Genomic DNA, 113,992 nt, shown 5'->3' with positions numbered 1-113,992 from the left:
CGAAATGAAGGCCAAGGCGTCGATCTGCATTTCCGAAGATGAGACGCTGATCGAATCTCTGGAGATCGCCAAGTCGCGCATCCAGATCATGATCGACAAGGGCATGGACAATGCCGCCCAGACGCTGAAAGGCCTGATTGACAAGGCAGATCAACGCATTGCGGAAATCCGTTCAGGTGAAACGCCAGCCCTGAAGCCGGACGCCAATGCGAAATATTTCGCTGAAGTTGTTGTCGACCTCGATGTCATCAACGAACCGATGATCGCCGACCCTGACGTTAACAACAACGACGTTTCGAGACGCTACACACACGACACGATCCGCCCGGTATCCTATTACGGCGCGACCAAGAAGGTCGATCTCGGCTTCGTCGGCTCCTGCATGGTGCATAAGGGCGACGTGAAGATCGTCGCGCAGATGCTGCGGAACATCGAAAAGGCTGAAGGCAAGGTCGAGTTCAAGGCGCCGCTCGTCGTCGCCGCGCCGACCTACAACATCATCGATGAGCTGAAGGCGGAAGGGGATTGGGAAATCCTCCAGAAATATTCCGGCTTCGAGTTCGATGACGCCAATCCGAAGACGTCCAACCGCACCGAATACGAAAACATCCTGTATCTCGAGCGTCCGGGCTGCAACCTTTGCATGGGCAACCAGGAAAAGGCGGCAAAGGGCGACACGGTTCTGGCAACGTCCACTCGTCTCTTCCAGGGACGTGTCGTTGAAGACAGCGCCGAAAAGAAGGGTGAATCGCTTCTTGCCTCCACACCGGTCGTGGTGCTCTCGGCCATCCTCGGCCGCACACCGAGCATCGAGGAATATCGCTCCGCTGTAGACGGGATCGACCTGACAAAGTTCGCCCCGCCGAAGGTAACGCCGATCGATTCCCAGTCGGTCCATTACTAAGACCGAAGTCGTCGCGGGCGCGGGCCAAGGACGCCCGCGCCGGCGATGCGTTGAATATGCCGAATTAACGAGGACAGCGGGGAGAAGTCCCCGCTGTTGCGTTATGTGCCGGCGGAATTCCGATGTCAGCCATTGCAGGCTTCATACATGTCTTGGCTTGGCCTTCGCCGGTTTTTGCGGTAACCAGACTGCATGATAAAAGCCTCGAGTATCACCTGCATCTAGCTCCCGCCGTTGCGTGAGGAGCATCGAGCGAAAAGCCGACAGGCTTGGCGCTCGGCGTCGGCTTGCCTTGAGGCAAGCGAGTGCGAACATATGCAGTGAGATTACTCCAATGGAAAACTACTTCGAAAGCCCGTTCCGGGGCATCACGCTTGACAAGCAGGTCAAGAACCCGAACCTCGTGGTCGGGAAATACAGCTATTATTCCGGTTATTATCACGGCCACAGCTTTGAGGACTGCGCCCGTTATCTGTTGTCGGATGAAGGCGCGGACAGGCTGGTGATCGGAAGCTTCTGTTCGATCGGTTCGGGCGCCGCCTTCATCATGGCGGGCAATCAGGGCCATCGCAACGAGTGGGTCAGCACCTTCCCGTTTTTCTTCATGCCCGAGGTGCCGGAGTTCGAAAATGCAGGGAATGGTTATCTGCCGGCGGGCGACACCGTCATCGGCAACGATGTCTGGATAGGCTCGGAAGCCATCATCATGCCCGGCATCACGGTTGGTGATGGCGCCGTGATCGGAACGCGGGCGCTGGTGACGAAGAATGTCGAGCCCTATGCCATTGTCGGCGGCAATCCCGCAAAGACGATCCGCAAGCGGTTTGATGATGGCAGCATCGCCCTCTTGCTCGAGATGAAATGGTGGGAGTGGCCGGCGGAGCAACTGAAGGCGGCAATGCCGCTCATGACCAGCGGCAATGTCGCGGAGCTTTACCGGTTCTGGCAATCCGATAGGTCCCAGTCGTAAAAACGCCCGGCCCGCCTCATCGAGACGGGCCGGAACTCCCTCAGGGTCAGGACAGATGATGTGGCTTCTGAAGGCCGTAAACGGGTGTTTTCAGGCCCACCTGTCTCGCCTTGAGCTGCAGCGAGAGATATTGCGAATAGTGCCGCGATTGATGCAGGTTGCCGCCGTGGAACCACAGCGCCTGCTGTTGTGTCGGCTTCCACATGTTGCGCTGTTCGCCTTCCCATGGGCCGGGATCCTTGGTGGTGTCGGAACCGAGGCCCCAGCATTTGCCCACCTTGTCCGCCACCTCACGTGAAATGAGATCGGCCGCCCATCCATTCATCGAACCATAGCCGGTCGCATAGACCACCAGATCGGCGGGCAGTTTCGTGCCATCCTTCAGCACCACGGCATTCTCCGTCAGGTGCGAGACGTCGACACCGGATTTGAGCTTGATCGAGCCGTCGATCACGAGGTCGCAGGCCCCGACATCGATGTAATAACCCGATCCGCGCCGCAGATATTTCATGAAGAGGCCGGACTCGTCGTCACCGAAATCGAGCATGAAACCGGCTTTCTCCAGTGCCGCATAAAAATCGGCGTCCTGTTCGCGAATGCGGTCGTAAACCGGCACCTGAAACTCGTGCATGATCCTGTAGGGCACGGAGGCGAAAATGAGATCGGCCTTGCGCGTGGTCATGCCGTTTGCCACCGCCCGCTCGGAATAGAGGTCGCCGAGACCGATATCCATCAGCGAGTCGGATTTGACGATATGGGTGGAGGACCGCTGCAGCATGGTAACGTCGGCACCGGCCTCCCAGAGCGCTGCGCAGATATCATGCGCCGAGTTGTTGGAGCCGATCACCACGACCTTTCTGCCGGCATAGGCGTCCGGACCCGGATGCTGCGAGGAATGCTGTTGCTCGCCCTTGAAGACATCCTGTCCAGGGAATTTCGGGATATTCGCCTTGCCCGACATGCCGGTCGCCAGCACCAGCTGTTTCGGCCGCAGTACGACCTCCTTGCCGGCGCGGTCGACAATCACGGTCCATTCGCCCGTCACCTCGTCATATTGTGCCGACTTGCAGGTGGTGGAGCCCCAATAATTCAGCTCCATGACCTTGGTGTACATTTCCAACCAGTCACCCACCTTGTCTTTCGGCGTGAAGACGGGCCAGTTTTCCGGGAAGGGAATGTAGGGCAGGTGATCGTACCAGACGGGGTCATGCAGGCAGAGCGACTTGTAGCGCTTGCGCCAGCTGTCGCCGGGCCGCTCATTCTTTTCGATGATGATCGCCGGCACACCAAGTTGGCGAAGACGCGCGCCAAGTGCAATGCCGCCCTGTCCGCCACCGATGATGACGACATAGGGCTGCTCCGAATAGCCGAGTTCGGCGGCTTCGGCCTCGCGTTTTTCCTTCCAGGTCCGGCGGTTGCGGTCGTGGCCGTGCTCTGCGCCCATCGGTCGGCGGATACCCTTCGGTTCCTCATGGCCCTTCAATTCGCTCATGGTGGTGAGCAGGGTCCAGATCAGCCCGTCCTTCAGGCGGATGTGGCCGTAACCGCGGGCGACACCGGTCTCGAACTCGAACCAGCCTTCGGTGACGCCATCGCCTTCCGAGGCTTGCTCCTTCACATCCTGCACCAAGCCCGAGGGTTTGATGGCGGAAAGCTGGCTCGTCAGCATGTCGCGGATCTGCTCACGGCCTTCCAGCGTCTTCAGGTTCCAGGTGAAGGTCACGAGGTCGCGCCAGTAACAATCGGCCTGAAACAGGTTGACGGCGGCGTCTATATCTCCATTTTCCAGGGCATTGCCGAGCTTGGAAAGAACCGTGTCGATTTTGGTGGCGGGACTGACATCAAGCATATTCATTTCCTCCATGGTGCTTGGTCTGGTGGTGGAGCGGCGAAGTCGCCGCCCCGAAAGCCAACGGCTCCCGCATACCGGGCTCCTCTTCCCGGCATGCGGAGGCGGAAAGCCTATTTCGAAAGATCGATCAGGATCTTCAGATGAGTGCCGGCGGGATCGAGCAGGGCATCGAAGCCCTCAGACACGGCCGTATCGAGCGTGATCCGCTTGGTAACGATCTTCGTCGCCGGCAGCAGGCCGGAGACGATGAGTCGGATGACCCGCGGCCAATAATGGGTCGGATAGGCCCATGAGCCCTTGATCTCCAGATCGCGGAATGTCACCTGGAACCAGTCGATCGGGTTTTCATGCGGATGCAAGCCGGTCTGTACGACGACGCCCTGTTTGCGCACCGCATCGACGCAGGCCTTGAGCGCATGTTCATTGCCTACGCATTCAATGGCGACATCGCAGCCGACCTTGCCTTCCGTTGCCGCGCGCACGACATCACCGACATTGTCGCGCTTCGGGTTGATAGTGATGACGTCGGGGACGATGCTGCGGGCAAGCTCAAGGCGGGCATCATTGAGATCGGACACGAAGAGCTGGACCGCGCCGGCCGCACGCGCGGCCAGAAGCGTGAGCATGCCGATCGGGCCGGCGCCCGTGACCAGAACGCTGTTGCCGGCGGTGACGCCGCCGCGGTCGCAGGCATAGACAGCAACCGCTGAGGGTTCCACGAGTGCGGCCTCTTCATCTGTCATCTCGTCGGGAATCTTCTGAACGTTATATTCGTTGACGAGTGCTGCCTGCGCCATGCCGCCGCCTTCCCAGCTGAGACCGACCAGCGCCAGCTGCGTGCTGAGATGAAAGAGGCCACGGTCGGCGAAATAGTCACCGGATCGCGGCATGATGAGCGGCTGGATCGAGACGCGATCACCGACGCCGACCGAGGTGACGCCTTCGCCTATGGCCTCCACGACACCGCCGAATTCGTGACCGAGAATTTGCGGGCCATGTGCGCCGGTAAAGGGGTGCGGTTCGGTGGGGATGAAGATCGGACCGTAACTATATTCATGCAGATCGGTGCCGCAGATACCGACGAACCGGTTGCGGACGAGAACCTGCCCCGGCCCCGGCCGTTTCGGCTCGGGAATGTCTTCGATCCGCAGGTCCCTGGCTGCGTGAAATCTGAGCGCGCGCATGTTTTCTCCTCGATGGCTCCTGATGCCGGAGAAGGTGCAATGCCCGTGCCAGCACGGTTTGCCGTGCTGGAAGCCTGAAATTGCGGGGTTTTACCAGAATGCCGGTTTTGTATGACGCCACAGCTGTGGCGCAACAGCCGTGGCATATGCCTTACCTGTTAGTGAGGTTTTCCGATGCCGAGGCGTCGCATTCGCCGGTGCATCGTCGTGCGATCGATGCCGAGCCGGCGTGCGGCCTCCGACACATTGCCGTTGCAGGCCGCCAGAAGCGCGCCGAGATCGGCACCGCGACTGTCGATCATGGGGGCTGACGTTGCGGAGACCAGATGATCGGGAAGGTCTTCAGCCGTAATCACCCCGTCATCGCAAAGGGCGGCGGCAAAGGCTATCGCATTGTCCAGCTCGCGGATATTGCCGGGCCAGGAATGGCCAAAGATCAACATCCGGGCTGCGTTGGAGAGCGTCAGAGGACGACCCGGCAGCCCATGTTTTTCCAGAAGCCTATCGAGGAGCCAGGGGAAGTCGTCGCGCTCGCAAAGCGCCGGCAAGGTCAGCACGGCCGCATTCAGGCGGTAGTAGAGATCTTCGCGGAAATCACCTGTCCGTACCATGTCGCTCAACGGGCGGTGCGATGCGGAAATCACCCTGAAATCCACCTTCTGTGGGGTGGAGCCACCGACGGGCAGAATCTCGCCTTCGGCCAGCACCCGCAAAAGGCGGCTTTGTGCCGCAAACGGCATGTCGCCGATTTCGTCGAGGAAAAGCGTTCCGCCTTGTGCCTCTTCCACCAGTCCCTTGCGTCCTTTCGCCAGCGCACCCGTGAAGGCTCCCGGCAGATAACCGAACAATTCGCTCTCGATCAGCTGTTCGGGAATGGCGGCGCAATTGACGGCGACGAAGCGGCCGGAAACGCCGCTGGCGTCATGAATGATGCGGGCGAGATGTTCCTTGCCAGTTCCGGTCTGGCCCTGCAGTAGGATCGGCAGTTTTGCAGGCGCCAGTTTTTCCACCTTGCGCCTGAGGTTTCGAACCGCCGGTCCATCGCCGCCGATCTCTTCCATGACAGGCTGGGATTTCGGATGGGCAAGCGGCACGGTCGACCGGCGCTGCTGCGGTTCGATCGCGTGCGCATAAAGCACCGTGCCGTCCTTCACGACGATGCGCCTCTCCTGCGGCAGGCTTGACCGGGTGAGGGAGGCGAGTTCATCGAAGCCGGCCTCGAAAAACTCCTCCACGCGCTCTCCGAGGAGGCGTTCCGGCATGCGCCAGTCAAGCCCGCGCGATGCGGCGAGAAGGCGGGCGGCGGCGTGCGTCATGCCCGTTATCCGGCCAGAGCCATCGACGGACAGGGCCGCTTCGGGGTCGACATCCAGAAATTCGGGCGCGCCAGCAAAGCGCAGCACGAGATCATGACGGCTGCTGGCCATCAGATTTGCCAGTTCGATCCTTCGCACGGTCGACGAAACCAGATGTCGCGCCATGTTCTGGCTGGTCTTGAGGATGGGGGAACTCAGCAGCGAAATATCGAGTACGGCGGTGAGTGCGCCCTGGGTATCGTAGATCGGGGCGGCGGTACAGGAAAGCGGCGTATGTGTCACATCAAAATGATCGGTCTGGTGGATCGTCAGCGCTTCGCCGGTGGCAATGCAGGCGCCGACGGCGCAAGTGCCGGCGCGCGGTTCCGACCATTCAGAGCCCAGGTAAAGCCCGGCCTTGCGCAGATTGTTGTTGAATGACGGGTCGCCCAGAAACTCGACCGTCACTCCCTGCTGATCCGACAGAAGCAGAACGTAATTCTGCTCCGCCACCTGCCGGTACAGCCGCTCCAGGCCGGAACGGGCGATGTGGACGAGGTCTTCCGCCCGCTGGCGATGCTCGCGCAGGCATGTTTCGGAAACGATGACGGCTTCGCGGGCCTTGGCCGGATCAAGCTGATAGGTATCGAGACAACGCCGCCAGGATTCAAGCACCACCGCATCGCGGCCGGTATTCCTGCCCTGTCCGACGTGCTCGATTTCCTTGATGTGATCCGAAAAACCCATAAATCACCGGCCCTCGACAGCCGCCTCCCGTGATTTTTCCGGCGATCATAGCCAGTTTTATGAAATCTGGCTAACCTTCCGGCGATTTTTTGCGCATGGGCTCGATTGTGCTGGCAACGACGCGACCGAGTTGCGCCCGTGATTCCCGTCTTATCAACTGACGCCCTTTAAACTGCGTGACCGTAAACGTCGCAGCCGGACCTCCATCTGCCTTTTGGCCTGAATGTCGCCACGCCTGATGGCCACCGACATGCCTTTCACCCACGCCGCAATGGCGCCGTCCTCATCTCCCAACCGTGCGCGGCATTCGCCGAGTTCGGCCCAGACCGCCGAATAGTCTGGGTCCTGCCGGATAGCCTCCTGCAGATGATGCGCGGCATCTTCGAATTGCCCTGCGCCCGCCAGAGTCCTCGCGATTGAAAAGCGCAGGAGCGGACTGTCCCGTCCGTCTTCCAGCATCTTCATGAGTTTTTCTATCATCGTTATCCCGTTGCAATGGTGAAGCACCATGCAATCGGTACGACCTCAAGCGCAGTTGAGGTCAAGCGGTATTCCGCGCGTTCATCTGCCCATGCGGCGTAATGCAACCGGGTCCCAGATATCGTCGAGCGGGCCTTCCAGCGCGGTTCGCGGGGGAATGAGCTGCGGTTCGATAATGATGACCTCGGGTTCGCTCCGGTTCTCTTCCAGCAGTTCGAAACCCTTTTCGAGCATCTGCGCGATATCGGGCTTGATCATATAGACAGGGAAGGGAAGGAACGATGCGAACGGGTCGTAGTCGAAGCAGCCGACCACGATGTCGCCGAAGGTCTCACCGTCATGACGCCCCATGAAACGAAGCAGCCCTTCGAAATTTATCGATGAGTTGACGAAGAAACAGCGGGGCAGGCGGCCCCTGCGCTCGAAGAAACCTTCGAAAGCCAGTTCCGTCATGCGAGGGGAATAGCCGGTAATCTCGATATCGTCTCCACTCTCAGCCCCGAAATAGGCGGCCTTGGCAGCGTGGAAGCCGTCGATGCGGGCGCGGCTGGCGTGGTCGTCGTGACCACCGAACAGGATGACGTCATCAGGACCGAGAGGCCCGCCTTTTGCCGCATGGGCAAGGATTGCCGATGTCAGTATTTCCGCGCCGCGCCTGTTGTCGGAAATGACCGAGGACGCAAACTTGCCGGGAAGATCGATATTGACGTGCGGCAGCGCCGCGCGGGCGCAGACCTGGTGCACGCCGTCGGGATCGGTCACACCGGCAATGAAGAGCGCATCGATCGAATAGGCGATCAGGGTCTCCACGGTGCGACGTTCTTCCTCGGGATCGCGCCGACCGGAGACGACCATGGGCGACAGGCCGCGTTTGCGCGCCTGCCCCTCGAAGGTCTGCGCCATAGAGGAAAAGAACCGGTTGTCATAAACGGGCACCAGAAGCCCGACGAGACCGGATTTCGAGCTCCTCAAACCGCGGGCCTGCAGGTTGGTGGTGTAGCGATGCGCCTTGGCAAGCGAGAGAATCTTATCGGCAGTCTCCTCGGAAATCCGCCGCTTGCGCCATGATCCGTTCAACACGGCGCTTACCGTCGAGGCTGATGCGCCCGACAATATCGACAAGTCATAAATGGTGGCTTTCTTGGAACTTATGCCCGTCACTGTGATCTCCCCAACTGATTCCAATTATTAGAGCAGGCGTCCCCTTGACGGAAGGGAGCTTCATGATATGGTTATTGCACCATCGATTGTGCAACTTGGCAATATCGATTGTGCAAGATGGTTGCTGTGGGAGTGGCAAGGGAGAGTCTCGAATAAGCGAGATGAGAAATTTTGAACGCGCCAGATGAGAAATGGCTGCGGCGGGTTTCGGTTGCCGATTTTTTGAGGAGGAACATCATGAAGAAAATTATTGCTGCAGCGGTCGGCCTGTCGCTCGCGCTGCTTTCATCCGCCGCCTTTGCCGAAGGGCCGAAGGTTGGCGTCGTCGTCAAGATCGGCGGCATTCCGTGGTTCAACGCCATGGAGGCCGGTATCAAGGAGCAGAGCAAGAAGCTCGGCGTTGACGGTTTCATGGTCGGCCCGACCAGCGCCGACCCGGCGCTGCAGGTTCGCGCCATCGAGGACCTGATCGCCCAGAAGGTCGATTTTATCGGCGTCGTGCCGAATGATGCAAAGGTGCTGGAGCCGGTGCTGAAAAAGGCCCAGGCAGCCGGTATCAAGGTCATCACCCATGAATCGCCCAAGCAGCTTGGCGCTGACTGGGATTTCGAGCTCGCCTCCGCCAAGGGTTTCGGTGAAGCGCATGGCAAGCTCCTGGCGGAAAAGATGGGCGGCAAGGGCTCCTATGCTGTCTTCGTCGGCTCGCTTACGGTTCCGCTTCATAACGCCTGGGCGGATGCCGCCATCGCCTATATCAAGGCCAATTATCCCGACATGAAGCTGGTCGGCGATCGCTACGGTGTCGCTGAAGACCTCGACAAGAGCCGTTCGACGGCGCTTGACCTGATGTCCGCCAATGCTGACCTGAGTGGTTTCCTCGCCTTTGGTTCGCAGGGGCCGATCGGTGCCGGCCGCGCCGTCGAAGAGCGGCGCAAGGATGGCAAGGTCTTCGTCATCGGCCCGTTCTCGCCGGGGCAGGGCGCGAAGCTCATCAAATCAGGCGCGCTGACGGGGGGCTTCATGTGGAACCCGAAGCAGGCCGGTGAAGTCTTCATCACCCTCGCCGATCGTATCGCCAAGGGCGAGACGCCCAAGGCCGGCGACAATATCGAAGGTCTAGGCACCATCAATCCCGAGGGTAACACCATCGTCGTCGACCAGCTTTTGAAGATCGACAAGGAAAGCATCGACAAGCTCGTTTCCATGGGCCTCTGATCCTCCCCAAGGCCAAGGGCGTCGCGCGGGTGCGATACGCGCGCGACGCCTCATCAGGAAAACATGCCGAGCGCCACGTCTGCAAAGCTGCCGTGGCGGAAGGAGATTTACGTTATCATGAGCGCAGAACCGCTCCTGTCCCTCAAAAATGTCAAAGTCACCTTCGGCGGTGTGCGCGCCCTGAAGGATGTTTCCTTCGAGGTCAATCCGGGGGAAGTGCATTGCCTTGCCGGCGAAAACGGCTGTGGCAAAAGCACGTTGATCAAGGTCATAACAGGCGTTTATACGCCCGAAAGCGACGCCGAACTCTATTTCGACGGCAAGCCGATAGCGGCGATGACCCCGACGCTTGCGCAATCGCTTGGCATCCAGGTTATCTGGCAGGATCTGGCGCTGTTCGATGAAATGACGGTGGCTGAGAATATCGGCTTCCAGTACGCGGTGAATGGAAAATACGGGCTGGTCGACAAACGCGCCATCGAACAGGCTGCCGAAAAGGCGCTGGCCCGGCTCGGCGTCGAGATCGATCTTGATAAGCCGCTGAAGGAACTGCCCATCGCCCAGCGCCAGATCGTGGCGATTGCCCGCGCGCTGGTCGGGGAAGCGCGGCTCGTTTTCATGGATGAACCGACCGCGTCGCTCACGCAGTCCGAAACCGATTATCTGATCGACATCGTCCGCAACCTCTCTGCCTCGGGTGTGGCGGTCGTCTTCGTCTCGCATCGTCTTGCGGAAGTGCTGGAGATTTCAGACCGCATCACCGTGCTGCGGGATGGATCGCTTGTTGGCGTCTTTCCCGTTGAAGGCATGACCCAGTCACGGGTGACCGAACTGATGACCGGTCGCAATTTCGACAGCGCCGTCATCGCCGCAGATCACGACGACAAACCCGTTGTTCTCTCGGTGCGCGGGCTGAGCCGGGCCGGCGAATTTGAAGATGTTTCGTTCGATCTGCGGCGGGGAGAAACACTCGGCATAACCGGTCTCTTGGGAGCCGGCCGCACGGAACTGGCCTTGACCCTGTTCGGCATGCATCGGGCGCAATCGGGTGAAATCCTCATCGATGGAAAGAGGGTGGATTTCCATTCCAACCGCGATGCGATCCGGGCGGGTGTCGCCTATCTTTCCGAGGACCGGCTCTCGCTTGGTCTGAACCAGCCGCAGTCCATTGCCGATAATCTCGTCATGGCCTCTCTCGACCGCTTGCTGAGCGGTGGCCTGATCTCTCCGTCGAAAAAGGCGGATGTCGTTTCCCGCTGGATTTCGGCGCTCGGCGTCAAGATCGGATTGCCGGAAGATCCGATCCGCACGCTTTCAGGCGGCAATCAGCAGCGTGTGGCGATTGCCAAGTGGCTGGCGATCGGGCCGAAAATCCTCATCCTCGACGCGCCGACCGTGGGTGTCGATGTCGGTGCCCGCGCCGGCATCTTCGAAATCGTCCGCAAGCTCGCCGCAGAAGGTCTCTCGATCATCGTGATCTCCGACGAAGCGCCGGAAGTTTATTTCAATACAGACAGGGTCATCCACATGGTCGAAGGCCGGTTCCACGCCACCTATGATCCGCGACGCCTGTCGCTTACCGAACTGGAGTCCGCCATCTATGCGTAGGCTCATCCTCGGACATACGACCGAATTTACCCTGCTTGTGGTCATGGTGCTGCTCTGCACGGGACTGTCCTTTGCGACCGACCGCTTTCTCACCATTTCCAATGCATTCGACGTGCTGAATGTCTCGGCGGTCAATATCATCTTCGCGGTTGGCCTGCTCGTGGTGCTGATTTCAGGCGGTATTGACATCTCCTTCGCGGTCGCGGCCTCCGTCGTCCAGTATGTGACGGTGCTGGCGCTCAATGCGCTCGGCGGCGGCAACTGGGCGGAAGGTTTCATCATCGCCGGCGCCGTTGGCCTCGGTCTCGGTTTCGTCAATGCCTTCCTCGTCTGGCGGCTCAACATCATTTCCATCGTCGCGACCATCTCCACCTTCAACATCTTCTTCGGGCTGTTGATGTTCTTCACCAAGGGCGTGTCGATCTACGACCTGCCGGAGTGGCTGTCGACGCGCGTGGTGCTTTACGAGCGTGAGATGCCTGATGGTTCCTGGGTCGAGCTGACATTGCCCGTTGTCGTCATGATCCTCTGCTGTGTCGCCACCTGGTTCATGATTTCGCGCACCACCGTCGGGCGCAAACTTTATGCCTTCGGCGACAACCCTGAAGGCGCTCGCCGCTTCGGCATCAATATCGGTGCCATGCATTACATCTCCTTCGGCTGGCTCGGCCTGATGGCGGGCATTGCCGGGCTCATGCAGGCGCATTATGCGCAGGAGGTGGTGCCGAACGCGCTTTATGGCCGCGAGCTGGATGTTCTTGCAGCAACCGTGCTTGGCGGCGCGCGGCTTGGCGGCGGCAAGGGGTCTGTCATCGGCTGCGTGCTAGGGGTGCTGATGGTATCGATCACCCAGAACGGCCTCAACCTGATGGGGGTCTCTCCCTTTGCGTTCAAGATGATCGTCGGGGCCATCATCCTCATCGCCATCACGCTCTCTTCCACCCGGTTCGACAAGCTTCTGCCGAGCGCCTTACGGACATCCGCAAAGAAGGGGAGCGCCCAGCGATGAGCAGCCTTGTCAGGAAATTCAACGCGATCTTCGGTGCCGATATGGCCGGGCCGGTTATTGCCTTCATCGCGGTCATGCTCATCTTTGGAACGCTGGCGAACAATTTTCTTTCGCTCGGGACATTCGGTTCGGTCGCATTCCAGCTGCCGGAGCTCGGCCTGCTGACACTGGCGATGCTGCTGCCGCTTCTGACGGGCGGTATCAATCTTTCCGTCACCTTCGCCGCCAATCTGTCAGGTCTTGCTGCGGCTTGGGTGCTGCAGGTCCATGGCGGGGTGGATGCGCCGCCGAGCGCATTTCTGCTGGCCTGCCTTGCCGCACTTGTCACCGGCGGGGCTGCCGGTGCCATGACGGGAGCGGCGATCGCTTACACCCGCGCGCACCCCATTCTGGTGACGCTGTCGATGATGATTTTTTTGCGTGGCCTTGGCGAGTTTCTGACACGCGGCGGTGACGTTTCGGGTTTTCCCGCCTATATGGCGCCGCTTGGCCACGGCACGCTTCTCGGTCTGCCGATCCCGCTTCTGATCTTCATCGTCTGCGTCGGGCTCTGGCATGTGCTGCTGACGCGCACCAAGCTCGGCTTCGGCCTGTTGATGATCGGCTCGAATATCGAGGCCGCGCGTTATTCCGGCCTCAATACGCGCAAGATCCAGGTTCTCGTCTACACGCTCTCGGGTCTGATGTGCGCTGTTGCCGGCATCATCATGCTTGCCCGTTTCAACTCCGTCCGTGTCGGCCACGGGGAATCCTATCTGCTAATCACGGTGCTGGCGGCCTTTCTTGGCGGCATCAATCCGTTCGGTGGTTTCGGTCGGGTGCTGCCCGTTTTCGTGGCGCTCATCGTCCTGCAGCTCCTATCGTCCGGCCTCAATCTTCTCGGGGCCAACCAGCATCTGGCAACGGCGCTCTGGGGCGTGCTGATGATTGTCGTCATGGCGGCGCGCGGCCTGTTTTCAAGCTACTTCGCATCTCTCAGAAGGAAGGTATGACGTGAAAGGCTTCGGTGTTCACGCAATGATGTGGTCTCTGAAATGGGACCACGAAAACGCCAGACGGTCCATTGCCGCTGCCGCGGATTACGGTCAGGATTTCATCGAGATTCCGCTCATCGATATTCCCTCCGTCGATGCAAAACACACGCGCGCCCTGCTGGAGAAATACCGTCTACGCGCCGTCTGTTCGCTCGTGCTGCCGGAGCCCGCCTGGGCGTCTGTACGTCCCGACGCGGCTATCGACCATCTGAACACCGCGCTCGACAAAGCCGCAGAAATCGGGGCGGAAGCGCTGACGGGGGTCACCTATGGCGGCACCAATGAGCGAACCGGATTTCCACCGACGCAGGGTGAATATGACAACCTGACAAGGGCGCTTTCGCGGGCTGCCGGCCACGCGAAAACGCTCGGCCTGCAATTCGGCATCGAGACCGTGAACCGCTACGAAAACCATCTGCTCAATTCCGCCGAACAGGCGGTGGCGCTGGTCGAACGTATCGGTGCCGACAACGTCTTTATCCATCTCGATACCTTCCACATGAACATGGAGGAAAAGGGTATCACAAACGGCATCATCACCGCCCGCAACCACCTGAAATACATGCATATGTCGGAAAGCGACCGCGGCACGCCGGGGTTTGGCAACGTTGCCTGGGACGAAGTGTTTTCCGCACTCGCCGCCATCGATTTCAAGGGTGTGCTGACCCTCGAAAGTTTTGCCGCGATGCCCGAGGAGATGGCGGGCGCGATTTCGACCTGGCGGCCGGTTGCGCCGAGCGCTGATGAGGTTCTCGACAAGGGCCTGGCATTCCTGCGCGACAAGGCAAACCAGTACCGGATTTTCTGACAGTATTCATTATCGAGGCGAAGAATACCTTGAGCAAAATTGACGACAATGCCCGTGAAATTGCGGGCCTGACCCTCAAACGTCTCGCTGGCGGCAAAGGGCGGCGCGTGATGATTGCGATCGCCGGCGCGCCGGGATCGGGAAAATCCACCATTGCCGAGCATGTGGTTGACGTCTTGAACGCAGGCGAAAGCGTGTCTGCAGCGCTCTTTCCGATGGATGGCTTTCATTATGACGATGCCGTGCTGGAAGAGATGAAGCGCCGTCCCTTCAAGGGCGCAATCGATACCTTCGATGCTCACGGCTTGCGCCACATGCTTGAGCGCCTGAAGGCTAATGAGGACGACAAGGTTGCCGTCCCCGTCTTTGATCGCGCAATGGAAATTGCCCGCGCAGGCGGCCGTCTGATCCCGCAATCCGTCGATATCATCGTCTGCGAGGGCAACTATCTCCTTGCCAGCCAGTCGCCCTGGGATCGTCTCAAACAGATTTTTGACCTGACTGTCTTTGTCGATGTCGATGAGGACGACCTGCGTGCGCGGCTGAGAGATCGCTGGCGCAGCTTTGGCCTCGGTGAAGACGAGATCAATCGCAAGGTTGAAGAGAATGACCTTCCGAATGGCCGGTTCATCATTTCCTCGAGCACGGAGCCGGACCTTCGTATCGGAAATCCGGGAAGCAAGCCGACTTCCTGAAGCCGGCTGAACCGCTGCTCCGCCCAAATCAAATCCAGCGAAACGAAAAGCGAAAGAGATCCCCATGAAACACGGCATCTATTATTCTTACTGGGAACATGAGTGGAGCGCCAAGTTCGGCCCCTATATCGAGAAGGTCGCCAAGCTCGGTTTCGATATCATCGAAGTCGCCGCACACCACATCAACGACTATAGCGACGCCGAACTCGCTGCCATCAGGCAGAGCGCCAGGGATAACGGCATCATCCTCACCGCAGGTATCGGCCCTTCGAAAACGAAGAACCTGTCGTCCGAGGATGCTTCCGTGCGCGCAGCCGGCAAGGCGTTCTTTGAACGTACCCTTTCCAATGTCGCCAAGCTCGACATTCACACGATCGGCGGTGCGCTGCATTCCTATTGGCCGATCGATTACTCCCAGCCCGTTGACAAGGCGGGAGACTATGCGCGCGGCGTCGAGGGCATCAATGGCATCGCCGATTTCGCCAATGATCTCGGCATCAACCTTTGCATCGAAGTCCTCAACCGCTTTGAAAATCACGTGCTCAACACGGCGGCCGAAGGCGTCGCCTTTGTCAAGGATGTCGGCAAGAACAATGTGAAGGTCATGCTGGATACCTTCCACATGAATATCGAGGAAGACAGTTTTGGCGAAGCCATCCGCACGGCCGGCCCGCTTCTCGGTCATTTCCACACCGGTGAGAGCAATCGCCGCGTACCGGGCAAGGGCAGGATGCCCTGGCACGAAATTGGTCTGGCCCTTCGCGATATCAATTACACCGGTGCCGTTGTCATGGAGCCCTTCGTCAAGACCGGCGGTACGATCGGCTCTGACATCAAGGTGTGGCGCGATCTCAGCGGCGGCGCCGACCTTGCGAAAATGGACGAGGACGCCCGCAATGCCCTGGCATTCTCCCGTTTCGTCCTTGGCGGCTGATACCCATAAGTGCGTTGACCGGGCGGCCGCCATCCGTCGCCCGGACAACCACCGCTATGTCCGTCCGCCATCACCGAGTTGAAATGACAGCCGCTTGTGGGCTAAAGCACTGATGTCTCTTCAGGATCAAAACGATCCGCCCAGGACCATTGGTTTGCATGATCCCTGTCGCATTGCCCTCCGTCGAAGCGCTGCTTCTCCTTGCCTTCTTTCTCGTCACGACCCTTGTGTGGGTCGTCTGGACGTTGTTGCTGTTCGTCCGATACGTGAGCGGCCGCTGGAAGCGCCCGATGATCCTGCCTTACGGGCTGGTGACCGCCGTTGCGCTTTTCACGCTCTTTCGGTTCGGTGATTTTTATCTGCAGATGAGTGCTTACGACAGGGAAAGAGCGGCAAGCTATCGGCCGGAACTCTCGCAGCCGGCTCGCCTTGGCGGGATCGATATGCCCAAGGGTACGAAACTTGAACTGGCCATTGCCGATAACAGGCAGGCCTTCAACCGCGCCGTGTTTCCGCATCCGGTGCGGATCGCTGATATCGATGCCATCGAGATCGCCCGTTATATCACGATAAAGACCAATGAGAATTACGAAACGATCGGCTTTACCCCTGGCAACATGCGCATAACCGGCAATGGAGTGACCACCCAGAGCGGCTGGCGCTGCGACGCGACGCGGCCGGTTGAGTTCGATCTCTTGCCCGATGGCGGCATCTCCGCCTTCAGCAAATGCATTCTCGCCGATGGCAATGTTGTTGACGGCATCGGCCTGCCGAAAGGCACGTCCCTGCGCGCCTCCACCGGTAATGTCTACACCGACGGCTTCGTCGATTCAGACAGATGGGTTCTCGACACGCCGCAGGAGCAGACCGTTCACATCGACAGTTTCGATCTTTCGGAAGTAACGCTTGCCCTTGATGGCAACCAAAAACTCCACGAAATCAGCAGAGGTGTCCTGTCAAAAGATGCAACGCTCGGAACGCTTCACCATGCCGCCGGAACCAATATTCGTTATAACCCCCGGCATCTTCGCAACGGCTATCCCGGCGCGTGGTTGATAGTCCCGCCTCTGCCTGCACCCGATGCTCTACCGGTTCCGTCGCATGATATTGTGCAGGGCAGGGACGGAAAGGTTCTGTCCACCTCTGCGGATTGATTGCATGAGGGAGGGGCAACCAAAATTCACCGCAAGACGGAAGCGAGAAATTCGCGTGTACGGTCTTCTTTCGGCTGGCCAAAAATCTCGTCCGGTTTTCCCTGTTCGCAGATACGGCCTTTGTCAAAGAAACAGACGCGGTCCGATACTTCCCGGGCAAAGCGCATTTCATGGGTGACGAGAAGCATCGTCAGATCATGCTCATGGGCCAGATCGCGGATGACGGACAGGACTTCCCCCACCAGTTGCGGGTCCAGCGCCGAGGTCGGCTCATCGAAAAGCAGGACACGCGGACGCATGGCGAGCGAGCGGGCAATGGCGACACGCTGCTGTTGCCCACCGGAAAGCTGCACCGGATAATGGTCCTTCTTGTCCGCCAGCCCGACCATCTTCAGCAAGTCGATTGCGCGCGCTTCCGCCTCCGCGCGGCCGATGCCCAAAACCCGAACCGGCGCCTCCACGATGTTGCGGAGCACCGTCATATGCGGAAAGAGATTGAAGCTCTGGAAAACCATGCCGACATGGTTGCGGATCTGCCGCAGATGCTTTTCCGAGGCCTTGAAAGGGCCTTTGCCTCCCTGCTCATGGTAGGACATGTCGGCAAGGGTCAGCTTTCCCTCCTGGAACGGTTCCAGCGTCATGAGAATACGAAGAACCGTCGACTTGCCGGAGCCGGACGGACCGATGAGGGTGACTTTTTCGCCTTTTGCCACGTTGAAATTGAACTGGTCGAGTACTGTCAGAATGCCGAAGCGCTTCGTGACATCGGAAAATTCGATCAGTGGCTGATTGGTGTTGTTTGTCATCGCAAGGGTATTCCTGCTTTTGGAAGCGCCCTTTGCAGGCGGCTGAGGCCTGCCGAGCAGATTATTGTCAGAAGGAGGAAGATCAGGCCGACAAGCGTCAGCGGCACCAGATATTCGAAGGTGCGTTCGCCGATCATATTGGCAAGCCCCATCATCTCGAGAACGGTGACGACGGAAAGCACCGGCGTTTCCTTGATCATGGCGACAAGATAGTTGCCCATCGCCGGAACGATGCGCGGGATCGCCTGGGGAATGATGATGTCGCGATAGGTCTGCACAGGCGTCAGGTTCAGCGCCGTTGCCGCTTCCCACTGGCCGTGGTGCACCGCCTCTATGCCGCCGCGATAGACCTCGGAAGTATAGGCGGCATATTGCAGGCCAAGTGCTAACGCGCCGGTCAGAAAAGCGGGCAGAACGATGCCGAAATCCGGAAGCACGTAATAAAGGAAGAAGAGCTGCACCAGAAGCGGCGTATCGCGAAGGAACTCGACAATCAGCGCGGTGGGCCAGGAGATCATCTTGACGCGGCTGCGGCGCAGCAGCGCAAAGACAAGCCCCAGAACCAGCGCGATCGCAAAGCCTGCGGCGGCGGCCTTCAGCGTTACCGTCAGGCCAATCAGGATGATGGGCAGGATCGAGGTCGTGTAGGTGAGCCAGGTGGTCGTATCCCATTCGTAACCATACATCATGACAGGATATCCTTATGAATGGCGGGTGCGCGGGAAGACGTTGCCGCGCCGCACGAAGTGCTCGATGACCCGGATGACGACCATGAGGATCAGGGACATCGCGAAATAGCAAAGCAGCGTAATCGAATAGATGCTGGCGCTATCCAGCGTCAGGTTGCGGATCGACTGCGCCGCGAAGGTGAGGTCGGCAATGGAGATCAGTGACACGAGCGAGGAAAGCTTCAGCGTCTCGATCGCCAGATTGCCGAATGCCGGCATCATCTCAACAACGGCCTGCGGCAGCGAGATGCGAAAGAGCGTCTGCAGGCGTGTAAAATTCAGCGCTCTTGCTGCCTCCAGTTGCTGCACTGAGACTGAAGACAGCGCGCCGCGAACGATTTCCGCGCCATAACCGCCGGCGTGGGCGGCAAGCACCAGCACGCCCGTGGTGATCGGATCAAAACTCAGCCCAACCAGCGGCAGGGCGTAATAGAACCAGAAAAGCTGCACCAGCAGCGAGGTGCCGCGAAACACTTCCGTGTAACAGAGCGCGATGGCCGACAGGATCGGTCCTCCCTCGACGCGCAGAATGCCAAAAAAGAAGGCGAGAGCCGTTCCGACGACAAGGGCTGCCAGCGTGATCGTCATGGTGACGACGGCGCCTTGCCACAACATCGGCAGGTAAGCGGTCATGTCCATCTGGAGTTTTCCCGAGTTCTTGATGAACGGCGCCCGGATATGCCCCGGGCGCCGGCTGGCATTATTTGCCGACGCAGAGATCGGCGACCTTCTTTTCGGCCGCTGCAGCGATACTCTGTTCGGAGAGGCCGTATTTGGCGAGGATTTTCTTGTAGTCCTCCGTCTTGCGGAATTCGACAAGCGCCGCGTTGAAGGCGTCACGCAACTCCTTGTCTTCCGGCCGGAAGGCAAAGCCGCCGTAATTGCGCACCGGAGCATCCTTCACAACGGGATCGACGAAGGGCTTGACCTGCTCGACATTGGCCTGACCCTTGGCGAGTTCCGAAACCGTGAGCTCCGTGGCGGCATAGGCGTCGGCGCGGCTCTGTACGGTGGGAATGGCGTCGGCATTGGCAGGGATGAACACGATCTGCTCTTCCTTGACGCCGACTGCGCGCAGGAAATCGACGTTGTTTGCGCCGGAAACAACGGCGATCTTCAATGAGGGGTCCTTGGCGATATCGGCGTAGGTGGTAAGCTTTTTCGGATTTCCTTTCTTCACCAGCAGGCCTTCGCCATAGGACGAGTTCGGTTCGGTGAAGGCAACCTGCTTGCAGCGCTCGGGCGAGATGTTCTGTTCGGCGGCGGCAAAATCGAAGCGACGCGCCTTCAGGCCGGGGATCAGCGTGCCGAATGGCGTCACCGTCCAGTTGACCTCTTCGATGCCCATCGATTTCAGGACAGCATTCGCCACATCCGGGCCGATGCCGGCGGAGGTGCCGTCGGGCTGCATGTAGGAATAGGGCACTTCATTGGCCGTTGCGGCGCGGATATAGCCCTGGCTCTTGACGTCTTCGACGGTCAAGGCGCTGGCCGACGTTACGCCAATGGTGAGAGCGAGGGCGGAAAGCCCGGCAATTCTGGTCATACGCATGTTCTTACTCCTCTGGTTGGGTTGCGTGGTCCGTTTTCGGATCTCACGATGGTTCTTCTGGTTAGGTATTCTCCGTGACCTTGGCGATGACGGAAAGGCAGTCTCCGGCCTTGATGAGGCCGGGAACGTGACGGGCGGCAAGCACGCCATTGATGGAAGCGCGGTAATCAACCGGCGCAAGACCGGTTTTTCCAACGGGATAAACCAGGGCGACCGTTTCACCTGCCATGACCGCGTCTCCCAGATCGCGGACAAAGGCGACGAGCCCGTCGTCTTCGGCAAAGGTGAAACAATCGCTGGAGGGCATGTCCAGCCAGCGGCTTGGCGTTGCCACCGGTGCGCCGGCGAGGATGCCGGCATGGCAGAGCAGATTGACAATGCCTTTGCGGGCGATGTCGATCGATTTCGCGCTCGCCGTCCCCGCGCCGCCGAGCTCGGTGGTGACAAAGACCTTGCCCAGTTCCTCAACTGTCGTGTCGAGCATGCCGACGGCGTCAATCTCCAGCATCTTCATCGAATAGGGCGCGGCAAAAGCCGCCACCGCTTCAAAACACCGGGCCTCCTGCGTCTTGTCGGATAATTCGTGAGCTGCGGCATAGGGCAGGAAATCAAGCGTCCTGCCGCCGGAATGAAAATCGAGAACGATATCCGCAAGCGGTATCAGATGGCGGGTGACATAATCGGCAATCTTCTCCGTCACCGTGCCGTCAGGGCGGCCGGGAAAGCTGCGGTTCAGGTTTCCCCGGTCGATCGGCGAGGTGCGCGTTCCCGCGCGAAAGGCGGGATAGTTGAGTGCCGGCACGATGATGATGCGGCCGCTTACCTCTTCCGGATCGAGTTTATGGGCGAGTTCGAACAGGGCGGCCGGCCCCTCATATTCGTCGCCATGATTGGCTCCGGTCAAAAGCGCCGTCGGCCCCTCGCCATTGGCGATGACGCAGATCGGGATCATCACCGAACCCCAGGCGCTGTCATCGCGGCTATATGGCAGTCGCAGATGACCGTGCTGCACGCCCTGCGCGTCAAAATCGACGGTGGGCGTGATCGGCGAGGGGCGAAGCGCGGTCTTCAACATCGTCTCAGCCTTTCACGAAGAGTTGCCGCGGCACATTGGAAAGGCATTCGACACCGGTTTCGGTGATCGCGATGCTTTCGGTGATTTCGAGTCCCATGTCTTCCAGCCAGAGGCCGGTCATGAAATGGAACGTCATGCCGGGCTTCAGCTCGGTCCGGTCGCCCGGACGCAGGCTCATGGTGCGCTCGCCCCAGTCCGGCGGATAGGAAAGGCCGATCGGATAACCGGTGCGGTTGTCCTTGATGATCCCGTATTTTTTCAGCACGGCGAAAAACGCATTGGCGATGTCTTCGCAGGTGTTGCCCGGCTTCGCTGCGGAAAGACCGGCCTCCATGCCCTCAAGCGTTGCCTTCTCCGCATCGAGAAACGCCTGCGTCGGCTTGCCGAGAAAGACGGTGCGCGATAGCGGGCAGTGGTAACGCCGGTAAGCGCCGGCGATTTCGAAGAAGGTGCCTTCTCCCAAGCGCATCGGCTTGTCGTCCCATGTCAGATGCGGTGCGGATGCGTCTGCGCCCGAGGGAAGGAGGGGAACGATGGCGGGATAGTCTCCACCGAACTCGGCGGTGCCACGAATGCCGGCATCGTATATTTCGGCCACGAGGTCGCATTTGCGCATGCCCGGTTCAACCACGTCGACGATACGTTTGTGCATCAGTTCGACGATCTTGCCTGCCTTGCGCATATAATCGAGTTCGGTCGGGCTTTTGACCGCGCGCTGCCAGTTTACGAGACCGGCGGCATCCCTGAAACGGGCGTTCGGCAGATGTTTCTGCAGCGATGCAAAGGCGGCGGCTGAGAAATAATAATTGTCCATCTCGACGCCGACCGTCAGGCCGGACCATCCCCTCTCCTGGATGATCTCGGACAGCAGGTCCATCGGGTGCCGTTCTGTGGATTGAACGTAGTGGTCCGGGTAACCGATGATGTTGTCATGGGCGAGATACGCCGTGCGCCTGGCGCCATTGGCGTCCTGCTTGCGTCCGTACCAGATCGGCTCGCCATCCGGCGGCACCAGCACGCATTGATGCACGTAGAAGGACCATCCGTCATAACCGGTCAGCCAATGCATGTTGGACGGGTCGGTCACAATGAGAAGATCGATCCCGGCCTTGTTCATGGCATTGCGGGTTTTAGACAGGCGCGCGGCATATTCCTCGCGCGTAAAGTTCAGCGTTACGCTCACGCTGCGTCTCCCATTTTTATGGCGTTTTCGATGATTTGGCCGCTCTTGGCCTCCTTTGCGCGTGCAAAGGCGAGATTGGCGATGGCCGTGTCCTGCACCCCGGTGCCCGTGAGATCGGCAAAGGTGATGTCTTTGGTCGAAACACGACCCGGCAGCCTGCCGGCAATGACGTCCCCAAGTTCGGCGAAGTGCTGATCCGACGCGGCGCGCCCGGCGGCGATGGCGTGGTGCAACTCACCGAGAATACGGGTTTGCGAGAGCCGGTCCGCGACGTATCGCGCCCTGCCGAATACGGTCGGATCGATCTCGTTCTTGTGTTCGGCGTCCGACCCCATGGCGGTCAGATGCTGGCCTTCTTCCAGCCAGTCGGCAAGAAGGATCGGCTTTTCGGCCGGTGTGGTGGTCACGATGATATCGGCGCCGCGAATGGCCGTCTGCGGATCGGCCACGGCGGTCACCTCAATGCCGTATTCCCGGACCAAATCGCCCGAAAGTCTCCCAGCCTTGTCATGGTCGCGCGCCCAGATTCGCGCCGACCGGATCGGGCGCACCAGCATCAGGGCTTCGAGTTGCAGACGGGCCTGCATGCCGGCTCCGAAGAGGGCGGCGACGGAAGCATCTTTGCGGGCGAGATGTCGTGCCGCGACTGCGCCTGCTGCTGCGGTGCGCACATCGGTGAGATAGCCATTGTCGAGGAGAAGGGCCTGCACCAGCCCGGTTTTCGCGCTGAAGAGGATCATCAGGCCATTCAGGCTTGGCAGACCAAGCTTGGGATTATCGAAGAAACCGGGGCTGACCTTGATGGCGAAACCGTCAAAGCCCGGCACATAAGCCGTCTTGACATCCACCTCCCCGCGAAACTCAGGAATATCGAGGCGCAGGATCGGCGGCATGGCGACAGTCCCCGTGGCGAGAGCCGCAAAGGCTCGCTCCACGCAATCGACTGCGGAAAGGTCCAGCTTGACGATGGCGCGCAGGTCTTTTTCCGTCAGGATGGTAACGTGGCTCATGCGGCTCCCCCGTCGATGATCCTCTTGTGAACCGCCGGATCGATGTTCCCGCCCGAAACGATGATGGCGGTCGGGCCGGTGATGTCGATCTTGCCGGAGAGGATCGCCGCGAAACCAACGGCCGCCGCGCCCTCCACCGTCAAACCTTCTTCCTGTGCGGCGTGGCAAATGCCGGCCGCGATTTCGTCCTCCGAGACCAGCACGATGTCATCGAGCAGTTCGCGGCACAGCGCGAAGGTCACGCGGTTCGCCAGACCAATCCCGCCGCCAAGCGAATCCGCCAGGGTTTCTTCTTCCTTGACAGAGATCGGCCGGCCGGCCGTGACCGAGGCGTGCATGGCTGCGCCCCGCTCCATGGAGATGCCGATGACCCGGGCCTGTGGTTTCAGCGCCTTGACAGCAACGGCAATGCCGCCTGCAAGGCCTCCGCCTGAAAGAGGGATGAGTACAGCGGACAGATCGGGCATATCCTCGATAATCTCGATGCCGATCGTCCCTTGGCCTGCCACGACGTCTGGATCATCAAAAGGCGGGATCGCAGTCAGGCCGTTGCTTGCGGTCAGGCGCTCCACTTCCTCCTGCGCGTCATCCTGGGACATGCCGATGATCCGGATATCTGCGCCGAGCGCACGGATGGCTTCGACCTTGTTCGCCGGCACGAGTGCCGACATGCAGATCGTGGCGGGAATTTCGAGCTTGCGCGCCGCATAAGCAACCGCGCGGCCATGATTGCCGGTGGAGGCGGTGACGAGGCCGCGTCTGCGCGCACTGTCATCAAGCGAAAGGACGGCGTTCATTGCGCCGCGCAGTTTGAAGGCGCCGATGGGCTGCAGCGTCTCCAGCTTGAGATGAACGGGGTGACCGCAGCGTTCCGACAGATTGTCCGAGTAAACCAGCGGGGTGCGTTCCACCTGTCCTGCAAGCCGCGCTGCAGCCTGCCTGATCGCGGCCAGCGAGACCGGAAGCGGATTTTTTCCAGCGGATATGGACAGGTTTTCGCTCTTCATGATTGTCATGTTGAGAGCGAACTAAAATCATGTCAATTATTATATTGTAATGATTCAATGATTTTCAACCGGCCGCCTCAGCCGATTGAACCGATATCGTAGACGGGCGGCAATTGCTCGAAGGCCTGGCGCACGGTCGTCAACGCCTTGATAAGGGCGGGATGATTGAGGCGGCCACCGAGGCAAATGCGGATGCCGCCGCCATGGCCCGGGCCGGCAACAAACGGTTCCGAAGGGGTGACTGCGACGTTCTGGTTTGTCAGCGAGCGCACCAGTCCATCCTCTGTCCAGCGTGTGGGAACCTTGAGCCAGGCGCAAAAGGAGAGGGGATGGGTCGAGGCTATGTGGTCGCCCAATATCTCCGTCGCAATCTTTTGCCGTGCGCGTGCTTCGGTGCGCTGCACGTCCAGCAGACGCCGCGCGGTGCCGTTTTCCACCCAGCGGGTGGCGATCTCGGCCGTCAGATAGGTTCCGCTCCAGCTCGACACACGCAGGATCGAGGCGGCGCGGATGGAGTAGGCAGGAGGCACGACGAGATAACCGACGCGCAGCCCGGTCAGCACCGTCTTGGTAAAGCTGGTGACGAAAAAGCCCAGATCAGGCAGCATTTCCGCGATGGATGGCAGATCATCCTCTATCATCGGTCGGTAGACCTCGTCTTCGATGACAAAGACCCCATGCCGCTCCGCAACTGCGGCTATGGCCCGTCTGCGCTCTGCGCCTGAGACATGTCCGGTCGGATTATTGAGCGTTGGAATGAGCACGATAGCCCTGACGCCGCCTGCTTCGCAGGCAGCCTCCAATGCGTCCGGCAGAATGCCCTCCTCGTCGGTGGGCAGGCCCTTGAGGCTGAAGCCCAGAATGTTCGAAAGGCCGATAATGCCGTGATCGGTGAGGTTTTCGCAGAGAACCACGTCGTTCGAGCGGACAATGCAGCTCAAGGCAAGGAAAATGCCGTGTGCTGCGCCGTTGGTGACAAGGATGCGTTCGGCCCTCGCAGTCACGCCCATCATTTCAAGCCATGTCCGCGCGGTTTCACGATGGCTGTCGAGACCCGCGACCGGCCGGCATGGGCGCATGAAGCCTGAATTGTCACCGTCGGCCAACTCACGAAGGATGGCGCGCGAGGCGGCCTCGTGTTCCTCCAGATAGACGCCGCGGATGATGGAGAGATCAAGCACCTCGGTCGGGCTGTGATCAAGCATCATGCGGCCGGCACGATCCGTGACGCGCGCCTTGACGAAAGTGCCGCGGCCGATTTCGCCGCTGAGATAACCGAGCCGCTCAGCCTCCTTGTAGGACAGGCTGACGGTCTGTACCGAAAGGCCAAGCTCGCGCGCCAGATCCCGGTGGGTCGGCATGCGATCCATCGGCTTCAGGACGCCGGCGTCGATATCGGCAATGATGCGTTCCGTCAGCGCGGAATGTTTCGTTTCACCCTTCTGCTTGGCCAGCATCGGCCGCCACGCCACCGGCCTGGTTGATGGCGCCGGATCTGGGCTGAGCGGATTGGCTTGACGACGCATGAAATTGTCTCGTTTTTAGAGGGGTAATTTCATGACATTATGCACGCTTCTGCAAAAAGATGAAGCCTTATGCAGAGGAGATGACAATTGCACCGCAAATAGGCGCAACTGTCATCTCTTTGCCGTGCAGATAAGCAGCGTTAGCGCCCGTTGAACGCGACGTCTGAGGGTCAGATTTTCTCGCCGGCCTGAACCAGATCATCCATGACGCTGCGGACGGCTGCTTCGGCTATGGCAATGATCTCGTCCACCTCTTCCCGGGTCGTGACCAGCGGCGGCGCAAAACCCAGAATGTCGCCATGTGGCATGGCCCGTGCGATGAGACCGCCGTTGCGCGCTGCCTTGGAAACGCGAGCGCCAACCGTGAGATGAGGGGCAAAACGGGTCTTCTTTTCCCGATCAGCGACGAATTCGATTGCGCCCATCAGGCCGACGCCACGCACCTCTCCGACGATTGGAAGCTGCGCGAATTTCGCCTTCAGCTGTTCCTGAAAATAGCTGCCGACGGCCCGCGCATTGCCCGGCAGGTTTTCTTTTTCCACGATGTCGAGCACGGCATTCGCCGCAGCCGCACCGATCGGGTGGCCGGAATAGGTGTAGCCGTGCGAAAAAGCGCCGACGCGATCCGCCCCTTCCTCCATCACCTTGTAGACCTTCTCGTCGACAATCGCGCCCGAGAGAGGGAAGTAGGCCGAGGTCAACCCTTTGGCGACCGTGATCAGGTCTGGCTCGATCCCGTAATGTTGTGAACCGAACATGGAGCCGGTCCGGCCGAAGCCGGTGATGACCTCATCGGCAATCAGCAGGACATCGTATTTTTTGAGGACGGCCTGTATCGCCGGCCAGTAACCTTCTGGTGGCGGCGTGATGCCGCCGGTGCCAAGGACCGGTTCGGCAATGAAGGCGCCGATCGTGTCCGGGTCTTCGCGTAGAATGAGCTCTTCCAGCTCTTCGGCGCGCCGCCTGGAAAATTCGAGTTCCGTTTCGCCGGCTTCCGCGCCCCAATAGTGATGCGGAACGCCGGTATGGAGGATGCCTGCGCGCGGAAGGTCCATGTGGTCATGATAAAAACTCATGCCGGTCATGGAGCCCGAGACCACGCTGCAGCCGTGATATCCCCGTTCGCGGGAGATGATTTTCTTCTTTTGCGGCTTGCCGCGCAGGTTGTTGTAATACCAGACGAGTTTGGCCTGGGTCTCGTTGGCATCGGAACCGGACATGCCATAAAACACCTTGCTCATCTTGCCGGGCGCCATCTTCACCAACCGGTCGGAAAGAATGGCCAGTTCGTCCGTCGTATGGGCGGCGTAGGAATGGTAATAGGCAAGCCGGTAGGCCTGACGGGAAATGGCCTCGGCCACCTCGGTGCGGCCATAACCGACATTGACGCAATAAAGCCCCGCAAAGCCATCGATAAGCTGCCTGCCATGGGCGTCCTGAATGCGGATGCCCTTGCCGGTTTCAACGATGGTCGGTTCGCCGAGTTTGCCGCTGGCGAAATCCTTCAACTGCGTAAAGGGATGCAGAACCGCATTTCGATCCATTTCCGAGATAGTCTTGATGTCGATGGTCATAGGCGAGTTCCTTTCATGCAGCCAGATTGCCGAAGCAGACATATTTGGGTTCGAGATATTCCATGAGGCCGTGGCGCGCGCCCTCGCGGCCGAGGCCTGATTGTTTCCAGCCCCCGAATGGAATGGGCGCACCGGTGAATTTCGGTGTGTTGACTGCCACCATGCCGTATTCGAGCTGGTCGGTCAGGCGCATCGCCCGGCCGAGATCGTTGGTGTAGACGTAGGCCGCAAGCCCCATCTCCGTCGCATTGGCGCGCCGGATCACCTCCTGCTCGTCATCGAAGGGCAATATGGCGGCGACCGGACCGAAAGTTTCTTCGCGGGCGATCAGCATGTCGTCAGTCACGTCGGCGAGCACGGTGGGCGTGACGAAATTGCCGCCGAGCGGACTGTCCTGTCCGCCGCAGACGAGGCGCGCGCCGGCAGACTGAGCCTGCGCGATCTGCTTTCGGCACTTTTCGGCGACGGACGGCCGCGTCATCGGGCCGATGTCGATACCCGGTTCAAGCCCATGGCCAACCGTCAGTTTGGCGGTTGCGCTGGCAAAGCGATCAATGAAACGGTCATAAACCCCGCGTTGAACATAGATGCGGTTTGCCGCGAGGCAGTCCTGTCCCGATGTGGCGAATTTGGCGGCAAGGCAGCCCTGCACGGCTTGAGCGAGATCCGCATCGCCGAAGACGATGAAGGGCGCATGACCGCCGAGTTCCAGCGAGGCTTTCTTGATGGTCGCCGCCGATTGCGTGAGGAGCAGGCGTCCAACCTCGGTGGAGCCGGTGAAGGAAAAAGCCCGCACCTGCGTGTGTTCCAGCAGCCGACGAGCAAGCGGCGCGGCTTCACCGGGCAGAACCTGCAACACGCCTGCCGGCATGCCCGCTTCCTGCGCCAGCCTTGCCAGGGCCAGCGCCGAAAGCGGTGTTTCGGGTGCCGGTTTGACGATCATCGTGCAGCCGGCAGCAAGCGCCGCGCCCGCTTTGCGGGTGATCATGGCTGAGGGGAAATTCCACGGTGTGATGGCCACCGTGACGCCGATCGGCTGCATCCGCACGGAAAGATTGCCGCCTTTAAGGTGGCTCGGAATTGTTTCGCCATAGGATCTCTCGCCCTCGCTCGCAAACCAGTCGAGAAAACCGGTGGCGTAGGAAATTTCGCCGAGCGATTCCGAAAGCGGCTTTCCCTGTTCTGCGCTGATGATGGTGGCGAGGTCACGGAGATTGTCGCGCATCAGGCGGCCCCATGCGCGCAGAATATCGCCGCGTTCGACGGGCAGCATGTCCCGCCACGCCAGAAAGGCGCTGCCGGCTGCTTCCACTGCGGTATCGACATCTTCAATTGTGCAGGAGGACACATCAAGCAGATGATCGCCACTTGCCGGATCGACAACGCCCAGCGTCTCCTGGCGCGCCACCCATTGTCCGCCCAGAAAGGCACGATGCTCGATCAGCTCCGGTCGTTGAAGATTTTTCAGCGCTGCGCTGGCGATAGCTTTCATGAGCAGATTCCCTTTTTATTTGTCAGAAGCTTAACTGCGCTGCATGATTGACCGGCAGCGTTTAAGCGCGCTTTGACGCAGGAATAATGCTTAGTTTCATATAAAATGCAGGGATTCCGCATGAATCAGATTGACCGAGCCGACCGAGCGCTGCTTGACGCCGTGCAGAAAAACAATCGCCTGACATCGGAAGAGCTGGCCAAAATCGTCAACCTGTCACCAACCGCGTGCCAGCGTCGGTTAAAGCGCCTTCGTGATGAGGGGGTGATCGAAGCCGACGTGGCAATTATTTCGCCCAAGGCCGTCGGGCGTGGCATCACCATGATCGTTCTCGTCTCGCTGGAGCGAGAAAGGGCCGATATTGTCGATCGCTTCAAGGCCGCCATTCGCGCCACCCGGGAGGTCATGATCGGTTATTATGTGACTGGTGATGCCGACTTCATCCTGGTGATCACGGCCAAGGATATGGAAGATTATGAAGCCTTCACCCGCCGGTTCTTTTACGAGAACCATGACATCAAGGGGTTCAAGACGATGGTCGTCATGGACCGCGTGAAGGCGGGATTCGCCTTTCCGATCGACCCATGATCGGACTCCGCTTTCCTTACCAGCCATAACTGAAGGTCAGCCCGCTGCCGTTATTCCCATCCTGCACCACATTGGTTTCCGTGTTGCGGCCGTACTGGAAGATGCCATAGGCATTGTTGTTGCCATTCTGCTGCAGCGTCGCGGAATGGCCGACGCCGCGTTGCCGGATAAAGCCGAGATTGCCGCCGCCGTTCTGGGCGATGCCGGCGGCGTTGCCACGGCCAAGCTGGCGGATATCGGCATCTTTCAGGCCACGGTAGAGCGAATAGGCGCGAAGACCTGTCGAAAGAAGGTCACCATCGGCGGCATTGCCGGGTGCGAGGTCGAAGGAGATGCGGCCGCCGGCATGGGCGGGTGCGGCAAATCCAATGGGTGTCAGGCCACCAACAAGCAGGGTAACGGTAAGAAGTTTCAATATGTTGCGGGTCATTCTGATCTCCATCTGTCAGCGCCTTGCCGATGATCGATAATCGCATCCCGCAACTGAACCCGACCGGAATTGCCCATTCACATGTCGTTCAGTCGTTCGGCGCGATCAAAAGAAAAGGGCGCCCGAACTGGCGCCCTCTATGTGAATAATTCACAAACATGCCGCGGCTTAGTCGCCGCCAACCTGCTTCGTGCAGCTGAAACTCCTGCCATCGATCATCATATCGAGCACGGCCTTGTAACGGGCTCCCTTGGCGTCCAGCGTCACCGCGCTCAGCAGTTGCGAACGTCCGGCGGCGGCATCAAAGTCGCCGCCCTGATTGATGACTGAACGTCCGCCGCTTCCCGACTTTTCGACGTGAAAGGCATAGGTCCCGCCGGCAGACGTTTCGCCCCTGGCAAAGGCCTCCAGCCTCACCATGCCCGCCTGCGGCGTCGCCTTGATCTCGCAGACCTTTCCCTCTGCCGGTTCCCTTGCTGTCGATATGGCCGCAACGGCGCCGGCGGGAAGCAGCGCCAGTGCAAGGATCGCCGCTAGGCGGTGCGGACGTCTGACGCTATGGGGCATGGCTAGTCTCCCTGATGACCTGATGTTTCGATCCCGACCGGTTTCACGTCGCCCCGCCGCTTAAGGGCAGGCCTGCACGAAGGCCGCAACATTGTCGTTGCCGCCCTGGCTCACATTGGCGCTGCAGCCGCGGCCCACCTGCACACCGGCCGCGATATTGCCGTTGCCATCCTGCGTCAGGATGGTGGTGTGGTTGGAACCGAACTGGCCGATGCCGGCCACATTGCGGCTGCCGTTCTGATAAGTGGAGCCGTAATTGTCATGCCCTTCCTGGCCGACAGCAGAAAGGTTATGCCGGCCATACTGGTGACCGGCAATCCGGTTGTAGCCGCCGTTCTGGTAGGTGCGGATCCGGTTGCCATACCCTTCCTGTGCACCACCGGCAGAGTTGGACCAGCCATATTGTTCGATGCGCACATCATTGGCCATGGCGGGCGCCGCGGCAGCGATGCCGACGAGAGTGACGAGTGCACTTGCAATGAAAGACTTCCGGATCATGACTGTGTCTCCTCAGGCGGATAAGACCGCGGTTGAACGTCTTTGTTTTAGACGGTCCCGCCGGAACGGAAGCTGAAGGCACTATTCAGTCGGGGTTCATTGGCAGGGCACCGCTCATCGCCTTCGGCGCCACGGAAATCCGTCTCGCCGTTCTTCCAGTATCCTGAGACGGTGATACGGCTGCGATCGATCAGGCGTCCCGGTGCTGCGGTCAATATCACGACGCAGTCACCGGGCACGATCCCGATGAAAGCCCGCCAGGTCTCACGGAGCGGGTAATTGCCGGCGCTCTGCCCGGACCGGGATTTGGTTATCTGCTGAAGTGGGGAAAAACCAGAGGTCGCGAGCACGGCCGCCTTGGGCCAAAGGCAAATCATTCTGGACCGGCAACCTTTCAAACCGCCATCCGTTTAAGCATCCATGACCGATGCTGACGCAAAACCGAAACCAGTCGATGGCACCGGCCAGAATGGTGCAGAGAATGTTCATGCTAACGATGATCCCCTCCCGCCGGAGGAAATGGAACCTGCTTCGGATTTGACACCGGAAGAGGCCGCAGAGGCCCGCAAGAAATATCTTCTGAAACGCTTCTGGATCAGCGCGCGAGGGTTCTGGAGCCGCCGTGGCGATGCGTTGGCATGGCCGTTCTCGATCGGGCTCCTGGCGATGATCGGCATAAATGTCGGTTTCCAATATGGCATCAACGTCTGGAATCGCGGGATTTTTGACGCGATTGAAAAACGGGATGCATCCACGGTTTATTTTCTCGCTTCGATATTCCCGCCGCTGGTTCTCGGAAGCGTTATGATCGTGACGTCACAGGTCTACGTCAGAATGCGCATCCAGCGGCGCTGGCGCTCCTGGTTGACCAAGGTGCTGGTCTCCCGATGGATTGCACATGGCCGCTATTACCAGCTCAACCTGATCGATGGTGACCATCAGAATCCGGAGGCGAGGCTGTCGGAGGATATGCGTATCGCCACCGAAGCACCCGTGGATTTCGTGGCGGGCGTCATTGCCGCCTTCGTGTCGGCGTCTACCTTTATCGTCGTCCTGTGGACGATCGGCGGCGCCCTGACGCTGCCGATCGGCGGGGCATCGATGACGATACCCGGCTTTCTCGTGATTGCGGCGGTGATCTATGCGCTCATCACATCGAGTTCCATCGCGTTGATCGGCCGGAACTTCGTCAGGGTCTCCGAGGTCAAGAACCAGCTGGAGGCGGAATTCCGCTACACGCTGACCCGCGTCCGGGAAAACGGGGAAAGCATCGCCCTGCTTGGCGGCGAAGAGGAGGAGCGAAGCGACCTCGACAACAGATTCCGCAATGTCCGGCAGCAGTGGAAGCAGATGGCGCAGCAATATATGCGCACCACTGTCGTGTCGCATGGATCGATGTTGATTGCGCCGGTTGTTCCGCTTCTTCTCTGCGCGCCCAAGTTTCTCGACGGCAGCATGTCCCTCGGTCAGGTCATGCAGGCGGCATCCGCTTTCACCATCGTTCAATCCGCCTTCGGCTGGCTGGTCGACAACTATCCCCGGCTGGCGGATTGGAACGCCTGCGCACGCCGCGTTGCCTCCCTGATGATGTCGCTTGACGGGCTAGAGCGGGCCGAACAGAGCGAAAAGCTTGGCCGGATCGTCCGTGGTGAAACGGAAGGCGAGACCATGCTCAGCCTCAAGGATGTTTCGGTGTCGCTCGGCGACGGTACGGCCGTCGTCAAGGAGACCGATGTCGAAATCGGGCGCGGAGAAAGAGTGCTCGTCGCAGGTGAATCCGGATCCGGCAAAAGCACGCTTGTTCGGGCAATTGCGGGCCTGTGGCCATGGGGCGGGGGCAGCGTCAGTTTTCGCGCCGGCAGCCGGCTTTTCATGTTGCCGCAGCGGCCATATATTCCCTCCGGCACCCTTCGCCGGGCGGTCTGCTATCCGCAGGCGGCCGAGAGCTGGACTTTCGAAGAAATAGGGGAGGCTCTCGACAAGGTCGGTCTTGGCCATCTCAAGGACAAGGTGGAAGAGGAAGCGCCGTGGGACCAGACGCTGTCAGGCGGTGAAAAACAGCGGCTGACCTTTGCCCGCCTGTTGCTGAATAATCCTGACATCATCGTCATGGACGAAGCGACCGCAGCTCTCGACGAAAAAAGCCAGGACAGGATGATGCAGACGGTGATTGACGAATTGCCAGACGCCACGATCATCAGCGTGGCGCATCGTGCCGAGCTCGAGGCTTTCCATAGCCGAAAGATAACGCTGGAACGTCGGGAAGGCGGCGCAAAGCTGGTCAGCGACATCCTCCTCATTCCCCGCAAGGCCCGATCCGGCTCCCTGCTTCGGCGTATGGTCAAGCGCCGGTAAGAGGCCGTCAGTGGCCCCGAAATTCTAGCGAGAATGGATATCGCCCTTTCCGGTGTTCCCGTCTTGTCCGGTGTCACCCGTAAGAACGATAGACGACCATGCGGTGACGTCATAAAATGGCTGGCAGAGGAGGCAACGAAATACTCTTGGGAGGAAACAATGCCTATCTTCATGGACCGGCACGAGCTTGCCGGCGTTTCCGCCGCGGATATTGCTGCGGCACACCTTAAAGATCTCAACATCCAGGATCAGTATGGCGTCAGGTTCTTGACCTACTGGTTTGATGAAAGACGCGGCACGGCCTTTTGCCTTATGGATGCCCCGGACGCCGCAACCGCGCAGTGCGTGCATCGCGAAGCGCACGGGTTTGTCGCCAGTGAAGTGGTGGAAGTCGCGCTGTCGGCGGTGGAAGCGTTTCTCGGGCGCATACAGGATCCGGTGGCTGTTGGGGCTGTCTCGAAAGATATGGACGCCGGCCACCGCGCGATCCTTTTCACTGATATTGTCGGTTCAACCGAGATGACGGCCCGCCTCGGTGATCGCATGGCGGCGGAACTCATCCGTGCGCATGATGCCCTCGTTCGTGGTTGTCTGGGGCGACGATCGGGACGGGAGGTCAAGCATACCGGTGATGGCATAATGGCCGTATTCTCCTCCGCGCCGTTTGCCGTGGACTGCGCCATTGATATCCAGCGCGAGTTCCATCGTTACAACAGCGACAAAGGGGAGCCCATTCACATCCGCATCGGGCTGGATTGTGGGGAGCCGGTGGAAGACAGCAATGACTTCTTCGGCACGACGGTGCAATTGGCAGCAAGGCTTTGCGCTGCTGCTGAGAGCGATCAGATCCTGATATCGGACAAGACCTTCCAGGAATATGGCGGCGCTGATGTGCTCGTGCATGGCGATCGTTACAGGCTGAAGGGCTTTGCCGAGCCGGTCCTCGCTTATAGTTGCGAGTGGCTGCATTAGCTACGGCACGCAGCCCTTGCGCAAAATCCTGGGCTGAAAGCGCATGCCTGCGGGGTGTAAGGGTAGATCGGCGGGCTGGCCTTCAGCGCCATATTTCCATCAGGCCGCCTGCGGTGCCATGCACTGGGTCTGTCTCAGGTTTCGGCAGGGACCTTATCCGCTCAAGCATTTCCGCGCTTGGTGCAGAGGTCTGAATATCGGCCTTTTGCCCGGGCGGATAAGCACCTACCACTTGAAAATCCGCAGAAGATCTCAGCTTCATATGGCCGGTTCCGGCGGGCAGTATCAGGCAGTCACCCCGGGTCACGTCAAGAATTTTCCCCTCCGGCCCGCCAATCTGCAATGTCGCCTCACCACGCCCCACGCCCAGAACCTCGTGTGCGCCGCTGTGGTAGTGGTGGTAGTCGAACACGCCATTGCGCCAGATGCCGCTCCATCCGTTGCGGGAAAATATCGCTTCGAAATCCGCGGAATGAAAGTCTGTGCCGACATTTCGATAAACGACGACGGCAAAGGTCTGATTGTTGGGAACCTGCCCGCCGGGGCCGAAAGTGAGTTGCTCGGTTTTCATGTTGATGCTCCTCATGGCCCTGGCCACGGGAGGGTGGGCTTATCAGAGGTTCAGGTCATAATCTCATGAGAATATCAGTTCCGGCGGTCTCAAACTCGGAAAACCAAGCTTAAGACTGCCGGAGAAGTGGCCGGTTTATTCGGCCGTCGCCTGAATATCGACCTTGTCGAGCAGACCCATCGGATTGTCGGAAGCGGAAACCAGGTCAAAAATACCGAGGCCATTTGCGCCCGTGGATTTGACCGTTACCGTCAAGGTTCCAGGTTTGCTGATGAACTGGACGAGCGCTTCCACCGCGTTTTGCAGCTTCGGCTGTTCAGCTGCCACCTGCGGCAGCATCATGCCCGCCACCAGTGTCAGAGTCGCGCGCACCTGATCTTCCGTCATATCGTTCTGCAGGGCATAAAGCTTGATCGCCTTGGCCATCAAACCTTCGTCCTTGATCGTGAGCTTCACCTCGCGGCCGGCGAGCCCGAAGAGCGCCGCCTGCGCGCGATTGACGTCAAAAGAGAAGAACTCTTCGGTAAAGCCGCTTACCAGACCGGCAAAATTGACGCTGCCGAAATCCTTGCTGCTGAGCGAGATGTCACGGATCACCAGATTGCTGTTCGGTTCGTCCCAGCCTGCGGCGAGGCCGTAAGAGAAGGCCAGTGTCTCGAGACCCAGTTTGCGGGCTTCGACGAAAACTTCCTCCTCCGAGTCGGCGGGGATCGGAAGCGTGAGCTCGTCCTGCTTGATCTCGATATCGGTGGGGATGCCGTTGAAGGGCTTGGTCAGCCCCATCTCGAAATTCTTGAGTGAGAACTTGATACGCTCAGGCGTTCCCGTCGTTTCTTCCTCCGGCTTTTCCGGCGCGGCTATGTCGACGTTGATGCCGCCGACGCGCACCCGGCCAAGTTCCGGTATGAGGCGGTTAAACTGAAAGGTCTCGATCTGCGTCTCGTCGAGCGCGATGATCTCGGAAATTCCCTTGATCGTCGAACTCCAGTCAAAGCCATTGAGGCTTGCTTCCGCGACTTCGATCTTGCCGTCGCCGTCTCCGATCGACATGCCATTCAAGCCGAAGTCGAGCTTGCGGCTGTCCATCTGCATGTCGATGCGGTCGATGGCAACCTTGACCCTTTTGCCCGCAGCCCCTTCTTTTTCATCCGGCGCATCGACCTTCATGCCGATTAGCTGCATGTTGCTTTTGCCGATCATGTCGAGAATGGAAATGGCCTTTGCGAAAAGCGCCTGGCGCGCCTGCGGAGAAAGCTCGTCGGGATTTTGGGTCGCCGTTAGCGCTTTCAGGGTATCCAGCAGCGGCTCTGATGGCATACGGGCGGTAAAGCCGTCGCTGCGGATTTCATCGTAGCTGAAATGACCATCTCCGTCAGAGAATGAAACCGTCTTGACGGAGAGCGGCCCGTAGAGAGGTTTTGCCTCCTTGTCTTCGGGGCCTGCCTTTTCCGTATAGAGCCGGGCGAGATAAGCGATATCGATGACCTGGCCGGCGATTGCGCCGGTCGAGACGACCATATGCTTGTCCTTCATCGCGCCATCGCTGTCGGGAAGCTGCATCTTGATGTCGTAGCCGCCACTGTCGATCGAATAGCTGGCGATGCGACCGCCGGCAATCTCGGAGAGAGCCAGGTTCTTGTAAACGGTCTTCTGCTCGGTGGTCGCGACGGACTGGGTAAACGTCACCTCGGGCGTGGAAATGCGCGCGGCTGCGAAGCGCTCGATGCGCCGGGGCAGGGAGTTACCGTTTTCTTCCGGCTGTCCCGGCTTTTCGAAAGCGGCATTCTCGACGCGGGCCTGCGCCATCGAAATCTTTCCGGTGGGCACATCGATATCGATGGTCGTCATGTCAAGCGCGCCGTCCAGAAACGGAAGTTTCGGACGTCCGTCGATAGCCGCGATCTTGATATTCTTGCCGTCTTCAAGCGGCAGCGTCAGATCGCGAACATGAATTTTCCCGAGAAAATCGACCTCGATGGAAGTGGCGGTCGCGCCGCTGCGGGCAACGAGTTCCTTGACCTTTGCTTCGTAGAAGGTCTTGCCGCCGATGACGCCTGCGGCAGCAACGGCAATAATTGCAACCGCCGCCCAAAGCGCCCGGCGCCGACCCTTGCCGGTCTGGATGTTTTCCTGTTCCACGAAGTTGGTCCTCTCTAACGAACTGATATTAGCCGCCTTTTAAGCACGCAAAAGTTGCTTAGCAAGGGGGCAGCGCTGTCTGAATCCTGGTGTGAAAAGTCTCGACGCGGATGAGGCGTTTCCGCCCCCCTTCTCCATCGGGTTGAAGTTATCTCCAGAACATGAGCGCCATACCCGCCACGACAAGTGCGGCGCCGGCCCATGCGCCGGGTGCCGGCACTTCCCGTGTTCTCAGCCACAGCAATGGCAGGATAATCACCGGCGTCGTTGCCGACAGTGTCGAGACAATGCCGACCTTGCCGCCGGAAAGGGCAAAGAGAAGCAGCGTCATGCCGAAAGCCAGGGCGATGATGCCCGTGAACGCCGTCTGGAGAAACAGGCTTCTGGTCATCGGGCCTCTGGGCCTGACAGCCTCGATCGGCAGCATGGTTAGCGCCGTCAGGCAAAGGGCGGCCACCCCGACACGCAGCATCGAAGCGGCAAGAGGATCGATCCCGGTCGCCATCACGGGCCTTGCGATGAGCGAGCCGACCGCCTGGCTGAGCGCGGCCAGAAGGCCGAAGAGCACGCCGAGCCAGAGCGACCCCTTCACGCTCTCCCACTCATGCAGCTGCGCCTTGCGCTTGCCGAAGAGGATTGCCAGCAGCACGCCGCTGAGTGTCAGGCCTATGCCGGTAATGGCGCTCGCGGGAAGCTGCTCGCCAAGCACCGCCCATGCCAGCAGTGCGGCGATCGGGGCATTCAGCGCAAACAGGATTCCCGAACGGCGCGGCCCCAGCCGGTTGAGGCAGGTGAAGAGAAGCGTGTCGCCAACAAAAATGCCGATGAAGCCGGAAAGAAGAAGTGACGACAGCGCCTCTGGCTGAAGCTCCCGCCAGGAGCCTGACGCGAACACATAGACCCCGAGCAGAGCGGCGACAAAAAGCTGCCGCGTCCTGTTGAAGGCGAGCGCTCCGAGCCGCCCCGCCGGGCCCGCGGCAAGAAGCCCGGTTATCGCCCAGCACGTCGCGGCGCCCACTGCAGCCAGTTCATAGATCGGCATGTTTTCCCCGTCGATTCGCAGTCTGCTTCCGGCTGCGGACACTATCCCTGTCTGCACCCATCGCAGATTCCGGGGTTGCCCGCTATACCACAAGCATCGCCATCAACGGCATGAATCCGCATATGCCTGCGCCGCGCCAGCCGGCACGGTCGCTCCGCCACAGATGCTCCGCACCCGTACAGCCGCCTGCTTCTCGATGCCAGCGTGCGCCGGCATCGAGACTGCGAAGGGGCAGTTTGTTCACCGTGCGTCACGCACCATTGATGATATTGCAGATGCCCTCGCGAATAACGTTCTTGTCCGCGATCTGTCCTGCCTGAATGTTGAAGACAGCATCAATCCGTACCGCAGCGCCTTTCTGCCGGGCCACGACCCGCAGTGTCTGAATTCTGCCGCTGCCGCTGGTCTCCTGGTGCGCATCGATGGAAGACAGCGCCTTGTTGATCTGGATGCCTGAAAAACCTTCCGCCGCCACGGCCTGCGCGAGCTTTTGAAGCACGGCGGGCGCTTTCGCCTTGGGCAGTTCCTGCCAGGACTTGTAAGAGACAGCCGTCACCATCGGTACACCTGAGACAGTGAAGTTCTTCTCGCAGGATGCGGCGAGGACGGGGCTTGAGAAGGCGATCAGGCCAAGCGCTGCTATGACATATTTCATTTTGGATAATCCAATCGTTGGTGAAGGCTGAAAGCTGCCGGTCGCATCAGAATGTCGACCGTTTTCCTCTGTAGGTAGACGGAGGCGGAAGAGCCTCATGGGCTTGCGCCAGCGTCTCAAGCCATGTCGCCAGGCCAGCGGGAACCTCCTCGTTGCCCGCTTCCAGCGCCTCAATCCATGAAAGTTCGCATTGCAGCGCGGACGCAATATTGATCGGCGTCCAGCGGATCACCCGCAGGCATTGATTAAAGCGTTCCGGTGACATGATGATTTGATTTTTCCCCGTCTTTTCCCGGCGAAGCTCACTCAGGCAGCTGCGAGAGTCAATCTTTTTTTGCAACTTTTGATGGCTTGTTTCCAGCCCAGCAGTCGCATCTGCCGCCCGTTGCCGAACGCCATGCGCATGAAGGGGAATGGCTCGGTTACCCGAACGAAACGGCCGGGCGACGCATCGGTATTTCATCCCAGGGCAATTCCTCCCGATGAAACCTAGTTAATGTGCTAAGTTTTCCTTGCTCGGTCATGGTGGAACATGATAGTTAGCAACATGACTAAGCATCATCAGGAACTTTCATTGATCTTCCAGGCTCTGGCCGATCCAACGCGGCGGGCGATTCTGGCGCGCCTCGGCGGCGGGCCGGCACCGGTGATGGAGTTGTCCGCGCCCACGGGGCTGCGTCTGCCCACGGTGATGCGGCATCTTTCCGTGCTGGAGGAGGCGGGGCTGATCATCACGTCCAAGGATGGGCGGGTGCGCACCTGCGCCATCGTGCCCGAAGCGCTGGAGCCGGTCAGAACATGGCTCGATGAGCAACGGGCCGTGTGGGAGAGCCGGCTTGACCGGCTGGAGGCATTTGCAATGCAGACCATGAAGGAGGATTCGGAATGACAACGAAACCCGGTCAACAGAGCGCACGCGCTGAACCACATCTGCCACAAGAGCGTTTTGCGACGCTCAGCTTCGAACGGGAGATTGCCGTTCCGTTATCGGCGCTCTGGCAGGTCTGGCTGTCACCTGCTGCCCGGGCGGTCTGGGCCTCTCCCGCGCCCTCGGTTACCTTGGAATTTCTGGAGGCGGACAGCAGGCTGGGCGGTCGAGAGGTTTCGCTCTGCAAGGTTGCCGGCCAGCCGGATATGCGCTGTGAATGCGGCTGGCTGGAACTGCAGCCAACCCGCCGCAGCGTGAATTACGAGGTGGTCTCATCCGGCGGCGTAACGCAATCGGCAGCGCTGGTGACTGCCGATTTTCAGGCCACGGAAGAGCGTAGCCGCTTGACTGTAACGGTGCAGCTTTCCTCCCTGGCCGATGATATGCGCGATGGCTATCAACAAGGTTTCAGCGCCGGTCTCAACAATCTGGCGAACGTGGCCGGGCGGACCATGGTGCTGGAGCGAACGATAAAGGTGCCGCGAAACATTGTCTGGAAAGCCTGGATGAACGAAAAGACGCTGCCGCAATGGTGGGGACCCGAAGGGTTTTCCTGCCGCACGAAGAGGATTGATCTGCGAACCGGCGGGGAATGGCTTTTTGACATGATCGGTCCTGACGGCACAGTCTTCCCGAACCATCATCGTTATGTCGAGGTCCGGCCCGAAGAGAGGATCGGCTATACGCTGCTATGGGGCGAGAACGGGTCGAAACATGCCGACGCCTGGGCCTCCTTCGAAGATCAGGACGGCGCGACGAAAGTCGTGCTGGGCATGGTGTTCAGCACGGAGGCCGAGTTCCAGCAAGCGAAGGGCTTCGGTGCCGTGGAACTGGGTCAGCAAACGCTGGGCAAATTGGAACGCTTCGCCAAGGCCCCATAGATGCGCCGTGCTCTCAGCTCCCTGTGCGGAGGTCTCGATATTGGCTTCTGTCCAGACCGGCATTGTTCTTCAAAGCCGCTCTGCGTGCGCGAGATCGTCTTGCAGGTTCCACCAAAGCAGGGCAGCAACGGCAAAGCCGGTTCCTATGATGACCTTCGAATTCTTGATCCTCATTCGTGTTTTCCCGTCTGAATAGAAATATTTCGCCCCGCCGACAAAGTGAAGAATAGTCCGTTTGACGTCGTACGACCCTGACCATACCGACAGAGCGGCCATAGCGTCCTGATGGTGCGCGAGCTTGGGCTGTTTTCCGTTGCGGAAGGTGTCGAGAAGGAAGAGCAGGCGGTCTATGTGCGGGAACATAGTATCGACTTCGGTCAGGGCTAGCTCTTTTCCAGACCGCTTCCCGCCGAAGAATTCATCGTCTTTCACCGGCAGAACAAGTCGAGATACGGGTCGGCTCCCGAGGTCATTCAGGTCGCGTCTGTCGAGGTCAAAGCGAAAACGTTGCGATTCCCCCGTATTGGTCGTTATCCAACCAGTTCGTCTGTGATCACCTCGAACCGCTTAAGTATAGCCGGTCCAAATGCGGTGGACAGCGCGACGTCTGTGGCATCACGTCCTGTCGCCATCAATATGCGTCCGATGCGGGGCGTGTTGTGACGGGCATCGACCGTATACCAGCGGCCGCTGAGATAGACTTCGCACCAGGCGCTGAAATCCATCGGGTTGGAGTCTTTGGGCACGCCGATATCACCGAGATAACCGGTGCAATAGCGGGCCGGGATATTCATGCAGCGGCAGAGGGTGATGGCAAGATGCGCGAAATCGCGGCAGACGCCAGTCCTGTCATTGAACCCGCCGAAAGCCGTCCTCAGCGGATCGGCTTTCTCGTAGTTGAAGACAATACGGGAATGGACGAAATCGACGATCGCCTGAACACGGGGCCAGCCGAGTGGTGTAGCGGAGAAGTTTTTCCAGGCAAAGTCCGCCAACCGGTCGGTGTCGCAGTAGCGGCTGCCCAGCAGGAACACCAGAACATCGTCCGGTAAATCCTTGATATCGTGCTGGAAGGCGTTTTCAGGAACGGGATCCGGCAGGCCGCCGTCATATATGTCGAAGCGCGTGGAGATCGTCGTCAGTCCGGGCGGTGCGGATATGCGGCTGCAGGCATTGCCGAAGATGTCCAGATATCCCCAGGCCTCGATCGGCCGGTCGAAAGTCAGGACCTGTTCGGTGAGCAAATCCGCGCGCCGGTCGGGATGGATGTTGAGAACCAGCAGCATCGCCGTCTCATTTTCGCATTCATAGGCAATATCGAACCCGGCGCGTATCTTCATGCAGCACTGTCCCTGAAAGAGCCATCGTCATGTCCTTTAGTCTGCAACGCTTTTACGCTCGCGACGTTCCGGCCGGTGGTCAGGTTGTCAAGGCAGGTCTTGTGCGGAGGACGATCACGGCGCGGATATCGATCAGCGCGCGCGGGCGCGTTTGGCAAGGAGAGCGGATGTTGCGGCGGTACGATCCGACAATTCCTTGGCAAGACGGGCTTCCCGAAGGCGCAGGGTCTTTGCATCGCGGGATTGCGCAATGGAATCGAGCTCCTCAAGCGCTTTTTCTTTTGCGAAGAACGGTGTCTGGATGTGGCTGAAGGCGAGTTCGGCCTTCTGGCGGGAAATACTGTATTTTTCTGTCATGGGTGTTCCGGTAATGATGCTCGAAGAGCGAGCGAAAAACAAAAGGCCAGGCAATTTGCCTGGCCTTGATTGGGTTGGCGTGCTTCGTCAGTGCCAGTACATCCGTGGTCAAAGGGAAGCACAGACCCTTAGGCAGCCTGCAGATTGCAGGCCGACATTTTGCCCGACTTGTTGTCGCGCTCAAGCTCGAAGCCGACTTTCTGACCTTCGACGAGTTCGCGCATGCCGGCGCGCTCAACGGCGGAGATGTGGACGAACGCATCGGCGCCGACAGCACTCGTGCGCTGCGGATGATGATAGCGATTTTGAAAGGAAAGGTTCGTTCAGAACGCGGTGCCAGACGCGTGACAAGCAAAGCTAAGCAAGCAAATTCGATTGCTCCTTATATCCTGCCTCTGCCGGAGTGTCAACTATTGGTTTTTGACGACATTTAACCTCGTCAGAAAGTTGTGCTCTCCTATACGGCGTGTGGCCGCTCATCGCCTTGTTTTCCGCGCAATCCGGGCGCATGATTGGGCTTCGTCATGCTGGCCGCATGGCGCTGCGGTGTCAGAGAGGCGCCGGCTTCTTTTCTTCGTCCGATTGCAAATGTTTGCGCAAGCGTTTCGGTGTCATTTTTGACGATGCCTTGAAGTTTTACCCATTGCGACAGACGCGTGCCGGATAGCGGGCGATCATACACCATCAGCCATTTCTTTATGCCTCCGCGTAACGTTCGTCCGGCGGAACATGGCAATAGCGGCGTAGAATGAAACGGGCTCCACGCGGACGACATCCGCGTGCGAGTTCCATATGAAAGGCAACACCATGGAAACGTGTAACGAACACCGGCGCCAGGCGCTCAGGATAGAGACCTGGGAGAACGAAGGCGGAGCTCCCGTCTCCGATACGCTCGAGACCCAATATGGAAGACGGATCGAGAGGGATCAGAGCTGGACGATATACCATGTCTTCACCGGCGTGCCTGTGCGTATCGGCGGCCGCAGGCTGACCCATCTCAGCATAGCGGAGGCGACCGACGGCATGCTGTCCCTCAACCGGCGTAACGCCTTGCGCAGGAAAGAGCGCACGGGGAGCAAGTCATGACGCTCGCTTTCCCCAACACGGCCCGCAGTTTTGACGAGGTACGCAAAGCGGTTCGCTTTTTCGGCCATGACGGCATGTTCGAAATCCGGTTTTTTGTCGAGGCCGAGGCGCTCGCCAAGGGCCGGGGACACGCCATGAGCATGTCGGAAGCCCAGTGCCTATCTTCTTTCGACACGATGCGCACGGCCATCTATGCCGCGGCACAGAAGGTCTACGCCAAATCGCGTCGCAATATGAATATCCTGACAGCCTCCGACCTCGGCTAACCTGTCGCTGCGGATATTCCTTTCCCGAAGGTGCCTGCGCCACCAAGCGCGGCATCGCTGCCGCGCCCGCTGGTGATTTCATTTCACTGGTGGTGAAGCCTTTCCGAGCTTTACCGAAGGTTCCCGACCCCAGACACGCAGCTTGCCGAGGTTCGATACGAAGCCGGCGAGACCCTCCTCCCCGGGGAGGGCAATGGTGCCCTCATCAAGAGCGTCGGCAATGCCGGCTTTTTCCAGCAAGGAAAGCGCCGACTGATCATAGCCGATGAACTTGCAGTGCTGAAAGGCATCGGCCACGAAGTCCCGCGCCGTCGCCTCATTGACCAGATCGTCTATCGCTTCGGCGGAGGTCAGCACTGCGACCGCATCGAAAAGAACGGACGGCCCGCCATCGATCATGTGATGGGCCTCAAACCAGCTTCCATCCGACGCCGTGACGCCGCCGACTTTCGGCGCGATCAGTTCGCAGGCGGCTTTCTCTCTGGCAATCGCCGACATCAGGCCATTCAGAAGCTTGGCATCGACACCATCGGTGACGAGGATACCGAGCTTGCGGCCTTCGAAGCGCTTGGGGCCGCGCTCCACGATGCTGAGCGCTGGTGAAGGCTCGAGATCCTGACGGGTCGGCATGGCCGCATCCGCCGGCTTCGGCATCGACTTGAATCCCAGCTTCTGCGCAACGGCGGTTGCCAGCGTCTCGTCGATGTTCATCAGATGCGATACTATGCGTTCGCGGATAACAGGTGTTTCCACCTTGCTCAGTTCGAATGTCAGGGCGGCGGCGATGTGACGCTGTTCGGGTGGTGTCTGGCTGATATAGAATTGTCGTGCCTGGCTGTAATGATCGGCAAAGCTCTCGGGGCGAAGCCGCGCCTTACTTCCCTGTTCTTCCGCCGGGAAATGGCGATAGCCGCGGCTCGGCGATTCCCGCGGACCTTCACCAAACGAGTTTGGCTGGTAGTTCGCCCTGCCGACAGGATTGCGCATGGCCATGTGGCCATCCTGCTGGAAATGCGCGAAGGGACACTTCGGCGCATTGATGGGCAGGTGGGTGAAGTTTGGCCCGCCAAGCCGTTTCAGCTGGGTGTCGAGATAGGAGAAGTTCCGGCCCTGCAACAGCGGATCATTGCTGAAGTCGATGCCCGGCGGCACGTTCTGGGTCATGAAGGCGACCTGCTCGGTCTCGGCGAAGAAGTTGTCGGGCATGCGGTCGAGCACCAGCCGCCCGATCGGCTGCGGCTTCAGTATTTCCTCGGGGATGATCTTTGTCGGGTCGAGCACGTCGAAGTCGAAGCTGTCGGCAAAGTCCTGGTCGAACAGCTGCACCTGCAATTCCCATTCCGGGAAGTTGCCGGATTGGATGGCCTGCCAGAGGTCGCGGCGATGGAAGTCGGGATCGGCACCGTTGATCTTGACCGCCTCGTTCCAGGCGACCGACTGAAGCCCCAGCTTCGGCTTCCAGTGGAACTTGACGAAGGTCGATTCGTCCTTGGCATTGACCAGGCGGAAGGTGTGGACGCCGAAACCTTCCATGAAACGGAAGGACCGCGGTATGGTGCGGTCCGACATGGCCCACATGATCATGTGCATGCTTTCCGGCGTCAGGCTGATGAAGTCCCAGAACGTGTCATGGGCGGTCTGCGCCTGCGGAAACGCCCGGTCCGGTTCCTGCTTGGCGGCATGGATCAGGTCGGGGAACTTGATGGCGTCCTGAATGAAAAACACCGGAATATTGTTGCCGACGAGATCCCAGTTGCCTTCCTGGGTGTAGAGCTTGACGGCGAAACCACGCACATCGCGCGCAAGGTCGGCCGAACCCTTGTTGCCGGCAACCGTTGAGAAGCGGACGAAAGCCGGGGTCTTTTCGCCCGCTCGCTGCAGGAAATCCGCCCTAGTATAGGCCGAAAAGGATTCGTAGGTCTCGAAGAAGCCATGCGCGCCGTAACCGCGCGCATGCACCACGCGTTCGGGAATGCGCTCGTGGTCGAAGTGGAAGATTTTCTCCCGGAAATGGAAATCATCCACGACAAGCGGCCCGCGCGCGCCGATCCGCAGAGAATTCTGGTCGTCGGCAACCGGCCCGCCTTGGGCGGTCGTCAGCACAGGCGCGTCTGTTTCGGCCGTCTGGTGCAGCTCGCCGCCGGCGCCGCGCTCCAGCTTCTGGTCGTGAATATTCACGGTCTCGGTCTTGTCTTGCGGAGATTTGCTGTTGGTGGTCTTGGCCATGGTGTGGCTCCCGAATTGGAAGGGGCCTATCGCGGCCCGGAAATGAAAAAGCCGCCCTGAAAGGCGGCCCGAACAGAGTGGGCGGCTCATGCCATTTTCGACTGGGCCTTCAGTGTCTGGTTTGCGGAAAAGCCGATGTCCTCGAGCCTGTTAGGCAACACGTCGTACAATGACTTTTCCGCAGGCATCTGGGAATCCGCTTTTGAGTGCTGGACTTGGAGAACCCTCGAACCGTGGCGACGTTCCTGCGGCGGCAAAATAATTTTCATTCCGCCGCAATGCCTGCCCGCGCAACACGTCGGGAAGCCATCCACCGTCACGATGACGTGGGTGCCATCCAATTCTATTTGCAGAGCGGCGGAACCATGCGGCGAGCATAGTGTTTGCTGTGGGAGCCTGCTCGAAAGGCTACAACGAGGAAAAAATCATGAAAAAACTTCTCTTAGCCGCAGCGCTTGTCGGCGCGTCGACGCTTGCCGCCTTCGCACAGACCACCCCCGCCCCGGCAACCGATGGGAAAACGCCCGCCGTGGCCACGCCCAAGACCAAGAATCCGACAGCGCCTGTCGAAGGCGCAAACAGTTTCACCGAGGAACAGGCGAAAACGCGCCTCACGGAGGCCGGATATACCGATGTCAGCGGCCTTATGAAGGATGACAAGGGTGTCTGGCAGGCCAAGGCCTCGAAAGATGGCAAGCCCGTAAGCCTAGCGCTCGACTATCAGGGCAACATTGTCGCTAACTAATTCACTCTTCAGGAGAATCCTATGAAGACCGTTACAGGACTTTTCGACGACTACTCCGATGCCAGCGCGGCTGTCAGCGCGCTCGAAGAACGCGGTGTACCATCTTCGGATATCAGCATCGTGTCGAACAATGCAGATGAACGCCACGGCAAGTCTACAAACGCCGCTGAAGGCGCCGGCACAGGTGCCGGCATCGGTGCCGCCGTCGGTGGCGTGGGCGGTCTGCTCACCGGCCTTGGCATCATGGCAATTCCCGGCGTCGGGCCGGTGGTTGCCGCGGGCTGGCTTGCCGCTACGGCGGCGGGCGCCGTGGCCGGTGCCGTGGCAGGCGGTGCCGCCGGCGGGCTTATCGGCGCGCTAACGGAGTCCGGCGTGCCGGAAGACCATGCCCATGTCTATGCGGAAGGCGTTCGCCGCGGCGGCACGCTGGTAACCGCGAAAGTGGAAGACAGCCTTTATGCGGACGCGCAGGACATACTGCGCCAGTCCAACTGGGTCGATCCCGATCAGCGCCGTGAGGCCTATGCCAAAGAGGGCTGGTCACGCTTTGATGACACGCTGGATCCTTATGAACCAGCTGAAATCGAACAGGAGCGTCTGCGCTACAGACGCTAGATCTCGCAACGAAGAAAGGCCGGCACATGCCGGCCTTTCTTTCAAATCCAAGAGGGCGGACGAGAGTGCCGGTCATTGCAACATCTGGATGGTCCATCCCCAGGACCGTGGCCCACCTTTTTCCCGAAACGGGAAGCGGGCTCAGCCGTTATGCCGCTGTTTTCAACGGTGTCGAGATCAATTCCACCTTCTATCGCCACCATCGGATGACGACGTTCGAGCGCTGGGCAAACTCGGTGCCGGATGAGTTCCGCTTCGCCGTGAAACTGCCCCGCGAGATAACGCACGAGCATCGGCTGCATGCCGTCGGCCAAATTTTCAAGACATTCGTTGAAGAGCTCGCGGCGCTGAATGGCAAGCTAGGCCCATTATTGTGCCAATTGCCATCCACCCTTGAGTTCGATGGCAATGAGGCCACAGCCGCGTTCGAAGCCATGCGTGAGGTTTTTCCAGGCATGCTGGTAGTCGAGCCGCGCCACACAAGCTGGGCCACGCCCCCGGCGGAAGAGGTTTTGACACGATATGCCGTTGATCGCGTTCTGGCCGATCCGGCACCGGTCTGGCCCGCAAGTGATTTTTCAGAGCCGCCAAGATATGTCCGTCTGCACGGTCCGCCCAGGATGTATTATTCGGACTACAGCGCGGAAGAAATCCGCTCTTTTGAAAAACGCCTTTCCGCTGGCTCCTGGTGCGTGTTCGACAACACGGCCTCCGGCGCCGCAATCCAGAACGCACTGGCAATGCTCGATTGTGGCGTCGTTACGGAACAACGCGCGGGCTGACATCTTCGCTCGCGCCGTCAAGCGCCAATGCCTCATCAATCTCGGCTGATGATACCTGCAGGAACTGGCGTCGGGCCACCGCGATGGAAATCGCGGGTATCTCCAGATGGGTTGCCACCCGGCGATATGCCGTGAAGCTCAACCCTTCTATCAATTCCTCGTCCACGACCAGGCGATATGTGCCCGCTCCCAAGAGTTCCGTAAGGGCCTCCAGACGGAACGGATGCTTGAATGTGATTTCGGTCTCTGTTGTTCTTTCGATCATTTCGAACACCGTTTTCCGCTGCGTTGTAGACCGGCAGTTGCAGCCGGTTATCGCAACTATGCTCCGAAGAGGATGTAAACGATCAGCGCAAGGCTTGCCGCAGACAAGACGTAGCCAGCCACAGTTGCGAGATCATGTTTCGTGGGTTGGTGAAATATGGAAGACATGGCGTCCTCCTTTGTCAGGGCCAGGGTATTCAACCCTTAAACAGCAGCGCCCGTAAAATGGCTGCTGGAGCTATTACAGTGGACCTGTTCTGCAGGTTTGGCAACTAATCAATTGCAGTGGTTTGAAAGGTGTATTTGAAATCGTTGAATCGGCAATATGGTATCCAATTTGCTGATGGATTGGCAAAGTGCCGTTTGGCCGCTTCCCTCAATATGCGGGAAACACGAGTTTCTAACTCGCACATTCAGGCACGAACCTTGGATTGCAGGTGCGGTGAGATTGATGTGACAGATGCTCGTAGAGCACGAAGACTTCTGCTCGCCGGCAGTAGGAGCGCTCTGGGGAGATCGAAAGGCATTGCCGACAAAGGTTGGCCGGACCCACCATGTTCTCAGCCTATGTCGGATGCTCAGCGAGCTATTCAAGGTGTGCGCCTGACATGTGCGGTCCGCCGACTCTTGTGGTTGCCTCACAACGGCGAAGCAACATCACCCTGTATTTTCCGGGGCGTCTTTAGCCAGAGTTTCCTGCTCGGTCTGAGCGCTTAATCCGGCAACCTCCGTCTCCAGCCGGGCGAGCCGATTTTCCAGCGCGGTCAGGTAGTCTCCTTGCAGGTCGTCGACGCCGAGGAAGGCTTGCTCCCATATCTGCCATTTTTTTAGAAACCGCTTCAACATTTAAAACCTTCCATGGCCGTCGCTTTAGTAAATCGCCATTGGCCAGCGCCGGAAAAGAACGCTGGCATTGACACCGCCAAAACCGAAACCGTTGGATATGGCATATTCAGCATCCAGCGACCGCGCTTCGTTTGCGACAAAATCGATCCCGCTCGACTCCGGATCGGGCGTGTTCAAGTTCAGTGTCGGGGGTGCGATCTGGTTTTTAAGTGCCAAAATCGCGAAGATGGCTTCCAGCCCGCCGGCCGCTCCAAGCAGGTGTCCCGTCGCAGATTTGGTTCCACTGACAGCAACCGATTTTCGTTGCCCAAATACACTCTTGATGGCCCTGATCTCTCCGAGATCACCGACTGGCGTCGATGTCGCGTGCGCGTTCAGATGGCCAATTTCGTGAGGGGCAATGCCTGCTTGGGCGACGGCGATCTCCATAGCCCTACGCGCCCCGCTTCCGTCCTCAGGGCCGGAGGTGATGTGGTGGGCATCGGCTGTCGTGCCGTATCCGACCAGTTCCGCAATCGGGGTGGCGCCGCGAGCAATAGCGTGGCTCAGCGCTTCTATGACGAGTACGCCCGCGCCTTCACCCATGACGAAGCCGTCGCGCGACGTGTCGAAGGGGCGTGATGCCTTGTCCGGCGTCTCGTTAAAACCGGTCGACAGCGACCTTGCCGCCGCAAAACCGCCGAGGCTGACGATGTTCATGCAAGCTTCTGTTCCGCCGCAAACTGCAATATCGGCTTCGTTCGACCTGATTAGTCTTGCCGCATCGCCGATGGCTTGAACGCCAGCGGCACATGCCGTCACGGGTGCTCCGAGCGGGCCCTTGAAACCATGACGGATGGAGACTTGGCCGGCCGCGAGATTGACGAGGAAGGACGGTATCGTGAACGGGGAGAGGCGGCGAGCACCGCTCTGATCGACGGTACGCACCGCCTGCGTGATCGCACGGAAGCCACCGATGCCGGATGCGATGATTGTCGCTGTTCGCAGCCTGTCTTCATTCGAGGTCGGTTTCCAATTTGCCTGCGCCAATGCCTCTTCTGCCGCCGCCAGCGCAAAGATGATGAACCGGTCGACCTTGCGTTGATCCTTTGGCGCAATGATCCTGTCCGGATCGAAGCCTCCTTCAGAGTCTTCGCTGACAGAAGGGACAACACCTCCCACTTTCGCAGGAAGATCTCCCACGACATCGTCGGTCAGCCGCCGAATTCCGCTCTTGCCGGCAAGGAGCCGCGACCATGAGATATCCACATTCGCACCAAGGGGGCTAACGGCTCCCATTCCTGTTACAACGATACGACGCATCTGTTTTTCACCTGATTTTGCCATAAAAATAGGCATGCCTTTGACGTCCCGACCGACAACAAGGCCAGGATCATTTCTCAAGACATGCGGTTCAAGCAGAGCCTAGGAGACTCTCATACGGCCATCGCCATCAGTCATCACCACCACTGCGAGCTATACGCCTGACTTCGCCGGCGGCTGCGTCAAGAACGCGTTCCGATAAGCTTTCGTCCTCAATGATGCGGGAGAGCGTGACGGCGCCCACCATCATAGACAATATCGCCATAGCCTTTTCGCTGGGGCTTGAACTGTCAGCGTCTCCCATGAGCTCATCCAGTATCTCGAAGTGAGCGCGAATGCCGTCCTCGAACGGACGTCGAACATCCGCACTTTGCCTCGCCGCGTCCGCCCCCAGTGCAACGAGCGGGCAACCTTCCGCCTTTTCTCCCCTGTGATCTTTGGAAAGATAAAACGCCATAACAGCTTCGAGTGGATCTGAGGTATCTGCGGCCGCGGCGGACCATCTTCTCGTTGCGCTTTCCAGAGCGCGTCTGGATGCAAGAGCGGCAAGATCATCTTTCGACGTGAACTGTTTGTAGAACCCACCTTGGGTAAGGCCGGCACCTTTCATCAGATCCTTCAGCCCGATTCCGTCAAATCCATGCTCTCGAAACAGCCGGCTTGCGACGGTGATGATCCTGTCGCGATTTTCCTCGGCCTGTGCGCGGCTCACTCTCATGTGGATCTCCGATTAGATTTCATTTGACATCTATATTCGTTTTAGATTTAGATTGCAATCTAAGAATTATGTTATCGCCATCAAGAAGGCCAGTACCATGAAACAAAAAATCCTGCTCTCGACCGTGGCAATGGCCGCCCTCATCGGGGTTGGCGCTGCTATTTTCCTGATGCCATCAACGGACACGAATGCGCAGGCCGCGGATCCCCGCAGCTTGGCTCCGCTTGTCAGCGTGACAAAGGTCAAGACCCCGGACACGGCAAGCCGAAGCTTCACCGGCACGGTTGCGGCCCGGGTGCAGAGCGATCTCGGCTTTCGGGTTCCCGGAAAGATCATCGAACGGGTGGTGGGCCTTGGCGAGGAAGTAAGGGCCGGGCAGCTTCTGATGCGGATCGACGAGACCGATCTTCGACTTGCCCTGACCGCGAAACGCAATGCCGTTATTGCCGCTGAGGCAACGTTCATACAGGCCCAGGCCGACGAGAAGCGCTTCGCGGTTCTCGTCAAGTCCAACGCTGCGTCCACCCAGCAGTATGAAAGATCAAAGGCCACTATGGATACGGCGACGGCACAACTTGCCGCAGCCAGGGCTGACGCAGCAGTCGCAGAAAACGAGGCAGCCTATGCAGTATTGCTGGCTGATGCCGACGGGACGATCGTTGAGACCCTCGGCGAACCGGGGCAGGTGGTCTCGGCAGGTCAGCCCGTCATACGGCTCGCGAAGGCAGGACCACGCGAAGCTCTCGTTTGGCTCCCTGAAAATCTGAGGCCTGAGATTGGCGCCGCAGCGCAGGCCACGGTCTATGGTCGCAGCGGGCAAGAGAAAGCGGTCCTTCGCCAGATATCCGATGCCGCCGATCCCCAGACCAGAACCTATGAAACGCGCTGGGTGTTGCAGGGGGCTGCGGCATCCGCGCCGCTCGGCGCAACGGTTACGATCAGCGTGGAAAACAAGGACGCGCTGGCGCATGCCGAAGTTCCCATCGGTGCGCTTCTGGATGACGGCACGCGCACGGGCGTGTGGGTCGTCGACGAACAATCCTCAAGCGTTCGTTTTCGCGAAGTGAAGGTCGAACGGATCGGCGAGGAAAAGGCCATCGTTTCGAGCCTGAGGGCAGGGGAGCCTGTTGTCGCCCTTGGCGCGCATTTGCTTCAGGACGGCGCAAGCGTGCGCACCGGCGTTGAAAAAGCAGAGGCGGCGAACTGATGAGTTTCAACCTTTCGGCGCTCGCCGTTCGCGAACGAGCCGTCACCCTGTTCTTCATCGTATTGTTGGCTGCAGCCGGCGCTTACGCCTTCGTCAAGCTGGGACGAGCCGAAGATCCGTCATTCACCATCAAGACACTTACCGTTACCTCGGTTTGGCCGGGAGCGACTGCGCGCGAAATGCAGGATCTTGTCGCCGAGCCGCTCGAAAAGCGTATTCAGGAATTGACCTGGTACGATCGTGTGGAAACGACCACACGCCCCGGCTACGCTTTCCTGACCGTGACGCTCAAGGACAATACGCCAGCCTCGGCCGTTGAGGGGGAGTTCTACCAGGCGCGCAAGAAACTTGGCGATGAATCCCGAAATCTTCCCCCCGGCGTGATCGGCCCTTTCGTCAATGACGAATACTCCGACGTCAGCTTCGCCCTTTATGCCTTGAAGGCGAAGGGGATGGCGATGCGTGACCTCGTGCGCCAGGCCGAGACGATCCGTCAGGACATGCTTCACGTTCCCGGCGTGAAAAAGATCAACATTCTTGGCGAGCAGCCGGAACAGATTTTCGTGGAATTCTCCTATCCCAAGCTGGCAACGCTGGGCATCTCGGCGCAGGATATCGCTTCCGCCCTGCAACGGCGCAATACCGTCACCCCGGCGGGTTCCATCGATACGCAGGGACCGCAGGTCTTCATCCGGTTCGATGGGGCTTATGACAGCGTCGAGTCGATTGCTGAAACGCCGATCGTCGCGGGCGGACGCGTCCTCAAGCTAGCGGATTTCGCCGCGGTGCGCCGCGGATATCAAGATCCCGCCACCTACGTCATCCGCCACGATGGCGAACCCGCCATCATGCTGGGCGTGGTGATGCAGCAGGGCTGGAATGGGCTGGAACTCGGCAAGGCCCTGGAAGACCGATCTTCGACGATTGCACAAACCCTGCCGCTTGGCATGACGCTCGCTAAAGTCAGCGATCAAGCCGTCAACATTGATGAGGCTGTCGGCGAGTTCATGTTGAAGTTCGCCATGGCGCTCGGAGTCGTGTTGTTCGTGAGCCTCGTTAGTCTCGGCTGGCGTGTCGGCATCGTCGTGGCACTTGCGGTTCCGCTCACACTCGGCGTCGTCTTTCTGATCATGCTGGAAACCGGGCGGTTTTTCGACCGCATTACTCTTGGTGCGCTCATTCTAGCGCTCGGGCTGCTCGTGGACGATGCCATCATCGCCATCGAGGTGATGGTCGTCAAAATGGAAGAAGGCATGGACCGCATCAAGGCGGCGGCATATGCGTGGAGCCACACGGCTGCCCCTATGCTTTCCGGCACACTTGTGACCATCATCGGGTTGATGCCGGTTGGATTTGCCAGGTCAACCGCCGGTGAATATGCCGGTAACATCTTCTGGATCGTTGGGTTCGCATTGATCGTCTCGTGGTTCGTTGCGGTGATCTTTACGCCCTATCTCGGCGTCAAGATGTTGCCCGAGATAAAGCCGGTGGAAGGTGGTCACCACGCGATCTACAACACGCCAAATTATCGCAGGCTGCGTAGCCTCATCGAATTTGCGGTCCGTCACAAATTCCTGACCTGTGGTCTCGTTGGCGTCATCATGGCCGCCTCTGTCGTTGGCATGGGATCCGTCAAGCAACAGTTCTTCCCGACATCTGATCGTCCCGAAGTGTTGGTGGAAGTGCGCATGCCCGAGGGCACCAGCATCGAGACGACAACGGCAACGGTCGAGAAACTCGAAGGCTGGCTGAAAAAGCAACCCGAAACGAAGATCGCTACCAGCTATGTCGGGCAGGGCGCGCCGCGCTTCTTCTTCGCCATGGCGCCTGAATTGCCGGATCCCGCTTTCGCCAAAATCGTCGTGCTGACATCCGATGCCCATACGCGTGAGGCGCTCAAACATCGTCTTCGCGAAGCGGTGTCCAGCGGACTTGCTCCGGAAGCCAATGTGCGAGTTACGCAGCTCGTTTTCGGTCCCTACACGCCCTTCCCGGTGGAGTTCCGCATCATGGGGCCGGATCCGGATGAATTGTACAGGATCTCTGAGCAGGCGCTTGCCATCATGAAGACCGTGCCCGACGTTCGCCAACCTAACCGCGACTGGGGCAACCGCACGCCTGTCCTGCGGTTCATCCCCGATCAGGACCGGCTCAACCTCATCGGCCTCTCGCCCGCCGAGGCCGCCCAGCAGATGCAGTTGTTATTGAGTGGCGTGCCGATCACACAGGTTCGCGAAAACATCCGCAACGTTCCCGTCGTTGCCCGCAGCGCCGGCGAGAACAGGCTTGATCCTTCGAGGCTTTCGGATTTCTCTCTGACGAGCAGAAACGGACGCCCGGTACCACTCGACCAAATCGGTCATTCCGAAATCCGTTTCGAGGAGCCGGTAATGAAGCGCCGTGACCGCACGCCGGTCATCACCATCCGCTCCGATATAAATGAGGCAACCCAGCCGCCGGAAGTGTCGCAACAGGTCTTCAAGGCCCTTCAGCCCTTGATTGCCTCGCTTCCCGTCGGCTACCGCATCGAAATGGGTGGCAATATTGAGGAGTCCCTCAAGGCGAATGTGGCGCTGGTGAAGATTTTCCCGGCCATGGTTGCCGCCATGCTTATCGTTATCATCCTTCAGGTCCGCAGCCTGTCGACGATGACGATGGTAATGCTCACCGGGCCGCTCGGGCTCGCTGGCGTGGTTCCAATATTGCTCGTTTTCAATCAACCCTTCGGCTTCAACGCCATCCTCGGGCTTATCGGCCTGGCCGGTATCCTCATGCGCAATACGCTGATCCTGACCGAGCAGATAAAGGAAAATCAGGCGGCGGGTCTGGATGACTATCATGCCGTCATCGAAGCGACCGTGCAGAGGACGCGACCCGTTATCCTGACGGCGCTCGCTGCCGTCCTCGCCTTCATTCCGCTCACGCACTCGGTCTTCTGGGGATCGATGGCCTATACGCTGATTGGCGGTACGGCCGTTGGAACCGTCATGATCCTGTTGTTTCTCCCCGCGCTTTACGCGGCATGGTTCCGCATCAAGCCGCCCAAGGGCGAGAAACAATCGGAAGAAAGCGTTTCCGATCCGGTGCTTTCGATGGCTGCCGAGTGACTTCGGCCGCATCTCGAATCCTGACAGGTTTAAACTCCCATCTATCGTGCTCGGTGCAATGCCGCTTCGCTCTGGTCCGGGCATGCACTCGTTCGGGATTTAGGCGTGCCCACCACATGCTAGAGCCGATGCTGGCGAGCCGAACGGCGACAATGATTGGCGACCAGCTCGTTTCGATCTCCACTGCCGGCCGGACTTTGAGTATCCAGAGTTGGCGAGCGGCCGAAGCAGCAGGCGGCCGAGCACGAAGGCGAGATTGGTTGTTACCCCGACGCTCTGGGCGAAACGGCAGACACTGTCCGGCTTATCCGGCAGTTCGGGCGTTGAAGCACAGAAGAATGAAGGCAGATGTGTAGATCAGCATGCCAACGAGCAAGGGTGGAGATGCTCGATCATGTTGCTCTCCACGCGGAAGATCTCATAGAGAGCGGCGACCACATTGCGGTCTCGCGGGGATCGCCCCCGTAGGCCTTGCTTAAATTGTCGCTCCCCAAAGCAGGCTGAGTCCTGAGGTAACCAGCAGCGCATCCATGATATGGCGAAAAGCTTCGGGCGTGAGGCGGAGCAGGAAAGGTTTCGCTATAAAGGAACCGACCATCAGAGAGGCGCCCACAGTTAGGCCCTTCAGGATAACAGCGAAAGGAAGTGCTCCAGAGCCCTGAAAGGTAAGCGTTTTGGCAGTGTAGATCACTAACGAAGCTGCAGCTTCGGTTCCGATAAAGGCTCCCTTGGTCAGACCATAACCGATGAACACTGGTACGGAGGCAGGTCCAGAAGAGGCCACGATCCCGGTCAAGAAGCCGATGCATGCTCCGGCTGCGGCCAGATGGGGTAACCTTAAATGGATAAGGTTTGCTGCCAACCAGCGACGTCCGGGGATCATCAAGAGCAAGAATACTCCAATTGCCGCATCTACGGCCCGGGGCGGCAGAACAAGCATCGTTCGTGCACCAAGAACCGCTGCAGGAACGCCGGCAACCGCATAGGCTGCCACAGCACGCCAATCAACTCCCCGCCACCACGCAAGAATCCGGGCAATATTTGCCATGACGGCGGCCACCGCCATTATTGGTACAGCTTCTTTTGGCCCATAGACATAGGCCAAGACCGGGACGAGCATGATGGAAGAGCCAGTACCAATTATGCCACTGATGATCCCGGCAAGCAGGCCGATCATTAAGATGAGGGAAAGTCCCATTCGCTGTACACCGAAACTGCGTGATTGCTTACGCCCAGCTCTATCTCGATTCCAAACACCCAGACAAATTCAACTCGCCTAAATAACCGACTTGGCGGCGGCTCCGTGGCGCAAAGCTATGTGGCTTGGGCGCGTGATACGTGTCAGGGGACCGCTGCTTACATTTTAGCGGCATCTTATCCATCTGAAAATTACAAGTCTGCGTGGAGCCAAGGCGGCGTCCAGGCTCAGAGGGCCGCTCCCGAGATTCGATCGTTTCCTCGCAGTAGGCATAGACCAGGCGCTCTAAATGCGTGCTTTCCGATGCCCTTAGCCGACTCTGGCGTCGATCCAGGCACGCGTCTGCTCAAGAACTTCGTCTGACAGTTCAGGATCATCAACCGCTCTGGCCAGGATGACCGCTCCGACCATGGCCGCCCAGCTTCCAATCGCTGCACGGTGCTTGCCGGTTGCGTCTTGGTCCGGAAGGGCATCTTCGATACGTGCGATTTGGTTGCGTAGCCCTTCAGTCATGGCCGCTTTCGCGGCAGGTGTCTGGTGGCGAATTGCGGCGGCCAAGCCTGCCATCGGGCATCCGTTGCCGGGGTTGTCACGATGACGAGGCGCCAGATAGGAGCGGACGAAGCCACTGAACTCGCCGTCCCCGAAACTGTCTGCCGCAAGCGCATGGACAAGCGTCTGGGCGACCAGCTCGTCCTTCGAACTGAAATGGCCATAGAAGCCGCCATGGGTCATGCCGGCTGCCTTCATGACCTCAGCGACGCTGACCGCATCGAATCCTTTGTCCTTAAACAATCGGCTGGCGACGTCCAGGATGCGGCGACGATTTTCCGCCATCTGTTCTCGGCTGACTTTCATTTTCAAAATACTCCGAGCTGGCCATTGACATTTACATGATGGGCATCATATTTAAATCCAATCATGATGATCGTCATGAATATAGGATCAACCACAGAAAAGAACAATCCAAAATGAGTCAGATTCCTGCAGTTCTGATAACCGGCGCCTCCACAGGCATTGGGGCAACCTATGCCGAACGCTTCGCACGCCGCGGCCATGATCTCGTGCTTGTCGCCCGAGACGCTGTGCGAATGGAGGCGCTTGCAAGCCGTCTGCGCCAGGAAACCGGCGTCGCAATCGACATCCTCCAGGCCGATCTCACCAAGGCTGAGGATCTTGTTAAGGTCGAGACCAGGTTGCGCGACGATGAGCGCATCGGCGTTCTCGTCAACAATGCCGGTGCGGCAATCGGAGGAACTTTCGTCGACCAGAACGCCGATGACATGACCAAGCTCGTTGCACTCAACGCGACCGCACTGGTCCGGCTTGCCAGCGCCATTGCTCCCCGTCTTGCCAATGCGGGCGAAGGCGCGATCGTCAACATCGGTTCGGTCGTTGGGCTCGTCCCCGAATTCGGCATGACCGTTTATGGCGCGACCAAGGCCTTTGTCCTGTTCCTGTCACAGGGACTCGCCCACGAGCTTGGACCGAAAGGTGTGTACATCCAGGCTGTGCTTCCCGCCACGACCCGCACCGAGATCTGGGATCATGTGGGCGCCGACGTGAACGCCATGAATAATGTCATGGAAGTGGGCGATCTGGTGGATGCGGCCCTTGTCGGATTCGACCGCCGCGAACCGGTGACGATCCCGCCGCTGCACGACGGCAGCCAGTGGGACGCGCTTGATGGCGCGCGCAAGGCCATGCTCGGCAATCTCGTCAATGCGCTCCCTGCCGAACGCTATCGTACGCAGGCGTGAGCTTTCCGCAGTCGATGAACCCGCGCCGATAAATAGAAACGTCACAGGTATATCATGACCAAGACCACGCTCTTCGAACCCACCGCCCTAGGCGCCTTCACCCTTACGAACCGGATCGTCATGGCGCCACTCACCCGCAATCGCGCCGGCGCGGGCTTCGTGCCCGGCGACCTGACTGCCGAATATTACGCCCAGCGCATCGTTTCCGAGGCCACCCAGATTTCGCAGCAGGGACAAGGCTACCAGGACACGCCAGGCATTTATACCCAGGCGCAGATCGATGGCTGGAAAAAGGTGACCGCTGCCTTGCACGAAGGTTGAACGAGCGCAAGATGAACCGTGACAAGGGGCCTACACCGCGTGCGTTCATGCGCCAGCTCAGCGCCATCAAGGCCTGGGGGTGTCGGGCACCGCAGAATCTGGGACGCATACGCATTCCCGTTCTCGTAGCCAGCGGAGACAATGATATCATGGTGTTGACATCCAACAGCCGCGATCTGGCTCAGCGTATCCCCAAGGCCGACTGTTGATCTACGCAGATGCTGGTCATGGCGGCATCTTCTAATACCATGCTGAATTCGTGCCGAAAGCCTTGGCTTTCCTGGCTGCCTGACATGATCATCGTTTCACACTGGAGACCCTCGTGAAAGCCTTCGTCGTAGACAAATACAAGAAAAAGGCCCCGCTGCGTCTGGCCGATATGCCCGATCCCGTCATCGGCGCCAATGATGTGCTGGTTCGCATTGAGGCCACCGCGATCAATCTTTTGGATTCCAAGGTGCGCGACGGCGAATTCAAGTTGTTCCTGCCCTATCGTCCACCCTTCCTTCTCGGTCACGATCTGGCCGGAACGGTCATCCACGTCGGCGCCAATGTGCGGCAGTTCAAATCCGGCGACGAAATTTACGCCCGCCCGCGCGACGGTCGCATCGGCACATTTGCGGAGATGATTGCGGTTGACGCCTCAGATCTCGCGCTGAAACCGAAAAGCCTCTCCATGGAGCAGGCTGCGTCGATCCCGCTGGTCGGGCTAACCGCCTGGCAGGCGCTCGTCGAGGTGGGCAAGGTCAAGCCCGGCCAGAAGGTGTTCATTCAGGCCGGTTCCGGCGGCGTCGGCACATTCGCCATCCAGCTCGCCAAACATCTCGGCGCGACAGTTGCCACCACGACAAGTACGGCGAATATCGAGCTTGTGAAAAGCCTGGGCGCTGATGTGGTGATCGACTACAAAAGGCAGGACTTCGAGCAGGTACTGTCTGGGTGCGATCTCGCGCTCAACAGCCAGGATGCCAAGACGCTGGCAAAGTCGGTGAACGTGCTGAAACCGGGTGGCAAGCTCATCTCGATCTCTGGTCCGCCGGACGTCCCTTTCGCGAAGTCCCTGCGGCTGAGCCTTATACTGCGCCTTGTCACGCGGATGCTGAGCCGAGGCATTCTGAAGAGGGCAAAGAGCCGGGGCGTCGACTATTCCTTCCTCTTCATGCGGGCGGAAGGCCAGCAACTGCGAGAGATTGCCAAGCTGATCGATAATGGCGCCATCCGTCCTGTCGTGGACAAGGTATTTCCCTTCGCGCGGACGGCAGACGCCTTGGCTTATGTCGAGACAGGGCGCGCCAAGGGAAAGGTTGTCGTTGCCGTTTAGCAATGACCGTCTCGTCAACAGGAGGGTTGCTTTTTTGACGTATGACGTCCGCTTCCATGGCTCATGAGACTGGAGAGGCATTCTTCTGGCGGCCCCAAAACGGTCTGATGCCCACGTGAAGAACCGCCCGACTAAATCAACAATATCCGCCAATAGCGGACATTGCCGACTTCGCCCCCTATTCTGAACGGAATTATCGTCGGCAGGGTGGCAGGGTGCTTGTCAATCAATCAAATTCAAAACCGCTCGCGATGTATTAGATGGCTTTATCGAATGCGTCTGCCTCATCTTCCGTCGTAAAGGTGAATGTGACCAGTTCACTGTCATCTTCCTGACGGATGCCTACTGCAGTCACAATCAACCGAGCAATCTCATCCTGTGCTTCACTTCCTGACCGAGACGAATTCACTGTTCTCTCGATGGCTGGGGCGAATACTTCGCTGATTACACCGAGGCGCATATTGTATTTCATGATGATATCTCGATCCTCGATGATAGCGGACTGTTCAGCTTTCGTGATTCCGGCATTGTCCATTGCGGTTATTGTGGCATTCGTCGCGAGCTTGATTGGACCCTCCTCAAGCCACCTATCAACCATCTGATGGAACTGGCGCATACGCGCAGCGGGGATTGTTTTCTGTACAGTGATCGACATCTGCGTTCCTTTGTCGGCTTCCATGCATACTAATGCGCGCTCCCTAAATAAGGGACCGGCTATCGCAATCATCATGAACTTGCGAGCAGCGTGTAAGTGGTCCAGCCACAAGCTTCAATGCATTTGTTTTGAAGGTCAGCCCGCCGAGGAACCTGGCTTGGCGTCGAAGTCGACGACTCCCTCGGAATTGCGGAGCAGATTGAGTTATAGGTTAAAGGCTCATGGCTATCGGCAATAGCCGACGGTCTCCCTCGCGCCAACAGACGACATTGCAGTGGTATGAAAATTGACTAATTTTGTAACGTCGACAGACAGGAAGTACGATGAGGTGGCAATGAATGAAACCGTTAGGGATGAGACATTTCCGACCCCGAATGACGAAGGAGCAGTCAGGCATTTACTTGGGATGGAGTTGCCTGGTATTGGTTTGGACTCGACGGATGGCACGACTGTCGATCTCCGCGGGCCGGGGTTATCTGTAGTCTATGCTTACCCTCGGACAAGCGCGCCCGAAGGCAAAGCGATTGACGGATGGGATGCATACCCGACGCAAGGGGATGTACACCTCAGTCCTGTGCCTTCCGTGATCATTTCGCTGAACTGAAGGGATTAGGAGCAAGGCGTCTGTTTGGCCTTTCTACGCAGACCACAGAGTATCAGCGACAGGCAGCAGCACGGCTTCACCGGCCGTTTCCACTGCTCGCTGACCATTAACTCCTTCTAACGTCAGCCCTTCGCCTGCCAACGTTCCAGGCTGGAGGCGTGGCATTGCTAAAGAGGCTCACGATGATTATCGAAACGGGCGTTATCAAGCATGTCTTTTACCCCGTCCATCCGCCAGAGACGCAGATGCCGTCATCGTTGGCTGAGGGCAGTTACAATTCCTGAACGGGTCGATTGCCGCAATGGGCTAACTTCAGCATTGGCGCAAAACGCCAATGGTGATCATTGTATGTGCTGGATCATCGACATACGGTCAACCGGTTCGCGCAATTGGTAGGGAAGGTGCCATGAAAACAGACTGGAATGTGATCAGGGGCATGATGAATGCGGCAATCAACGCCTGCGAGCGCATAGAGACATCAGGGTATGCTGAGACTGATCGAGATGCCACGATTAATGTTGGAGGCCAACAGGTCAGCGTCCATGATATGCTCGTCAGCGCGTGGACTTATCCTGAGAACCTTCGTTATCAGATTATACGCCAACGCCACGAAAAAGGGGTCGATCTGCCTTACGTGCCAGAAACCGCCCGTATCCTGTTGGCAATGTCCCAGGCTGCCGCTGAACTGGTGAACACGGGTGACGTCACGCCTGCACAGGAAATGATTCAGGAAATGATCGTCTGGTTCGACAACCACCTGGTTTCAGGTGTCGAGACTGCAAAGGCTACTCGCCGAAAGCCATGACAGTCCCGGATTAAGAGTCGTCCTGGCTGCTTCGCGCCTTCTTGTCGGTCATAGCGATCCTCGCCACGCCTGCCTCTGAAGCGGACACCATCGTCACCTTGCTTCAGAATAAACGCCTTCTGAGCGTCTGAAAACTGCGATGCGTTCATCGTCTTCCGTTCCTTTTCCAACCAGGAAAATGCACCGGAAAACTCTAACCCAAAATGGTCCAGTTTAAAGGATTCAGGTCAACAGTCCTCCGCAAGGCGCTCATGGGTCTACCCAAAAAAGCCGCCCGTTGCTCCGTGGGAAAATCTGATTCTCTTTCACCTTCGCGTAAAGTTACATCGGTCCATCATTCCTCACGAAACGCCTTCATTACCTGATCTGTAAATGGCTTCGTTAGGTAAGACCACGCTGAGCGCTCAGCCGTGTGGACGAAAACCTCAATTGGCATGCCCGGCATAAGCTTGAGATCTCTAATGACTTCCTGTTGGTCAATCATATCAACTGTCGCCAAATAATAGGGTTGACCGGTCGTCTTATCTATCACGGTTGCTGCTGCGACGAATTCGACAATTCCGAAAACCTCTGGAGTCGTTGCGCTGTTAAACGCGGTCAGTCTCATTCTGGCGGCCTGTCCTGGTGCTACTCGATCAATATCTGCCGGCGCGATCCGGAATTCGACCTTCATGTCATCAGTCTTGGGAACGACCGACATTATAGTTGCGCCTGCGCCTATAACGCCATTGATCGTATGTATCTGCAGGTCATAGACAAACCCATCGACGGGCGCACGAACTTCCATGCGTGAAAGGCGGTCATATGCGGCGATTTCGCGCTCCCCCAGTTCGGCGAGCTTGGATTCGATTGAGACAATCTCTTTTTGAGTTTCGGATCGTGTTGTCTGGTCTATGGAGAGAAGCTTGATGCGCAACTCGCTGATCTCTCCTTCAGCCTCGGCCACGCGGGCTACCACTTCGCCGCTGGTCCCATCGATGCGGGCTACCTGCTTCTGGAGCTCGCGAAATTCCGATAACTTGATTAATCCGCCTTTGGCGAGCCTCTCGCTGACGCCGATTTCTTCGGTAATTATCTTCTTTTCAACGTCGTTTGCTTTCCGTTGCGAAATCAGTCCGTCAATCTGGTCTTCGAGTTGGGATATTTGCATTTCCAGCTGCTGTTTCTGGTTCAGGATCATACGGCGGTTTTCCTGAAACAGCTTCGTTTCGTTACGCGCAAGCTCGGGGACGATAGAGCCGTCGGAAAATGAAATGGTGTCCTTACCGTCACGTTCCGCCTCCAGCCGGATTTTCATCGCTCGCAACTGCGATAGCTGGCTTCGGATGATGGTCAATTCTACTCGAGTCTGAGTTTCATCAAAGCGCAGAAGCACGTCACCAGCCTTCACTGTGTCTCCATTGGCCACGGGAATGTCAGCGACAATCCCGCCGTCACGGTGCTGGATGGTTTTGACCTGATCTGGCACGACAAGCTGGCCCTGCGCGACAACCGCACCGGCAAGTTTGGCCTGAACCGCCCATCCGCCGACTCCGAACACGAGTAGAGCCGCCAGAACGCCTGAGACGACGATGCGTGGCGCGATGCCGAAGGATTGTGCTTCTGGCGTCAATTGTTTGCTTGTATTTTTTTGTTCGCGCACCATGTCCCTAAGCTCCCCTTATGTGGCTTTTCGCCTTATTCCAGTTACGTCCTTGCCAGGCCTGTGTCGTCATCACGAGCCGCGAGAATGAAATCATCTTCAGTCAACGCCTGGTGGCTGTAGATCAGTAACTCGAGATCGTCCTGTTCTCCCGCAAGATCGATGACGGCGCGAACAACGGCGGTCTCGCCGTCCGCAAACTCGCTGTAGAGTCGGATGCGCCGGACATCCTGCTGGTCATTGATCTCACCCATGATCCGGTCGAACATCAGCCCACCGATTTCATCTGCGAGATCAGACAAATCAATCCGATCGCCGATCTGGAAGTCGAGAATTTTGTCCCTTCCCTGGCCATCGTTGAAGACGGCCTCCACCGAGCGGAAAATGAAGACGTCGTTGCCTGCGCCGCCGGTCAGGAAATTAATGTCCGAATTGGCTACCAGCACGTCGTCGCCGAGCCCTGCGATGGCGACTTCGAAGCCCTCCAACTGATCAGTCCCGATTTCAACGCCTGTCGCCGTACCCCCTTCGAGATCGATTATAACTGCTGTGATCGTCGCTGAGGCGTCGTAGGTATCAACGCCTTCGCCACCTGAATATTGATCGTCGCCATCGTTTGACCCGCTGGTTGTGAAGAGAACGACGATGGTGTCATCGCCAGCGCCACCACTGACTGTATCGTCGCCGTTGCCAGCGATAAGGCGATCGTCCCCATCTCTTCCAATCAGGAGATTAGACCCGTCATCGCCGTTCAACGTGTCGTTTCCACTGCCGCCAATAGCTGCTTCAAATCCGTCGAGGTGGTCTGTTCCAATCTGCGAACCCGATGCAATTCCGGCTGCGAGGTCAATTTCAACAGCGTCTGAAGCAAAGCACGCGTCATATGTGTCGAAACCGTCACCGCCTGAATATGTGTCGTTCCCGTCGTTGACACCGAGAAGCTGTACCGATGCTCGCGCCTCCTCGGTTCCAGAACCTATGACGACGGTGTCGTTGCCCGCGCCTGCGATTACCGCATCGTGACCGAGGCCGCCCGCAAACACGTCGTTGCCGTCTCCTCCATCGAGGAGGTCATCGCCGGCATCGCCGGAAAGACGATCGTCGCCGGCCTCTCCAAACAAACGATCATTTCCCGCTCCACCACTGGCAATGTCATCACCGTCACCGCCGGCGACAACGTCGTCACCTTCCTCGCCATAAATCTTGTCGTTGCCTGCGCCACCAAAAATGACGTCGTTGCCGTCGCCACCGAAAATCCGGTCGTGGCCGCCCTCGCCATAGATCGTGTCGTTTCCACTTCCCCCCATCAGGGTGTCGTCGCCGTCGCCACCGTAAATAACGTCGTTGCTCTCGCGACCGTAGACGACGTCATTTCCGTCAAGTGCCGCTATCACGTCGTCCCCGGGCGTACCCAACAAGATGTCATCGTTATCGGTTCCTTCGACCGGATGCGGCGCTGCTTTAACGAGGTCCAGCATTGCCGTCGCCGACACGGAACCGATTCCGTCGCTGACGCCATAGGTGAAGGTGACTTCGCCGATGTACCCACGGTCGGGCGTGTAAAGCCAGATACCTTCGCCATAGGTCTGTATGACGCCGGAAGAAACCTGAAGGTTTCGAATTGACAAAGTGTCGCCGTCTGTGTCGGTTGCGGCCGAAGCCAGATTGTCGAGAAGGATGAGTGCTGAAAGGTTCATCAGCCCGCTTCCAAGAAACACCCGTCCAGCCACAACCGGCAATCGATTTGGACGTGCGTTGCCTGCCGGAGGAGTGCTTTCCGCGGCGGGCGGCCCGTCATGGTTTCTCGGATTTTCATTTGGATCTGCACGAGGCGCTTCAGGCTTGTTGGTGTTTTCGCTCCGCTGATCTTTCTCGTGCCAGATGATCGGAGTCTCGTTGCCAAGCGCGCCGAGTGGTGTCAGGGGTGCGAAATATCCGTTGATCCGATGGTTGTCGTTTGCGGACAGGGACTGCAGTAGCGACCGAAAGGAGTGATTATCAAGGTTCAGGTCGGCCCTTGCATGGAAGGAGGAGGGAAACGTAGTGGTTTCAGCCAAAAACCTTACCTTGCGTTCGGCATTGCCGGCTTCCTCGGCGACCTGGCGGAGATACGCGGCGACCTCTTCAATAATGTCGATGTTCGTAGAAGACTCGTCCGAACGCGTTTCCGTTTCGGTCACTGGACCTTGAACAAGGGGGGCATTTGGTCCGTCTACTTGCGTTTCGGAACGGAGCTTTCCAAAAAAAGCGCCGATCGCGGCAAGAGCGACGGCCGGGTTCACTATGCTCCAGTAGCGCGGGACCGGTTTGTCGTGAAGTTCAAAGCGGTTTTTTGGCGCTATGGAGGCTGCCACGTCAGGCAGTCCCAGAACAAGTTTATCTTCCATTGTCTGTTCTCCTCCTGTTGCTTCTGAGCGTTGCAAAGGAACAAGTCTATTCTGCTGCCAGAGTATTGCCGGACGATGCCTGCATGCGTGTGTGTTCCGAACGAAGCAGTTGCGGTTGTGGCCCTTTCACAATTTCGTCCTTCGGACCGAACGCCACGAGTTTTCCGCTCTGAACAACGCCGACCATGTCAACGGATTGCAGGGCGCTTGGGCGGTGGGCGACAACCACCACGATCCCGCCGCGACAGCGAACTGCGGCAATCGCTTTCATCAGTGCCTCTTCACCTTCAGCGTCAAGGTTGGAGTTGGGCTCGTCCAGTACCACCAGGAACGGGCTGCCATACAATGCCCGCGCAAGGCCGATGCGCTGGCGCTGACCAGCCGAGAGCGACATGCCATTTGGTCCCAGGTCTGTTTGGTAGCCGTTCGGCAGACGAACGATCATATCGTGGATGCCTGCCGCCCTTGCAGCCTGCAGAATCGTATGTGCCTCCGGTGTTTCGGCAAAACGTGAAATATTCTCGGCGATTGTTCCGTCCATCAAGCAGACATCCTGCGGCAGGTAGCCGACATGTTCGCAGAAGAAGCTTGAAGGCCATTGCTTGAGATCCGCGCCGTCGATACGCACTGAACCGCGTAGTGTCGGCCAGATGCCGAGAATGGATCGGGCAAGGGTCGTCTTCCCGCCGCCGCTCGGACCGATCAGGGCAAGTGCTTGGCCAGCCTTCAGCTCGAAGCTTACGTCACTCAAGAGGACTGCGCCGCTGTGTGGCGCGACCGTCGTAATACCTTCAACCGTGAGAGTTTCCTTCGGCGCAGGAAGATTCAAAAGTCCGGTCGTGTCGTCCAGAACGGCCAGCGTTTCCTTAAGACGAGCATGACTGCGCCGGGCCGAAACCATTCCCTTCCATTGCGCGATCGCTTGATCCACCGGTGCGAGGGCGCGTGCGGTCACGATTGAAGAGGCAATAATGGAGCCGGCCGACAATTCCCCGTTGATTGTAAGGTAGGCGCCAAGACCGAGAATCGCTGACTGCAACATCATCCGCAGAACCTTGGACAGGCCTGAGAACGTTCCGGAGATATCGGAGGTCCTGGTTTGCGTATCCAGGTGACGTCGGTTGGCACGCTCGAAACGGCTCACAGCACGATCGGCAATGCCCATTGAGTGCATGATATCGCTGTTTCGAGCATTGGAATCGATGACTGCATTTCGCAGTACAGTTGATTTCAGCATTTCTTTGGCGTGGCGCCGTGTCAGAAGTTCCGTGCAGAGCGTCAAAAGGCCAAGCACAACGGCTCCGCCAACGGTCAACATGCCCAGCATCGGGTGCAAGAGCCAAACGAATACCAGGTAGATTGGCATCCAGGGCAAATCGAAAAGCGCAATCAGGCCGGGACTTGCCAGGAAACCGCGGATCGTATCGACATCGCGGCCGCGCTCCGTCGCTTCAGACGTGGAATAACCATAACGCGGCATATCGATGACGACTTTGTGGGCCAGCGGGGCCAGTTGCGTATCGAGTCTCGCGCCAAGCCGAACCAGGATCTGTGAGCGCAGAATATCGAACAGGCCCTGGAAAAGATAAAGGCCGATTGCCAGGCCTGACAACGCGACAAGCGTCGACACGCTTCCGCTGGTCAGCGCACGATCATAGATCTGGAGCATGTAGAAGGCGCCGGTCAGGGCCAGAATATTGATGATGCCGGACAGACCAAAGACGAACATCATCAAGCCACCCATGCCATTTATCTGGTTTTCTTTTTTGTTGCAGGTGCCACTCATCTGAAAGTCCCCTTGGAAACTTTGCCGAGATTCGGCGTTAAGTCCGCGGCATGTCCGGAGTGATCGCGTTGACCCAAGACATCCCATTTCACTTGCAACGCCGGTGCCAGTACTCACCGGCGTTGGGATTTCGAAGCTAACGGGAGGCGCTGCCTCCGTTCGTTCGCGGTTGCTCAGGAAACCCCGGAGAAGTCACTGTTGGTCAGGTGGTGCTTTCCGGAAACGGCCAGTTCGAAGTCAGCATTCCCGTCTGCATCGGTGTGACCACGAATGACCGTGAAGTCCTCTCCGTCACGAACTTCGTGTGTAATCGCAATTCCCCCTGTCGCAGTCAGCGATGCTGGACTGTTGATCGTAAAGGTCTGCTTGCCCGAAGCACCCGTGTTGGCGTCGATTGCCGCGAAGTCGATCTTGTCGCCAGGCTGGAAACCGTAGATTGAGTCGCCATTGGCTGCACTTGTCGTTGTGAACCGGAAGGTGTCGTTGCCAAGACCGCCATCCATCACGTTCGCCGCATTCGAAGCAGTGATCACATCATGGCCGGAGCCGCCGACGAAGTTCTCGAAGCTGTAGAACGTGTCGTTTCCTGTCGTTGCGCTAATGACGGTGCCGTGTCCCATAAGGCCCGTGCCTAGATTTACGGTCAGATTTGACGTGGCAACTGAGTAATCGAGCGTATCCTTGCCGCCATCGCCCCAATACCGGTCGTTGCCGTCGCCGGCTGTTGCAAGAACGATATCATCCCCGTCGCCACCCCAGGCCTGGTCGTCACTCGCACCACCTTCGATGATGTCGTTGCCGGAATCTCCGAAGAGAAGATCCGCCCCGCTATTTCCGAAGAGCACATCGTGGCCGGCGCCGCCATGCAGTTCGTCATCGCCGCTGCCACCGCTCGCAACATCGTTGTCCGCCGCTGCGACGATGACGTCGTCACCGTCTTCGCCCCTCAGGATGTCGGAACCTGCATCCCCGGAAAGGATGTCCGAACCGCCACCCGCGAGGATCGTATCGTCGCCTCCCTGGCCGGCGAGCACTTCACCAGACGCTGTACCGATCAGCGCAACAGCTGCGATCGGGATCGAGACAATCGGTCCGTCGTCATCGTCGTCTTCGTGCGAGCAGGTGTCATCACCGTCCTCCTCGCCGTTGCCATCGTCGTCTTCGCCGTCGTCTTCGCCGTCGTCTTCGTCTTCGTCGCCGTCGCCGTCGCCGTCGTCGTCTTCGTCTTCGTCTTCGTCTTCGTCGTCGTTTTCCTCCTCGTTGTCTTCGACGCGTGGCGAGAAGATATCTTCTTCAAGATTCGTCAGGCCGGTGTTCCGGGCGATGATGTCGGCAAACTCCTCACCGTCGATGAAGTTTTCATAAAAATCGAAATCGTCGAAACGCTCCGTGTAGTAGAAGCGGTCAGCTTCCTGCAGGCGATCGAACTGCTCCTGCAATACGACCCAGAATGTCTGTCCGACCATGCCGCCATTGATGTGTTTCTCGGCAAGTCCTCCGACCCACAGATCGACACGGTCGATCCCCTTGATCACACCAGTCCCATTGGACTGCATTGCAATCTCGATATCAGGATTGATTTCGCGAAAAGCTGCGATTTCGCCGGCTTCCAGAACGAGGTCCGGATAAGCCTGCCGGAACTGGGCGATCACGGTATCGGAGAGGTCGTTGCGGCTCTGGAAGTCGTCCCAGGATGTGTAGGCCGTCATTGCTCCTGCATAACCCAGCGCTTCTGCAACATAAGGGTCGGTGGATGCTGCGAGGTCCATGCGAACCTGATTGAGCGTTCCAAGTCCGACGTCCCAGCCTCGGGCAACATTGAAGGCAAACAGGTCCGCGTTGATACGGACGAGGTCGTTTCGCACGGCATCGACAATGTTGAAATCGACCGCTTCAGCGGGTTGTGTCGCGATACCACCAAGGATCGCGCTCACACCGAGCTGTTCGTAGCCTTCCTGTGGAACATATCCGTACTGCGCAAGTGTGCTCAGCGGCAGCTTGAAGGCACTTGGATCGTTTGTGGGATTCAAGAAGGCATCGAACAATGCCACCTGGGTCGGGTTCCCATCCGCGTCGAGTACCGTCATGGTCTGGCCGATCAGCGAATGACCGACCCGATAGACCGCAGCGGCGAATTCATGACTGATCGCAGCCGTAGCATTCGGATTGTACTCAGAAAAACCGTGGTCGCCGTCTCCTCTTATGCCGCCGATCAGCTTGTCCGCAAATTCGGTGAAGACAACGCGCTGATATTCGGCTTCATTGATCATCTTGGCGGCCTGGAACAGTTCCTCGGCTGTTCCATCAAAACCGGCCGCCTCAAGGCCTGCCACATGAAAATTGTGGTTTCGGGCCCAGATGGTGTGCATTGAAGTAAGGGCAAAGTTCTCGTTTGCCCGGCCATCGCCTGCCACGTAGTGATCGAGCAGGCTGATATAAGGGTTGGTGTCGAGAAGCAGTGCGTGCGTGCTACCCATGAAGTCCGAAGCAAGCCCGGAAACCATGACTTCGTTGATCACTCCTGCCGCGACGAGACCCGGGAAATAGGACCGGAAGCTAGCCTGACCGCCTGCAAGCGTCGGTGAGTGAAAAACCGTGTCGTTTTCCCAGTGATGCAGGATAAGGTCACGCAATGTCGGCATCAGCTTGAAGGTGGGGTTGGAGGGATCCGCACCGCCTTGAAGCAAATGTGCCCCCAAACCACCTGATCCATTCCCTTCGCGCAGGAACTGCCCGACAAGATCATTGGAGCCGTAAGCCTGGTTCTGATCGACGAATGGCGATGTCTTGTTTATGTGCTGTGGAACGCCATCGTCGTAGTAGGCGACGGTCGCGCGTGTCAGATCAGCAGGATTGCCGGAGCCGGGGGCTCCGTTTCCGGGAGCGCCAATCTGGATCGTGCCATTTCCGCCTTTGCCAAGAAAATCCAGGCCATGGTCGAAATATTGTCCGAACGCCATGAAGAAGATGTTGGCATCGGCTTTAGGAAGGTTTGCTTCCTGTGCACCCAGAATGTTGCTGATGTTTCGCGGATCGAGTCCATCAAAGATCGGGTTGATCGCGGAATTTCCAAAGGCATCCGGTTCTCCGTAGTGCGACTGGGTGATGCGGATGAATGGTGTGTCCACCGCACCTGCGTCGGGATCTGCAGCATTATTTCCATGACCCGACAGGGTGCGGACACCTGTTGGGACAGGATCATCACCATCGTTGGGTGGAAGACCGTTCACGAGGGCTTTGAGACCAGCCAGATCACTTGGTGTGTATTCGAAGTGACCGGAAATGTCGTCACCGTCCTCGCCTGAGGTGGCTTCCTGGAACTGAGGCACGACGATCCCTGTAAAGGTGATTGAATGTGTCCCGTTTGAGAATGACTTCGTTCCGTCACCGTTATCCACAAGGGCGTAGCTAGAGAGTTGCTGCCCCGGCGCCAGCTCGACCACGTCCTGAGGGCGCAGGGTTCCAACGATCGTATCGTCACCGCCATTGCTGCGGAACAGGATACGATGTGCTGACATCAACCCGGAAATGTTGACAGTCTCGTCGTCCGCTTCGCCGTTGATGGTGATCGTGTTGAAGCTGAGATTGGTCGGAGAAAAGTCGCCGATTGCCAAGACTGTATCGTTTCCCGCTCCGGTGTTGATGACGATTTCCTCGATGTCGGTCAGTTCTGCAATAATCGCGCCGTTGGTGGTGCCATTGCGCGTAATGACGATTTCCGTTGCCGTGGCGATCCCTGTCATTCCTGCGCTGACTGCTGCTGCGCGGGTATAGACACGATAGGTCTCGGCAAGTGCGGAGCCGTTGACAACGAAAGAGTCTCCGTCGAGGCCCTCAGCGCCGCCGTTCACGCTGTCCCGGCCATCGGGTAACAGCCCCAGGAGGCTCGCGCTCCAGTTAATAACGTCGTCACCGCCCAAGGAGTTGATCGTGTCATTCCCGCGGTTTCCGGTAATGATATCCGCGCCTGCGGTACCAGTGATGACGGTGCCGACGTTGCTGGCGCTAATGACGTCGCCGACCACTTCGGTAGCCGGAGAAACGACTTGCTCAGCAGAGCCGAACCCATCGGTGAAGCTGACGACCACGCGTACCTGTTGGCCAACCTGAGGCTGCTGGGGAGTAAAGTTTGCCGAGTTAGCCCCAACATTTGCCCAGGTCGTGCCGTTGGTCGATGTCTGCCACTGGAAACTGAATGTTCCAAGGCCGTTTTCATCGGCGATTCCGGAGGTATCCGCAGTCAATGTCTGTGTCTCGGTGGGCGATGTGTCGCTGATAACCGGTGCACCGGTCGCCGCCCTGTTCACAAGGGCGACCTCGACGCCGTCGGAAAATCGCGCGGCTTCAATGTTCCGCAGGGTATCGACACCGTCCGACACGAGATTTCGTTCGGTCAACGGATCCACAACATTGCTGACGGTGTTATGGGTGACCGTGAAACTGCCGTCAACATTTCTGACAATCGTGTAGTTTGCACGAACATCGTTGAACTCTGCGGTATCAGTACCGGCGAGGGGTGTTGTCGATGAGACAATCTCTCGCACGATATGCAATTGGCTTGGCACGATGGTACGGGAGATCATCAATTCAAAGAGCGACTTTCCAGCCCAGGCTGGATTCTCATCTTCGGTAAAGACATGTTTCAGGCTGTCCACCGTTGCAATCTGATTACCGTCCGAGTTTTCGGCGCCGACAGGTGTGATGCGAATACGAACGTTGAGCCATGCGTCGCCATCGAGGAAGTCATCTCCACCATTGCCCCGGAGCGAGTCACTTCCTGCTCCACCGAGGAGAATGTTGCCACGGTCGAAGGCAGTGATCGTTTCGGGATCAACATCAGCCGGAGCCGCTGCGATGAGGTTGCCAAGAAGCGCGCGCAGGCCCTCAATGCGATCTACGCCTGCCTGCGTCAAACCATCTTTGAAGAAGATGCCCTCTGTCGTGGCAACCGTATCGCCAGGCGCCAAGTCACCAAAGACCCGGTCGTCGCCAAGCAACGTGTCATTGTAATTCCAGCCGGAAAGTGCTTCTGTTTTGTCGAACCGGTTGCGAAGGATATCTTCCTGTTCTGTGGTGAAAATCGGGATACGCATATCTGCGTAGGCGTTCATCTCCACGTCCTTGAATATTGCCCAGTCGAAGCCGAACATGCCCTCATTGCGCATGACGCTTTCGCCTTGAACCATAATGTCGTCGCCGGATTCCGCGTCGAAATCGTGTTCTTCATTCCCGGCAAACATGACATCGTGACCGACGATAGACGAATTGAAGAAGAGCTCGGAGTTGTCGCCGGCTGTCGTGTCGAAGCCGCCGCCCGCCTCCATCCAGTCGTCGCCTTCATTGCCCATGAGAAGATCGACGCCGTCACCGCCAAGGATGAAGTCATCACCATCACCGCCGAACACTTCCGTGTCGTCGACGCCGACAAAGACGACGTCCTTGCCAGTTCCGCCCATGACGATATCCATGCCGTTCGAATTGGCGATTACGTCATCGCCTTCATCACCCTTCACAAAGTCGCCGGTATCGCCAGAGTCGGTGATGATATCGTTGCCTGCGCCGCCATTGACGAGATCGACCCCGGCGCCGCTTTCGATGCGGTCGTCGCCTGCGTCGCCCCAGATACCGTCGTCGCCGAAATCGGTAATGATGGTATCGTTGCCTATGGTGCCGCCGACCACGGTATGTTCACCACCAGTGAAGCGAAGATAGTGTCCTGTAGCACCGCTTTGATCGACGCTGGTGTCAGCGACACTTTCGTCAACATCGGCAGTGGTCAAATCGTCACGCTGGACCTTACCGAGACCAAGAGCGGCCATGATCGGATCGTCCCCGACTGGGTCGTCGCCGACCTGGTTCGCCTTGTTGATCTCGAGGACGAAATCGTAATCGGCAAAGACGTCGACGCCTAGGTGGCGGGCGATGACATCGTCGGCGGTGCCTCTGATGCCGTCGGCGCCAGGCTGGGCGATATCGGTGTTCGCCATGATCATCTTGGCGAACGAGTTCTGCTCCAGCATGTTGAGGAAATTCTGGCCCTGTGTACGGGTCAGATAATAGAACCTGTCGCCATCCTGCAGATTTTCGAGCTGCATTTCGAAGATCGCATTGAATGTCGATCCGAGCATGCCACCAAAGGGCATCTTCTTTTCCGCAAGGCCGCCAATCCAAAGATCGATCAGGTTGAGGCCCGTTTCCACGCCCGCCCATGTCCCTGTGCTCGTGAGATAGGAAACGCGGTCCGCAGGGGCACCGTCGCCGCCCATGACGAGCGCTGTCGCAGCCGCCCGCTTGCCGGCCAACGTGGTCTCGCCAGTAATCGTTCCATGTGTGCCATAGGCCGCGATGAAGTTGATGACGGAGGCCGAGTTCTTGAGATTGGCGGCGAAATCAACCCAGTTGTCGTAGGGCTTCAGGAATGTAGATCCGCTTGCCGCATACAATTGTGCTCGGGCGTCGTTGAGTGAAGGTACGCCGGTGTCGCGGCCGCGAGCAATGTTGATCGCGCCGAGATCAAGCGGCAGCCCGAGCAGGTTATTGCGCAGGGAGCTGACGATGAATTCGTCGATTTCATTGCCGTGCTCTACGACCATGCCTCGCACGATCGCGCCAGCAGCCTGATCTGCACTGATCGTGCTGTTGAGATCAAAAGCGACCGGATTGAGGAAGGCCTCGATAAGATCGAGCTCGGGTTCGGTCGCTGCTGTTTCCGTACCATCTGCATTCAGGAAAACGCGCGGCATCCCGTCGGTCAACATGGAATGCCCGAAGCGGTACACCGTATGGGCAAACTCAGCGAAGATCGACGGATTGACGTCTGTGACCGAATTGAAAACAAAGACGTCGATCGCGGGCTGAATCTTACGCGCGAACTCTTCGAAGACAAGGTGCTGATACTGCATTTCTGTGGCGAACCGGGCTGCCTGGAACATGCGCTCGCCGTCCCAGTTCAGTCCTTGCGCATAAGCGAGCTGATCAATCGCCGGAAGGTTTTCAAAGCCGGCTGGAAGGCCGCTGATATCCGTTGCCAGCCATTCGTTGATGAAGGCGACATCGCCGCTTTGCAGGATCGTCAGTTTCTGGGAATCGACCTGACGATTGTGCTCGGAGTGGAAAATGTGATGAACAGCAGTCAGTCCGATGTTCTCGTTACCGCGTCCATCACCCGTAATGAAATGACGCTCCAGCAACTCGTTGTCATAGACACCGGATGCAAGAGGCCCACTGTTGACAACATCATCTGTGTCCGCAGTTTTCAGCGCACCCGTTTGGCTGTTGAAGGGGTTGGCGTTGTGCGCGATGTCGTCCAGGAAGGCATGGCCGGTGCGCAGCGCCAGCGACGCGAATGTGTTGACAGGTGCCGAGGGTGTACCTGAAACGACGGCATCGTCGGCAGTGTTTGGAATACCGTCTGCACCGATACCCGTTACAACCTGCGCATAGCCCGTCAAAGGATGGGGAATGAAATTGCCATATTGGTCGGTGCGGATCAAAGGCAGGTTGACGACGTCAGCATCACTTAACTGGATGCCGAGGAATTGCAGGGCGTTGGCCTTGATGTCCGCCCATGTCGGAAGGCCACCATGTGTTCCGGCGGGAGAACCGGCTGGGGGCGGGCCATCAAGCAAACGGCCTGTCGCGACAGTGATGCCTCCGATCGTTGCGTATTCACGAAGGAAAACCTGATGGGATGGATGTGAGGTGTAGGTCTGGTTTTGGTCCACGAACGGAGTCGTGGTGTTGCGGGCTTCGTGATGTGTGTCATCAGCCGTTCCAAGTACACCGTCTGCACCGGGGCCATCAACAGGGTCTGCTCTGGTGATAACCATGAAGCGCAAGCTTGGGGGCAAGTCGTCGGCTGTTCCAGGAAGCCCGTCAGTGCCGAGCACCAATGGATCGTCGCTCTGTAGCGGGATGAATACCGAGCCGTTGTTGCCCTTGCTGATCAGGTCAAGACCATGGTCGAAGAACTGGCCAAAAAATGTCATCCACGCATTGAACGGGGCCGAGAGGCCTTCGTCAGGTGCAATGTTCGGGATTGAAGCAAGGTCGTTATTGGTGAGGTACACACCGTTAGTGCCAAGAGGTTGTCCGGGTGCCACGGGCACCATGCCGGGGTTGGCCTCTTCCCATGCCGCTACCGCCAGAGGATTGTTGAACCAGGCTGATACAGCAGCCGGGTTGTTGATACTCATATCGGAAATCAGGTTCGAGATGATGCGCGGGTCTGCGTCCGCGACGTTGCCTGTATGACCGCCATTTGATGGGGAAGGCGTGCCGACGACGCTGTAATCGGTGTTCGTCACGACAGCGGGGCCTCCAAGCGACATCGTGTCGCCATCGGCATCGTTGCGGAAATTCGGGTCAAGCGCGCGGGGCATGGCCTGATCGGCAGCCCCCCAGAGCTCGCGGCCCGCCACGATATTGTTGTAGGTGCCGTCAACGGTACGAAGGCCGACCGGCACATGCGGGTCGGGGATGGCCCGAGGCGTTGCCGGGTTGCCAAGGTAGACGCCTGTAACGACATCATATTGCGACCGGTCGGAAATCACTGTTCCATCAGGGTTGAGACGGATTTCAGTGAGCGGAACGCCAGAGGCATGGACTTCCGCGACCTTGATCTGATGAAGAACAAACGCCAGGTCAGCCTGGTTCAGTGTAAAAGCAGCCATTTTCCCCTCCGAAGCGCTTAAGCGCAAAACGCCGTTACATGGATGGAGGCTTCGAGCGTTCTTGATTGGTCACCAGGCACAATCGCAATCTCCACGTTTTCGCCCGAAAGGAGATTCCCTAGCCTTCATGATCTTAGGTTGCAGGAAACGCTTGCGTAAGAACACTTCACATGGTCCAGTTGTTTAAGGATCCTTGGTCGCAGCAGTTCATCAGACCTTGGTCTGACGGTCGTCAGCCCAAGGTTGATGTGGTCTTGCGGAATTGGAATTGGCAAATTAAATTGCTGAATTAATTGTATAATTGTATAAAAATATCCGCACCTGAATCTTGGTAAATATCAAATCCGGGATGCGGTTCTGTTTCTGATAAGTGCGAATTCGACGAGGTTTGTGCATAAAACATCAGCGGGTTGGGACATGAAACATTCACCGTTTGACGACACTGGTGTTGACGCAAAATCGCGCAATGGATCGCTCGGAAAATGGAGATCGTTCTTGCGACGTTTGACAGACTGGTTCCGGGATCTGCATCTTTCGACACAATTCATGATCCTGATGTCACCGATCGTGATTGTGTTGATGTCGTGCCTTACGTTCTGGGCTGCCGATCGGGTTGAACGCGCCATGCTCGCTGGAGCTGGCGGGGTTGGAGCTCTTTATCTCGAAACCTTTGTTTCTCCCCTTATCAAGGAGGCTGATCTCCACAAGGACACGATTGACCCTGTCCTGGTCTCGCACCTCGAAAACCTGCTCGGCACAGGGCCTATCGGTCAGCACGTTCGCACGATCAAACTTTGGCGGGCCGATGGCAGTATATTCTATGCGACAAACGATCAAAAAATCGACCATCCAAGAGTGTTCGATGAGTTGAGGTCGGCCTTGTCAGGTGAGATCGTTGTATCCCGTACGGAGGTGGAGAAACATGTTTATACCGGCGAGGAAAAGCAGAACCTTCTGTTAGAGGTCTACGCGCCCCTTCTTCGTGACGGGAATGGCAAGGTCATTCTCGTTGGAGAGTTTTACGAAGAACCGAATTATTTGATCGCTGAGCTTCGCTCTGCGCGGCGCGGAACATTCCTGATTGTGGCCGGCGTGGCTTTGCCAATGCTTGGATTGTTGTATCTCATGGCACTAACAGCAAGCCGGCTGATTGCCCGGCAAAAGCGAGCGATCGAGGCGAACCTCCTGAACGCCCTTGATCTGTGGGAGCAAAACGACAAGCTGAGGAAAGCAGCAGACTATGCCAGACTCGAAGCCGGCAAGCTGAATGAGAAGATACTCGACCAGATTGGCAACGATCTGCATGATGGCCCAGTGCAGGTTCTCACCCTTATAAGTCTTCGCCTGAGCGATATGATTGCAGAGCAGCGCTTAAGCGGAAGGAAGGTCAACCCTGATCTTGAAAAGCTGCTGAATTTCGTCTCAGGCGTTCTTGCGGATCTGCGGAAAATCTCGGCCGGCCTCTCATTGCCTGAACTTGACGAACTCAGCTTAAGTGAAACAATAAAGCTCGCCGTGGCGCGCTACAGGGATCTCACAGCGTTTCCCGTTGAAATGGACGGCCTGATACCGCACGAGATGTACAAACCCCACCTGAATGTCTGCGTCTATCGCTTTATTCAGGAAGGGTTGATGAATGCATTCCGACACGCAGCCAATAACAGGCAGAGGGTCCGATACCGCATCCACGACAACAAACTCATCATCGTGGTGGCTGATGTGGGGGAGCGTGTTGTGCGTCCAGACCAAAACGCTGCAGCCCGAGTGAAGCTTGGTTTGACCAGTCAGAAGCGGCGCGTAAGGTCATTTGGCGGGAAAATGCGGATATTCAGGCGCGCGGCGGGAACCATCATCGTCGCAGTTTTGCCCATCAATCAGCTTTCGTCGGACGAGATGATCTAGCGGCCGTCTGGCGCAGAAGCTGTGGAGATTTTGGACGTCATCCTAGTTGAAGAGATCGGGTGGCCCACCAATTTTTTGTGCGGCGAGAACGGCCTCGACACGATTTCGTACGTCGAGCTTCTGCATCAGGATCGTCATGTAATGTTTGACCGTTTTTTCGCTTATGTCGAGACTTCTGGCTATTTCACGATTTGTCTGCCCTCTCATGAGGTAGGAGACAATCTGTTCTTCGCGAACGCTTAAGCGTTTCTGCTGTATAGCTCTTTGTCTCGCCTCTGCCGCCTTCATCGACATGATGACCCTCGTTGCGAAGCCTGGCGTCATATATGTCTCGCCGTTGTGCGCGGCAATAATTGCGTCGTGAAGGTCTGTCGAACTGCTTCCTTTAAGGACGTAGCCGGAAACGCCACAATTGAGAGCCTTGATCGCTGTCTCGATACTGGAGGTCGCCGTGAAGATTACGACCTTGGTTCCCGGCATTGTCTGGACAATCACCTCAATCGCCGCCATCGAGTCGCCGGGCATGCTGAGATCAACGACGATGACGTCAGGCGAAAGTTGTTCAGTGATTTTGATTGCGTCTACAGCGTTGTGGCCCTGGCCAACAATTTTGAGATCTTTTTTGTTCGAGTAAAGACTTACAAGTCCTTCAAGAAGAATAGGGTGATCGTCCACAAACGCGACGGATACAGGTACGCTGACAGGTGATGACATTGATGCCGCCTCACACTTATTTTGACTGAGAAGATACCACAATAGAATCGGTGTAAACAACTCGCTATAAGTGAATATATTTACGTAAAAGCGAGGCTAAAGTATTACAGCAGGATTAATCATTTCGTGTTATTTGGTGGCTGCGGAATTACGTGTCAGCGCGCGCGACATTTCCTGATGGTGCGGTTTGGCGTGAAGTTCGAGAACCTGCTATATGAAGATCGAAGCGGTCTTCGCTTGGGCGCCGAGAAGCGGACGGAGAAGTGTGCGTCGTTGGCCGTGGCACGCCTGATTGCCGCAGCGCCGAAGGCGGCCATTCCTTACTCGGCGTAGCATTTTCCGGGGGGCGGCCGCCAGCAGTGCGGACTGAGCCGCTGTTCGTCTAATCGTCCAGACTCTTAAGAACTTGTTGGTAGAACGCGCCTTGTGCATTCTCAGCAGTAGACCTTACGACCCATTCCCAATCCAAATTCAGTTTTCCTGCCGGGACCATTTGCTGCGCGATTTCAGCCGGTGTAGTTTCGTTACTGATTCCGTTCTCCCAGTCGTGAAAGGCTGATGAGTATCGAACGACCGCTCCGCTGATCGGCAAATCGAGCAACCCTCCCTCGGCAAAAAAAATCAACCCGTCGCCCATTTCTTCGCCGATGATTTTGAGTCGACATCCCAAACGATGTTTGAGGATGGCTACAAATACTATCGCTGCGGAAAACGTGAATTTGTCGACAAGCACAACAACCTGCCTGCTTGCGTGTAAAGAGATGGCGTCGATCAAGGGCATCGTTTGAAGGAAGTCGCCACCGGTGTTTCCGCGAACGTCAATCAAGAGTTTTTTGTTCGGGCAGGTGCTTACACGCTCGGCTGCACCGGAGATGGCTTTCGGCAGAGCACTTTCACTTGGATCGAAGAAACTTGGCAATGATATTGAAAGCCCAAGCCCCTGCCAGTCCTTGATCTCCACAAATCTCTCGGGCCTCCAGGCCGGATCAGCCTTGCCATGCTCGTTTCTCGGATAGAGCATCGGTGCAGGAACCGTATGCCCATTCTCCACTTTCAAATCGGTTATCTGCCCATTCTCGTCTTTCACGCGATATTCAGTCGTATTCTCTTTCGAAGAAAACCCGAGGTGGGCCAATGCATACGGCCATGCCAGAAGAATCGGTCCAATGACCCGTTTCCTCTGGCGCGTTCCCGCCAGAAATTTCTCTGCGGCGGCTGCAATCTGGCCCAAAGGTGTGCCGTTGACTGCTATCAGCTCTCCTCTTGGCGCAGTTGTTTCCAGTGCGGTGTCAGTTAACTGCACCACCGTTCCGACATTCACAAACCTCAGCGGGAGCACTGAGATGGAATCGTTCGGGATCAGCCGTGTGTGTCCGTTGTCGGGAAGTGCGAGCAAGCGCATCGCGGAAAACAGAAAGGCCTCTTTGGAGCCCTCCAAAGCGTATCGTCGAGTGTCACGAATGCAGCTGTCTATCGTCGCCTGTTCGATCCGCCGAAAGCTGGGATCGGTTGGCAGGACAGTTTCCAGAATTTTCTCGAGGTCTTGCGTCAGGGACATGATTTACGGTGCGCATAGTTGCTCGTCGATGTCCAGATTGGGCCGCGAGGTGCCATCCGCTTAGCGCAAATTCAGTCCGTATTCCCGACCGTCAAAACAGTCGGCAGCCATCGAGGCATGGTTCTTCGGTCCCGTAATTATTTAGACAAGGCAGGTATTATGGTTCACGATTGACGGTTTACAATGTTCTGTCATTGCGGCTAAATCCCCCTATGAGTACGCGACACAACACCACTGTCAATAATAACGGCCCCTCCGGGGTCGTGGATGGTGCGCGCGCGGTTTAGCGTAGCTCATTAATCACCACAGCCCTGCCGGTTTCGGAAGGGCTGTAGGTTTGGCTTCTCCGTATCGGTTTTCCTGGAGAAAGTCATGTCTCACTCCTTCGTTTCGCACGAGTGCCCGATTTCAGAACTGCCCCTTAGCATTGGGCAGCGTGTCAAGCTGCACGGATTCGTCGACACAATTCGCGATCAAAAACACATGCGTTTCATCATCCTGCGTGATGGAACAGGCAAGGTTCAGCTTACTCAGAACAAGGACAATAAAGCTCTCGCCTCAGCACTCGATACTCTGACACCCGAAAGTGCACTCATGGCCACCGGCACGGTCGTTGCTGCCCCGGCAGTAAAACTCGGTGGCCTGGAAGTCATACTCGACGGCGCTGAGGTGTGCGGGCTGGCCGACAGCCTTATACCCATAGCGCGCGATTCCGGCCTCGAAAAATGGCTGGACCACCGGCAGGTAAGTTTGCGCTATCCGGAGCAACAACTGGTCTTTGCTGTACAGACGACCTTGGAAGAGGCGATGCGCGAGTTCTGGAAGCAGTACGGTTTCCGTGAGATTCACTCGCCCAAGCTGATGGGGACTGCAAGCGAGTCAGGAGCTGAAGTTTTCTCTGTCAAATACTTCGACACCACGGCCTTCCTCGCGCAGTCGCCGCAATTCTACAAGCAATTGGCTATCGCCGGCGGCATGGAGAAGGTATTTGAGATCGGTCCGGTCTTCCGTGCCGAACCCTCCTTCACATCGCGGCACGAAACCGAGTTCACCTCCATCGACATGGAGATCAGCTGGATTAAAGACCACCATGAACTGATGGACTTTGAACAACAATGGCTGGCTCATTCCATCCGGGCGGTCGCGGAGGTTCATGGGCCTGCTATCGAGGCTCATTTCGGCGTGAAGGTCGCTCCACCTACGTTACCGTTTCCACAGGTGACTTTTGCCCAAGCCCGCGAAATCCTCAGCCAGCTCGGTCACGTGCTGACGCGACAGGACGACCTTGATACTGAAGGTGAGCGAATCCTCTGCGAACATATTGCGGCACAAACGGGGCATGAGTTCTTGTTTATAACCGACTACCCGGCGAGCAGCCGGGCCTTCTATCATATGCGCCATGAGGGTTGCCCTGACATTACGAAGGGCTTCGATCTCCTCTGGCGTGGCCTTGAAATCACGACTGGTGCGCAACGGGAGCATCGCCGCGAGCGCCTTGTTGCGCAGGCAGAGCAACGCGGATTGAAGCTGGACGGCCTATCCGACTATTTTGATTTCTTTCGGTTTGGCTGCCCGCCCCACGGAGGTATGGGGGTGGGGCTTGGTCGCATCATGATGCGCCTTCTCAACGCCGCCAGCATAAGGGAGGTCACATTGCTCAGCCGGACACCGAAGCGGCTGCGGCCCTGAGTGACCGCTACATGTACCAGACGGCGCGCGCTGATCGCGCGTCGTCTTCCGCTGCTTTACAACCCATAAGTCCGTTTTATGCAAATTACCGCCATCCGCTTCGCGCCCACAGGGGGCGTTCGCTTTAGCGGCCACGTCCGATACGGGGCCGGAAGCGGATTGTCCGGTTTATAGGCGCCATGTGGGAATAGCCGCCACAGTTTGGCGGCTCGCCTCGTCTAACAATTGACATTGGTTCTAACGTAGCAATCCCGAAACTTGCGGCCCTCCATCCAGAAAAACGAGCACTCGCTTCCCAGGTCATGAAGATGATGAACCATTGTCCCGCACGCGACTTCCATCACAGCGCTAACGGCAAGCCCGCGCTGTGATGAAAGACAGTGTCTCAAACCGCCGAGAACTTCTGAACGGCGGTGACGTCGAAATAGTCCCGCCACTCGACGATCTTGTCCCCTTCAAGCTCAAAAATTCCCATAATCATCACGCGCCCAATTTCACTGCCATCGGCACGCTCGAACCGGTCGAGCCTTTCCGTGAGAACGCGGGATCCATCGGCAGCAATCGCGAGCATATCGATATGGACCGTGGAGATTCCGATCGACGTCTCCAGCTCATCTATCATCGCAATGGCCTCGTCAGCGCCCGTCGTGACTGAAACGCCTTCATTGATCCAGCGCGTACTGGGTGTGAACCAGCGGCGGACGGCTGGCCTTCCGCCGTCTTCAACGAAAGCGGCGCAAAAAGTAGAAACGGTTTCGATTGGGGTGGGCATGCAAGTTTCTCCTGGACCATCAGACGCCTCAATGGCTCTGTCTTGGGACCGATGATAGGACTTGAACCCTAAGGCCACGATGCCGGAACTTCGGTCACTCTTGCCTGATCTTCCGGAATTCTTGATAGAACTGGGCAATCGGGTTAGGGTGGTTTGATGAGCGAACTCGACACAATCCGCGCCGTCGCAATGCGCCATGCTGGCCGTCCTAATCTTAAATTGCCGAGACTGTTCGTTTACACTCTTGATCATACGACCGAGGTCGATCCGCTGATCTACGATCCTGCGGCATCGTTGGTGATCCAGGGCACGCAGCGCATGTTTATCGGCGACAAGATGTTCGAGTATGGACCCGGCCAAAGCTTGATTGTCGCGGCCGAGATTGCCGCGTTGGGTCAAGTTTGCGAAGCGTCGCCAGACAGACCGTTTGTCGCAATCGGCTTGTATCTGGACGCGCCATTGCTGTCTGACCTCGTTCTTGAGATGGCAGCGATACCAGAGCTGCCGATCGAATCGGGGTATGGCCTCAGCACCGCAAGTACGTCGCTTCTCGGTGCTTGGGGAAGATTGGTGGAGCTCCTTGATCGACCGACCGAAATTCCGGTCATGGCGCAGCCATTGGAGCACGCACTGATGTTTCGGCTGTTAATGGGGCCGCATGGCGGCCTGCTTCGGCAGATTGCCGGGGCTGACTCGCGCCTGATGCACATTCGAAAGGCCATGGCCTGGATACGCGACCATCACACCGAGCGTCTCGATTTCAGGGCGGTCGCGGCGCTTGCAGGCATGAGCGTATCCGTCTTTTACGACCGTTTCAAAGCCGTCGCAGCGGTCAGTCCGTTACAGTATCAAAAGTATATCCGGCTCCACGAAGCCCGGAGGCGCATGATCGCAGGGCAGATGCGTGCATCAGAGGTGGGATTTGCGGTCGGCTATGAAAGCGCTTCGCAATTCAGCCGTGAGTACAAGCGTCTCTTTGGAGCGCCGCCGGGTCAAGACAGCAATAGAGTGAAAGCGAGCCTCGCGAACAACCATCAGCCACAATCGTTTGGTGCTCGACCAGGTGTTTTGTGAGTATTGTGTATGAACACGAGGTCACCACCGACCGTTACGGCCATGCTCGTTCGCTCGCGAACGGACTTCTTCACAACCCTGGTGCATCAGGGCCACCCGTTCGCTTAGTGCTGGTCTCAGCGTGACGGCAAAAATTTACAAAATCCAGGAGGGTTCCGCTGACCGTCTGCTCCTCGCTGGCGCCTCGGCATCCCTGTCCGACAATGTCGTCAGGACCCGTTAATTGTGGACTTTGACAGAAATGCACATTTAGCATTCACGTCACCTGATCTGCGCAAGACAAACCTAACCAGCGATATCTTGGCCGATCGATTGTCTTAAATTACGGATATCGCGGACGGGCGGCGCTCCGAACTGACGCAAATACTCACGGCTGAATTGCGAAGCGCTTTCATAGCCGACCGCATAGGCGACGTCGGAGGCAGTACGGTCGCCGGCGAGTAGCAAATGACGCGCTTCCTGAAGCCGCAGTTGCTTGTGATACTGGATAGGGCTTAGCCCTGTCAGCGCGACAAAGTGGCGGTGCAAGCTGGCGCGGCTCATGCCAGCGGCTTCACACAGCGCCTCAATCCGGAACTGCGTATTGACGTGGTCGCGTATCCATTCAACTGCGCGGCGGATACGACCGAGCGCACCTTCTGGGCGGGCAATGCTACGCAACAGTCGTCCCTGCGGACCTTGCAAGAGACGATACAGCAATTCGCGCTCCGCCATCGGTGCTAGCGCGGGAATGTCTGCTGGTGTGTCGAGTAGCGCCAGCAGCCGATTAAGCGTGTCGCGCAGCGCAGGCGTCATTGGATTGATCGCGATGCCACTACCTGGCATTTCCGCTTCACGCGTGACCGGCATCGTCGAGGCGACCTCGGCGAGAAGCGCCGGATCAAGGACCAGTGAGATCGCCACATAAGGATTGCCGTCGTCAGCGTTATGGATCTGCCCGCTCAAGGGAAGATCAAGTGCACTGACCAGGTACCGAGATGAGTCGTAGCGGAGCAGGTCGTCGTGGATCGCGACGTCCTTCGAACCCTGCAAGATGAAGCAGATCATCGAGCGGTATAGGCACGGCGACGTACCGGAAGTCACCTGTCCAACACTGATTTCCAGGCGCGGGATTGGTGTCTGGGTGATGCCGACCCGCCCGTGGCGGAGTGCGAGATCGCGATGCGGCTGAAGATTATCGGTCATGCCCATGAGTATGACACGTCTCCTCACCTCTGCAAGAGCCTGAGACAATCAGGCAAGACTCTGAGAGCATCAGGCGGCGTTTGGACTGCAAAGTTCCGCTAGATGGTCTGCAGCGGAGGGTCCCTCACAGGCCAACCCTTCAGAAGATTAGGCCATAAGGAGCCAGAGCTATGTCTCAGAAGATCGTACTCATTACTGGAGCCAGCCGCGGTCTCGGCCGCAGCATGGCGCTGCATGTAGCTAAGCGTGGTGTGGGCGTGATCGGCACCTACAGGAACAGCACCGCCGAGGCTCATGCACTCGTCAGCGAGATCGAAGCAATGGGCGGCAACGCTGCAATGCTGGCGCTCGACATCACCGATGCCGCAAGCTTCGCGGCCTTTGCCGAGAACGTCGCCGACACCCTGAAGACGACGTTCGGAGCTGCGCGTTTGGACTACCTGGTGAACAACGCAGGCGAAGGCGTCTATACCATGGTTGCCGACGCGACCGAGGTGCAGTTCGACCAGATGGTCGACATGCACCTAAGGGGTCCAGTGTTCCTGACGCAGAAGCTGCTGCCGCTACTCAATGACGGCGGGCGCGTACTGAACGTCTCAACCGCATTTGTTCGCACGACGATGGCGGGTTATGGCCTCTATGCGGCTGCCAAGTCGGCGATGCAGACACTCACCAAATTCATGGCAGTTGAACTCGGCGCGCGCCAGATCCGCGTCAACGCCATCGCTCCCGGCGCAATCGCAACGGATTTCGGCGGAGGTGGGGTGCGTGATGACGCGTACATCAACGCCCATGTTGCTGGCACCATTGCACTAGGCCGCGTCGGCGAGTCCGGTGACATTGGCGCCGCGGTAGCTGCAATCCTGTCCGACGATCTGGGCTGGGCAAACGGCACGACGTTCGATGTGTCGGGCGGGCAATCGATCTGACGCAGCACTGAGCGGAGACCTGTCATGACAGACACAAACCTCACCCTTATCAGCCATCCCCTTTGCCCATTCGTCCAGCGCGCGGTGATCCTGCTGCTGGAGAAGGGGGTCGCCTTCGAGCGGATCGATGTTGCCCTGTCGGCAAAACCGGACTGGTTCCTGGCCCTATCGCCGACCGGCAAGGTGCCGGTACTGAAGATTAGACAGCGCAACGGCGAGGATGCAATCCTCTTCGAAAGCGTAGCGATCTGCGAATATCTAAACGAGACCCAAGGTGGCGCAGCTATGTATCCCGGCGGGGCGCTGTTGCGGGCGCGACACCGCGCATGGATCGAATTTGCCACGCAGGCCATGACGGAGGGCTGGCAGTTCCTACATGCCAAAGATGCGGCGACCGCAGATGCCAAACGCGTGGCATTCAGTGATCGCCTGGCAAAGCTTGAGGCGGAATTGGCTGACGGCCCCTATTTCGCTGGGGCAGACTTCGGGCTGGTAGATGCCGTTTACGCGCCACTATTCCGCTATTTCGAGATCATCGACCCGGCCGTATCAGATCCCATCTTCGACGGCTTGCCGCGGTTAACGGCGTGGCGTTCCGCACTCGCTGAACGACCAAGCGTCAGGAATGCCGTCGTCGAAACCTATCCCGAACTCTTCCGCGAACATTTGCGCCTGCAGGGCGCGATCATTGCGGCTTAATCCACATGCGACCGACAGGACCGATCTCATGACAGAACCATCCAAGAGGGCGCTCATTCTCATCGAATATGTCAACGACTGGCTGTCGCCGACCGGCGGCATCTATCCCTCATTCCAGGATCGCGAACAGGTCGATACAGCGATTGCCAATTCGAAGGTCATCCTGGCGAAAGCCCGCAGTCGCGGCATGCATGTGATTCACGCCTCACTAAAATTCGAGCCGACCTTCAAAGTGCTCGGCGAAGGCAAGTACGGCCTGCGCAAGATGATGCGCGATTACGGCTCATTCCTGGGCGAGCAGGCAGAGTTCTTCCCGGGCTTCGAACCCGCCGAAGAGGAATTCGTCGTACGCGAGCGCGGCGGTGGCAGCAGCGTTTTCGTGGGCACAACGCTCGACAGCTATCTTCGCAACAACAGGATCTTCGAAATCTACCTCGCCGGCTTCTCGCAACGCCAATGTGTCGAATCCTCGATGCGCAACGCGCACGATCTTGGCTATCACACGAACGTCGTCTACGACGCTTCGGCTGGCTACACCCGCAAGCAGCAGGACGATTTTGTGACTGAGATTGCGCCCTTCTACGCCAATGCCATCACCACGCAGGACTTCGTGGCACAGGCGTAGCAGCCGAACAAACTTCGGAAGTTCAGCCAATTTCTCGACGTCAGCAATATCCCGCAAGTCGCGTGTCAGGATCGAGGTGAGATAAGATCGCGCCCAATCCTGGCACCGGCGCTCACTCTCGCGGCTAAGGGCTTCGGGGAACCCGCCGAGCAAAACCAACTGAACCAGATCGTCGCCAACAACTGCATTCGGCTGATTTTTCAGCTTTCCTTCAAACAATCCTTCAAGAAAGCTCGGGGAACTCCCGGCGATCTCGGCCCTCGCCAAAGGAAGCATTTGGATAGTTTCCATGCGTCCTGCCAAGCTATCAGCGACTTTCGGCAGCGTCAGCACATTGGCCGACCCGGTCAGGAGAAACCGACCGGGACGGTAGTCTTCATCAACAGACTTCTTGATAGCCAATAGAAGGTCCGGCGCTCGCTGCACCTCATCGATGATGGCTTGATCGAGACCTTGGATAAAACCGACTGGATCATTCCTGGCGGCTTCCAGTACCGTCTGATTGTCGAGCGTTATGTAGGTGCGTTCCGAAGTGCCCATCTTCTTGACAAGCGTTGTTTGCCTGCCCGGCGTGGTCCAATTATCAAAACGACGGGCGTATCGGACAGCGCCTCATCTGCCCGCCGCTCTACAAACCGCCCAAACATTCAGCACTCCGAATCTCCGCTGATCGGGACCATCGTATTCGGCTATTTGGAAGTCAATATCCGGCAGATTGGAAGTTAAGTGGCCGATATTTGCGACGAGAAATGCAGGGGAGGACGGATCCACGATACGGAAATTCCGGAAAACATGCCGACAATACCCGTAGACGGCTTAGGCCGGCGCTTTTGCACCGCCGGCCACTGTCCGCAATGCTCTTAGGCGTAAAAATTGGCACCGCCCGATGCGATCGCTTTTCGCACCGTTTCCAAAACTTTATCTGCGGTGCAATCCGGGCTGAGCGTGCGACCTCGTGCCAGGTCCGCGATGGCGAGTTCACAAGTCTCTTTATCAATTCTCAATGTATGGAATGTCTCTTTCCATTCACCATAAACTTTCTCTGCCACATCCATTGCTGTAAGAATTCTTGTCATCAATATTTCTCGTAGGTTTAAAACTGCACAAGGTCTCATCTCGTCACCGCCTTGCGACCAAAGTGGCAACTTACAGTGAGTATACATCGGAGAACTATAAGATTTTCCCACGCGCGCCATTAGACTTTTAGCTTCAGGCGTCCGATCTCCAGAGCCTTCAAACCTGTTGCCCTACACCATAGGATTCCGATCCAGCTTCGCCCGATATACCGGATGACGGTGCGACACGATCGCGTCAACCAGTGCCGGCGGCTTCGAACCTGTCAGCAGCAGCATCTTGCCGGTCTTCATTTCCAGGATCTGATCGGCGGTCATGAGCTTCTGGCGCTGCTCAGCGGTTGAGGTCTTACGGGCCTCGCCGAACTTCGCGGTCGACTGCCTGGTGCGGGTCAGCACTGTCTGATCACCAAGAGCGTTCGCGGCCCAATTGGCGGTTTCGAACTCCGCTCTGCCGAGGCCGAAAATGCGGGTGGTGACGCAGGAGCCGAGAATGCTGGCGGTGTCGCCCTTGCCGTAGACGCTTTCGATCTGGCCCTTGTCCTGGGTAATGAACAGTGCCTCGATGCCGCAGCCGGCGGCGACGTTGGCGATGTTGATCAGCTTTTCCATTCTGCCGAGACGAACAAACTCGTCCAAGACCAGCAGCACGTTCCTTTTCGGCTTCTTCGCGCCTTCGAGGCGTACGGCCATGCCGAGAATGATGTTTGTCAGCAATCGGAGAAAGACGGCCTGGGCTTCTACCTGGTCGAGTGGCACGACCATGAAGAGGTCGGCGCGGCCCTCGAACAGGTTTCCGAGCGAGCATGTCGAGGTGCTGAGAAAGGCGCGCAATTCGTCGGAACGCGCCCAATCGAAAGCCTTCTTGATCGTCGTTTTGATCGCGCCGCGCTCGTTCTCGCCGGCTGCGAGGAAGGTGGCAGCGGCGGCAGCAGGGCGGGTGCCGAAGGTTTCCGGCGCTCCAGCCCATTCCGTCAGGGTCTTTTCAAAGCCTGCGGAAAACAGCAAGTCCATGACGGTGATCAGGTTGCGATCGGCTTCCGTGCGCCTTGTCATGACGACCTCGATCACGGCGGCAATCATGGATTTCGCCATTTCGGCAAAGTGCGCGCCGTTTCCGCTTTCCGGCCGAACAAGGCCTTCGGCAATGACTTCGATGTCGCGGACGGGGTGCGCTTGCCGGATATAGTCGAGCGGATTGAAGCTGTCCCTCGACGGCTCGATGACGCTGAAGGGATTGAGAACCACGACCTGACGCCCGAGCGATTGGCGATAGCGGCGGGTGACGGCGAAGTTTTCTCCCTTGATGTCGAGAACGGCGACCGGGCCGTCATGGTCGATGATGGCGGGAATGACGACGGACACGCCTTTTCCGGCGCGTGTGCCGGCGATGGCGACATGATGGCCTGCACGCCATCCGGTTTTCGGGTTGGGGCGGTAGCGCAGCATTGCACCGCCGGAGAGACCGAGCGGCAAGCCGCTGTCGTTGTGCCGGAGCTGGCGCAGCTCGTGGCGGTTCATCCACCGTGCGCGCCATGGGCCCTGTTTGGAAATGCGGCTCGATGATGCCGGGGCGGCAATCGAGATCGCTCGCAGAATGAGGAACAGCGGCACAGGCAGGCCAATGGCGAGGCTGGTTTGCACGCCAAGCTTTTGCACCTCAGTGAAGCGATCCCAGGTCGAAACCATGCCTCGAATGCTCTCGATTCCGGAATAGCCGGCATTTCGCCAAGCCTTGAAGCTGTCGAGCAGGACGCCGGCCGCAATGGTCGGGTCGGTAAGGGCGAGAGCAGACGCGGCAAGGAGGGCAGCCCCCACAGCCAAGCCCGACGCGCTACGGACGCGGCCCTGGGTGTCTCCTGCCAAGGTTAGCAGCGCAAACCCAAGAAACATGACGAGGATCGCGGCGCGCGCGTTCTGGTAGATGGGTGGCCAGAACAAGGGCGTTGTTTCCATCAGCAGGAAACCTGCCGCAACCACGGCAATGGAAAGGGCATAGCGATAGGGCTGAATGATCAAATTCATGAATCGAAACTCCAGAAGGAAATAAGGGTCAGTTGCGACCGTGACCGGGCGCGATCGGTCGGCCTGTCACGTCTGCTGCGCGACCGCCTCCAGCATCGCTTCGGCTTGCTCCAGCAGGGCGAATGCTTCCATCAGCCCGGTTGAGGCCGTGCCGCTGGAAGGATTGCCGGAGGCGAGCCAGGCGTTCATGAAGGTAGCCTGTGACGCGATGAGCGATTTCAGCGATCCTTCCAAAGCCGCTTGCCGATTTTCGATCATGTCGGTCGAGCGTTTCTCCAGCGCCTCGAACTGCGCGGTTCCGTTCTGCAAGGCGTTCATCAACGTCTCGACGTAACCCAGCAATTCGCGTTCCAGCGGCGACAGGGTCTCGGGCATCGGTGGTCTGGTGGTTTCGGTCATCGGTCAATCTCCCTGGGCGATCTTCAGGCATGGGGTTTTGTCGGTCCCTGCCTGGCAGGTGATCAGTTGAAGGCGGTTGACGTCCCAGGTGAGGACTTTGCCGCTGCCGGTCTGGTTGATCTGCAAGCCCAATTGCCAAAGGCTGGCGCTCTGGGCGCGGTCGATCATCAGGCCCGCCCAAAACCAGCTCGCGGTGAAGCTCAACAGGATGATCAGAAAGGCCACCGCGCCCATGGTCAGGAAGAACGGCTGCACCATCGACCGAAGCCGGTTCACGTCCGCCTCGGTCGTCGTCAGTGCCTCGCTCAAGTGCTGTCGGTTCGCGTCCGTGAAGCTGCGGATATCGGTCTCGATTGTAGCTTGCGCGCGCTTCAAGGCTTCGCTCCAGTCGGTCTCGAAGCTCATCGGGAGCGATGGCGTCGAGCCGGCTTCCGGAGCGGCTGGGCTCGCCAGACGATCTTTCAAGCGCTCGCTCAAGGGTATTCTCTCGGGTCCAGTCTTCACGGAACAGGTCTCCTTTCAGGCGCCAGCGCTCGTCCGTCTCGGGATCGCGTACGGTGATGTAGTTTTTTCCGGTGCGCGGCAGGTCGAACCCCGCCGCCGTCAAAGCCTCGGTCATGCTCGGGCGGTCGCGGATGTCGCCGGTCTCGATGCGCTGGACGATCCAGTCGTGAATCAACTCACGGGCATCGCCACGCCTCACGCTCTCGATGAGGCTGACGGTCTCACGGGCGCGCTCCGGCGCCATTGGGTCATTCCAGCCGTGTTCCTTGTTCAGAACATCGCGCAGGGCGTCGTAGTGCTTCTGGTAGCCGGGCGGCGCAATGTTGAGGCTGCGCCCGCTCGCAAGCTCCATGCGTGGCGTCACGAAATGCAGCTCGACGCGGCCCTCGTGGGTATGGCGGACCCAAAGCATATCGCGCTGGTCGGCTTCGAGGCCGGCAAAGGCAAGGTTCTCGAAGGCGTCCATCACCTGCCGTTGCTGGGCAGGGCTCGGCCCGTCTTCAGCCGTGAAGGCGATGACGCCGGCCCGATAGGTCCACTGGTGTGGACAGGCGTCGATCAGCGCGCGCATGCGGTCGGCATCGCCGCGCAGCACTTCCGGCAGGGGCTCGCGGGCAAACAGCATGATCTCGCCGCGCTCGTCGCGGATCGCGTTGCGGTTCTGGTCGTAAGCGACGACGTCGCGCTCGACCAGGTAGTCAACCGGTCCCGATCCGCCGCCCTGGCCGTTTCGGAAAAACTTGATCAGCACGGCGCGTCATCCTTGGCCGTGAACTGCTCAAGGGTTTCCGATAGCGCCCGCTCGATGGCGACCAGGCGCGTGGCAACCGTGATTGCGTCGATGGCGGACACCTGGCCCTGAACCTGGGCCGCGTTCAGCCATCGCGCGATCTGGTTGAGGTTGCCGCCGATCCGGGCGACGGCGCGCACCAGCTCCGGGTCCACCTTCGGAACCGGACGGCGGCGGCGCGCCTCGGTGAGGCCGAGCGCTTCCCGCATCAGCGTGGCGAAGGGCAGACCGGCCCGCGCAGCGCGGGCGGTCAGCGCCTGCTTTTCCGATGCGGTGCAGCGGAAAACCACGACGGCATTGAGTTCGCCTTTGGGCGATCGCCGCGTGCTCTTGGTGGGGGTTGAAGGGGAGGCCTGCCTCCCCTCACAAGGCTCCCTGTCAGAAGGCTCGCCGTATGACAGGGGTCGCCTTGCTCCCTTCAAATCGCCGTCCGTCATGACGCCCTCGGAAGGTCGGTTTGTCGGGGAGTTTCGGTGGCAATGTGGTCACGGCGGCGGCTGAAGAAAGCGATCCAGTCCAGGGCACCTGGGCTCGTCTCGTCCGGTGGCCAATATCCCGGCAAGGCATAACCTGGCTTGCCGGTTTTCACGGTTCGCAAGCCCAGGGTTTCGATAGATGGAAGCCCGTGACGGCGTAGCCAGGCGCACCACTGCTCGACCTGATCCGCCTTGGTCTCAGCCACGAAAACGAGCGGGACGGCTCGCCGCGTCTCGACGCGCAGCGGGGCGTAGTCGTGCGGGTTAGGTCTATTTATTTTTTCTTTCTCTGGGTTTGGTGGACATATTTGTCCCCCTTCGCCGGACACATCTGACCGCCTTTTCAGCCGAATTTGACCGCCTTTGTCAGGGTAAAGGGTGACAACTTTGTCCGTCTTTTCCCGGGCGTCCGATGCGCGTAAAATCGATGGTTCTGAGGGACGATATTCCGTGTTGTACCCGACGCCATTTCCGCGCTGGATGTCGAACCATCCTTTGACCTCAGGTTCATGGACGGCGCGCTGAATAGTCTTGACGCTCTTGCCGGTCGCGTCGGCAATCGTTTGATAGGACGGCCATGGGGCATCGATACCATCGGGCAGAATGATCTCCGTGTGAACGACACCGGTCTTTGCGATGAAGTCATGGATAATGCCGTCACGCTGGTTGAGGATTTTGCTGGCGGTGCGATAGGCGATGGCGGCGACGGCACTTTTGCCGGCACTGCGGCCGACCGGTTTTACACTGCAATGATAGATCGCCATGCCGGTCTCCCGATAAAACGCGCCGGCAGAAAAACCCGATTCCGCCCCGTCCCGGCCGCGGGTCACCGGAAACAACCGGACGTCAGCCCTTGGATGTCTTGCCTGCCGCCAGGGCGGCAACTCGTAAGTGCGCCCTTGTCGAATTCAGTCTAGCGGGACGGGGGATGGCTGGCTCTATGGTGAATTCACCAGAATGCCCTGCAAAACGATCCTCGCTACCATCGGCCCTGTGACACCGGGAGCAATGGAGATGGTGATGGATGCGGTCAGGTTCGCGAGGTCGAGGGCAAGATCAGGTGCCAACGCGGAATATCCAAACTCAGGCAGCGTCACGGGCGGGCATGGCCCAAGGCTGGCGGTGCTGATCGATGGTGACAATGTCTCGCCGGAAATCGTGGACGGGCTGTTCGGCGTGATCGCGATGCTGGGAGATGCAACGGTCCGGCGTCTCTATGGCGACTGGACACAGGCAACCATGAGGGGCTGGAAAAGCCGGCCTGGCGATCACGCCATCCAGCCGGTTCAGCAGTTTGCAAATTGTCCGGGAAAGAACGCCACCGATGGCGCCATGATCATCGATGCGATGGATCTTTTGCACCGGAACCGCCTCGACGGTTTCTGCATCGTCTCGAGTGATGGCGACTTTACCCGGCTGGCGGTACGCATCCGCGAAGAGGGGATCGCCGTGCACGGATTTGGTGGCCGGCAGACACCGTCTTCCTTCATTGCCGCCTGCAGCAGCTTTACCCGTTTCGACAGGCTGCGGCCGTCCAAAGAGATGCGGTGGCTCTCCGCCACAACAGCAGACGCAGAGCGAACCGCCGGCAGGGAAACAGATCTCTCCGCCCATGTCGCGCAGCAGATGCTGGCGATGATGGAAGAGGCCGTGTCTGCCAGTATCGAGGAGGACGGCTGGTCACCTCTGGCGAAGGTCGGTCTCTGGCTTGCCTTGCATGAGCCGGCGTTCAATCCGCGCCACTTCGGTTTTGCCGGACTTGGCGGTTTCGTTGAGGCCTGCCCTGCCATAAACGTCCGGCGCTGTGGCGAGGGCGGTCATCTGGTGAGGGTGAGGCTGATGGAGAACAAGGCCCCCACAGCTTGCGAGGTAACCCGTGATGGTGCGTAAACCGGTTGCCCGTCGCATCGAGGAACTGGAGGCACGCAAGCGCTCGCTGATGGCACGGCTTGCCGCACGGGAACGGCGGCTTGAGGTACGGCGGAAAATGCTGCTGGGCACGTGGGTGGTCAGCGAACTTCGACAATCGGCAGAGGGGCCGGACGTGCGGATGTTGCGCGACTTGCTGCGGCGTCAGCTGCCGCAGATGACGCCGCAGGATGCCGATCGTCAACTGCTTGAGGATTTGCTCAATGGGGAAAACGCGGACGGGAACGGTTGACGTTTGCTGGCGGTTGGCGGGAGCGTGCCTGACCGTGTCCGGTGCTGGTCGGCGTTTTCAATCATTGTGGTGCCATGAGGCGTGGCGAACAGGTCGCTCGCACTTGTTTACCCCCGGTTTGTCGCTCTCCTGCCTTCGGAAAAGGACAAGGAAAAAGCCCGGCACGATGGCCGGGCTTTCGCTGTTTCTTGTCCGGGTGGATCAGAATTTTACGCCGAGGCCGACGCGGATTGCATGCTGGTCGACATCTGCGTTGATTGCAGCGCCACCGAAATTGAAATCCTTGTCGCCGAAGTCGGTGTAACGGTACTCGATGCGTCCGAACACCATGTCGGTAAACGCGTAGTCGAGACCAACGCCGACGGTGTAACCGTTGAAGGTTTCCTTCACGTCGGCAACGCCTGGAACTTCCGCATAGCCGCGAGCGTAGGCCCAGCCTGCGGTACCATAGACCAGTGCACGGTCAAATGCGTAGCCAACGCGGCCGCGGACCGAGCCCTGCCAGTCGAACCCGTAGTCGAAGCTTGTGCCCAGAATAGTGGCGGAATCGTCGCCCCAGTTCTTTTCGAAGTCTGCTTCAAGGCCAACGACCCAGCTGTTGCCAAGGTCATAGTTGAAACCGACGAACCCGCCGGCAAGAGCGCCGTCAAAGTCTGCGGATGTTTCACCTGGAAGGCCCACGATCGAAGCGTCGTTTTGATTCCAGCCGTAACCGGCCTGGACACCGGCTGTAAATCCGGTCCAGCTGAACAGCGGTGCAACGTCTGCTGCCGGGGCTGCAGGAACTTCTGATACGGCATCGGCCGCCATTGCAGTCGATGCGGCGAGCACGAATGCGATAGTCGATACGATTTTCTTCATAGTCTCTGAACTCCCTTACATGAGAGATCATTCATATGCGTTTTCCCTGAAAAATGATGTAACCTTTGTGCAACGCCCACGATCTCGGCGACTGTCTGCATAAACTGGAGACTGCCCGGGCGCGGTGGGAAGTCGCTTGCGATCGCGCTCGTCAGGGTAATTTTACGGGCCTTTGCCGGCCGCAGATGTCTTTGCAAGGCCAAGGCCGTCACCCAAGTTGACGTTCGATTGCGGCCTTGTCGATGACCGACCAGACCCTGCGGATTTTCATGTGCTCAAATTCGTAGAACACATGCTCGCAGAACTGAACCCTCCTGCCATTGACCGGAAGGCCCATGAAGGTGGCCCCGGGCGTGCAATCGAACGAAAGCCGGGCGGCGACCCGGGTCGCGTCGCTGACAAGGATCTCTGCCTCGAACCGCAGGTCGGGAATGTCGGCAAAGTCGTTCTCCAGCATGTCGCGATAGCCCGACAGCCCGAATGGTCGGCCGTTGTGTTCGACTGTATCGTCGACGAAGGTGCCGAGTTCATCGAAGGCCTGACGGTTGAGGCAGTCGAGATAGGCGAGATAGATGTCGTGAAGTGTCGGCATGGGTTTCTCCATATCGATTAAACGTCAAACCGGTTCCGGCATCAGCGCCGCGGCAGCCGTTTCGTGCGAGGCTCGCGAGTACGTTTCGCCGGCAGAATAACGGTCCGTTACTGAGCAGGCGCAGTTTTGGATGGTCAACCGGTGACGAGTTTGCAACTGCCGCTATGAAGCCGGTAGAACCCGTCCTGCGGAACGGGAAGTTCGGGCATCTGAACTGGGGTTACCATCATCTTTTGCCCAGATCAGCGGCGGAAACGCCGAGCGCGACTGCCAAGGGCAACCTGGCTTTCTCAGGCATTATGGCGAGTCCTGAAGTGATCGCTTCCTGCCATGCAGGACCGCGTTCCCACGCCTCGTTCCAGGCGTCGGCGAGCGAATATCCTTGCCGTGTTTCCACCAGGGCCTCTGACAACAGGGATGCTTGTTGAAGATCCTTGTCACGCTTTGCTCTGCCCAGGGCATCGTTGCGCCTGCGAGACGCGACAATCAACTTGTGAACGGCATAGCGCTCGGGAGCGGGGACGTTGACGCTGACGCCTTCTCTATACAGCAGCACCGTTCTCACGGGTTCGTAGATCAGATAGTCCAGAAAGCGAAGGTTTTCCGCCGACGCGCCGCCGAGAGCAGGCATGGGTGACGGCTTGCCCGTATGGTCGTTCGACCCGCGGTTCCCCGTCAGGAACTCCACGCGATAGTTGTCCGAGTTCACGAAGGCGACCACACGCGCCTTGTCCGCCTGATGTGGTACCGCTCTGAAGGACGGATCGACGGTATGCAAGACGTCCAGGATTGGTGGCAGGCTGTCCCCAATCTCTGAGCTTATTGCAAAATCCTGGGCGTAGTCGGCGTCGCCCGTCTGGAGCGCGGCATTTGGAAGGCGAACCCCGAGCAGCCCTGAATAGCAGCTGAACGCAACCGAGCCTATGATAAGCGCTCGAAGGCGAAACAATCCGGCATCTGCAAGAGCTTTCGTTACTTCGCCGGCAAAACGTTCAGGCGCCGCCATGCCACCAGTTCGTGTAAGGGCGTTAACGAGCCGACGCCGCTCTCTGAGGTCGTCTTTGACTTCCCTGTGGGCGTGTACCCTCGCGGTTATTTCCGCGTCTGCTTCCGGCCCTACATAGCGCCGCTTGTCACCATCGGGGGTCGGATACTCGAAGTACCAGTAACCCTTGCCTTTAACGGGGACGTTCACGAACCGTCCATTATGAGGGAAGTCGGTGGAGAACTGCCCATCGAACGATCGCTGCGCCAGTTCCGCGAACATTGTCCTGTATGCGAGGTCAATCTGTTTCAAGACATGCGATCCTTGCGGCGACGTGTGTCATTATAAGGTTTTGTTTTTTTCCTTATAGCCAGGATCGCGATAAATCGGCACAGTCGTTATAAGGAAATTCAAAAATCCTTATAACCGCTTCCATTTGCCATGGCAACCGGTCGTCAGGGCACTGCCCCTGAAACCGGCCAAGGCAGTTCCGGACAGTTTCGCCGTGACGGAGGAGGTAGATTGTCGGTGCAGACACGCGTGCTTCACCCATTTCCGCGTTATCGGTCGCCATCGATCGATGCATCCAGACGGAAACGCGTCGATTGCAGCGCATTGATGACCGAGTGCAGGGCAGCCTGTTTGTCCTTGTCCGATACTGACAGGACGTGATGTTCAAAGGCGCCGAGATCGGCAAACTGCGAGTGGAGATCGGCGACGACAAGCGGATCGCCGAGGCTGTCGCCACCGCGTGCCTGACAGCGTTCAATCGCCTCCTTCACTGTCGTGCGCAGCACGATGTAATGCAGCGGGCGCGAAAGCGCCGTGAAGGCCGGCAGCCAGTCCGGTCGCACGACGCCATCGAGGATGACGAAATAACCTGCCTCGGCGTAGCGACCGGCAACGTCGGCAGCGATCTGCATGATCATCCGGTTCTGATGATCGGACTCCGGAAGCCAAGGGGCGATGCGGCCGTGCTTGATGTAACCCCACAGATCATCGCTGTGGAAATGCACCTTTGGCACACCGGGCAGGCGTGCAAGCGTTTCGGCGATTGTGGACTTGCCGGAGCCGGGATGCCCGGAGAGAAGGAGAATGTGGCCGCGGAGATTGTCTGTCATGGTCATGTTTCAGTCTCGGAAGCTGCCAGATCAATCGTCGATCGCTTGCTGTCGATATCCGTTGTTTGACGGGCTGACCTGGATGTGTATCTCGGCGCTTGTGGTCGCGCGAGCGAGGTCTCTGCGGTTATATCATCGAAGCGTCAAAAGGAGCGGTTCAAACGCCTGTCTCTGACGCCGGTTTTGCAAAACGGACGCCGACACCACCGCCGTTCTCGTCAATGAAAACGAGTCCGGCTTCTTCAAATGCAAGACGAATCGCAATGAGAGTTGCAGCGTGTCCTGATTTACCGGATTCGATACGGGTGATCGTTGCGGCAGTTACTTTTGCTTTTGCTGCCAGATCTCTAACACCCCATCTGAGGGCTGCTCTCGCCATTCGAATTTGATCGTGTGTTATCAAATTATAACCTTGACATAAAAAATGCAAGCCGGGTAGTCTCAGAGCTGCTGACGCAACGGCCGAGCAGGTGCTGTAACACCTTACTCGACCTGACCACAATCTAGCTATCAGGAGCTTGGATCATGGCTGATTCTGAGAATAGCAGAACTTTACCTAAAATTTCGTGCGCAAATGCATTCCCCAACGAGACGTTCGTCGACAATCTGCCAAGCGTGATCAACCGGCGCAATCTTTTGCCGCTTGCCGCACGGATCCTGCCGATGCTGCTCAACGATCTTCCCTCGCGCACGATTGCCGGACCGGTCCATGCCAAGGAGCTGTGGCCGGACTGGTATGACATGTATCAGCAGCGGCTTGCCGCCGAGCGGGAATGCCGGGAACTTGAGGCGCGACTGCTGGAAGAGACCGGCGGTCGTCCTGCTGTCGTGATTTCCGTTGACGATGGTGGTCCGTCGGTCGGGACCGTATCCTCTTTCGGGAAGATCAGGGAGCTTGCGCCGCGCATCGGTGCTGAAGCCGCAGAGAGCGCGCGTCTGGAGTTGCTGAGACTGAGACGGGCATGGAATGCGGCTGACCGCCGCATCGGTTACAGCGCCAGTCTTGCGAAGGCGCAGGACCTTGCCCGGTTCGAGGGTATTGCCGGGCGTGTGCTGATTTCGCTGCAGCCCTATTACATCCACGACATTGCCGCCAAGCTCCACTGCATGCTGGTGATGTATGATCCGGAGCTTCGCAATGAAGAGACCCCCTGGCCGGAACTGCGCAAGATGCTGCGTGAGCTGATCCAGCCGCACTGGTCTGTGATCGAGCCGCAGTCGCGTATCCGCCTGCTGCGGCCGAAGACGCGCGAGAGGCGGTTTCAGGAGGAAAGGGACAGGATTGCCGTGTGAGCGGCGTGACGCAGGCCCGGCAGCGGTCTGTGGTGACGCACAGTATCGTCGCCGGGCCTTCAGCGCCCTGTGATGGTCAGCCAGCGAAGCACGCCACGCCCTGCCTATGCGGCAAGGCTTGTCACCAGATAGGCGGATGCCAGAAGCAGGGTGACGACGGTGAAGAATATCAGAGCTGCCGCCAGTTCATCCAACCTGCCGTCGCGTTCATTGCGATTCCAGTCGTAAGCCATAGCCAACCTCCATCGTTGCTGAGAGGGAAGGGTGGCTCCGCATGGTTAATAAAATCCTAATATTGCGGGCTGAATGTTGCCGGTATGATCTGGCATTTGGCCGTCCGACGATGGCGCCGCCCCCCAACCGGCAGGTTTGACGAGGCTGATTTCGGTTTTGCTGTCGAGGACGATATGCAGGTCGCGTATCATGGCGGCTGCCTGCAGCAGGGCGTTCCGGATCTCTTCATCGCTGCGCCATCCGCGTTCGATTGACAGGGCGACGGTGTGGATGTCGAGGAGACTGTCACGGCCGGGGCCGGATGGGATGCCGATTGTTTCGCGCATGTCGCGGATTGTCGTTACTGCCCGTTCCAGCATACGTCGCTTCTGCCAGCTGTCGAGGCGATCAAGCCTGTTGGCGTCGCGGATGAGCTCGGCAATGAAACTGTTGGTCAGGGTCATGGTATGAGGTTGCCGGGTCGGCTGACGGGCGTCAATGGAAGACCTTCGAGGTAAGCTTCAGGCCCCGAAGTTGACGCCAGGCTGTGATGCCGGCGCATCACGGCGCGTGGGCACAGATGCGCGCTTTTTTCACTGTTCTCTCTTAATTATTCCTATTTCTATCATAGCTTTGTTTGGTTTTCCGGAAGTAAAATATGAGGCGTGCATCATGCTGGCCTGTTTTTCCGGATGGTCGATGGCCGGGCGCGGAAATCCGGGGTTGCGTTCCGTTTGTGCACAATGAGATTATCGGTGCGGAGATTGCCGGAACGCAAACGTCGATCAGTCTGCGACCTCCCGGGGGATCGTTTGGCGTGGAGGTTGTCTACAGCGACAAAATGGCGGTGAGACCAAAACGGAGTGACGATATGAAAAACGGAGCGTGCACGTTCCGACGTCGGTACCTCAAGGTATCGACAATCAGCTGCTTTGCCGCATTTTTGAGCTTCGGGGAAGCCGCGGCCACGCCGGCGGATACGATGGTCGACCGCCTTCTCGACATCTGTGAAGCGTCCACTGTGCAAGAAGCGATGGTGAACGGCGACAAACTCGACTGGCAGCGTCTGTCCAATGCCGACGTTGAGGAGTGGCGTCGCAACTTCGTCGGTTTTAATGGCGGTTCTGTTGATTTCGTGGGTTGGCGACATAAGAGGGAAGGCGGAGTGGAGTTATTGTCGTTCTGGATTGCCGCTGGTCCTGATGGACACAAGGCATGCGCGTTTACCACGCCAAGGCCTGCCGGTTTCATGGATGCATTATCGGAGCGGCTTGGAGCACCAGACAATCTCGACAAGAATGATGCGATAAATAGCGTAACCGCACTGTGGAAGCGGGGCGCGGTGGATTATTCCTTTGTTCAGGTCGGCACGTCCGCCGTCATTAATATCAGCTCAAGTCGATGAGATGCACTATTCCCGGGGCACGATAACAAGCACGTTGAAACCCTCATCAATGTTGAATGTCTGCGGATTGAGCAGTTTGTTGCCATAGGTGGAACTGAACCAGCACGCGGTCTTCTCATCATGAATTGCCGTTACGGTTTCCCGGACGCTTCTGTTGATCGCGTCTATGATTTCGGTCCCTGTCTTGCCCCGCCTGTTGAGATGCATGAGTTTTTTCCGCGCGGGGCTTTCTGCATCGGAAACCGCGATGGTGACCCTGTCCGTTGAATAGCTTTTTACCCGAACCCGCAACCGCCTCGGCCGCGCTGCATCAAACCGGTCGTTAATTTCCTTGATACGCGCCTTGATGTCAGCATCGGCCCGGCGCTCCCCGGGCAAAACATCATCCGCCGGCGCAAGCTCGTCGGCGAACTGCGCGCGCGCCACTTCCGCAGCGTGATGCGCATAGGCAAGATGTGTCACCGGCAGGGCCCTCAGCCATTTGCGCCGTTGCGTGATCGCCATCGACTTTGCCGCCTCTTCGCCCAGTTTGGCGACGGAGAAGTTCTCGCGTTTCTGCCCCTCACTGGTCATTAAGGTTGCCTGCCACACATCGCCTTCGGCTGTCTCAACACGCCTGACGCCGGAGATGCCGCTTCGGTTGTTCTTGCGCAGAAGCACGGCCTGCTCGATGTTGGTGGCGGGCGGAATGGCAAGGATGATGGCGTCGCGGTAAGCGCGTGCCTGACGGTAGGCGGAATCGCCGGAACCGTAGATGCTGTCCTTGAACAGCCTGACGATCCGGTGGCCGCGCCGCCTGATACTGACCCACCAGCCGGAGCCGTGGCGAGCCCCGGCGGCTTCTTCGCGGCTAAGGCCGTAGGTACCGGCATCGTGTTTTGTGTGTCTCGGATTTCTTTCGATTGTCACTCCGTGCCCCGGCCTGTCAGATGTCATCGATGGATATTTGGCGTATCCAGGTTGTAGAATTCATGTTGAATCCTTGGTTTCGCCACAATGTTTGATTGCATTCTGTCGAGATTTTGACAGCTGATTGATTTTTTGAGCTCTGCTATCGAGGTTCGCAATGAATGACCAGCCCTCATCCTCTGACTTCATTCAGGCGAGTCGTGTGCTCAAGGTCAAGTCGCCTTTGGGCGAGGATCAGCTTCTTCCGGAGCGCCTGTCCGTCGAGGAGGGCGTATCGCAGCTCTTCGACATCCGCCTGACCGTGCGGGCCAAGAAGGAAGCGGTCAAGCCCGAAGAGCTGATCGGGCGGCTGGTCGATGTTTCGGTCGAGGTGCAACAGGGCGATGGCGAAGAGGGCAGCGGCATCCGTCGCCCGTTCAACGGCCTGGTGACGGAGCTGCATGAAGGCCCGCCGATCACACGCGGTTTGCGCTCTTACGCCATGACCCTCCGCCCGCAAATGTGGCTTCTGTCGCGCCGCTCCGATTGCCGTATCTGGATGGACAAGACGGCGGTCGAGATCGTTGAGACGCTGTTTTCCGAACATGGCATTCCTGCTCCCGACACGTCGGGCATCATCTCGCCGCCGCCTGCACAGCACTACAGCGTACAGTTTAACGAGACCGATCTCGACTATCTCACCCGTCGTTTCGAGGAGGATGGTCTGTTCTACTGGTTCAGCCATGAGGATGGTTCCCACAAGCTGCATGTGGCCGATAGCGCCAGCGGCTGGCTTGGGCCATCACCGGCCGCCCAGGGGGAGGGGACGGTGCGTCTGGCGCAGGGTTCGTCGGATCGCAACCACATCAACGACTGGGCACGGCGTTTCTCCTATGTCCCGGGCCAGCGCGCGGGTGCGGACTGGAATTTCGAGACGCCGGGCATGGTGCCGGGCACAATGACGCCCTCACTGGTGCAGATGCCGGATGCGACGAAGCGCGAGCTCTACGAATACCCGGCCCGCATCAGGACAGTCGAAGAAGCGGAGCGGGCGCAGAAACTGCGCACCCAGGCGATCGAGGCCGACCACGACCGGGTATTCGGTTCGTCGACCTCGCGCATTCTGGAGGCCGGCCGCCGCTTCACGCCTTACGAGGTCGCCCACCCTGAACACGCCTATGAAGAGCATGTGATCATCAGGGCAAGCCACAATATCGTTGATCTCTCCTATGAGACCAATGGCAACGAGCCGGAATATCGCAATCACTTTGAGGCAATTCCGGCCCGTGTGCCGCTGACGCCACACCGGTCAACAAAACGCCCGCGCATCGAAGGCACGCAGGTGGCGATCGTCGCCGGCCCTGAAGGCGAAGAAATCCATCCTGACCAGTATGGCCGTATCAAGCTGTGGTTCCCGTGGGATCGCAAGGCGAAGAAGGATGGCACGGATACGTGCTGGGTGCGGGTCAGTCAGGCATGGGGCGGCGGTACATGGGGTGCGCAGGTTATCCCGCGCATCGGCATGGAAGTGATGGTCGCTTTTGTCGATGGCGATCCGGACAAGCCGCTGGTCATTGGCGTGGTCAACAATCCGGCCAATTCCGTGCCTTACGACCTGCCGGCCAACAAGACGCGCATGGTGCTGCGTTCCAACAGCCACAAGGGCGACGGTTTCAACGAAATCACCTTTGAGGATGAGGCCGGCAAGGAGAACCAGTTCTTCCACGCCCAGAAGGACCAGACGACGCGGGTATTGAATGACCGGACCAAGCGCATCGACCGCCACGAGGTCGCCTCGGTTGGCGGCAACCGCGCGGTGGAAGTTTCCGGCAACCAGAAACACGAGATCGGAGGCTCGGTAAACACCGTCGTCGGCGGCACGGGGCCGATGGCGATGATGGCCATGGCGGGCGTACAGGCGCTCTCCGGGCAGACGGCGGGGTTGCTTTCGCAGGCCGCCCGGATCGCAGGCGGTGGTGGTCCCGGCGTTGCGGCCTTCGCCACCACGCTTGCCTCATCGGCACTAGGTTTCCTCGGTGCGGGCGGTCTTTCCGCACGCGAAGGTGTTGTCTCCGGTCCCAGTCCGCGTGCGGACGCCGGTACGGCGCTTGCCGGCTCCGGCTCGGGCGTCGGTTCCGATGCTTCGGGATTGTTTCCGCTGCCGGGCATCATGAACACGATCGTCAGCACGTTCAAATCCGATAGCGTCGGTGTAGCGCGGGCTGAACAGATCGGGGTGAGCAAGGTCACCAATGTCGGCCAGACCTATATTACCAGCGTCGGGAAAGAGCAGCGCACCACCGTAGGTAAAACAATCCGAATGGAGGTCGGTGAACTCTTCGATTTGTGGACGCACGACAAGTTTCTAGGCCGTTCCGAGACCTGGTACGTAAACGCCAACAAGAAGATCGTACTCACGGCGCCGGGCGGCAGAATTGAGATCAACGAAAGCGGGATACTTATCAAGGGCCTGCGCGTCGATATCAAAGGCAATCAGATAAACTTCTCTCGCGGCGGCCCCGGCAAGAAGACCGACAAGGGGTTTGCTGAAGATTGTTCGAAGAAGAGCTGATCTATGGTCGAAACATTGAAAACGCAAATCCAGAATGAGTTCATGCAGAATCGAGATGCAGGTTCGAAGCTGTTCGTCCTGGTCGATCCCTCTCGCAATCCTGGCCTGTTGACAATCGCCCAAGGCATGACTGACGAGGGAGCATGCCTATTTATCGGCGATGCGCGGCAGGAATTCGAAGACGATGCGCCATGGCTATTCAGGTGCGACGAAAGCGGAGAACTCGTCCGTTACCTTGTCTGCGAAGGTCTTGGTCGACGCTGGAGCGTCTTCGCCGAAAGCAATCTGGAATTTGCCGAAATTTTTACCCATTTTCGCAAGTTCGTGAAGGTCGTTGATGGCGAAGGAGACCACATATTCTGGCGCTTCTACGATCCGATGATTATCGCCGGCCAGTTGCCGTTTCTCACGGCCGAGCAGAGAGAGCATTTCCTCGGTGGGATCGAGCGGCTCGGTACGGAAATGGGCGAGCATGCCTTTGCCTGGTTCCGCAGCAATGGTGACGGACGGCTTTCCACGCATGTGCTTGAAGCGGATGGAGAGAAGGTCGATGTATCCGATAACGAGATATCCGACGTGAAGGACATCCCCTCGGATCTGGTCCAGATTTCAGTGGAGGGAGCTCGCGTTCGACCGATGATGCACCTGACCCAGTCGCAGATCGATGCACCGCTGCTCTACAATCGTCCAGCGCTCGTCGCGCATGTCGTCGAGAATCTCGACGAAGAGTTCTATCCGGCAATTGCACAGGTCGATCGGCAGGTGCTCGATCAGATGATCAGCCATGGCATTTCGCTGGCGATGTTCTCTTATGCCATTCACGACGTGGAGCACATCGAACTCTTTATAGACTTTATGTTTCGGATCGCACCTGGTTGGCACAAGGAGCCCGCCCTCAACCAGATTCTCAGGCGAACGGACCTCACCACCAATGAGAAATTCGACCGCATGACCGAAGATCGCATGACGCGCGCCTGGGACGACGCGGAAACGATCGACGACCCCCGCGAATGGCTGCCTGAGGAGATTGCCCGACAACTGAACGCCAAGGGAGAACTTCTCCAATGAGCGAAGCTTATAAGACGGAACTGAAGGACGGAATCTGGTCGAACGTCAAGCAGATGGCAAAAGATGATCCGGCCATCATCACTGACGTCGCTGGCATTTTCGACCCAACAGGCGCAGCCGACCTGACTAGCGCCGGCATCCGCGCTGTGAAGGGCGACTGGTGGGGAGCCCTGTTCTCTGCGGTGTCCGCTGTGCCGTTTGGCGATCTCATTGGCAAAAGCAAACTCCTTGCCCGTTATGGGCCTAAAGGGGCCAAGCTCGGTGGAGCGATCGCCTCCTACTTCGGCAAAAGCGCCAAAGCGCTGCAGGAGAGCCTGGTAGGCATGAAGGGAGCAAAGGCGGCGATCGCGGCCAGGAAGCGTGCTTTGGAGAAAGTGCGCGAGGCGATGAAGAAAAAGCGCGCCAAGAAAAATTGCGCCGAATGCAAGAAAGTGCCGAACGGTCGCATGCCTGCAAATGGAAAAAATGGCAACTGGACCGATGCCGCCGGCAACAAGATTGCTCAACCTGCCGATGGCAATGGTTTTTTCAAGTTCAGCGAGACGAAAACCCTTCCCGACGGAACCAAGGTAGACGGAATTGCTTACAAAGACGGGTTTCCGGACTTCGACAAGTATGTCGTGGGCGGAAAGCAAGACATATCGGTCGTCACGGGTGATGCGGCGACCGATGCCAGAACACTTCAGAGGGAGCTCGGAGTTGCCAATCCAGGCCACTCTGACTACGTCCTCAACCACTTCGAAGATGGCACCGTCGGGTACGTTCCACGGGTCGTTCACGATACTGCAGGCGGCGGGGTGGCACACGTCGGTGGCGCATCGATGATCGACTCGCCACTCTTCTAGTTCTGCCACCGGAGGCACTGCGTCGGCCGGTGGTCTTTGTTTAGTAAATTGGAGGTTCTTAGAATAATGGATGCAGCCCTGAAGGATATGCTGGACAAGCCTGATGAAATGGGTCGTGCGGAAAAGCCGGTGGCCAATACCGAGATCGACGAATTTGAACGCTCGGAAGGCGTCACCCTGCCGGATTCGCTTAAAAGTTTCTGGTTAAGTTACGGAAGCCGCGACCTTAACAGCAAGAAGATCTTTGCTTTCAAGACGAAAGTCGTTTTCCCTGATGGAAAAAAGAAGAAAGCCGACGTCAATGCGATCGCCGGTCCCGGCAAAATGATCGAGGCGCGCCAACGTTACATTGACCCGCTATATGGAAACTCCGGTGAGCGACTGCCCGCAGGCCTTTACCCCCTGACATTCGATAGCGGTTATGGTCACTGCTTACTCGATCTGAATGCAGATACCCACGGACGTATTCTTTATATAGTGATCAAGGCGAAAACCTTCGGCGATGCCGGTTACGGCTGGGATCAGGTCGGAACAGTCGCGAAGGACTTCGATGAGTTCCTGGCTGGTCTGACGCCGGATTATCTCTGACTTTGGAGAGGGGGCGATGCTTCAGGACGCTTATACGCATTTGAGTTCGGTCGCGGAAAGACATACCGACGACATCATCACGACCGCGTTCGAAAACTGGCCTCCGTTGTATAAGGAATTTGCACTGGCACATCCTGTAGCATCTCTTCCCCTGAGTTCAGACGAAATCGAGGTGGTTTTACGCGGGAATTCCGATCGAGCACGCTGGAAACAGCAGGCGATCGCCATACCGGAGATTGCCCTGCATACCATCGAGTTGCGCGGGGGTCGGGTGTTCCCAAAGATTGGCCCGGTCAGTTGGAAGGAAGTACCGACCTTTAGCATTATGGAGTCGTCTGAAGCGGCAGCAATGATACCAGCAATGCTCGCGTCATTGACAAGCCGTATGGCTATCATTCTGGAAGCCTTCGTGATTGGGCAGGTGCCGACGTTCCTGCACTTCTTCCCGGCAGTTGATCTAGCTTCGCACGCAGAGTTGCGGGTCAGGGTTCGCGACGGCAAGATGGTCGACGCAAGGTGGCAGTCCGTTCCGCAAGGTGTGCGTCCAGATGTCGCGATCAAGGAGCGCATAATCAGTACGGCGGCAGAGCTCTGCGCATCGAGTCCACTGCCAAGCTTGCTTTTGGACATCAGTGTGGATTGCAGCGATACGACATCGCCCGCGAGACTCATCGAGATTAATCCCGATATCCCGATAATTTCTACTCCGCCAGACCGTTCAGCTCTTTCGTGACAAGCTCAGGAGGTTTACTTTGCCTGGAATGCCCGTAACGTTGAAAGCACACTGGCACGTCTGCCCGATGATAGATCCTGGGCCTCGGCCGCATATTGGCGGACCGGTCGTCTCTACACAGCAGAATTTTGTAACGGTGGAAGGCGTACCCGTGGCCACGATCGGTGACAGTCTGCTTTGCACTGGAGTGCCTACGACATCAGACAAGATCACAGGTGGGTCTTCGATCGCCAAGATAGAGGGCAAGAGGATTGCCCGTATTGGCGACTCCTGCGCGCATGGCGGAAGGCTGGTGCAAGGAGTGCCTTGGATTACGTTCGACTGAAAGAGCTGGCTCGGGAAAACTGCACAGCCCGGATAACATTCGCTCGGGGATCGATGAACTGCACCTCGACCTCCTCCGCTTCGAAACTTCTCATCATCGAAGACATGATCCCGCTTGATGGCTTCCATCGGGCGGGATATCGGCGGCAAGCCGTCATGGAAGTTGCGCCGGCTTTCGATCTACCTGGGCTTGTCCTGATTTCGACCGGTGGCAACGGTCATATCATCAGGAGGATTTATCCTGAGATCGATATCGTCGGAGAAGCGGTCAGTTATCCCCAAACACTTGGAAAGCGATGTTCCGCCCCTCAACTCGAAATGATAGCCCGCCTGTTTCTGGGCGGCAATTCGCATATATTGATCCATTTTAATGGGGCGATATCGATGGTTCCCCAATTGGTTGACCCATTGTAGTGGGGCCATTCCAAGGCGCCTTTTGCCAGCTGCGGAGGTTGCAACGCCGGCTTCCGGGCGTGCGGCCTCATGGCACCGAAGGCGGCCGCCATTCTGTCGCTGATCGAGACCGCAAAATCAAAGGTTGGTGGCCGCTTCCGGTTCAATTCATTTGTCAAACCCGGTCACACAAAGGCGGGTCCGTCGCTCCCATTGGATGGCGAGGCGGTTTTGAGATATCCCGGTTTACTCAATTGGGTTGAGTCTTCTGACGAACATCCAAACCGGAATACGGGTTGCCGGGCCATACATGTCGGGGATTTCAAAGGATGCTTCCCTGGGCGCGAGATTTCCCGATCAGGATGATTTAATACCGCAGGGAGTCAAACTTACCGATCGGGAAGCGGCATATTGATCTCTTGGAAATCTTCCTGTACGGTAAGTAATCCGATGGAGGTTAACGATGTTCAGGTCTGCGCGCGATTTCGGCGCTGCTATCAGGGAAAGACGCAAAGCGCTTGGCTGGACGCAAACCGGGCTTGCTGCCCGTTCCGGAACGGGTGAACGCTTCATCGTCGAGCTTGAATCCGGCAAACCGAGCTGCCAGCTCGAAAAGGCGCTGATCGTCGCGCGCACCGTCGGCATCGAGATCGGCGATCTCCGGACCGTTCGGGCTGCTCCATCCACGCTGGACGATGACCTCAGCTTCCTGCCGACGTTCGGTGCTGATTGATGACGACCATCTTTTACGAGACGCTGCCTGTCGCCCGTCTGACTTTTGAAGGCGAATGGAGGATGGACTACGATGCGGGCTGGGAAGCACGGCGCACGGCCTTTCCGGTGTCGCTCACCATGCCGCTGCGCTCCGGGCCCGTGGGTGCTGCGAAGCTGCTGCCCTGGCTTGCCAATCTGCTTCCGGAAACACATCTTGCCGAGATCGGTCAGCGGCTCAAGGTTTCTCCGCAGGACATTGTCGGTCTGCTTGGTCATATCGGACGTGACACGGCGGGGGCGCTGTCGATCGGGGAGCCGCGGAAAGCGGGTGTCAACCTCCAGCCCGTGCCGGATGAGCAGGCACTGGAGCGTATTCTCAATGAACTTCCTGCCAGACCTTTTCTGGCCGGAGAGCGCGGTGTTTCCATGTCGCTTGCGGGCGTCCAGGAGAAACTGCCGGTGTTTGTAGACGGGGATGGCCATATTTCAGTTCCGGTGGACGGGACGCCATCCACGCATATCCTGAAGCCGGATACGAAACGTCTTGCAGGGAGCGTGGAGAACGAGGCGTTTTGCCTGTCGCTTGCGCGTGCCTGCGGGCTGGACGCGGCCGAGGCGACGATCGGAGTGGCTGGCCAGCGACGTTATCTTCTTGTGAAACGCTATGATCGCTTCACCGATCCGCAAGGGGAAATCCGCCGGCTGCATCAGGAAGATCTTTGCCAGTTAACAGGACATTTCCCCTCGCAGAAATACGAGCGATCCTCGACCGGCCGGGGCGTGACCATGAAGATGATGTTTGATGCTGTCAGCGATCTTGTTTCGCCTGGCGAACGGCTGAAACTTCTCGACGCGGTGATCTTCAATGTCCTGATTTGTAATTCTGACTCGCATGCGAAAAACTACTCGATCCTGATCGGTGCCGGTGGATCCGCGAAGATGGCTCCGCTCTATGACCTGATGTGCGCTGCCGTTTATGGCCAGGTAGATCAGAGCCTGCCGCAGGGGGTTTCCGGTCGGTTCCGTGCGCCTGACCTGCGGCGTGCCGATTGGCAGGCACTGGCTGATGACATTGGACTGAGCGGCGCATCGACACTGAAACGTGTGGAGGAACTCGCACAACTGGTCAGCGTCGCATGCGATGAGGTAGCACCGCATATCGCTGGCATCTCCAGCGATCCGACGAGGACCCTTGAGAGAATTACTCACAACGTTCGAAAGCGGTGTAGACAAATTCAGGAGCGATCAGGTGGCCGATGAGATGGCCCCGTATGGAGTGGCGATGGTTGATCGCCTCGACCGCGCTTGTTCATAACCTTGCCGTCGTGACGCGGAATGTTGGGGATTTCGATGGTACGGGCGTGATCGTTGTCGATCCGTGGCAAGGGTGATTGTTCAGACAACAGGCATGCGCATCATGCCCGGCAGTTGCCGAGCGGAGTCAAGTGTCATTGGCGTGAGAATTGCTCGGCCTGATAGCGATGCAATGCTTACGCCAGGTCGTCTATATCGACGTTGAGTGTCTGAGCGATTTTTCGCAGGACGGTGAGGCTTCCGGCTTTTTTGCCGCTTTCAATCTCTGACAGATAGGGCGCACTTATCGAGACTTTAGTTGCGAGGTCCTTGGCGGTCATTCTTCGATGCTCGCGCCAGACTTTACGGCGTTGTCGCCGGAAAGAAGACGATTGACGACAACGGCAGGAACGAGTTCGTCATGCCCGGCGGCGATATTAGTCTTGATCTTCTCAGCAGATGCGACATCAGCCCTGTCCACAAGGCTTTCATATTCAGACAGGGGAAGGACGATGAGCGTTTCCCTATTTGGAGTGGTTATGGTTTGCATCATTTGCCTCCTATTCGTAGATACTGCCGCGTGCCCCGATTTTTATGACTTCCAGCACACTTCCCTGGTCGTCCATAATGATGCGCCAGTCGGCAACGCGTAAGCGAATGAATTGTGAGCCAGTCAGTATTTTCACATTGTTGGCAAGAGATTTTGGATCGCTTGCATATTGCTCTATTTTGGCTGTGATCCGCGTGGACACTCGATACTTGAACAGGTACGTCCTACCGGGAACGGGTTCCGGCACCTGTAGCAAAATTATAAAAATTCTTGAAACTTTCATAAATTGGAAGTATCAAGAATTATGTCTTCGTTGGTGGACCAGGTTTCTGCAGCCGGATTGGCTGATCGTTTTCTGAATGACCGGCAACTCGCCGAGTTGCTGGGCGGCAGTGACGCGCGCCGTTATGGCCTTGTCAACCGCGCTTTGAAAGACGGGTCCCTCATCCGCCTGAAGCGTGGTTGTTATGTGCTGGCGCGACGCTATCGACGTGACCCGGTTCATCCGTTTGCCGTCGCCCAAAACCTCGTGCCGGGCAGCTATATCTCTTTCGAAACAGCACTGTCGTTCCATGGATGGATTCCGGAGGCGGTGTTTGTTACCGCCAGTGTTTCACCTGGACGCAAAAGCCAGGATTTTTCGACGCCCGGGTTCGGGACCTTCAGCTATCATCCTCTGGCGATCAACGATTATCGGTTCATGACGAGTGTTGACCGTGTCCCGCTCAACGGCTCGATTGCGTTCGTTGCCCGACCTCTTCGGGCACTTATGGATCTGGTAGCGCTTCGCAAGGTGGAGTGGAGCGGGCTTGAATGGCTGACGATTGGTATGAGGATCGAGGAAGATGCCCTTTTCGGATTGCGACGTACGGATTTTACGGCATTGAAGCCGGTGTACAAGCACAAGGCTGCGAATGCCTTTCTCCGGGCGCTGGAAGGCGCCCTGATGCCTTCCAGGCGTCTGCATGATCTCGAGGTCAGGGCATGATTGAGATTATCCGGGACAAGCTTCGGCACTATGCGGCGGAGAGTGCAATAGAGGAAGAGAATGCCGTCAAGGAGATACTGCAGGAGGTCGTACTCTACGCTTTGTGGCGGGGCGATTTTTTCGATGTGGCTCTTTTTCAAGGCGGCACAAGCCTTCGCATTCTTCATGGCCTGCCGCGTTTTTCCGAGGACCTCGATTTTCTTCTGCGGGCTCCCGACACGGGTTTCAACTGGTCTCCTTATCTCAAGGTTCTGACGGATGTTGTCAGCCAGTTCGGGCTGGAATTGGAGGCACATCCCAAGGTGCGGATGGATACGGCGATCCGGCAGGCTGTTATCAAGGATGATTCCATCGCGAGCCAGTTGGATCTGTCATTTGCGGGAAGAGGGAGACCCAAGACAATTCGTATCAAGCTTGAGATTGACGTTAATCCGCCTGCGGGATCGGGTGAGGCAACTACCTATCTTGATTTTCCGGCTGATTATGAGGTCCGCCATCAGGATTTGCCTTCCAATTTTGCGCTCAAGATACACGCTCTGCTATGCCGTGGATTTCTCAAGGGGCGTGATTGGTTTGACTTCTCCTGGTATGTGTCCCGCAGCGTCTCGCCGAATCTGGACCTTTTGCGCAATGCGCTGATGCAGGCTGGTCCATGGGCGGGAGATGAGACTGTCCATGTAGATGCTGCCTGGCTGAAAGCGGCTCTTTCAGAAACGATCAAACGTATCGACTGGAAAGAGGCTGCCGGGGATGTTCGACGGTTTCTTCGTCCAGCTGAGCTTAAATCCACGGATCTTTGGAGTGATCGTTTTTTTCTTGCCAAGCTGGAAAAGCTTTGAAGCTTTCCGATATTCTTGTGTTCGTAGAAGGCAGGCGAATTGTTTCGTCGGTTACGTTTTGCAAATTATATATTTTCGTTTTTTTTGATTTGACGGATTTATCAGCAACCTGAATCCGTGCTGACGAGGGCGTCATTCAGAAATGCGCCTGCGGCGCGGTGGGTCGACGGGGAATGGTTTTGCTGCAGCATCCGCATCAATACATATATTTTTATATTTATACTTTTTGGATGGAATATTGTTTCACATTGTGACGTGGTGAGGGCGATTCCTGCCGGTCGCAAAATGAAGTTGGTGAAAACATATATATACATATGGATGGCCGAGCAAACATATAATTTATGCACTTGTTTACCTGGCGGATTGCTTTGCCTGGACGGATGATTTATGCGGGTTTGTGCGGAAACTAGGGATTTTACCGGGAATCTGACTGGGGGACTGATTGAAAGAGTGGGTTTGTTTTGGTGGCAATCGATCATAATAACAATATCATGATATTGTTATTATGATC

At 58.1% G+C, this 113,992-nt stretch carries 104 protein-coding genes and 8 pseudogenes (1 of these 112 cut by a window edge); 50 read left to right on the top strand and 62 right to left on the bottom strand.

The features are described 5' to 3' along the window. Positions 1-904: the 3' portion of a bifunctional aconitate hydratase 2/2-methylisocitrate dehydratase gene (locus tag V6R85_RS18605; protein WP_060727213.1), read on the top strand. The gene continues 1,886 nt to the left of window position 1, outside the view; 904 of the gene's 2,790 nt are visible here — the last part of the coding sequence; the start codon falls outside the window, past its left edge; it ends in the stop codon at positions 902-904. Between the two features lie 334 nt (positions 905-1,238). Next, positions 1,239-1,874 (top strand): type B chloramphenicol O-acetyltransferase, encoded by a 636-nt coding sequence (gene catB / locus V6R85_RS18600; protein WP_060727212.1) that lies wholly within the window; start codon positions 1,239-1,241, stop codon positions 1,872-1,874. A 46-nt stretch (positions 1,875-1,920) separates the two neighbouring features. Here the strand turns inward: catB and V6R85_RS18595 are convergent, their stop codons facing one another. The 5 genes from V6R85_RS18595 to V6R85_RS18575 form a co-directional block, all read right to left on the bottom strand. Further along, positions 1,921-3,723: an NAD(P)/FAD-dependent oxidoreductase gene (locus tag V6R85_RS18595; RefSeq protein ID WP_111784972.1), complete on the bottom strand. Its 1,803-nt coding sequence runs from the start codon at positions 3,721-3,723 to the stop codon at positions 1,921-1,923. Positions 3,724-3,836: 113 nt separating this feature from the next. After that, positions 3,837-4,910 (bottom strand): 2,3-butanediol dehydrogenase, encoded by a 1,074-nt coding sequence (locus V6R85_RS18590; protein ID WP_112278135.1) that lies wholly within the window; start codon positions 4,908-4,910, stop codon positions 3,837-3,839. A 158-nt stretch (positions 4,911-5,068) separates the two neighbouring features. Beyond that, positions 5,069-6,952 carry a sigma-54-dependent Fis family transcriptional regulator gene (locus V6R85_RS18585; RefSeq protein ID WP_112278136.1) on the bottom strand — a complete coding sequence of 628 codons (1,884 nt, stop codon included), beginning with the start codon at positions 6,950-6,952 and terminating at the stop codon, positions 5,069-5,071. Between the two features lie 153 nt (positions 6,953-7,105). Continuing rightward, entirely contained in the window at positions 7,106-7,417 is a 312-nt protein-coding gene (locus V6R85_RS18580; RefSeq protein ID WP_223568689.1) for a tetratricopeptide repeat protein, read from the bottom strand. Positions 7,418-7,513: 96 nt separating this feature from the next. After that, the gene (locus V6R85_RS18575; RefSeq protein ID WP_060727208.1) at positions 7,514-8,593 is read right to left on the bottom strand and encodes a LacI family DNA-binding transcriptional regulator; all 1,080 of its coding nucleotides are present in this window, start codon (positions 8,591-8,593) and stop codon (positions 7,514-7,516) included. 237 nt (positions 8,594-8,830) lie between these two features. Here V6R85_RS18575 and V6R85_RS18570 point away from each other — a divergent pair, with 237 nt between their 5' ends. The 8 genes from V6R85_RS18570 to V6R85_RS18535 all read left to right on the top strand — a co-directional run bounded on the left by V6R85_RS18570 (position 8,831) and on the right by V6R85_RS18535 (position 17,050). Then, positions 8,831-9,808 (top strand): substrate-binding domain-containing protein, encoded by a 978-nt coding sequence (locus V6R85_RS18570; RefSeq protein WP_003521644.1) that lies wholly within the window; start codon positions 8,831-8,833, stop codon positions 9,806-9,808. 117 nt (positions 9,809-9,925) lie between these two features. After that, positions 9,926-11,416: a sugar ABC transporter ATP-binding protein gene (locus V6R85_RS18565; RefSeq protein WP_060727324.1), complete on the top strand. Its 1,491-nt coding sequence runs from the start codon at positions 9,926-9,928 to the stop codon at positions 11,414-11,416. Continuing rightward, entirely contained in the window at positions 11,409-12,425 is a 1,017-nt protein-coding gene (locus V6R85_RS18560) for an ABC transporter permease (RefSeq protein ID WP_111791425.1), read from the top strand. Before V6R85_RS18565 ends, V6R85_RS18560 begins: the two co-directional genes overlap by 8 nt. Beyond that, positions 12,422-13,417 (top strand): ABC transporter permease, encoded by a 996-nt coding sequence (locus V6R85_RS18555; RefSeq protein WP_111791424.1) that lies wholly within the window; start codon positions 12,422-12,424, stop codon positions 13,415-13,417. The genes V6R85_RS18560 and V6R85_RS18555 overlap by 4 nt, the downstream gene beginning before the upstream one ends. A gap of 1 nt (position 13,418) precedes the next feature. Continuing rightward, positions 13,419-14,267 (top strand): sugar phosphate isomerase/epimerase family protein, encoded by an 849-nt coding sequence (locus V6R85_RS18550; RefSeq protein ID WP_111791423.1) that lies wholly within the window; start codon positions 13,419-13,421, stop codon positions 14,265-14,267. Between the two features lie 29 nt (positions 14,268-14,296). After that, the gene (locus V6R85_RS18545) at positions 14,297-14,962 is read left to right on the top strand and encodes a nucleoside triphosphate hydrolase (protein ID WP_113100913.1); all 666 of its coding nucleotides are present in this window, start codon (positions 14,297-14,299) and stop codon (positions 14,960-14,962) included. 64 nt (positions 14,963-15,026) lie between these two features. Continuing rightward, a complete protein-coding gene (locus tag V6R85_RS18540; protein WP_111791421.1) occupies positions 15,027-15,896 on the top strand; it encodes a D-psicose 3-epimerase in 870 nt (289 codons plus the stop codon). Positions 15,897-16,054: 158 nt separating this feature from the next. Then, positions 16,055-17,050 carry a hypothetical protein gene (locus tag V6R85_RS18535; RefSeq protein WP_111791420.1) on the top strand — a complete coding sequence of 332 codons (996 nt, stop codon included), beginning with the start codon at positions 16,055-16,057 and terminating at the stop codon, positions 17,048-17,050. Positions 17,051-17,076: 26 nt separating this feature from the next. Here V6R85_RS18535 and ehuA read toward each other — a convergent pair whose 3' ends face one another. From ehuA to V6R85_RS18480, 11 genes are all read right to left on the bottom strand, one after another. Continuing rightward, complete coding sequence (gene ehuA / locus V6R85_RS18530; RefSeq protein WP_020009904.1) at positions 17,077-17,856, bottom strand: ectoine/hydroxyectoine ABC transporter ATP-binding protein EhuA; 780 nt, start codon at positions 17,854-17,856, stop codon at positions 17,077-17,079. Beyond that, positions 17,853-18,545: an ectoine/hydroxyectoine ABC transporter permease subunit EhuD gene (gene ehuD / locus V6R85_RS18525; protein WP_111784952.1), complete on the bottom strand. Its 693-nt coding sequence runs from the start codon at positions 18,543-18,545 to the stop codon at positions 17,853-17,855. Before ehuD ends, ehuA begins: the two co-directional genes overlap by 4 nt. Positions 18,546-18,557: 12 nt before the next feature. After that, positions 18,558-19,223, bottom strand: coding sequence for an ectoine/hydroxyectoine ABC transporter permease subunit EhuC (gene ehuC, locus V6R85_RS18520; protein WP_065695384.1), 666 nt, complete (start codon positions 19,221-19,223; stop codon positions 18,558-18,560). Between the two features lie 61 nt (positions 19,224-19,284). Then, complete coding sequence (ehuB, locus tag V6R85_RS18515) at positions 19,285-20,136, bottom strand: ectoine/hydroxyectoine ABC transporter substrate-binding protein EhuB (RefSeq protein WP_113100912.1); 852 nt, start codon at positions 20,134-20,136, stop codon at positions 19,285-19,287. A 61-nt stretch (positions 20,137-20,197) separates the two neighbouring features. After that, on the bottom strand, positions 20,198-21,211 hold the full coding sequence (gene doeB / locus V6R85_RS18510; protein WP_336377115.1) for a N(2)-acetyl-L-2,4-diaminobutanoate deacetylase DoeB: 1,014 nt from the start codon (positions 21,209-21,211) through the stop codon (positions 20,198-20,200). 4 nt (positions 21,212-21,215) lie between these two features. Continuing rightward, positions 21,216-22,394 carry an ectoine hydrolase DoeA gene (doeA, locus tag V6R85_RS18505; protein WP_113100911.1) on the bottom strand — a complete coding sequence of 393 codons (1,179 nt, stop codon included), beginning with the start codon at positions 22,392-22,394 and terminating at the stop codon, positions 21,216-21,218. Next, on the bottom strand, positions 22,391-23,404 hold the full coding sequence (gene eutC, locus V6R85_RS18500; RefSeq protein WP_113100910.1) for an ectoine utilization protein EutC: 1,014 nt from the start codon (positions 23,402-23,404) through the stop codon (positions 22,391-22,393). The genes doeA and eutC overlap by 4 nt, the downstream gene beginning before the upstream one ends. Further along, positions 23,401-24,420, bottom strand: coding sequence for a hydroxyectoine utilization dehydratase EutB (gene eutB, locus V6R85_RS18495; protein WP_162690409.1), 1,020 nt, complete (start codon positions 24,418-24,420; stop codon positions 23,401-23,403). Before eutB ends, eutC begins: the two co-directional genes overlap by 4 nt. Before the next feature lie 68 nt (positions 24,421-24,488). After that, positions 24,489-25,937 (bottom strand): MocR-like ectoine utilization transcription factor EhuR, encoded by a 1,449-nt coding sequence (ehuR, locus tag V6R85_RS18490; protein ID WP_112589804.1) that lies wholly within the window; start codon positions 25,935-25,937, stop codon positions 24,489-24,491. 170 nt (positions 25,938-26,107) lie between these two features. Further along, positions 26,108-27,511 (bottom strand): aspartate aminotransferase family protein, encoded by a 1,404-nt coding sequence (locus V6R85_RS18485; protein ID WP_111791416.1) that lies wholly within the window; start codon positions 27,509-27,511, stop codon positions 26,108-26,110. Positions 27,512-27,524: 13 nt separating this feature from the next. After that, positions 27,525-29,003: an aldehyde dehydrogenase family protein gene (locus tag V6R85_RS18480; protein WP_111791415.1), complete on the bottom strand. Its 1,479-nt coding sequence runs from the start codon at positions 29,001-29,003 to the stop codon at positions 27,525-27,527. A 120-nt stretch (positions 29,004-29,123) separates the two neighbouring features. Between V6R85_RS18480 and V6R85_RS18475 the strand changes: the two genes are divergently transcribed. Beyond that, a complete protein-coding gene (locus tag V6R85_RS18475; protein WP_020009915.1) occupies positions 29,124-29,591 on the top strand; it encodes an Lrp/AsnC family transcriptional regulator in 468 nt (155 codons plus the stop codon). A 16-nt stretch (positions 29,592-29,607) separates the two neighbouring features. On the opposite strand, the gene V6R85_RS18470 is transcribed toward V6R85_RS18475, so the two are convergent. From V6R85_RS18470 to V6R85_RS18460, 3 genes are all read right to left on the bottom strand, one after another. Next, on the bottom strand, positions 29,608-30,021 hold the full coding sequence (locus tag V6R85_RS18470) for a curlin (protein ID WP_026363551.1): 414 nt from the start codon (positions 30,019-30,021) through the stop codon (positions 29,608-29,610). A 168-nt stretch (positions 30,022-30,189) separates the two neighbouring features. After that, positions 30,190-30,588 carry a curli-like amyloid fiber formation chaperone CsgH gene (gene csgH, locus V6R85_RS18465; RefSeq protein ID WP_111784958.1) on the bottom strand — a complete coding sequence of 133 codons (399 nt, stop codon included), beginning with the start codon at positions 30,586-30,588 and terminating at the stop codon, positions 30,190-30,192. 60 nt (positions 30,589-30,648) lie between these two features. Beyond that, the gene (locus V6R85_RS18460; RefSeq protein ID WP_111784959.1) at positions 30,649-31,086 is read right to left on the bottom strand and encodes a curlin; all 438 of its coding nucleotides are present in this window, start codon (positions 31,084-31,086) and stop codon (positions 30,649-30,651) included. Between the two features lie 420 nt (positions 31,087-31,506). Here V6R85_RS18460 and V6R85_RS18455 point away from each other — a divergent pair, with 420 nt between their 5' ends. Beyond that, the gene (locus V6R85_RS18455; protein WP_129565028.1) at positions 31,507-33,441 is read left to right on the top strand and encodes an ABC transporter ATP-binding protein/permease; all 1,935 of its coding nucleotides are present in this window, start codon (positions 31,507-31,509) and stop codon (positions 33,439-33,441) included. A 159-nt stretch (positions 33,442-33,600) separates the two neighbouring features. Then, positions 33,601-34,413: a nickel-binding protein gene (locus V6R85_RS18450; protein ID WP_111784962.1), complete on the top strand. Its 813-nt coding sequence runs from the start codon at positions 33,601-33,603 to the stop codon at positions 34,411-34,413. Between the two features lie 82 nt (positions 34,414-34,495). Here V6R85_RS18450 and V6R85_RS18445 read toward each other — a convergent pair whose 3' ends face one another. From V6R85_RS18445 to V6R85_RS18425, 5 genes are all read right to left on the bottom strand, one after another. Then, complete coding sequence (locus tag V6R85_RS18445) at positions 34,496-34,984, bottom strand: cupin (protein WP_111820872.1); 489 nt, start codon at positions 34,982-34,984, stop codon at positions 34,496-34,498. Between the two features lie 135 nt (positions 34,985-35,119). After that, entirely contained in the window at positions 35,120-37,123 is a 2,004-nt protein-coding gene (locus V6R85_RS18440; protein ID WP_111820797.1) for a hypothetical protein, read from the bottom strand. A gap of 148 nt (positions 37,124-37,271) precedes the next feature. Continuing rightward, positions 37,272-38,165, bottom strand: a complete 894-nt coding sequence (locus tag V6R85_RS18435; protein WP_060727185.1) for a DMT family transporter — start codon at positions 38,163-38,165, stop codon at positions 37,272-37,274. A 250-nt stretch (positions 38,166-38,415) separates the two neighbouring features. After that, the gene (locus V6R85_RS18430) at positions 38,416-38,820 is read right to left on the bottom strand and encodes a hypothetical protein (protein ID WP_020009925.1); all 405 of its coding nucleotides are present in this window, start codon (positions 38,818-38,820) and stop codon (positions 38,416-38,418) included. Positions 38,821-38,866: 46 nt separating this feature from the next. Further along, positions 38,867-39,085, bottom strand: a complete 219-nt coding sequence (locus V6R85_RS18425; protein WP_003505772.1) for a hypothetical protein — start codon at positions 39,083-39,085, stop codon at positions 38,867-38,869. A gap of 282 nt (positions 39,086-39,367) precedes the next feature. Between V6R85_RS18425 and V6R85_RS18420 the strand changes: the two genes are divergently transcribed. Continuing rightward, complete coding sequence (locus tag V6R85_RS18420; protein ID WP_060727184.1) at positions 39,368-39,709, top strand: ArsR/SmtB family transcription factor; 342 nt, start codon at positions 39,368-39,370, stop codon at positions 39,707-39,709. Continuing rightward, on the top strand, positions 39,706-40,629 hold the full coding sequence (locus V6R85_RS18415) for an SRPBCC family protein (protein WP_060727183.1): 924 nt from the start codon (positions 39,706-39,708) through the stop codon (positions 40,627-40,629). Before V6R85_RS18420 ends, V6R85_RS18415 begins: the two co-directional genes overlap by 4 nt. Before the next feature lie 69 nt (positions 40,630-40,698). Here V6R85_RS18415 and V6R85_RS18410 read toward each other — a convergent pair whose 3' ends face one another. The 5 genes and pseudogenes from V6R85_RS18410 to V6R85_RS18390 form a co-directional block, all read right to left on the bottom strand. Continuing rightward, positions 40,699-41,061 carry a hypothetical protein gene (locus V6R85_RS18410; RefSeq protein ID WP_236760258.1) on the bottom strand — a complete coding sequence of 121 codons (363 nt, stop codon included), beginning with the start codon at positions 41,059-41,061 and terminating at the stop codon, positions 40,699-40,701. Between the two features lie 98 nt (positions 41,062-41,159). Beyond that, a complete protein-coding gene (locus V6R85_RS18405; RefSeq protein WP_060727181.1) occupies positions 41,160-41,969 on the bottom strand; it encodes a transglutaminase-like domain-containing protein in 810 nt (269 codons plus the stop codon). Positions 41,970-42,101: 132 nt separating this feature from the next. Next, on the bottom strand, positions 42,102-42,326 hold the full coding sequence (locus tag V6R85_RS18400) for a hypothetical protein (RefSeq protein ID WP_003499608.1): 225 nt from the start codon (positions 42,324-42,326) through the stop codon (positions 42,102-42,104). A 128-nt stretch (positions 42,327-42,454) separates the two neighbouring features. Next, positions 42,455-42,595, bottom strand: a pseudogene (locus tag V6R85_RS18395) (cold-shock protein); the annotation flags it as partial. Between the two features lie 188 nt (positions 42,596-42,783). Continuing rightward, on the bottom strand, positions 42,784-43,011 hold the full coding sequence (locus tag V6R85_RS18390) for a hypothetical protein (protein WP_111793031.1): 228 nt from the start codon (positions 43,009-43,011) through the stop codon (positions 42,784-42,786). A 107-nt stretch (positions 43,012-43,118) separates the two neighbouring features. Here V6R85_RS18390 and V6R85_RS18385 point away from each other — a divergent pair, with 107 nt between their 5' ends. Together V6R85_RS18385 and V6R85_RS18380 are read left to right on the top strand one after the other, a co-directional pair. Further along, positions 43,119-43,412: a hypothetical protein gene (locus V6R85_RS18385; protein WP_060725691.1), complete on the top strand. Its 294-nt coding sequence runs from the start codon at positions 43,119-43,121 to the stop codon at positions 43,410-43,412. Further along, positions 43,409-43,678, top strand: a complete 270-nt coding sequence (locus tag V6R85_RS18380; RefSeq protein ID WP_060725692.1) for a DUF1488 domain-containing protein — start codon at positions 43,409-43,411, stop codon at positions 43,676-43,678. Before V6R85_RS18385 ends, V6R85_RS18380 begins: the two co-directional genes overlap by 4 nt. Before the next feature lie 78 nt (positions 43,679-43,756). On the opposite strand, the gene catE is transcribed toward V6R85_RS18380, so the two are convergent. Then, a complete protein-coding gene (catE, locus tag V6R85_RS18375) occupies positions 43,757-45,904 on the bottom strand; it encodes a catalase C (RefSeq protein WP_111791551.1) in 2,148 nt (715 codons plus the stop codon). Positions 45,905-46,331: 427 nt separating this feature from the next. Here catE and V6R85_RS18370 point away from each other — a divergent pair, with 427 nt between their 5' ends. The 3 genes from V6R85_RS18370 (at position 46,332) to V6R85_RS18360 (ending at position 48,046) form a co-directional block, all read left to right on the top strand. Next, positions 46,332-46,649 (top strand): PepSY domain-containing protein, encoded by a 318-nt coding sequence (locus V6R85_RS18370; protein ID WP_080864399.1) that lies wholly within the window; start codon positions 46,332-46,334, stop codon positions 46,647-46,649. 21 nt (positions 46,650-46,670) lie between these two features. Further along, positions 46,671-47,264: a general stress protein gene (locus tag V6R85_RS18365; protein WP_035228422.1), complete on the top strand. Its 594-nt coding sequence runs from the start codon at positions 46,671-46,673 to the stop codon at positions 47,262-47,264. Between the two features lie 65 nt (positions 47,265-47,329). After that, entirely contained in the window at positions 47,330-48,046 is a 717-nt protein-coding gene (locus V6R85_RS18360; protein ID WP_111791553.1) for a DUF72 domain-containing protein, read from the top strand. Here V6R85_RS18360 and V6R85_RS18355 read toward each other — a convergent pair. From V6R85_RS18355 to V6R85_RS18340, 4 genes are all read right to left on the bottom strand, one after another. Continuing rightward, the gene (locus tag V6R85_RS18355; protein WP_060727319.1) at positions 48,024-48,311 is read right to left on the bottom strand and encodes a hypothetical protein; all 288 of its coding nucleotides are present in this window, start codon (positions 48,309-48,311) and stop codon (positions 48,024-48,026) included. The two genes, V6R85_RS18360 and V6R85_RS18355, sit on opposite strands and share 23 nt — an antisense overlap. 656 nt (positions 48,312-48,967) lie before the next feature. Next, on the bottom strand, positions 48,968-49,156 hold the full coding sequence (locus V6R85_RS18350; RefSeq protein ID WP_060727175.1) for a hypothetical protein: 189 nt from the start codon (positions 49,154-49,156) through the stop codon (positions 48,968-48,970). Between the two features lie 24 nt (positions 49,157-49,180). Further along, positions 49,181-50,458 carry a beta-ketoacyl-ACP synthase II gene (fabF, locus tag V6R85_RS18345; RefSeq protein WP_077998792.1) on the bottom strand — a complete coding sequence of 426 codons (1,278 nt, stop codon included), beginning with the start codon at positions 50,456-50,458 and terminating at the stop codon, positions 49,181-49,183. A gap of 130 nt (positions 50,459-50,588) precedes the next feature. Next, entirely contained in the window at positions 50,589-51,176 is a 588-nt protein-coding gene (locus tag V6R85_RS18340; RefSeq protein ID WP_111784216.1) for a TetR/AcrR family transcriptional regulator, read from the bottom strand. A gap of 97 nt (positions 51,177-51,273) precedes the next feature. On the opposite strand from V6R85_RS18340, the gene V6R85_RS18335 reads away from it, so the two are divergent. After that, complete coding sequence (locus V6R85_RS18335) at positions 51,274-52,383, top strand: efflux RND transporter periplasmic adaptor subunit (RefSeq protein ID WP_111784215.1); 1,110 nt, start codon at positions 51,274-51,276, stop codon at positions 52,381-52,383. Beyond that, positions 52,383-55,490 (top strand): efflux RND transporter permease subunit, encoded by a 3,108-nt coding sequence (locus V6R85_RS18330; RefSeq protein ID WP_111784214.1) that lies wholly within the window; start codon positions 52,383-52,385, stop codon positions 55,488-55,490. The genes V6R85_RS18335 and V6R85_RS18330 overlap by 1 nt, the downstream gene beginning before the upstream one ends. A gap of 475 nt (positions 55,491-55,965) precedes the next feature. On the opposite strand, the gene V6R85_RS18325 is transcribed toward V6R85_RS18330, so the two are convergent. After that, positions 55,966-56,688, bottom strand: a complete 723-nt coding sequence (locus V6R85_RS18325) for a sulfite exporter TauE/SafE family protein (protein WP_111784213.1) — start codon at positions 56,686-56,688, stop codon at positions 55,966-55,968. A 309-nt stretch (positions 56,689-56,997) separates the two neighbouring features. Then, positions 56,998-57,546: a TetR/AcrR family transcriptional regulator gene (locus V6R85_RS18320; protein ID WP_111784212.1), complete on the bottom strand. Its 549-nt coding sequence runs from the start codon at positions 57,544-57,546 to the stop codon at positions 56,998-57,000. A 113-nt stretch (positions 57,547-57,659) separates the two neighbouring features. Here V6R85_RS18320 and V6R85_RS18315 point away from each other — a divergent pair, with 113 nt between their 5' ends. From V6R85_RS18315 to V6R85_RS18300, 4 genes and pseudogenes are all read left to right on the top strand, one after another. After that, positions 57,660-58,448, top strand: coding sequence for an SDR family NAD(P)-dependent oxidoreductase (locus V6R85_RS18315; RefSeq protein ID WP_080865038.1), 789 nt, complete (start codon positions 57,660-57,662; stop codon positions 58,446-58,448). Between the two features lie 54 nt (positions 58,449-58,502). Then, positions 58,503-58,760 (top strand): annotated as a pseudogene (locus tag V6R85_RS18310) (oxidoreductase); the annotation flags it as partial. Positions 58,761-58,762: 2 nt separating this feature from the next. Then, positions 58,763-59,013, top strand: a pseudogene (locus V6R85_RS18305) (alpha/beta fold hydrolase); the annotation flags it as partial. 78 nt (positions 59,014-59,091) lie between these two features. Continuing rightward, on the top strand, positions 59,092-60,090 hold the full coding sequence (locus V6R85_RS18300) for an NADP-dependent oxidoreductase (RefSeq protein ID WP_111834006.1): 999 nt from the start codon (positions 59,092-59,094) through the stop codon (positions 60,088-60,090). 256 nt (positions 60,091-60,346) lie between these two features. Here the strand turns inward: V6R85_RS18300 and V6R85_RS18295 are convergent, their stop codons facing one another. After that, complete coding sequence (locus V6R85_RS18295; protein WP_077998819.1) at positions 60,347-60,769, bottom strand: hypothetical protein; 423 nt, start codon at positions 60,767-60,769, stop codon at positions 60,347-60,349. 310 nt (positions 60,770-61,079) lie between these two features. On the opposite strand from V6R85_RS18295, the pseudogene V6R85_RS18290 reads away from it, so the two are divergent. Both V6R85_RS18290 and V6R85_RS18285 read left to right on the top strand, forming a co-directional pair. Next, positions 61,080-61,633: pseudogene (locus V6R85_RS18290) on the top strand (peroxiredoxin). Between the two features lie 122 nt (positions 61,634-61,755). Further along, positions 61,756-62,154, top strand: a complete 399-nt coding sequence (locus V6R85_RS18285; RefSeq protein WP_111834007.1) for a hypothetical protein — start codon at positions 61,756-61,758, stop codon at positions 62,152-62,154. A 334-nt stretch (positions 62,155-62,488) separates the two neighbouring features. On the opposite strand, the gene V6R85_RS18280 is transcribed toward V6R85_RS18285, so the two are convergent. From V6R85_RS18280 to V6R85_RS18265, 4 genes are all read right to left on the bottom strand, one after another. Next, the gene (locus tag V6R85_RS18280) at positions 62,489-63,799 is read right to left on the bottom strand and encodes an HlyD family type I secretion periplasmic adaptor subunit (protein WP_111834009.1); all 1,311 of its coding nucleotides are present in this window, start codon (positions 63,797-63,799) and stop codon (positions 62,489-62,491) included. A 41-nt stretch (positions 63,800-63,840) separates the two neighbouring features. Further along, entirely contained in the window at positions 63,841-66,183 is a 2,343-nt protein-coding gene (locus V6R85_RS18275; protein WP_162695487.1) for a cadherin-like domain-containing protein, read from the bottom strand. A 46-nt stretch (positions 66,184-66,229) separates the two neighbouring features. Then, a complete protein-coding gene (locus V6R85_RS18270; RefSeq protein ID WP_111834010.1) occupies positions 66,230-67,969 on the bottom strand; it encodes a type I secretion system permease/ATPase in 1,740 nt (579 codons plus the stop codon). A gap of 173 nt (positions 67,970-68,142) precedes the next feature. Further along, complete coding sequence (locus tag V6R85_RS18265) at positions 68,143-76,641, bottom strand: peroxidase family protein (RefSeq protein WP_336377114.1); 8,499 nt, start codon at positions 76,639-76,641, stop codon at positions 68,143-68,145. A gap of 417 nt (positions 76,642-77,058) precedes the next feature. On the opposite strand from V6R85_RS18265, the gene V6R85_RS18260 reads away from it, so the two are divergent. Further along, on the top strand, positions 77,059-78,543 hold the full coding sequence (locus tag V6R85_RS18260) for a sensor histidine kinase (RefSeq protein WP_111834012.1): 1,485 nt from the start codon (positions 77,059-77,061) through the stop codon (positions 78,541-78,543). A gap of 42 nt (positions 78,544-78,585) precedes the next feature. On the opposite strand, the gene V6R85_RS18255 is transcribed toward V6R85_RS18260, so the two are convergent. Then, on the bottom strand, positions 78,586-79,257 hold the full coding sequence (locus V6R85_RS18255) for a response regulator (RefSeq protein WP_060727162.1): 672 nt from the start codon (positions 79,255-79,257) through the stop codon (positions 78,586-78,588). Between the two features lie 382 nt (positions 79,258-79,639). Beyond that, positions 79,640-80,815: a peptidase S41 gene (locus tag V6R85_RS18250; RefSeq protein WP_111834013.1), complete on the bottom strand. Its 1,176-nt coding sequence runs from the start codon at positions 80,813-80,815 to the stop codon at positions 79,640-79,642. A 372-nt stretch (positions 80,816-81,187) separates the two neighbouring features. Between V6R85_RS18250 and aspS the strand changes: the two genes are divergently transcribed. Beyond that, positions 81,188-82,504, top strand: coding sequence for an aspartate--tRNA(Asn) ligase (gene aspS / locus V6R85_RS18245; RefSeq protein WP_111834014.1), 1,317 nt, complete (start codon positions 81,188-81,190; stop codon positions 82,502-82,504). Between the two features lie 385 nt (positions 82,505-82,889). Here the strand turns inward: aspS and V6R85_RS18240 are convergent, their stop codons facing one another. Then, positions 82,890-83,276 (bottom strand): limonene-1,2-epoxide hydrolase, encoded by a 387-nt coding sequence (locus tag V6R85_RS18240; protein WP_111834015.1) that lies wholly within the window; start codon positions 83,274-83,276, stop codon positions 82,890-82,892. A gap of 156 nt (positions 83,277-83,432) precedes the next feature. On the opposite strand from V6R85_RS18240, the gene V6R85_RS18235 reads away from it, so the two are divergent. Then, positions 83,433-84,350, top strand: a complete 918-nt coding sequence (locus V6R85_RS18235) for an AraC family transcriptional regulator N-terminal domain-containing protein (protein WP_129565368.1) — start codon at positions 83,433-83,435, stop codon at positions 84,348-84,350. A gap of 285 nt (positions 84,351-84,635) precedes the next feature. Here V6R85_RS18235 and V6R85_RS18230 read toward each other — a convergent pair whose 3' ends face one another. Further along, positions 84,636-85,535 carry an AraC family transcriptional regulator gene (locus tag V6R85_RS18230; RefSeq protein ID WP_111834036.1) on the bottom strand — a complete coding sequence of 300 codons (900 nt, stop codon included), beginning with the start codon at positions 85,533-85,535 and terminating at the stop codon, positions 84,636-84,638. A gap of 170 nt (positions 85,536-85,705) precedes the next feature. Here V6R85_RS18230 and V6R85_RS18225 point away from each other — a divergent pair, with 170 nt between their 5' ends. From V6R85_RS18225 to V6R85_RS18215, 3 genes are read left to right on the top strand one after another with little or no spacing between them, the layout of a single operon-like run. Continuing rightward, complete coding sequence (locus tag V6R85_RS18225; RefSeq protein ID WP_111834017.1) at positions 85,706-86,464, top strand: SDR family NAD(P)-dependent oxidoreductase; 759 nt, start codon at positions 85,706-85,708, stop codon at positions 86,462-86,464. A gap of 24 nt (positions 86,465-86,488) precedes the next feature. Beyond that, positions 86,489-87,163, top strand: a complete 675-nt coding sequence (locus V6R85_RS18220; RefSeq protein WP_111834018.1) for a glutathione S-transferase N-terminal domain-containing protein — start codon at positions 86,489-86,491, stop codon at positions 87,161-87,163. 28 nt (positions 87,164-87,191) lie between these two features. Next, positions 87,192-87,788 (top strand): isochorismatase family cysteine hydrolase, encoded by a 597-nt coding sequence (locus V6R85_RS18215; protein ID WP_336377113.1) that lies wholly within the window; start codon positions 87,192-87,194, stop codon positions 87,786-87,788. Here the strand turns inward: V6R85_RS18215 and V6R85_RS18210 are convergent. The 5 genes and pseudogenes from V6R85_RS18210 to V6R85_RS18190 form a co-directional block, all read right to left on the bottom strand. Continuing rightward, a pseudogene (locus tag V6R85_RS18210) lies at positions 87,786-88,435 on the bottom strand (ATP-binding protein); the annotation flags it as partial. The gene V6R85_RS18215 and the pseudogene V6R85_RS18210 sit on opposite strands and share 3 nt — an antisense overlap. A gap of 213 nt (positions 88,436-88,648) precedes the next feature. Continuing rightward, positions 88,649-88,864 carry a hypothetical protein gene (locus tag V6R85_RS18205; RefSeq protein ID WP_111834020.1) on the bottom strand — a complete coding sequence of 72 codons (216 nt, stop codon included), beginning with the start codon at positions 88,862-88,864 and terminating at the stop codon, positions 88,649-88,651. 171 nt (positions 88,865-89,035) lie between these two features. Next, complete coding sequence (locus tag V6R85_RS18200) at positions 89,036-90,886, bottom strand: type IV secretory system conjugative DNA transfer family protein (RefSeq protein ID WP_111834021.1); 1,851 nt, start codon at positions 90,884-90,886, stop codon at positions 89,036-89,038. A 66-nt stretch (positions 90,887-90,952) separates the two neighbouring features. After that, positions 90,953-91,285: a hypothetical protein gene (locus V6R85_RS18195; protein WP_129565371.1), complete on the bottom strand. Its 333-nt coding sequence runs from the start codon at positions 91,283-91,285 to the stop codon at positions 90,953-90,955. Positions 91,286-91,288: 3 nt separating this feature from the next. Beyond that, a complete protein-coding gene (locus V6R85_RS18190; RefSeq protein WP_223568710.1) occupies positions 91,289-91,762 on the bottom strand; it encodes a hypothetical protein in 474 nt (157 codons plus the stop codon). 193 nt (positions 91,763-91,955) lie between these two features. Between V6R85_RS18190 and V6R85_RS26060 the strand changes: the two genes are divergently transcribed. Beyond that, the gene (locus V6R85_RS26060) at positions 91,956-92,651 is read left to right on the top strand and encodes a hypothetical protein (RefSeq protein WP_442892977.1); all 696 of its coding nucleotides are present in this window, start codon (positions 91,956-91,958) and stop codon (positions 92,649-92,651) included. Here V6R85_RS26060 and V6R85_RS18180 read toward each other — a convergent pair. Together V6R85_RS18180 and V6R85_RS18175 are read right to left on the bottom strand one after the other, a co-directional pair. After that, complete coding sequence (locus tag V6R85_RS18180) at positions 92,534-93,016, bottom strand: MobC family plasmid mobilization relaxosome protein (RefSeq protein ID WP_336377112.1); 483 nt, start codon at positions 93,014-93,016, stop codon at positions 92,534-92,536. The two genes, V6R85_RS26060 and V6R85_RS18180, sit on opposite strands and share 118 nt — an antisense overlap. After that, positions 93,013-93,819 (bottom strand): MobA/MobL family protein, encoded by an 807-nt coding sequence (locus V6R85_RS18175; RefSeq protein WP_336377111.1) that lies wholly within the window; start codon positions 93,817-93,819, stop codon positions 93,013-93,015. The genes V6R85_RS18180 and V6R85_RS18175 overlap by 4 nt, the downstream gene beginning before the upstream one ends. Before the next feature lie 256 nt (positions 93,820-94,075). On the opposite strand from V6R85_RS18175, the gene V6R85_RS18170 reads away from it, so the two are divergent. Together V6R85_RS18170 and V6R85_RS18165 are read left to right on the top strand one after the other, a co-directional pair. Then, complete coding sequence (locus V6R85_RS18170) at positions 94,076-94,945, top strand: NYN domain-containing protein (protein ID WP_111834039.1); 870 nt, start codon at positions 94,076-94,078, stop codon at positions 94,943-94,945. Continuing rightward, a complete protein-coding gene (locus V6R85_RS18165) occupies positions 94,935-95,216 on the top strand; it encodes a mobilization protein (protein WP_111834023.1) in 282 nt (93 codons plus the stop codon). The genes V6R85_RS18170 and V6R85_RS18165 overlap by 11 nt, the downstream gene beginning before the upstream one ends. Positions 95,217-95,417: 201 nt before the next feature. Here V6R85_RS18165 and V6R85_RS18160 read toward each other — a convergent pair whose 3' ends face one another. The 5 genes from V6R85_RS18160 to V6R85_RS18140 form a co-directional block, all read right to left on the bottom strand. Next, on the bottom strand, positions 95,418-96,077 hold the full coding sequence (locus V6R85_RS18160; RefSeq protein ID WP_060723868.1) for an outer membrane protein: 660 nt from the start codon (positions 96,075-96,077) through the stop codon (positions 95,418-95,420). Between the two features lie 208 nt (positions 96,078-96,285). Next, complete coding sequence (locus V6R85_RS18155; RefSeq protein WP_060727154.1) at positions 96,286-96,669, bottom strand: ester cyclase; 384 nt, start codon at positions 96,667-96,669, stop codon at positions 96,286-96,288. A gap of 226 nt (positions 96,670-96,895) precedes the next feature. Then, positions 96,896-97,966, bottom strand: coding sequence for a nucleotidyltransferase family protein (locus V6R85_RS18150; protein ID WP_060727153.1), 1,071 nt, complete (start codon positions 97,964-97,966; stop codon positions 96,896-96,898). Between the two features lie 248 nt (positions 97,967-98,214). Next, complete coding sequence (locus V6R85_RS18145; RefSeq protein WP_060727152.1) at positions 98,215-98,781, bottom strand: AAA family ATPase; 567 nt, start codon at positions 98,779-98,781, stop codon at positions 98,215-98,217. Between the two features lie 151 nt (positions 98,782-98,932). Next, positions 98,933-99,154, bottom strand: coding sequence for a transcriptional regulator (locus tag V6R85_RS18140; RefSeq protein ID WP_111834024.1), 222 nt, complete (start codon positions 99,152-99,154; stop codon positions 98,933-98,935). 146 nt (positions 99,155-99,300) lie between these two features. On the opposite strand from V6R85_RS18140, the gene V6R85_RS18135 reads away from it, so the two are divergent. Further along, positions 99,301-100,068: a hypothetical protein gene (locus tag V6R85_RS18135; RefSeq protein ID WP_162695488.1), complete on the top strand. Its 768-nt coding sequence runs from the start codon at positions 99,301-99,303 to the stop codon at positions 100,066-100,068. Positions 100,069-100,172: 104 nt separating this feature from the next. On the opposite strand, the gene V6R85_RS18130 is transcribed toward V6R85_RS18135, so the two are convergent. After that, positions 100,173-100,301, bottom strand: coding sequence for a hypothetical protein (locus V6R85_RS18130; RefSeq protein ID WP_336377110.1), 129 nt, complete (start codon positions 100,299-100,301; stop codon positions 100,173-100,175). 126 nt (positions 100,302-100,427) lie between these two features. Then, positions 100,428-100,745 (bottom strand): annotated as a pseudogene (locus V6R85_RS18125) (hypothetical protein); the annotation flags it as partial. A gap of 407 nt (positions 100,746-101,152) precedes the next feature. Between V6R85_RS18125 and V6R85_RS18120 the strand changes: the two are divergent. Then, a complete protein-coding gene (locus V6R85_RS18120; protein ID WP_336377109.1) occupies positions 101,153-101,686 on the top strand; it encodes a hypothetical protein in 534 nt (177 codons plus the stop codon). A gap of 6 nt (positions 101,687-101,692) precedes the next feature. Here V6R85_RS18120 and V6R85_RS18115 read toward each other — a convergent pair whose 3' ends face one another. Next, entirely contained in the window at positions 101,693-102,595 is a 903-nt protein-coding gene (locus V6R85_RS18115; protein ID WP_336377108.1) for a hypothetical protein, read from the bottom strand. A gap of 157 nt (positions 102,596-102,752) precedes the next feature. On the opposite strand from V6R85_RS18115, the gene tssI reads away from it, so the two are divergent. The 6 genes from tssI to V6R85_RS18085 all read left to right on the top strand — a co-directional run bounded on the left by tssI (position 102,753) and on the right by V6R85_RS18085 (position 108,705). Continuing rightward, the gene (tssI, locus tag V6R85_RS18110) at positions 102,753-105,146 is read left to right on the top strand and encodes a type VI secretion system tip protein TssI/VgrG (RefSeq protein WP_336377107.1); all 2,394 of its coding nucleotides are present in this window, start codon (positions 102,753-102,755) and stop codon (positions 105,144-105,146) included. A 3-nt stretch (positions 105,147-105,149) separates the two neighbouring features. Continuing rightward, positions 105,150-106,214, top strand: coding sequence for a DUF4123 domain-containing protein (locus V6R85_RS18105; protein WP_060726845.1), 1,065 nt, complete (start codon positions 105,150-105,152; stop codon positions 106,212-106,214). Beyond that, positions 106,211-107,059, top strand: a complete 849-nt coding sequence (locus tag V6R85_RS18100; protein WP_060726844.1) for a hypothetical protein — start codon at positions 106,211-106,213, stop codon at positions 107,057-107,059. The genes V6R85_RS18105 and V6R85_RS18100 overlap by 4 nt, the downstream gene beginning before the upstream one ends. 66 nt (positions 107,060-107,125) lie before the next feature. Next, entirely contained in the window at positions 107,126-107,647 is a 522-nt protein-coding gene (locus V6R85_RS18095) for an SMI1/KNR4 family protein (RefSeq protein WP_060726843.1), read from the top strand. Positions 107,648-107,663: 16 nt separating this feature from the next. Beyond that, positions 107,664-108,380: a hypothetical protein gene (locus V6R85_RS18090; RefSeq protein WP_111791548.1), complete on the top strand. Its 717-nt coding sequence runs from the start codon at positions 107,664-107,666 to the stop codon at positions 108,378-108,380. A gap of 28 nt (positions 108,381-108,408) precedes the next feature. Further along, complete coding sequence (locus tag V6R85_RS18085; protein ID WP_162266713.1) at positions 108,409-108,705, top strand: PAAR domain-containing protein; 297 nt, start codon at positions 108,409-108,411, stop codon at positions 108,703-108,705. A 179-nt stretch (positions 108,706-108,884) separates the two neighbouring features. Here the strand turns inward: V6R85_RS18085 and V6R85_RS26055 are convergent, their stop codons facing one another. Next, positions 108,885-109,058 (bottom strand): nucleotidyl transferase AbiEii/AbiGii toxin family protein, encoded by a 174-nt coding sequence (locus V6R85_RS26055; RefSeq protein WP_162266712.1) that lies wholly within the window; start codon positions 109,056-109,058, stop codon positions 108,885-108,887. A 502-nt stretch (positions 109,059-109,560) separates the two neighbouring features. Between V6R85_RS26055 and V6R85_RS18075 the strand changes: the two genes are divergently transcribed. The 3 genes and pseudogenes from V6R85_RS18075 to V6R85_RS18065 form a co-directional block, all read left to right on the top strand. Next, a complete protein-coding gene (locus V6R85_RS18075; RefSeq protein WP_060726840.1) occupies positions 109,561-109,830 on the top strand; it encodes a helix-turn-helix domain-containing protein in 270 nt (89 codons plus the stop codon). Further along, on the top strand, positions 109,830-111,071 hold the full coding sequence (locus tag V6R85_RS18070) for a type II toxin-antitoxin system HipA family toxin (protein ID WP_077998361.1): 1,242 nt from the start codon (positions 109,830-109,832) through the stop codon (positions 111,069-111,071). Before V6R85_RS18075 ends, V6R85_RS18070 begins: the two co-directional genes overlap by 1 nt. Before the next feature lie 26 nt (positions 111,072-111,097). After that, positions 111,098-111,202 (top strand): annotated as a pseudogene (locus V6R85_RS18065) (VapC toxin family PIN domain ribonuclease); the annotation flags it as partial. Between the two features lie 99 nt (positions 111,203-111,301). Here V6R85_RS18065 and V6R85_RS18060 read toward each other — a convergent pair. Then, positions 111,302-111,654: pseudogene (locus V6R85_RS18060) on the bottom strand (helix-turn-helix domain-containing protein). A 304-nt stretch (positions 111,655-111,958) separates the two neighbouring features. Between V6R85_RS18060 and V6R85_RS18055 the strand changes: the two are divergent. Beyond that, on the top strand, positions 111,959-112,642 hold the full coding sequence (locus tag V6R85_RS18055; protein WP_111791546.1) for a type IV toxin-antitoxin system AbiEi family antitoxin domain-containing protein: 684 nt from the start codon (positions 111,959-111,961) through the stop codon (positions 112,640-112,642). After that, the gene (locus tag V6R85_RS18050) at positions 112,639-113,481 is read left to right on the top strand and encodes a nucleotidyl transferase AbiEii/AbiGii toxin family protein (RefSeq protein ID WP_060726837.1); all 843 of its coding nucleotides are present in this window, start codon (positions 112,639-112,641) and stop codon (positions 113,479-113,481) included. Before V6R85_RS18055 ends, V6R85_RS18050 begins: the two co-directional genes overlap by 4 nt. Positions 113,482-113,992 lie beyond the last annotated feature (511 nt).

It is taken from the genome of Agrobacterium sp. CCNWLW32 (assembly GCF_037083425.1).
GTDB classification, from domain to species: domain Bacteria; phylum Pseudomonadota; class Alphaproteobacteria; order Rhizobiales; family Rhizobiaceae; genus Agrobacterium; species Agrobacterium radiobacter.
The sequence above is the reverse complement of the archived record's forward strand: the minus strand, read 5'-3'. Positions and strand labels throughout refer to the sequence as shown.

What these genes read in the sequence shown, in the direction of transcription:
- V6R85_RS18170 (WP_111834039.1), top strand. Translation starts at nt 94,076, where the DNA reads ATGGATGCGGTCAGGTTCGCGAGGTCGAGGGCAAGATCAGGTGCCAAC.
- V6R85_RS18425 (WP_003505772.1), bottom strand. Translation starts at nt 39,085, where the DNA reads ATGTCACCGGAACGCTTTAATCAATGCCTGCGGGTGATCCGCTGGACG.
- V6R85_RS18295 (WP_077998819.1), bottom strand. Translation starts at nt 60,769, where the DNA reads ATGGAAGCCGACAAAGGAACGCAGATGTCGATCACTGTACAGAAAACA.
- V6R85_RS18215 (WP_336377113.1), top strand. Translation starts at nt 87,192, where the DNA reads ATGACAGAACCATCCAAGAGGGCGCTCATTCTCATCGAATATGTCAAC.
- V6R85_RS18350 (WP_060727175.1), bottom strand. Translation starts at nt 49,156, where the DNA reads ATGTTGAAGCGGTTTCTAAAAAAATGGCAGATATGGGAGCAAGCCTTC.
- V6R85_RS18260 (WP_111834012.1), top strand. Translation starts at nt 77,059, where the DNA reads ATGAAACATTCACCGTTTGACGACACTGGTGTTGACGCAAAATCGCGC.
- V6R85_RS18450 (WP_111784962.1), top strand. Translation starts at nt 33,601, where the DNA reads ATGCCTATCTTCATGGACCGGCACGAGCTTGCCGGCGTTTCCGCCGCG.
- V6R85_RS18205 (WP_111834020.1), bottom strand. Translation starts at nt 88,864, where the DNA reads ATGACAAGAATTCTTACAGCAATGGATGTGGCAGAGAAAGTTTATGGT.
- V6R85_RS18230 (WP_111834036.1), bottom strand. Translation starts at nt 85,535, where the DNA reads ATGACCGATAATCTTCAGCCGCATCGCGATCTCGCACTCCGCCACGGG.
- V6R85_RS18385 (WP_060725691.1), top strand. Translation starts at nt 43,119, where the DNA reads ATGAAAGGCAACACCATGGAAACGTGTAACGAACACCGGCGCCAGGCG.
- V6R85_RS18335 (WP_111784215.1), top strand. Translation starts at nt 51,274, where the DNA reads ATGAAACAAAAAATCCTGCTCTCGACCGTGGCAATGGCCGCCCTCATC.
- V6R85_RS18070 (WP_077998361.1), top strand. Translation starts at nt 109,830, where the DNA reads ATGACGACCATCTTTTACGAGACGCTGCCTGTCGCCCGTCTGACTTTT.
- V6R85_RS18105 (WP_060726845.1), top strand. Translation starts at nt 105,150, where the DNA reads ATGGTCGAAACATTGAAAACGCAAATCCAGAATGAGTTCATGCAGAAT.
- V6R85_RS18430 (WP_020009925.1), bottom strand. Translation starts at nt 38,820, where the DNA reads ATGAAATATGTCATAGCAGCGCTTGGCCTGATCGCCTTCTCAAGCCCC.
- ehuR (WP_112589804.1), bottom strand. Translation starts at nt 25,937, where the DNA reads ATGCGTCGTCAAGCCAATCCGCTCAGCCCAGATCCGGCGCCATCAACC.
- ehuB (WP_113100912.1), bottom strand. Translation starts at nt 20,136, where the DNA reads ATGCGTATGACCAGAATTGCCGGGCTTTCCGCCCTCGCTCTCACCATT.
- V6R85_RS18250 (WP_111834013.1), bottom strand. Translation starts at nt 80,815, where the DNA reads ATGTCCCTGACGCAAGACCTCGAGAAAATTCTGGAAACTGTCCTGCCA.
- V6R85_RS18095 (WP_060726843.1), top strand. Translation starts at nt 107,126, where the DNA reads ATGGATGCAGCCCTGAAGGATATGCTGGACAAGCCTGATGAAATGGGT.
- V6R85_RS18325 (WP_111784213.1), bottom strand. Translation starts at nt 56,688, where the DNA reads ATGGGACTTTCCCTCATCTTAATGATCGGCCTGCTTGCCGGGATCATC.
- V6R85_RS18200 (WP_111834021.1), bottom strand. Translation starts at nt 90,886, where the DNA reads ATGAATTTGATCATTCAGCCCTATCGCTATGCCCTTTCCATTGCCGTG.
- V6R85_RS18165 (WP_111834023.1), top strand. Translation starts at nt 94,935, where the DNA reads ATGGTGCGTAAACCGGTTGCCCGTCGCATCGAGGAACTGGAGGCACGC.
- V6R85_RS18390 (WP_111793031.1), bottom strand. Translation starts at nt 43,011, where the DNA reads ATGGTGTATGATCGCCCGCTATCCGGCACGCGTCTGTCGCAATGGGTA.
- V6R85_RS26055 (WP_162266712.1), bottom strand. Translation starts at nt 109,058, where the DNA reads ATGCGAATTGCCGCCCAGAAACAGGCGGGCTATCATTTCGAGTTGAGG.
- V6R85_RS18355 (WP_060727319.1), bottom strand. Translation starts at nt 48,311, where the DNA reads ATGATCGAAAGAACAACAGAGACCGAAATCACATTCAAGCATCCGTTC.
- V6R85_RS18560 (WP_111791425.1), top strand. Translation starts at nt 11,409, where the DNA reads ATGCGTAGGCTCATCCTCGGACATACGACCGAATTTACCCTGCTTGTG.
- V6R85_RS18315 (WP_080865038.1), top strand. Translation starts at nt 57,660, where the DNA reads ATGAGTCAGATTCCTGCAGTTCTGATAACCGGCGCCTCCACAGGCATT.
- V6R85_RS18365 (WP_035228422.1), top strand. Translation starts at nt 46,671, where the DNA reads ATGAAGACCGTTACAGGACTTTTCGACGACTACTCCGATGCCAGCGCG.
- ehuC (WP_065695384.1), bottom strand. Translation starts at nt 19,223, where the DNA reads ATGGACATGACCGCTTACCTGCCGATGTTGTGGCAAGGCGCCGTCGTC.
- V6R85_RS18280 (WP_111834009.1), bottom strand. Translation starts at nt 63,799, where the DNA reads ATGGTGCGCGAACAAAAAAATACAAGCAAACAATTGACGCCAGAAGCA.
- V6R85_RS18405 (WP_060727181.1), bottom strand. Translation starts at nt 41,969, where the DNA reads ATGAAGATACGCGCCGGGTTCGATATTGCCTATGAATGCGAAAATGAG.
- V6R85_RS18420 (WP_060727184.1), top strand. Translation starts at nt 39,368, where the DNA reads ATGACTAAGCATCATCAGGAACTTTCATTGATCTTCCAGGCTCTGGCC.
- V6R85_RS18195 (WP_129565371.1), bottom strand. Translation starts at nt 91,285, where the DNA reads ATGACCGAAACCACCAGACCACCGATGCCCGAGACCCTGTCGCCGCTG.
- V6R85_RS18155 (WP_060727154.1), bottom strand. Translation starts at nt 96,669, where the DNA reads ATGCCGACACTTCACGACATCTATCTCGCCTATCTCGACTGCCTCAAC.
- V6R85_RS18580 (WP_223568689.1), bottom strand. Translation starts at nt 7,417, where the DNA reads ATGAAGATGCTGGAAGACGGACGGGACAGTCCGCTCCTGCGCTTTTCA.
- V6R85_RS18120 (WP_336377109.1), top strand. Translation starts at nt 101,153, where the DNA reads ATGAAAAACGGAGCGTGCACGTTCCGACGTCGGTACCTCAAGGTATCG.
- V6R85_RS18590 (WP_112278135.1), bottom strand. Translation starts at nt 4,910, where the DNA reads ATGCGCGCGCTCAGATTTCACGCAGCCAGGGACCTGCGGATCGAAGAC.
- csgH (WP_111784958.1), bottom strand. Translation starts at nt 30,588, where the DNA reads ATGCCCCATAGCGTCAGACGTCCGCACCGCCTAGCGGCGATCCTTGCA.
- V6R85_RS18240 (WP_111834015.1), bottom strand. Translation starts at nt 83,276, where the DNA reads ATGCCCACCCCAATCGAAACCGTTTCTACTTTTTGCGCCGCTTTCGTT.
- V6R85_RS18535 (WP_111791420.1), top strand. Translation starts at nt 16,055, where the DNA reads ATGATCCCTGTCGCATTGCCCTCCGTCGAAGCGCTGCTTCTCCTTGCC.
- V6R85_RS18460 (WP_111784959.1), bottom strand. Translation starts at nt 31,086, where the DNA reads ATGATCCGGAAGTCTTTCATTGCAAGTGCACTCGTCACTCTCGTCGGC.
- V6R85_RS18415 (WP_060727183.1), top strand. Translation starts at nt 39,706, where the DNA reads ATGACAACGAAACCCGGTCAACAGAGCGCACGCGCTGAACCACATCTG.
- V6R85_RS18455 (WP_129565028.1), top strand. Translation starts at nt 31,507, where the DNA reads ATGACCGATGCTGACGCAAAACCGAAACCAGTCGATGGCACCGGCCAG.
- eutB (WP_162690409.1), bottom strand. Translation starts at nt 24,420, where the DNA reads ATGACAATCATGAAGAGCGAAAACCTGTCCATATCCGCTGGAAAAAAT.
- V6R85_RS18275 (WP_162695487.1), bottom strand. Translation starts at nt 66,183, where the DNA reads ATGGAAGATAAACTTGTTCTGGGACTGCCTGACGTGGCAGCCTCCATA.
- V6R85_RS18435 (WP_060727185.1), bottom strand. Translation starts at nt 38,165, where the DNA reads ATGCCGATCTATGAACTGGCTGCAGTGGGCGCCGCGACGTGCTGGGCG.
- V6R85_RS18175 (WP_336377111.1), bottom strand. Translation starts at nt 93,819, where the DNA reads ATGGCGATCTATCATTGCAGTGTAAAACCGGTCGGCCGCAGTGCCGGC.
- V6R85_RS18565 (WP_060727324.1), top strand. Translation starts at nt 9,926, where the DNA reads ATGAGCGCAGAACCGCTCCTGTCCCTCAAAAATGTCAAAGTCACCTTC.
- V6R85_RS18340 (WP_111784216.1), bottom strand. Translation starts at nt 51,176, where the DNA reads ATGAGAGTGAGCCGCGCACAGGCCGAGGAAAATCGCGACAGGATCATC.
- V6R85_RS18555 (WP_111791424.1), top strand. Translation starts at nt 12,422, where the DNA reads ATGAGCAGCCTTGTCAGGAAATTCAACGCGATCTTCGGTGCCGATATG.
- V6R85_RS18100 (WP_060726844.1), top strand. Translation starts at nt 106,211, where the DNA reads ATGAGCGAAGCTTATAAGACGGAACTGAAGGACGGAATCTGGTCGAAC.
- V6R85_RS18140 (WP_111834024.1), bottom strand. Translation starts at nt 99,154, where the DNA reads ATGGCGAGAGCAGCCCTCAGATGGGGTGTTAGAGATCTGGCAGCAAAA.
- doeB (WP_336377115.1), bottom strand. Translation starts at nt 21,211, where the DNA reads ATGTTGAAGACCGCGCTTCGCCCCTCGCCGATCACGCCCACCGTCGAT.
- V6R85_RS18225 (WP_111834017.1), top strand. Translation starts at nt 85,706, where the DNA reads ATGTCTCAGAAGATCGTACTCATTACTGGAGCCAGCCGCGGTCTCGGC.
- V6R85_RS18370 (WP_080864399.1), top strand. Translation starts at nt 46,332, where the DNA reads ATGAAAAAACTTCTCTTAGCCGCAGCGCTTGTCGGCGCGTCGACGCTT.
- V6R85_RS18485 (WP_111791416.1), bottom strand. Translation starts at nt 27,511, where the DNA reads ATGACCATCGACATCAAGACTATCTCGGAAATGGATCGAAATGCGGTT.
- V6R85_RS18055 (WP_111791546.1), top strand. Translation starts at nt 111,959, where the DNA reads ATGTCTTCGTTGGTGGACCAGGTTTCTGCAGCCGGATTGGCTGATCGT.
- V6R85_RS18270 (WP_111834010.1), bottom strand. Translation starts at nt 67,969, where the DNA reads ATGAGTGGCACCTGCAACAAAAAAGAAAACCAGATAAATGGCATGGGT.
- tssI (WP_336377107.1), top strand. Translation starts at nt 102,753, where the DNA reads ATGAATGACCAGCCCTCATCCTCTGACTTCATTCAGGCGAGTCGTGTG.
- V6R85_RS18135 (WP_162695488.1), top strand. Translation starts at nt 99,301, where the DNA reads ATGGCTGATTCTGAGAATAGCAGAACTTTACCTAAAATTTCGTGCGCA.
- V6R85_RS18475 (WP_020009915.1), top strand. Translation starts at nt 29,124, where the DNA reads ATGAATCAGATTGACCGAGCCGACCGAGCGCTGCTTGACGCCGTGCAG.
- fabF (WP_077998792.1), bottom strand. Translation starts at nt 50,458, where the DNA reads ATGCGTCGTATCGTTGTAACAGGAATGGGAGCCGTTAGCCCCCTTGGT.
- V6R85_RS18320 (WP_111784212.1), bottom strand. Translation starts at nt 57,546, where the DNA reads ATGAAAGTCAGCCGAGAACAGATGGCGGAAAATCGTCGCCGCATCCTG.
- V6R85_RS18445 (WP_111820872.1), bottom strand. Translation starts at nt 34,984, where the DNA reads ATGAAAACCGAGCAACTCACTTTCGGCCCCGGCGGGCAGGTTCCCAAC.
- V6R85_RS18255 (WP_060727162.1), bottom strand. Translation starts at nt 79,257, where the DNA reads ATGTCATCACCTGTCAGCGTACCTGTATCCGTCGCGTTTGTGGACGAT.
- V6R85_RS18330 (WP_111784214.1), top strand. Translation starts at nt 52,383, where the DNA reads ATGAGTTTCAACCTTTCGGCGCTCGCCGTTCGCGAACGAGCCGTCACC.
- V6R85_RS18540 (WP_111791421.1), top strand. Translation starts at nt 15,027, where the DNA reads ATGAAACACGGCATCTATTATTCTTACTGGGAACATGAGTGGAGCGCC.
- V6R85_RS18265 (WP_336377114.1), bottom strand. Translation starts at nt 76,641, where the DNA reads ATGGCTGCTTTTACACTGAACCAGGCTGACCTGGCGTTTGTTCTTCAT.
- eutC (WP_113100910.1), bottom strand. Translation starts at nt 23,404, where the DNA reads ATGAGCCACGTTACCATCCTGACGGAAAAAGACCTGCGCGCCATCGTC.
- aspS (WP_111834014.1), top strand. Translation starts at nt 81,188, where the DNA reads ATGTCTCACTCCTTCGTTTCGCACGAGTGCCCGATTTCAGAACTGCCC.
- V6R85_RS18220 (WP_111834018.1), top strand. Translation starts at nt 86,489, where the DNA reads ATGACAGACACAAACCTCACCCTTATCAGCCATCCCCTTTGCCCATTC.
- V6R85_RS18235 (WP_129565368.1), top strand. Translation starts at nt 83,433, where the DNA reads ATGAGCGAACTCGACACAATCCGCGCCGTCGCAATGCGCCATGCTGGC.
- catB (WP_060727212.1), top strand. Translation starts at nt 1,239, where the DNA reads ATGGAAAACTACTTCGAAAGCCCGTTCCGGGGCATCACGCTTGACAAG.
- catE (WP_111791551.1), bottom strand. Translation starts at nt 45,904, where the DNA reads ATGGCCAAGACCACCAACAGCAAATCTCCGCAAGACAAGACCGAGACC.
- V6R85_RS18090 (WP_111791548.1), top strand. Translation starts at nt 107,664, where the DNA reads ATGCTTCAGGACGCTTATACGCATTTGAGTTCGGTCGCGGAAAGACAT.
- V6R85_RS18085 (WP_162266713.1), top strand. Translation starts at nt 108,409, where the DNA reads ATGCCCGTAACGTTGAAAGCACACTGGCACGTCTGCCCGATGATAGAT.
- ehuD (WP_111784952.1), bottom strand. Translation starts at nt 18,545, where the DNA reads ATGATGTATGGTTACGAATGGGATACGACCACCTGGCTCACCTACACG.
- V6R85_RS18400 (WP_003499608.1), bottom strand. Translation starts at nt 42,326, where the DNA reads ATGACAGAAAAATACAGTATTTCCCGCCAGAAGGCCGAACTCGCCTTC.
- ehuA (WP_020009904.1), bottom strand. Translation starts at nt 17,856, where the DNA reads ATGACAAACAACACCAATCAGCCACTGATCGAATTTTCCGATGTCACG.
- V6R85_RS18585 (WP_112278136.1), bottom strand. Translation starts at nt 6,952, where the DNA reads ATGGGTTTTTCGGATCACATCAAGGAAATCGAGCACGTCGGACAGGGC.
- V6R85_RS18130 (WP_336377110.1), bottom strand. Translation starts at nt 100,301, where the DNA reads ATGGCTTACGACTGGAATCGCAATGAACGCGACGGCAGGTTGGATGAA.
- V6R85_RS18595 (WP_111784972.1), bottom strand. Translation starts at nt 3,723, where the DNA reads ATGCTTGATGTCAGTCCCGCCACCAAAATCGACACGGTTCTTTCCAAG.
- V6R85_RS18470 (WP_026363551.1), bottom strand. Translation starts at nt 30,021, where the DNA reads ATGACCCGCAACATATTGAAACTTCTTACCGTTACCCTGCTTGTTGGT.
- V6R85_RS18075 (WP_060726840.1), top strand. Translation starts at nt 109,561, where the DNA reads ATGTTCAGGTCTGCGCGCGATTTCGGCGCTGCTATCAGGGAAAGACGC.
- V6R85_RS18380 (WP_060725692.1), top strand. Translation starts at nt 43,409, where the DNA reads ATGACGCTCGCTTTCCCCAACACGGCCCGCAGTTTTGACGAGGTACGC.
- V6R85_RS18160 (WP_060723868.1), bottom strand. Translation starts at nt 96,077, where the DNA reads ATGAAGAAAATCGTATCGACTATCGCATTCGTGCTCGCCGCATCGACT.
- V6R85_RS18050 (WP_060726837.1), top strand. Translation starts at nt 112,639, where the DNA reads ATGATTGAGATTATCCGGGACAAGCTTCGGCACTATGCGGCGGAGAGT.
- V6R85_RS18145 (WP_060727152.1), bottom strand. Translation starts at nt 98,781, where the DNA reads ATGACCATGACAGACAATCTCCGCGGCCACATTCTCCTTCTCTCCGGG.
- V6R85_RS18570 (WP_003521644.1), top strand. Translation starts at nt 8,831, where the DNA reads ATGAAGAAAATTATTGCTGCAGCGGTCGGCCTGTCGCTCGCGCTGCTT.
- V6R85_RS18480 (WP_111791415.1), bottom strand. Translation starts at nt 29,003, where the DNA reads ATGAAAGCTATCGCCAGCGCAGCGCTGAAAAATCTTCAACGACCGGAG.
- V6R85_RS18180 (WP_336377112.1), bottom strand. Translation starts at nt 93,016, where the DNA reads ATGACGGACGGCGATTTGAAGGGAGCAAGGCGACCCCTGTCATACGGC.
- V6R85_RS18285 (WP_111834007.1), top strand. Translation starts at nt 61,756, where the DNA reads ATGAAAACAGACTGGAATGTGATCAGGGGCATGATGAATGCGGCAATC.